Below are 109,424 nucleotides of genomic sequence, written 5' to 3' on the forward strand. Positions count from 1 at the left end.
CGGCAATAGGCATAAAACAGAATCTTAGTCATTAAAACAGGATGATACGGTGGTTGACCTTTTATCCCTTTCTCGTATACCTTGTGGATAACCGTTAGATCCAAGTGGTCAACAAGATCACTGATAAAATAAACAAGATGTTCCTTGGGTAACCAATCCTGTGGCGCGGGCGGAAATAAATATATTTGATTTGGGTTGTATGGCTTATATCCTTTGATCATAATATTGTATATTTCGACAACTTGTACCAATTGCCCTGCTAATAGTATCTAATTTTCCTTGATTATGTTAATACTCAGACAGGCTGCTAGCCCCAAGCTATTTTCAATCATAGCGTCATCCCGTTCCGGGATACTTCATGATAAAACAGGGTTTGGTGTTGCTGATTCTTGATAAACTCTGTGGTTGTCAGTACAATTGGGGAGATATTAGATGCGTATTTTAACTCTATGTCCAACAATATATCACTAATTGAGTTCATAGTTTCTTCGTTCCTTTGTTTAACGACTATAAGTACATCAATATCTGATTCGTCATGAAACTTACCGGTTGATTTGGAGCCAAAAAGTTTTATATCAAATAAATTATCTTTCAAAACGTCTTTTATTAGCGAGGAAAACTCATTTAAAGCTTTTTTTTCGGTTAAATTTAAGGAGAACATGTTATTTTCACTCCCGAAATCAAATCAATAATTTTTTATATTGTACCATATTAGGGGGTCAGGCTTAAAGTTTGTTACAGTAATTAAAGATTGCAATGATATAATTGCCTTATTAAACCAACCCACCATCTCCACCACAAAGGATACAGCGTTTTGTAACCGGCAAAGGACTACCCGTAAACCGCTGCAGACTTCATACCGGAGGGTTGGTATCAATAGTGTAAGGAGTGAAACCCTTTGTATAAAGAAATACTGCCCAATCTTTATCTGATCGAGATCCCCCTGCCCAATAACCCTCTTAAATCGCTCAATTCCTACGTTATCAAAGGACCGGAAAGAAATTTAATTATCGATACCGGTATGAACCGGAAGGAATGCTCGGAAGTAATCCATTTATCCTTGCAGGAACTGGATGTGCGGCTGGAAAACACGGACTTTTTTATTACCCACATGCACTCCGATCACTCGGGGTTGGTGGGGGCTATGGCCACGGATACCTCCAAAGTGTACTGCAGCAGGCCCGATGCCGATGTTATCCTGGGCAAAGAATCCTGGGACAAAATTTTGGCCGGAGCCCGGGCGCATGGCTTTCCCGAGGAGGAATTGAAGACCATACTGGATAAACACCCGGGTTATAAATACGCCCCCCGGGGTGATATAAAATTTGACATTGTTCAGGACGGGGATGAGATTGTTGCCGGGGATTATCGTTTTGTATGCGTGTCCACCCCCGGTCACACCAGGGGGCACATGTGCCTGTACGAACCGGACAAAAAAGTGCTGGTGTCCGGGGACCATATCCTTGCCGATATAACACCGAACATTTCCCTGTTTGTGCCCGGGGAGGAGAATCCCCTGGAGGATTACCTGGCCAACCTGGATAAGGTTTACCAGATGGATATTGAACTGGTGCTGCCGGGGCACCGGAGTCTGATTTACGACGTGCGCAAAAGAATCGACGAGCTAAAACGCCACCACCGGGAAAGGGCCGAGGAGATCCTGGCCATACTGCGTAAAGGCAGCGCCAGCGCTTACCAAATAGCTTCGCAAATGAAATGGGATATCGATTGCCGGACCTGGGAGGAGTTCCCCACAGCCCAAAAATGGTTTGCCACCGGAGAAGCCATCGCCCACCTCCGCTACCTGAGGGGTCAGGCTTAAAGTTTGTTCAGGTAACTTATAATTCCAAGCGCATTTTATTGCGTTTTTTGCAAACAGGGCGGGCGTTTTTATGGCCTGACCTGTTGTAACAAACGTGTGTTCCTGGTATAATGCAAAAAGGGAAACTATAAGGTATTTTTCGACACCAACCAATATCCGGCAGGAGAACTATTATGCGTCTATTTGATGTTATTCCGGAAAAACTGTTCAGCGTCCTGGCCAGTCCCCTGAAGGAGGACTATGCGGCCATCTTGTTTAAAATTTATGAACAATACCTGATGACCACCTTTGGTATCGAGCGGGAAGTGCTGGTGGACCTGATTGTTGATTATATAGAGGAAAAAGAGGAAAATGACACTTTCGGCCAGGCCTTGGAGGAGGAAATCTGGGAAGAGTCCATGGACAACCCCGCCGGTGCCCGGGGGCGGGCCGGGTTTGTGCTGCGCAAGTTGGAAACCACCGGCTGGCTGGCGGTGGAAACATACAGCGATTACAAGCAGTACGTTACCTTGAATGATTACGCCATCCGAATTTTGGAGACGCTGGAGAAAATACGGGAGAACCGCCAGGCCGAGTACCAGGGTTTTGTGTTTGCCACCTATACCCTGCTGCACTCCGCCGAGGCCGACCGCCAGGGGAACCTGGCTCTGGAAAAGGCTTATGAGCAAACCGAGCAATTGATTAACGGGCTGAAATCCTTAAACCACAACATCAAGCGTTATATTGAGCGGGTGCTGAGTCATAAAAGCCCGGCGGAAATACTGCGCATGCACTTTGAGGATTACAAAAGGGAAATCATCGACCGCAGCTACCACCGGCTGAAGACTTCGGATAACGTTTCCCGCTACCGGCCTCGCATAATTAAGAAGATTAACGGCTGGATGGGTGACGATGCCTGGGTGAAAAAAGCGGCGGATTTGGATGTGCGCCGGGAACGGTATCCCGACCGGGATGCGGCCCTCAGGGAGCTGTACCGGAAAATGGATTATATCAGGCAGTCATATTTGACCATGGACAACCTGCTGGAGGAAATCGACCGGCGTAACGTCCAGTACGCCAATGCCTCTTTCCTGCAGTTGAAATATATGTTGAACAGCAGTAAAAACGCCGAGGGCATGATGATGGATATCCTTGCGTATTTGGCCCGGCTGCGGGCGGAAAAGCGGGCGGGCGACCCGCTGCCCGGGCACCTGGAGCCGCTGTATAGTATTTTTACCCAGGGTTACCTGGACAACGGTTCCCTTTTTACCGCCCGGGAGAACAGCAAAAATCACCAGCCGGTGGCCATGGACGCGGTGGAAGGACCGGGGGCGGAGCAAAAGGCCCGGCGGCTTGCACATTACAAGGAAATGCTGGCCCGGCGGTTGACCCGGGAAAGGATCAATGATTATGTACTGGATAAGCTGGGCGACCGGGCGGATATTACGGCCGCAGAGCTGGGTGTCCGGGAGGCCGAAGACTTTTTAAAGCTGATTTATGTGGCTGCTTACGCCCCTTCCCGGCTGGCCAAATACAAGGTGGATTTTTCAACTCCGGAAAGGGTTACCACCGGGGATGGGTTTAACTTTAAGAATATCCGGATCAGCCGTAAATAAAAGGGGTGGTTTTATGGAGCCGGCGGAAGGGGTAAGTGTAATCAGCAGGTGGGAGCAATTATCCCCTAAAGAGCAGGAAGACTTTACCCGGATCGTGAACAAACTCCTGGCCACCACCTTTGTGACCAGGAAGAATGACGAGGACCGGCGGGATTATTATTTTATCGAGCGCAACGAGCCGCTGTTCCACAGCTATCTAAAACTGGCGGGCTGGACCCTGGCTTTGGACAAGTCCTACGGTGTGTACCAGGTGGTTAATGAGTTTGCCTTTAACCGGCTGCGCCTGAAGCTGGAGGAAAGCATCATTTTATTGATCATCCGGCTGTGTTACGAGGAAAAGCGCCGGGAGATCAGTCTGGCGGAGAATGTTATGCTGAGGGTGCGGGAGATTCAGGAGAAATATGCCGCCCTGCGGATTCGTAAAAGACCCATCGATAAGAAAAGCCTCCGGGAAACGGTGGCCCTCTTGAAAAGGTTCAATATCGTGCGGCCCCTGGATACCGATGCCACCGACCCCGATTGCCGGTTGGAGATTTTGCCCACTATACTGTTTGCCGTTCGGGTGGAGGATATCCGCCAGGTGCATGACAAGCTGGACACGTACCGGGAGGCGGGGGAGGAAAAACAGCCCGAGGAAGGTGAAGATGAATGAAACTGTTGACCCGGGTTAAGTTAATTAACTGGCACTATTTTGTGAACCAGACCATCGATATCAATGGCAGCACCCTGATCACCGGTGACAACGGCAGCGGCAAATCCACCATCCTCGATGCGCTGCAGCTGGTACTGGTTGCCGATTTGCGCAAAATTAAATTCAATGTATCCGCCTTTGATGAAACCAGGCGCAACCTTCTGGGCTACCTGCGCTGCAAAACGGGCAGCGATTCCAGCGAGGGGCGGGTTTATTTGCGTTCCGGGGATATCACTTCCCATGTGGCCCTGGAGTTTTACGATGACGTGAAAAAGAAGCACTTTATCCTGGGGGTGGCGGTGGATTCCTATGCCGATAACACAACCTGGGATAGCAAGTACTATAAAATAGAGGATTGCCGCATCGAGGACGACCTGTTTCTGGTGGGCGGTCGGCCCCGCAACATCAAGGAACTAAAGGTGGCGCTGCGGGGGAAGAAGGGGATGGTATACGGCACCGCCGAGCATTACCGCAAGGATTTGCTGGTCAAGCTGGGTTCTCTGGGGGAGCGGTTTTTTTCGCTGCTGGTGAAGGCCATCTCTTTCAAACCCATCACCGACATCAGGCAGTTTGTTTATTCCTATGTGCTGGAGGAGCGCCACATCAACATCGAGGTGATGCGGGAAAACCTGCAGCGTTACAAGGAGTACAGCGACCTGGCGGCCAGGACCCGGGAGAAGGTGGCCGAGCTGGAGAAAATCACGGCCAAGTTTGACGAGATTGCCCGGGACCAGGAAACCGTGCTGGTCCAGGAGTACCTGATCAGGCGCGGCACCATGGACCAGGCCGCCGAAAAGCTGGCCCGCAACGCCTGGCTGGTGGAGCAAAAGCGGGGTGAGCTGAAGGCTCTGGAGGATGAACTGGAGCGCAACCGCCGGCGCAAGGGTGAACTGGCGGGTGATTACGAGGCTCACCGTGATACCCTGGCTCAAAATGAAACTTTTCAGCTGGTGGAGCGGCTCAACCGGGAGATCAGGGAACTGCGGGAAAAACTGGCCGAACTGGGGAAAGTCAAAGACCGGGTTATCGATGCCGCCGGCCGGGAAGCCGGGGCTTTGAAAAAATTGTTGTCTGCCGCCGGGGCCGCAGGGGTTGCCGGGGAGGAAGAACCGGGGGCACCGGCACCAAGCGGCCTGGCCGGGCTGGCGGAATTGCTGGAGGCCATTGCCCGGGGACAGGTGCCCGGGGAGGACGCGGCGGCTGCCAGGAAAAGGCTGGACGAAGGCCGGGCCTGGCTGGATGAAATTGCCTCCCGGGTCAAGGAAACCCTTTGGGAATGCAACGCCGGGTTGAAAAAGCTGCGGGATGAGGAACAGGAGCTGCGGCGGGACTTGGAAAGCCTGCGCAATAAAAAATTTGTTTATGATCCCCGGGTTACCAAACTGCGGGATGTAATTACCGCCGGTTTTCGCCGCCGGGGGCAGGAAGTGGTACCCGCCATCCTTTGCGAGCTGCTGGAGGTGCCCGACGAAAAGTGGCAGGACGCGGTGGAGGGCTGGCTGAACACCCAGCGCTTTGATTTGATTGTGGAACCCCGGCATTTCAATTTTGCCCTGGGGTTATACGAGCGATACAAGAGGGAACACAATATTTCCGGGGTGGGCCTGGTGAACACCGGGCGGGTGCTGAAATTCCTGGACCGGCAGGAAAAGGGTTCACTGGCCGAGGAGGTGCAATCGGACAACCGCTACGCCCTGGGCTATGTGCGCCAGCTGATGGGAAATGTGATGAAGTGCGAGAACGAGCAGGAATTAAAGCAGTATCGCCGTTCCATCACCCCCACCTGCATGACTTACCAGAACAATGCGGCCCGCCAGATTAACTTCAAGGTATACGAAACCCCCTTTATCGGTCAACGGGCCTTTGCCCGGCAAATCGCCCGCAAGGAAGCCCGGCTGCAGGAGGTGCTGGCCGGGATCAAGGAATTGGCGGACCGGGTGGAGGGGTTAAATCAATTGCTGCCCCTGTGCACCGGGCGGGGGGATAATTATTTTGTGATCAGCGAGCACCTGGATGTGTTCCGGCAGAGGGCGGAGGTTCTGTCCGCCATCAAGGGCAAGCAGGATGAATTGACCGCCATTGATACCTCGGGTATCGCTGAAATTAAAAAGAAAATGGAGCAGCTTAAAGAGCAAATCAATGCCCTGGAAAAGCTGATTGGGGAACAGATGTCGGCCCGGGGCCGCCTGGAGGGCGAAATCGAATCGCTGGCCGAAACCCGTACGTCCCTGGAGGCGGCGGCGGTTGAAGCCCGGGAGGCCTTCCGTGCCCTGTGCACCGCCAATCCGGGCGTAGTGGAGAAGGGGGATAAAAGGTACGGGCGGGAACGCCGGAAAAAAGAACCGGGGGAAATCGCCGCTAATTTCCTGCACAATCGCAAGTCCATGGACAGTCTCATTTACAACAAGAAGCAGGATTTGGTGCGCATGCTCAGCGAATATGCCAACCGCCACCAGTTCGGGGGGCGGGTGGACGCCGGTGATATAAGCGAGTTTGTGGCCGAGCACCGCAAGCTGGCCCACAGTGAACTGCCCCAGTATGAAGAAAAGATTAACCAGGCCCAGCAGGAGGCCGAGGTGGAGTTTAAGGAGCATTTCATCTTCAAGCTGAGGGAGAACATTGAAAACGCCCACATAGAGTTTGGCTTTCTCAACGAGGCTTTAAAGGGGATCAACTTTGGCTCGGATCGCTACCGGTTCCTGGTCAAACCTTCGGAACAGCACCGCAAGTTCCATGATATGATCATGGACACCGACATGGTTGAGGGGGGCAGGTCGCTGTTCGATTCCATGTTCCGGGACCGGCACCGGGAGGCCATGGATGACTTGTTCGACAAAATTATCAACCTGCCGCCCAAATACCTGCCCGAGAGTATCGCCGAGTATACCGACTACCGCACTTTTCTGGATTATGACATTAAAATTTATCACGACAATGGTGAAACTTCCACCTACTCCAAGGTTTGCCGGGAAAAATCCGGCGGGGAGACCCAGACGCCCTTTTATGTGGCCATCGTCGCCGCCTTTGTGCAGTTGTACCGGGCTAAGACCAACCGCGACAGCATTCGCCTGATGATGTTCGACGAGGCCTTCAACCGCATGGATAGTGACCGGGTGGAAAACAGCCTGGTGTTTATCAGGGACCTGGGGATGCAGGCCATCATTGCCGCTCCCACCGATAAGTGCGAGTATATTGCGCCTCACCTGCCCACCACTTTGCTGGTGCTGCGGGACGGGCATTACAGTTGGATTGAGGATTATCACCAGTTGAAAGAAGCGGCCCTGGCCGGGGCCGGAGAATAATTTGGTCAAAGGGGCTGTAAAGCTATGCAAGACGCAGCAAAGCTGCTGCACCTGCTGTTGGATAAATTCGAAAACAGCGCCCTTTATAAGGGTGCACCCCGGAACAACCGGCGGGTTTGGCTGCGCTTCAACCGGCGCAATTTGCCCCGTTATTTTGACGATTCCACCGCCCGCCACAAGGAAAGCATCAATGAAGGGGCTTTGCTTTTGGAGGAGCGGGGGTTGGTGGAAATTGTCTGGGAGCGGTTCGAGGAGGGCAATTTGATCAACAAGCTGGCCTTGAATCACCACCGGTTGCAGGAAGCTTACGATTTTCTGGGCCGCCGGCCCCGGGAGGCCCGGGAGAGTGAAGTGGCCGGGCTGGCCCGTCGATACGCCCGGGGAGCCGCTCCCTGGGCGGCCGAATTTCTGGGCTGGGTGGCGGAGCGGGCGGACAGCGGGGAGAGTGTGGCCCGTTATTTGGATATTGGCGATACCCGGCGGGCCGCTATGCTGTTCAAGGCGGTCAGGGAAGCATCCTTGCTGGAGGAGGAAACTCCCCGGCGAGTGTTCAGCCAGAGGGTGCTGGGTTCCACCAAGGCCTTTGACCAGGTGAAAAGCGCGGTGGCCCGGGCGGCGGTGGATTTCAACGCCGGCCTGCGCCGGGCCGGGCTGGAAGGGCCGGATGAAATACTGGCCGAATTGGGGATTGTGGACAACCCCCAGCATATTTTTATCAGCGGCGATTTAAAGTTTACCGTGGCGGGCAAATTGATCAATGTGTCATACTTCTACCCGGACCTTGGTATCGCCACGGAAATGGTGGGCCCCATGCAAATAGTGGCGGCCCCGGTGGATTATGTAATTACCATTGAAAATTTAACTGCCTTTTACAGCTTTATCAAGGAGGGCCGGAAAAACTGCCTGGCGGTCTACCTGGGCGGCTACCACAATGCCCACCGCCGCAACTTTTTACTGAAGATCAGGGATTTCTTCGTACAGAACGGGCGGGCAGTGTCATTTTACCACTGGGGAGACATAGATTACGGCGGCTTCACCATATTCACCCACCTGCGGGACAATTGCCTGCCCGAATTGCAACCCCTGGCCATGGACATAGACACACTGGAAAAGTATAAAAAATTCTGCCTTCCCTTCAACAAGGAATACGCCAAAAAACTCCACCGCCTGCTGCAGGATGAGAAGTACCGGGTTTTCCACCCGGTGATTCAACACATGCTCAAAAACAACCTCCGCCTCGAACAGGAAGGGGTCAGGCTTAAAGTTTATTAAAGTAATCTTATAATTGGTATATATGAAAAAACGGGCAATTGCAAACGCCCGAATAAAAGCTTTTGGCGAGTATTGCTGTGAAGCTCTTTAATATAACCTGATTCCATAAAAATTTTTATGAAATTGAAGGGAAAGAGTGGTTTTTTTTGAATATACTAAAATAAGGGTTATTATAAGCAATAAGATAAAATAACAAAATGCTACAGGAGCGTAACATATATATACAATAAATAAAGCAAAAAGGAGGTAATAAAGTGGTTGCAACAACCAGTGCGGAAACAAAAACTGATATACGTCCTGATGAGCTAATAATGGCTATCTTATCTCAATTGGAAGATGATACCCTAGAAAAAAATCTGGCAAAAATACATAGGGCTCTTTATTATTTAAAACAAAATCCCAAATTTGCTGATTATTTGTGGGAATTTGATTTTGATGTTATGGGATTGTCCCCTTTTTCTGATTTACTTGACCAAGTTCTTTCTAGGTTGGAAACATCTCACTTATTAGATACTAGCAATCCATCGTATGGTACTTATACAATTAAGCAGGGTTATATGAGGGAGGAATATAATAAGCTACATGATAAAAGCAGGCAAATTGTACAAGAAATGAGTAAAGAGTTGCTTGAGTATTTTTAGCATTTGAGAGGTGAGAGAAGTGTGGGTTCTTTAAGGGATAAAGTAAATGCCTTTGTTGAAGAAAAACTGAGAAATTATAAAGTAAATGTACGAGGTAATAAGGTCATACATGATACTATTTTAGGAACAAATTTGTTTTATGCACACGAAATTGCAGTTCTTGATTCTCCTATTCTCCAGCGATTGCGGCGAATAAGCCAGGTTGACGTTGTTTCCCTTATCTGGCCGTCCGGTAACCATAACAGATTTGAGCATTCATTGGGAGTAGCAATTATAGGTGATAAATTTATCCGTTCGCTGGCTGAAAAGGGGTTAGTCAAAAATTTTTCCGAAGAACTTTATTGCATACGGATGGCAGGGATACTTCACGATTGTGGCCATGGTCCTTTTTCACATATGTCTGAAATGTTGTTTCAGCACTGTGATGATCTAAAGGAAGAAAAAAAATCTGATCCCAAGTTGGCTGCAACAAATCCAAATGCTCACGAGATATTAAGTTATCTAATTGTAACCAGCGAAGCTTTTAAAGAATTCTATAACAAAAACATAGCTACCCAAGTGTGGGGTAGAAAAATGGATTTGGATTTTATTGGAGAACTGATTATAGGTTATATTAGTGATTCCCAAAAAGGTTTTTTAGTAGATATAATTAATGGTGCATTTGATGCGGATAAACTTGATTATATTCAAAGAGATTCCCACTTTACCGGTGTGCAAATGATTCTTGATTTGGACAGGCTTTTTTATACATTGGATGTGATAACTGTATATAATGAAATCAGAAGCCGTGAAGAAAAGCGCCTTACAATTGATGTAAGTGGGGTTTCGACTTTAGAACAAATAGTTTTTGATAAAATGATGCTGCAGAGTACAGTTTATCATCATCAGAAGGTTCGTGCTGCAGAAGGTTTATTTAGCTCAATATTTGAGGAAATTTTTGAACATAAGTTGACTGTATATGGAAAACAATTTAATAGCGCTGCCGATTATCTGTACTTAACTGATGACGATATATATAACTTAGCAAAACAAAGTGATATACCGCAATCTTGTTCTATTCTAGCCCATAATTTGCTCAATAGAAATCTACCTAAAAGAGCTTTAGCAATATCAGGACGTACCGTAACAAAAGAAACGGTAAATAACTTATGGAAACTTATGAGATTATACGAAAACCCTAAAGAAATGAAGAGTATAAGGGAAAAGATTGCTGATGAAGCTAAAAAAACAGAAGCAAGAATTACATACAAGGATATTTGGTTGGATATGCCTAAAATAGCTAAATTTAAAGAAGGAGATCAATGGGCTATAAAAAGTGAAGGTCATGATAAAGGGTATTTAACTTTGCATGATTTATTTCCAGTTGACCAGTGGGTAAAGGCTTTTTCTCAAAATAAATGGATGGGGCATGTCTATACGTATCAGCAGTATAGAGAAGTAGTACATAAAGCTAGTAAAAAGGTTATTGAAGACGAATACGATATTAAATTTAATGATTTTTCATACATTTGCTGTAAAATTCAATAAATCCATATCGCATCAAATACGTCACCCAAAGCAGGTAACACCTGCTTTTTTACATTGGCAGGAAATTCCCGGTGTTTGTAGAATAGATGCTTTGTCGAATACTATACGAAAATAGCGTCAGGTAATTTTTATCCTCTGCTGGTGCCGCGTTGGCGGCATGGGTGTCTATTCTATAATGAAAACAAACAGGAGTGTAATTATGTTATATTTGCGCTTCCGGGGGGCAACATGAGGCCTGCCTGTAAACCCGGCGTCACCATGGCCAACCTGATCCGGAAAACCCGTATAAACTGCAAAAACCGGAATAGCACGGTCACAAGCCATTTGACGATACTTGCCTGCCTGGTCACAGCGGTGTTATTACTCACCCTTGCAGCCTGCACGGGACAGCCCGCTGGGGACACAAAGCCGCAGCCCGTGGCCAACCCGGCGGAGTATTATGACTTGATTGTGGCGGGCAGTGACCCCGAGGGCATAGCCGCTGCCGTATCCGGGGCCAGGAACGGTTTATCGGTGCTGCTGGTGGACACCCGGCCCGAACCGGGCGGGTTGATGACCAGGGGTTGGCTCAACAGCATCGACATGAATTATGCCCCGGACGGGGGTATATTAAATGAAGGTATTTTCGGGGAATTTTATGAGAAAATAGAAGGAGATTCATTTGACGTGACCACCGCCGCCGGGGTGTTTAACGCCATGATGAACGCCGAACCGAACCTGGACTATCTGCCGGGGGTGGAACAAATGTCACCGGTGGTGAAGGATGGCGGTGACACCGGCGAAGGCGTCAACGCCGCTACTGTCAGGGGCATAAGCGTGGTGATGGACGGCCGGGCCAGGGAAATCCGGGCCGCAAGCCTGATTGACGCCACCCAGGACGGGGACATGGCCGCCCAGGCCGGGGTGCCCTACACCGTGGGCCAGGAGGATATTGGCCGGCAATCCCGGCAAATGGCGGCGACACTGGTTTTTAAGTTGGACAACGTGAGTTTTTGGGACTGGCTGAAGATACATTACCACCTGAGGTTCAAGGACGATAGCCGTTTCACCGGGGCCACCCGGTACAGCGCCTGGGGTTTCAGTGAATTCACCGCCCAATACCAGCCTACTACAGACCGGTTGCTGCTCCGGGGGTTGAATATCGGCAGGCAAAGGGACGGCAGTTTACTGGTGAACGCGTTGCTGATTTACGGGGTGGACCCTTTGGACCCCGGTTCCCGGCGCCAGGGGCGGGAAATAGCCGTTAAAGAGCTGCCCCGGGTGGTGGAATTCTTAAACGGCCATGTTCCCGGGCTGGCCGGGGCGCAACTGGCCGGGGTGGCCCCCGAACTGTATGTGCGGGAATCCAGGCATATGCAGTGCGAATATATATTGACGGTGGATGACGTGCTGGAAAACCGGGATTTTGCCGACCGGATTGCCTTTGGCTCCTACCCGGTGGATATGCAGCCCGCGGGGCCGGACATACCCGGCGCTGTTATCGGCAGCCCCCAGAAGTATGCGGTACCTTTCCGGTGCCTGGTGCCCCTGTATGTGGACGGGCTGCTGGTGGTGGGGCGGGCGGCCGGCTTTGATTCGCTGGCCCACGGCAGCGCCAGAACCATTCCGGTGGGCATGGCGGCGGGGCAGGCGGCCGGGGCCGCGGCGGCGCTGGCCAAAGAAACGGGCCTCTCTTTCCGGTCGCTGGCCGGTAATCCTTTGTTGATGGGCCGGCTGCAAAATATATTGAACCGCCAGGGCGTAAAACTGCAACCCTTTGAGATACCCAATGCGCTGGCTGAACACTGGTGTTACCAGGGGTTGAAATTTGTGCGCGGGCTTGGCCTGGCCGCGGGCGGGTACAAAAATGATTACCGCCTGGACGAGGCTATGACCGACCAGGTGTTCATCAATGTACTGTCCCGGACCGTGCGGCAAACCGGTGCTCCGGTGCCCGGGCACCCCCGGCTGGTGCCCGAGGCCAACGTATTTAACATATATGACGCGTGTTACATGCTGGTGCGCTACCTGGGGCTGGACATGGGCAAAAAGGAAGCCTTTGCCTATCTGGCGCGGCAGGGGCTGTTTGAAAGGCACAAGGAACTCTGGGCGGCCTTTATGGACGAGCAAAAGCCCCTGACCCGGGGGGCCGGGTATATGCTGATCAGGGAATGGCGCCTGGCGCTGGATTAATTGGTGCAAACCAGGCCGGATTCCGGCCTGTGTGATATGTACGGTACCGCGGTACCGGCGGGCGATGACCCGGAGGGCCGTGCCATTGACGGCGGAAGTTTATGGCCCGGGCATATGGTACGTGCCCCGGAGGCCTTGCCGTTACCGGCGGGAGCGCGGGGTATGGGCGCTGATACGAGCGGGCGCTGCAACCGGTCTAATTAATTGTTGGAGGCATACCTGTGAACGAAAAAAGCTGGAAATTGCTATTAATCGGAGTAATTTTTGTATCCATGGTGGCCGCCGGTTACGCGGCCTGGCAAAGATTGGCCCTGGAGAGGGACCACCGCGGCGTAGAGCTGGCCGTGGTATATGATGAAGTTGCCGCCCTGGCCCGGATGAAGGGCATTGGCACCGCCGAGGCGCTGGACCAGTTCCGTGACCAGGGTGTTACCACCGTGCTGGTAAAGGAACCCACGGTGCAGGAGGCGGCGCAAAACGCTGAGTTTATCATGCGCACCGGGCAGGAACTGCTGGTGGGGGCCGGGCCCGGCCTAACGCAGTTGTGGGGCGAAAATTACCGGGAGGAAATCGACCCCGGACAGCGCTATTTTATCTTTACCAGTGAAAGGACATACCAAAGGGTCAGGGGCCAGCTGGAGGCCAAAGGGGTGCAGGTAAACGCCCCCGACCACTGGCAAAAGCCCGGGCTTTATGTTTTTGGAGCGTCATATCACTGGGGCTTCCTTGAGCAAATGGGGGTAGGTTACTCCGAGGAGGCCTGGCAACAAATACGGGAGGCCGGTTTGCAAACCATGGTGCAGCTGCGTACCTGGAACCAGGTTACCCCGGCGGGCCTGGATTATGTATTTGAGGATATAGCCCGTGCACCTAATTTGTCCGCCATTGCCTTCAACGATCCCCAACTGCCCGGGGTCGGAGATCCGGAATTGACCAGGCAAATTTCCTACCATATCAAGGATTTGGGTGTGCCTGCGGTACAGATAGAGTTTTTCAACCAGAAAGGCATGTCCAGTTTGGGGCTGCTGCTGGATAAACAAGTGATCAGGCTGCACAGCCTGAGCCTGGAGGAGTATGCCAAAAGGAATTTCAGCATTACCGAGATGGTGGATCGTTTCAGCCTGGCGGCCACCGAGCGCAATATCAGGGTTTTGCTGTTGCACAGTTATATGAAACCGGATGAACCCGATATGCTGCAGTTTAATTTGCAGCTGGTGGATGAAACCCGCGACAGACTGCTGGCTGAGGGGATGCATATCGAAGAGGCATCCACCCTGGAGCCGCTGCCCGTTTCCCGGGGGCTGTTGTTTGTTATTGGGCTGGGGGTTATTGCCGGGGGGATGCTGCTGCTGATGGTGATGGGGCTAACTGGCCTTGTGCCCTATATCGGCCTGGCGGGCCTGCTTTGCTGGGCGGGGCTTTTAGCCGTTGACTTCACCGGCCCGGCCCGTAAGTTGATGGCCTTTGGGGCGGTGGTGGTGTTCCCCACCCTGTCCCTGGCCGTCAATTTAAAACCGGGGCCTGCCGGGTTAAAGCCCGCATCCCGGCAGTGGCCCGGGCGGCAGGTGCGATGGGAATCCGGGCGGCGGCCATCCACCTGGCCCGAGCCTTCCCGGCTGGGACACAGTATTGTGCTGTTGCTGCGCACCTCTTTGTATTCGCTGGTGGGGGCACTGTTGATGGTGGGCCTGCTGGCGGATATTGGTTTTATGCTCAAGCTGGACCAGTTCACCGGGGTGAAGCTGGCCCATGTAATACCTTTGGCGCTGCTGGCCGGTATATTTTTCTTCCGCAGCCGGGAAAGGGACGCGGGCTGGCAAGAGCAGTTGAGCAGGTTTATGGATCAGCCCATACTGGTGAAATTTGCGGTGGCCGCCGGGGTGCTGCTGGTGGTGCTCTTGGTATATGTTTCCCGCACCGGCAATGAATCCGCAGCGGTATCTTCCCTGGAACTGCAGTTCCGTACCATGCTGGATAATTTGCTGGGGGTGCGCCCCCGCACCAAGGAGTTTATGTTCGGGCACCCGCTGCTGTTGTTGCTGTTTTACCTGGGCTACCGGGATAACCGCTATATGCCCCTGTTACTGGGCGGGGCCATCGGGCAAATTTCCCTGGTGAATACCTATGCCCACATCCATACCCCCCTGGTGGTGTCTCTTTTAAGAAGCTTTCACGGGCTGTGGCTGGGTATCATTGGTGGTTTGGTGCTCATCGTTATATGGCTGATAGGGGAAAGGTTATACGAAAAATACCTGCGGGCGGGCGCAAAGGCGTGATGGCGGGCGGCTATGGCGTAATTTGCCGCACCGCCGGTGGGTTAATTGAGGGCCTATTGCAAAGTTAATGGAACCACCGGACCGGCTGCCGCGTCATTATAGGTGAGGAGTTGCCTGGTAAACAATAATGCTTCGTGGTCGTCGTTTCCACATCCCCGTCATTACAGGTGAGGGGTTGCCCCAAAAACAGGGTGTGCATATGAAATTTTGGCCGCGGTTCGGGATTTTTAGCTATCTGTAAAATAATTACAAAAAGGGATGACCATTAATACTAAAGAACTATATATATCAGGTGATTTTTGTATGAGAATAAACTTGTTGGGGGCACCGGTGGACTGCCTGACCATGGAGCAGGCCGAGGAGCGGGTTGCGGAACTGGTTCGCAGCGGAGGCCCCCGCCGGATCATTACATTGAATCCCGAATTTCTTTACCGGGCTGTCCGGGAGGATCATACCCTCATGGAACTGGTGGACAGAGCGGATTTGGTAACCGCCGACGGCGAAGGTATCGTCTGGGGCGGGCGTGTGGCCGGTACGCCCTTTCCTGAAAGGGTGACGGGTATTGATTTGATGCTGCGGCTGGTGAAGCGGGCGGCAGCCGAGGGTTGGCGGGTGTTCCTTTTGGGGGCCGCCCCCGGGGTGGCTGAAGAAGCGGCGGAAAATATGGTCAAGCGCTTTCCCGGTTTGCAGGTGGTGGGGACGCAGCACGGTTATTTTAAGCCCCACGAAGAGGCCGGCATTGTGGAGACCATTAAACAAAGGGCACCCCAGCTGTTGTTTGTGGCCCTGGGGGCGCCGGCCCAGGAAAAGTGGATTGATCGCCATATTGAAAGCATCGGCGATGTGGTGGCCATTGGGGTGGGCGGCAGTTTCGACGTCATTTCCGGCCGGGTGGCCAGGGCGCCCTTGTGGATGCAGAAATTAAAGATTGAGTGGCTGGGGCGGCTGATCAGTGAACCGTCACGCTGGCGGCGCATGCTGGTGCTGCCTAAATTTGCGCTACTGGTGCTCAGGACTTACCGTTTGGGTTACAAAAACTGATTTTTTTTGCCATCGAAACCGTTATTTTTAATTGAACAAACCTTCGATAAGATATATTATGTCGTTATAGGCTGTCCGATTTGAGGTTTTTTGGTTGTGTTGATAGGGAGGTGTCCTGTGAGTATGTCCATAAAAAGAAAGCGAAGGTTAAAGAGCAAGCTGCGCTTTGTCATATTCATATTATTGATGATTGGCCTCTTTGCCGGGGGTTTTGTGGCGGCCAACACTTACCTTTGGCCGCTGCTCACCGGTACGGGTAATGTGGCTGATACCGGTGGGGCTGAAGATGACCCCATTGCCAAGCTGCCCAGCATGAATATTTTAATGATGGCTGTGGATGAGCGGGACGGTGATTCAAGTCAACTGACCGATACCATGATTCTGGCCAACATAAACAATAAAGACAACCGGATTTCGCTGCTTTCCATACCACGGGATACCAAGGTTAACTTGCCCGGACACGGGGTCAACAAAATTAACGCGGCTGCCGTGTACGGCGGCCCCGAGCTGGCTATGGAAACGGTATCGAATCTGGTGGGGATGCCGGTGGATTATTATGTACTCACCAATTTCAACGGCTTCAAGGGTATTGTTGATGCCCTGGGCGGCGTAACTCTTGATGTTGAAAAAAATATGTACCACCATGAAAACGCCTACGGCGGCGCCTATGATATCAATTTGAAAAAGGGCGTGCAGAGACTGGACGGCGAGCATGCTTTGATGTATGTGCGCTATCGCAGCGACGAGCTGGGGGATATCACCCGTACCCAGCGCCAGCAAAAACTGCTTGCCGCCATTGCCGATGAGGTGATGAAACCACAGTCCATCACCAAATTACCCAAACTGATTCCGGAAATTCAGAAAAACGTGGAAACCAATTTGGGTTTGAAGCAAATGATTGCCCTGGCCCAGGCGGGCAGCAAGCTGGATAACATCCAGCTGGTCACCCAGACCATGCCGGGCTGGTTTTTGGATGAGCATGGTGTCAGTTACTGGTACGTGGACCCGCAAAATGCCAGGGAAGTGGCCCGGTCGCTGTTCGAAGAAGGTAAAGTTATGGAAGTGGTGCGGGGAGCCATGACGGGTAACACGCCAACCCAGGTGGCCATGGAGCGGACCACACCTTCGGTACCCGAGCGGGTGAAAGATTATGAACCGGAAACCGGCACTGGCTACATTGACGATGCCGGCACTGCCGGTGACAACACCATCCCCGACTACACCGGTGACAACACCTCCGATGCCACATACCCCGGCGACGGGCAGGACGGCAACACCGGTGACGACGACGATGATTATATAGACGTTGACCAGCAAACCTGGTACGAAGCCCCGGGTGAAAGTAACCGGGAAGAACCCGGCACAAGCCACGTTGAGATCATCATCAACAATTAGGGGTCAGGCTTAAAGTTGTTTAAAGTAACTGTATTATTTGAATAACTGGATATAGTTGACGATGATATGGATTGGTAATCCAACTCGGGCCTGGCGCGCGCCAGGCCTTAACTTGTGCCTTTAACTTGAGTTTGACATTGAAATAAAAAATGTGGTGCCACCAAATTTTATATCAACATTGGGAAGAGACTGTCATGACTGTTGATGTCAATTGTAATACTCCGGTACTCGCCTTTTGGCAGGGGCTGGTGGCGTTACCGGGTTATGAACCCCTTTATCGTGCCGGGAGCCAGGCCGGGGCGCGTGCGACGGGTTCGGGAGCCCTTTCAGTTTGTATAAATGTATGTTAAAATATGGACAATGTTAGCAAAGAAGGGACTATTATGGGCGATAAAGTGGTAATATCCGGCTACTACGGTTTTGGCAACCTGGGTGACGAGGCGGTACTGTACAGCATAATAGGGGCGCTGCGGCAAAACAACCCGGAGATGGCCATTACCGTGCTGTCCAACGACCCGCCTGCCACCGCCAGGGACTACGGGGTACACGCAGTGGATCGCTGGAACATGCGGGAGGTGGCCGGGGCGCTGCGGCGGGCCGATTTACTGATCAGCGGCGGGGGGAGTTTGCTGCAGGACGTTACCGGGCTGCAAAGCCTGCTCTATTACCTGGGGGTGATCTGGCTGGCCCGGCTGCTGCGCCGTCCGGTGATGTACTACGCCCAGGGCATCGGCCCGGTGACCACCAAAGCGGGCCGGCGGCTGGTGGGCTTTACCACCGGGCGGGTGCAGGCGGTGACGGTGCGGGATGAGGAGTCGCTGCACGATCTACAGGCCATGGGAGTTAAGCGGCCTGTGCAGGTGACCGCCGACCCGGTGCTGGGCCTGCGCCGCGAGGACATAGACATGTCCGCGGGGGCGGAAATACTGCGGCAGCACGACATAACGCCGGGAACGGGCGTGGTGGGGGTTTCGGTGCGACCGCTGCCCGGTTCATCCGGCTGGGAGCTGGAACTGGCCCGGGCCTGTGACCGGCTGGCCCGGGCGGGGCGGACCATCGTCTTTGTGCCCATGCACAGCCCGGGTGATTTGGCGGTCTCCCGGGAAGTGGCGGCGGGGATGCTGGAACCGCACAAGATTATCAGCACCAAACTTACCGTACCGCAAATGATTTCCCTGGTGGGCAACCTGGACCTGCTGGTGGGTATGCGCCTGCACGCCCTGATATTTGCAGCGGTGTGCGGTGTGCCCCCGGTGGGTATCGCCTACGACCCCAAGGTGGAGCGGTTTTTAAACCGTATCGGGCTGGCCCCCGCGGGAAAACCCGCTGATATAAACGACCTGGAACTGGCCAACCTGGCCGAGACCTGTCTGGCGGAAAAAGAACAGCTGGCGGCTAATATGGCCGCGAAAATGAGCGAGCTGCAAAGGGCCGCCAGCAGCACCGCGAGTTTGGCGCTGCAAATAACCGGCCATGGCCGCTGACCCGCTATCGTTGTTTGGACGGTGGTTAACGCTTGGCAGTGGCCGCTTGGCGCTGTCTATTTGGCAGTGGCTGCTGGGCCGGTGATGGCCGCTCGGCCGGTGGTGCCGTCTAGATACACAAAAAATAAATAAAGGGGTGTTGGATATGGCTGGTGTGGCCAACGGGGCCATAAATATAAAGGATATTATGAATATACTGCCCCACCGTTACCCGTTTTTGTTGGTGGACAGGATTCAAGAACTGGTGCCCGGTGTACGGGCGGTGGGTATTAAAAACGTGAGTGTTAACGAGCAGTTTTTCCAGGGGCACTTTCCGGGCCACCCGGTGATGCCCGGGGTGCTGATCATCGAGGCCATGGCCCAGGTGGGTGCGGTGGCCGTGCTGAGCACGCCTGAATTTACCGGAAAGCTGGCTTTGTTTGCGGGTATCGATAAAGCGCGCTTCAGGCGGCAGGTGGTGCCCGGGGATGTGCTGCATCTGGATGTGGAACTGCTGCGGGTGCGCGGCAGCCTGGGTAAGGGCAAGGGTATCGCCAAGGTGGGCGATGAAGTGGTGGCTGAGGCCGAGTTGCTTTTTGCGCTGGTGGACAAAGAATAACGAAGTTTTATTTCATTCAGCATAAACCGGCGCATAGTGACTCTCCGGCGCATAAAACCGCGCGCTGCGGGGGCGGGTGGACAAACCCTGCGCATTGGCGGCTTATTTGAAGATTTCGCCGGAATATTGGCGATAACTGCGCTTTGTGCAAACCGCGCTGCCGGTGATAAAATAAAGAGACATGTCTTAAGCCGAATATTAGCCGGCTGGAGGGATTTGCGTGGAAAAATATATACTGCCCCTGGTGCTGGCCCTGGTATTGGGTTACCTGGTCACCCCCGGCGTGCGGGTGCTGGCCGTTAAGGCAGGGGCGCTGGATCATCCCGATCCTCGCAAGGTGCATAACGGTGTAATGCCCCGCATGGGTGGACTGGCTGTGTACCTGGCCTTTGTGCCCGGGGTGCTGTTGCTCCGGTATTTGTTTCCCGGGGCGGTGCTGCCAGTGTGGGGATTGATTGCCGGTGCCACGGTAATGCTGCTGGTGGGGGTGCTGGATGACATCCGGGGTATTTCCCCGCGGGTTAAACTGCTGGGGCAGGTTGTGGCCGCACTGGTGGTTATAGCCTTTGACATCCAGATACATTATATAACCAACCCGTTAACCGGGCAGATGTTGTTTTTGGGGCTGCTCAGTATTCCCATCACCGTGTTCTGGGTGGTGGCCGTAACCAACGCGGTAAACCTTATCGACGGCCTGGACGGCCTGGCCGGCGGTGTGTCGTGCATAGCGGCGTTGACCATGGCTGCGGTGGCCTGGACACAGGGGCACATATTCGGGGTTGGCGGCATGCCTGAAATGATTATGCTGGCCCTGGTGCTGGTGGCGGCGGTAACCGGTTTCCTGAAGCATAATTTTCACCCGGCCACCATATTCCTGGGTGATTCGGGGTCACTGTTTCTCGGGTTTACCCTGGCGGTAATGTCCATCATGAGCCTGACCAAAAGCGCCACGGCGGTGTCGGTGATTATTCCCCTGGTCATCCTGGGGGTACCCCTGCTGGACACCTTCTTTGCGGTGATCAGGCGTTATAACAAGCATAAGCCTATATTTCAGCCCGACCGTGAACACTTGCACCACCAGCTCATGGCCATGGGCCTGAGCCACCGGCAGACGGTGCTGGTTATATACGCCATCAGTGCTTTCCTGGGATTAACCGCTGTGGTACTGAACCTGGTGAGCGGTGACCATGCACTGGTAATGCTGGTTATACTGGCGATGGTGCTGATTTACCTGGCCGACCGCGTGGGAGTGCTGGGCTTTTCCCACCGGATGAGGCACAGAATGACCGATGAATACAACGAGCGGCGGTCCTCTAAAATGTAGGACCGCTTTTTTATTCGACCAATTGATCGCTTCGATAAAAAGTTTAAGGTAAAACTTAACGCAGGTAATCCGGAAAATATCCGGAAAACCGGTTTATTCACCACTGAGCCGCAACCGGTTTGAAAAAAGTGGGGTTCAAGAACCGGGTTTAACTTGAACCATCCTGTGCCTTGTTAACAGAAGATTAAGAGGACTGTTACAAAAAAGGATTTATGGGTTATATATGGAAGTATTTATAAACACCGAAACAGGCCGGAGGCATTGCCAAATATTTGAAGTGGTGCCACCCGGAGAATGTAGCATCCAATAAACTAATGTAAGCAAGGTCATTTGCCAAACATTTGAAGCACTGCCAGCATATATATAAATGTAATATGTCGACCGGTCTGGTAAGGGTAAATATAGTTTAAAGCTGCCGGGCGCACAATTTCTTGTTCGGGGATGGGCGCGTGCGTATGCTGTTGCCAGTGAATGTGGCGGAACGGAGGAGGGTATACCAGTGCGGATTAAAAAGGCGGTTATTCCTGCAGCCGGTTTGGGAGTGCGTTTTTTACCGGCCACCAAAGCGCTTCCCAAAGAAATGATTCCCATTGTGGATAAGCCGACCATTCAGTACATAATAGAGGAAGCGGTAAGATCAGGCATTGAGGACATATTGATTATTACCGGGCGGAATAAAAAGTCCATTGAGGATCACTTTGATAAATCCACCAGCCTGGAAAATCACCTGCGCAGCAAAGGTAAGGAGGATTTGCTTAAAATAGTGGAGGAGACCGGCAACCTGGCTGAAATTCATTATGTGCGGCAAAAGGAGCCCCGGGGGCTGGGGCATGCCGTGCACTGTGCCCGGCGATTTGTGGGTGACGAGCCCTTTGCCGTGCTGCTGGGGGACGATATTGTGCACAGCGAGGTGCCCTGCCTGAAGCAGTTGATGGACTTATATGAAGAGGTGCAGGGTTCGGTTATCGGCGTCAAGGAGGTTCCCCCGGCGGATGTCAGCAAATACGGCGTTCTGGACGCCGAACCGGTCAAAGAGAACATCTACCGGGTGCACAGCCTGGTGGAAAAACCGCCTCTGGAGGAGGCGCCGTCCCGGCTGGCTATTATGGGGCGATATATTATCGAGCCCGAGATATTTGATATTTTGGCCTGCACCAAACCCGGCGCGGGCGGAGAAATACAGCTTACCGACGCCCTGAAGGAACTGGCCCTGCAAAAGGCTATGTACGGGCTGGTGTTCGATGGCAAGCGTTACGATGTGGGTGACAAGCTGGGCTACCTCAAGGCGATGGTGGAGTTTGCCCTGAACCGGCCGGACCTGGCCGGGGAATTCCGCAATTACCTGGAAGATGTCGTGGCGGGTAGGGTAAAATAACTTACAGCCATCTTTCAACCTTATATGCATGCCCATTCCAGGGCACAAAACGTCATGAAAGAATTTCTTTCAACCTTGGGAGCACCCGGCATCAGTTTTGACGGCGCCGGTTGACTTTGATAAATTAGCGGGGTAGGTTTTTAAGCCCGTGGGAGGATTTTATGCGAGTTTTGGTTACGGGGGGAGCCGGCTTTATCGGCTCCCATATAGTGGATGCACTGATTGCCCGGGGGGCGCAAACCGCCGTGCTGGACAATTTGTCCACCGGGCGGTTTGAAAATATTGACCCCCGGGTGAATTTTTACAAGGGCGATCTGCGGGACGAAAAGTTTGTGCGGGATACATTGCGGTCCGAAAAACCCGACTATGTTATTCATCATGCCGCCCAGATCGATGTACAGACCAGCGTGGATAACCCCGCCGCTGATGCCGCCATTAACATTATGGGCACCATAAATTTGCTGGAGGCCTGCCGTGCCTGCGCTGTACGGAAAATAATCTATGCCTCCTCGGCGGCGGTATACGGCAATCCCCGCTACCTGCCCGTGGACGAGAAGCACCCGGTACACCCGCTGTCCGGATACGGTGTTTCCAAGCATACCGTGGAACATTATTTGGCGGTGTATCAGGCCTTGTACGGCCTGGATTACACTGCACTGCGTTACGCCAACGTATACGGCCCCCGGCAGGACGCCACCGGGGAAGGCGGCGTGGTGGCCATATTTACAGACCGTTTGCTGCGCGGGCAGCGGTGCCGGATATACGGCGACGGCAAGCAGACCAGGGACTTTGTCTTTGTGGGAGACGTGGCCCGGGCCAACCTGGCGGCGCTGGAGGCGGACAGTGCAGCGGGCAGCGGTGTCTACAACATCAGCACCGGCCTGCCCACATCGGTCAATGAGCTCTACAACATTTTGCGGGAAATCACCGGCAGCGGGCTAGAACCGGAATATTGCCCGCCCCGGGCCGGTGACATTGAACACAGTTACCTGGACGAAAGGGCGGCGGCCACCGGCCTTAAGTGGCGGGCAACGCGAACTTTGGTTGACGGCCTGCGGGATACGGTGGAATATTACAAACAAACGCAGGATTGAAACAGGAAGATGAAGCCCGAACTGAGATCGTAGGATTTTACGGCTGATAAATAGTTACCCGGCCACCATTAACTGCTGGTGGCCTTTATTAATCTACCGTGGGGCGTAAGGTGGTAATACATATTATCCCGTGGGCCGGGGGTGGAAAAGCCGGTTAAGCGACCGGCCCGCTCCCGGTCTTTTTTTATCCGGGCCAGGTATTGCCGGTACATACCGGTCCGGTGGGTGTCCTCCACTTTGGTTAATCTGAAACAGTGATTGTCACGCATAATAGATCATCCGCCTCTCAAATTTGTTGGGAAATATTATAAAAAAACCGGGTTTTTGCGTTTTGCCGGGTCACGTTTGCCAGGTGCCGGGTGTGAAAGGTCGATATAGCTCTCAACCTTATATCCATGCTTTTCCAGGGTACAAAGGGTCATGAAAGAATTTCTTTCAGACTTCAAATACCCGGCACCAGAGATTTATTCCGGCCTTTGGGGTGAAATTCCTGGTGAATTATGCATAAACAGGCATAACCCAGGAAAAATAATGTTTGTACATTATACGCTGCAAGTGGCAGAATATGTATGCGTGTGCTATAATTATTCATTATAGATAGTGATAAAATTAAACGTTTAATCCCCGGTGCATAAGCCCGGGGCGTATGTGCATAGTGATAATAACGGTTTTCAGCAATAATTATTTCAGACACGTCAGTGGCAAGAATAAATACGGGAGGGCTCTAATTTGAGAAAATTGAAATTCGGCACAGATGGCTGGCGGGGCATTATCGCCGACGATTTTACCTTTGAAAACCTGCGCATAGTTTCCCAGGCGGTGGCCGATTATGTAAACGGACAGGGCGCGGGGCATAAAGGGATAGTGGTGGGATACGATAACCGCTTTTTGTCGGACCGGTTTGCGGATACAGTGGCGGACGTGATGATCCAGAACGGGATTAAAGTTTACCTGGCCGACAGTCCTCTGCCTACCCCGGTGACTGCCTTTGCCGTTAAGGTGCACGAAGCTGCGGGTGCGGTGATGCTCACCGCCAGTCATAATCCGCCGGAATACAACGGGTTCAAGTTTATACCCGATTATGCCGGCCCGGCGTTGCCACATATTACCGGGGCCATTGAAGAAAATATAACCCGTCTACAGAACAAGATGCTGCCGGCGCGGTGGGCGGACCAGGAGCAGGCGATGGAACTGGCCGATGTTTTAAGGCCGGGGGATGACGCGGCCAGGGCAGCCCACCGGAAGGAACCCGCCGTGGCTGAACGGATTATCATTGATCCCCGCCCTGAATATTTCGAACACCTGGAGCAATTGGTGGACATGGAGGCCATAGGCCGGGCCAACCTGCAGGTGATGGTGGATGCCATGCACGGCAGCGGCATGGGGTATTTGAATGTGCTGCTGGAAAAGGCGGGCACCATGGTCAAGCAATGCCGCTGTTACCGGGACCCGCTGTTTGGTGGAGGTATGCCCGAGCCCACCGGCAAAACCCTGACCGGGGTTTGCGACTGGATCAAGGAAAGGGAGGGCCGCCTGGGGCTGGCGCTGGACGGTGACGCCGACCGGTTCGGTATCATCGACGACGGCGGGGTTTATGTAACCCCCAACCAGTTTCTGCCCCTGCTTTATCACCACCTGATCACGGTTAAAGGCCTGGTGGGGCCGGTCACCCGTACCGTAGCCACCACCCACATGCTGGACCGTATCGCCCGCCGGCACGGCCAGGAGGTTTACGAAACCGCCGTGGGCTTTAAATATATCGGGCAAAATTTACTGGAAAAAGGCTGTGTGCTGGGCGGCGAGGAAAGCGGCGGCCTGTCCATTAAAGGGCACATTCCCGAAAAGGACGGCATTTTGGCGGGATTGCTGGCGGTGGAGATAGTGGCGATGCACCGTAAAAACCTGCTGGCGCTGGCCCGGGATGTAGCCGAAGAATATGGCGGCCCGTTGTACAGCGAGCGCCTTGATGTGCGCACCACCCCCCTGAAGAAACAGCCTGTGCTCGATAAGCTGGGGGAATTCAATCCCGCCGTGTTGGGTGGTACCCCGGTAGCCGGGCGGGTTACCGTGGACGGTGTCAAGTTGTTGTTAGAAAGCGGTGAGTGGGTGCTGGTGCGGGCTTCGGGCACCGAGCCCGTGTTCAGAATTTACGTGGAAACCCACCGGCCCGAGCGGGTTAAAGAGTTGAGCCGGGAGGTGGCGGTGCAAATAGGGCTGGACGACTAGCCCAAAGCGGTATATTAGCGGTATATTAATTGAGCCCGGGCAAAGGAGACCGCCGGGCTTTTTTATTGGGCCGGCGATAGAAATTTATGTTGCGCTTTGGATGAAAATTGGTTACACTCGACTCCAGGGAACTGTGAGACGATGGTATATAAAATAACCTTTACGGAGAAGTGAAATAAAAGGAGAAAACTGCATGAATCCAAATCATCAAGAGGCGGGCCAAACAAAAACCTATCTTATTACCGGAGCGGCGGGTTTTATCGGTTATTTTCTGGCCAGGCGCCTGTTGGAGCAGGGTTGCCGGGTGACCGGCATTGATAATATAAATGATTACTATGATGTAAATCTCAAGTACGCCCGTCTGGAACAGCTTAAACAGTTTGACGGGTTTACCTTTATCAAGAATGATATATCGGATAAACCCGCGGTTTTTAAAATCTTTGAACGGTACAAGCCCGGTGTGGTGGTGAATTTGGCCGCCCAGGCCGGGGTGCGGTATTCGCTGGAGAACCCGGATGCCTATATGCAGAGCAATATCATCGGTTTTTATAATATCCTTGAGGCCTGCCGGTATCATCCCGTTGAACATTTAGTGTATGCCTCATCCAGCTCTGTATACGGGGCCAATAGAAAGGTGCCCTTCGCCGAAACCGATTTTGTTGATCACCCGGTATCACTTTATGCGGCCACCAAAAAATCCAATGAATTAATGGCCCACACCTACAGTCATCTTTACCGGATACCGGCCACGGGACTGCGTTTTTTCACTGTTTACGGCCCCATGGGCAGGCCGGATATGGCTTATTTCGGATTCACCGACAAGTATTTCAGGGGCGAGCCCATCAGGATATTCAACAACGGCGACTTTGTCAATGATTTGTACCGGGACTTTACATATATCGATGATATTGTGGAGGGGATGGTAAGGCTGCTGGGCCATGCCCCCGGAGGTGCCGTGCCCCATACGGTCTACAATATCGGCAACAACAAACCGGAAAAGCTGATGGTGTTTATAGCGGCACTGGAGCAGGCCCTGAGCCGGGCCACCGGCAGGGAGGTTGTATTTGACAAAATATTTGAACCCCTGAAGCCGGGCGATGTGCCCGCCACTTATGCCGACACGGGTTTATTACAGGAAGCGGTGGGATTTAAACCCGAAACTTCCATAGAAGAAGGACTGCAGAGGTTTGCGGACTGGTACGTTGAGTATTATAAGGTGGAATGAGGCAATTTACGGAACAGTAAACCCCCGCCGGATTAACCGGCAGGGGTTTATTAATCTTCCTATTCCACCTTGGGCAGCTTGTCGAAGCCCCTTTGCAAATCTTCATCGGTGGGAATATAGTCCGTCATGGTCCCGTCATTATATTGCATATAGGCGTGCATATCGAAATAGCCTGTCCCGGTGAGGCCGAACAAAATGGTTTTGGCTTCCCCGGATTCCTTGCACTTGAGCGCCTCTTCAACGGCGCTGTGGATGGCGTGGGCGGATTCGGGTGCGGGCAGGATCTGCTCCAGTTTGGAGAACAGCACTGCCGATTCGAACACCTTGGTTTGCTCCACAGAGGTGGCTTCCATGTACCCGTCGTGATAAAGCTTGGAAAGGGCGGGGGACATGCCGTGGTAGCGGAGCCCCCCGGCGTGGTTGGCCGAAGGTATAAATTCGCTCCCCAGGGTGTACATTTTGGCCAGCGGGGTTACTTTCCCGGTATCGCAAAAGTCATAGGCGTATTTGCCGCGGGTCAGTGAGGGGCACGAAGCCGGTTCCACCGCGATAATGCGGGGGTTGGCCTTGCCGGTCAGTTTATCTTGCATGAAGGGTGCCATGAGACCGCCCAGGTTGGAGCCGCCGCCGGCACAGCCGATAACGATGTCCGGGTACTCGCCCAGTTTTTCCATGGCGGCTTTGCTTTCCAGGCCGATTACCGACTGGTGCAGCAGCACCTGGTTCATCACCGAGCCAAGGGCGTAACGGCACTTGTCATCTTTCAGGGAAAGCTCAATGGCCTCTGAAATGGCGCAGCCCAGGCTGCCCCCGGTATTGGGGTCCTCTTTCAGGATGGCACGTCCCACTTCGGTGGTATCCGAAGGGCTGGGGATAATTTTCCCGCCGTAGGTCTCAATGACGGCTTTCCGGAAGGGCTTTTGCTCGTAGGATACCTTAACCATATATACCGTAAGGTCCAGGCCGAAGTAAGCGCAGGCCATGGCCAGGGCGGTACCCCATTGCCCGGCCCCGGTTTCCGTGGTCAGGGAGGTGAGGCCCTGGGCTTTGGCGTAGTACGCCATGGCCGCCGCGGCATTCAGTTTGTGGCTGCCGGATGTGTTGTTGCCTTCGAATTTAAAGTAAATCCTGGCGGGCGTGTCCAGCGCCTTTTCAAGATTGTAGGCCCTGATTAACGGCGATGGCCTGAATGTTTTATAATATTCCAGCACCTCCTCGGGTATATCGATATACCGGGTGGTGGCGTCCATTTCCTGGTTGGCCAGTTCTTCGCAGAATACCGGGTATAGATCTTCGGCGGTCAGTGGTTTGAGGGTGCCCGGGTTTAACAAAGGTGCGGGTTGTTCCGGCATGTCCGCCCGGATGTTATACCACTGCTTGGGAATTTCTTCTTCGGTCAGGTAAGTTCTGTAAGGTATTTTCACTATTGTTTTACCCCCTTCATTTGATGGATTATTGATGGTCGCAATGTAAATAGTGAGCATTCGGCTGTTATTATTATGCTTAAATATAAATAAAAACTCTTGTCCATCTATTGGGACAAGAGTTTAAACTCATGCGGTACCACCCGAATTGGCCAAAGGCCCACTTGTTCCGCACACCGTCATGTGCGCTCCCTTGGTAACGAGTGGAGTTCTCGTCGATCACTACTTTGCCCCGCGGCATTTGGCGATCGCCCTCACCAGTCCATTCAACTTGACTGCAACTGCCGCAATCCCAGCCCCTGCGGCTCTCTGGGAGTCCAGTTTCAAGTTTACTTCTCTGGTTCATCGGTTGATATATACCTGACATTTTACATATATATTTAAAATTTGTCAATATCGTTCTATTTTGAATACTGGCGCCGGCACCATCAATACTTAAGTTGCTATAAAAAGCTGTTCCAAAAAAACCGTGCGGTATTTGCTTGTAATTTCTACGAGAGCCGGCTTTTGTGGTGCTCTTGTTTGTGCTGTTGAATGCTATTCGAACAAACTAATCTGGTATTTTTATGCCAGCGTTGCGACCGAGAATACCTTTTCCGCGGCCAGGCAAATATCCCGCATATCTTCCGCGCCCAGGGTGGGGTGCACCAGAAACATCAGCGATGTTTCCCCCAGTTCTTTGGCTGTCTTTAACCGCCCGGGCGGGCCAAGCCCGGCACCGGTAAAGGCCTTTTCCAGGTATATTTCACTGCAGCTGCCGCTGAAACAGGGAATCCCCTCGGCGCACAGGGCCACCATGATGCGGTCCCGGTCCCACCCGGGCTTTAATTTTTCCGGCTTGACAAAAGTATAATACTTATAGTAAGCATGCTGGATACCCGCGGGCGGGATGGTCACCCGCAGCGCGGGAATTGCCGACAAGCCCCGGTCCAGGAGACGGGCGTTGCGGCGGCGCTTTTCCAGCCAGCCGGGTAATTTGCCCAGCATAACGCGGCCGATGGCGGCCTGCATTTCCGTCAGCCGCCAGTTGGTGCCGAAGGATTCATGCAGCCAGCGAAAACCGGGAGGGTGCCGGCGGTGGTACACTGCATGGTAGCTTTTGCCGTGGTCTTTGTAACTCCATGCTTTTTCCCAGATGTCCCTGTTGTTGGTGGTCAGCATACCGCCTTCGCCGCCGGTGGTCATAATTTTGTCCTGGCAGAAGGAAAATGCGGCCACATCACCCAGGGAGCCCACCGGGCGCCCTTTGTAGGTGGCCCCGTGGGCCTGGGCGCAGTCTTCAATAACAAACAGCCCCTTTTCTTTGGCCAGGGCCAGGATGGGGTCCATGTCACAGGGCCACCCGGCCAGGTGCACGGCAATGATCGCCCTGGTTTTGGGGGTCAGGGCTGCGGCAATGGTTTGGGCGGTGATATTCTGGCTTACCGGGTCCACGTCGGCCATTACGGGTACCGCGCCGCGCATTACCGCGCAGCTGGCCGAGGCGATGAAGGTGCGGCTGGCGACAATCACTTCATCCCCCGGTCCTATGCCCAGGGCGTGCAGGGCCAACTCCAGGGCTACGGTGCCGTTGGCCAGGGCGATGGCGTACCGACACCCGGCAAAGGAGGCAAATTCCTTTTCGAAAAGCCGTCCCTCGGAGCCTTTCCAGTAGTTGACTTGACCCGATTTTAACACGGCGGTTGCCGCCGCTGTTTCATCCGCTGAAAAATAAGGCCAGGGGGCGAAGGGGGCGGTGCGAACCGGGCGCCCACCCTTTATGGCCAACTGTTCAGGCATGATATTATTCAACTCCGTAAATTTGCAGTTTGTATTACAGATATATGCCGGGAGTATGGTGGCCGTCACCGGGGCGGGCTTCCATTTGGCTTGAATTTGAATTTGGATTTGATTTGGCGGTAATTTTGTCCCTTCGGGGGCAGTCACCAAAGGGTGACCCGGAGCATAGTATAATCAGGGAGGTGGCCCGTGGTGTTCAAAATTACCGAGCTTAACCGCAAGGATATTATAAATATAAAAACTGGTGCCAAGCTGGGTGCGGTGAAGGATGTGCAGGTTGATATGGCCGAGGGGAAAATACGGGCGCTGGTTTTGGAGGGTCCGCGTAAATTTTTCGGGCTTTTAAGCGCCGGTGGGGATATTGTGGTGCCCTGGGAAAAGATTAAGGTCATCGGTGTGGACGCGGTACTGGTGCAGGTGGATTGATGGTGCCGGGTACGGGGGCATATATTGAAATTAACTATGCCGGTCAAACGCATTTTTTGTAAATGGCGAGTTTACCGTTCTCAAGTAGTTGTATGTTGCCCTGGCATTAAAATCCCTAGTTTGCTATACATTAAAAACCCCGCAAACCCGTATAAAACAAGGGCCTGGGGGCTTTTTAACTTCGCATTACAGTTCTGGAAAATATGGTTGGTAGCATTGTCCACAGGGGTAGGAAATATTAGCTTATTATTCATAAAGGTTTTCTTATGGTTATTGGTAAGCTACACTTTTTTCATAAAGAACTTCTGGATCGATATCTGCTTGATTGCACCATTCGATGCTATCAAAACTTACTCGTACCGACCTGAATAATTTTTCATCTTTCAGTTCTTTAAAAATTCCTTTGTCCAGGTAGGGCTTCACATCGAATAGTTTTTTCTCTCCGTTTTCAAAAGTTAACAGAAGTTTATAATTCTCCAGGGATTTAACATCCACTACCGATAAATACATGATAAATCCCCCCTCTATCTTAAAGGCTCAATTTTAAACGGCAATTCTCCATTCATTGCCAGTACCCAGTACCCAGTTTGCTAATAATTCCTCCTGCCTTAATTCTGCCCAAGCTAGAACTAATTTAAGCTGTTTTCCAGGCAGATTCCCTTTAATTAATTCACAAGTGTTTATATCAATTATAGCTTTATATTTACCATAATACGCATGAAAGTGTGGTGGATTATGCTCATCAGGAGCGCAATACATTCTAATTATTATTCCATAAAACATGCTAATGGTCGGCATTAAATCACCTTTTTATTTTTCTTACAATTACCTATACTTATTGTAACACAAAATCAAACCTTGGGGGGAAGGGGTTTGCAAATTTTTTCTAGCGGATAAAGGATAAAATCTAGTATATGCTTTTAATAACAATGTCAGCTGTTTTATTGACAGTAATTTCAGCCCTTGCTAGAATAAACTTGGTTTTTTGTCGCAATGGAAATTAATTATGCCGGTCAAACGCATTTTTGTGTTAATGGCGATAATATATATTGCCGGGCTGCGTATTACCGTTGCAGTTACAAAGGAGGTTTATTTGTTGGCGAGACGTTTGTTTACTTCCGAGTCGGTTACCGAGGGTCACCCGGATAAAATAGCCGACCAGATATCCGATGCTATTTTGGACGAAATTATCGGCCAGGACCCTTACGCCCGGGTGGCCTGTGAAACCCTTGTCACCACCGGTCTGGTGCTGGTGAGCGGGGAGATAACCACCAAGTGTTACGTGGACATCCCCCGGGTAGTCCGGGAAACGGTACGGGAAGTCGGTTATACCCGGGCCAAGTACGGGTTTGACTGCGATACTTGTGCGGTGCTTACTTCCATTGATGAGCAGTCCCCTGATATTGCCATGGGTGTGGACAAGGCCCTGGAGGTCCGCTCCGGTGAAATTGTGGACGAAAAGCTGGAGTCCACCGGCGCCGGGGACCAGGGTATGATGTTTGGGTACGCCAGCAATGAAACGCCGGAATTGATGCCCATGCCCATTTCCCTGGCCCACCGTTTGGCCCGCCGCCTGGCTGTGGCCCGCAAGACCATGGAACTGCCTTACCTGCGCCCCGACGGCAAGTCGCAGGTGACGGTGGAGTATGAGGATGGCCGGCCTGTGCGGTTGGATACCATTATTATTTCCACCCAGCATGCTCCCCGGGCCAGTTTGGATATGATCCGCGAGGATGTTATTGAAAAGGTGATCAAACCCACGGTGCCCAAGGATATGATTGATGAAAACACCCGGTATCTGATCAACCCCACCGGGCGGTTTGTGGTGGGCGGTCCCCAGGGGGATACCGGGCTGACCGGGCGCAAGCTCATCGTGGATACTTACGGTGGCATGGCCCGGAACGGGGGCGGCGCCCTTTCGGGTAAGGATCCCACCAAGGTGGACCGCTCGGCCAGCTATGCCTTGCGTTATGTAGCTAAAAACATTGTGGCTGCGGGTTTGGCGGACAAGTGCGAGCTACAGGTGGCTTACGCCATCGGGGTGGCCCGTCCCGTGTCGGTGGCGGTGGAAACCTTCGGTACCGGCAAAGTTGACGAGGAGAAACTGGTGCGGGTGATTCAGGAAGTGTTTGACCTGCGTCCCGCCGCCATTATCAAGAACCTGGATCTGCGCCGGCCTATTTACAAAAACACTGCGGCCTACGGCCATTTTGGCCGCCGGGATATCGTGCTTCCCTGGGAGAGCACCGACAAAGTGGATGTACTGCGCAGCGCCTTTAATATGTAGAAACTAATATAAGGAGAGGAGCCAAAAGTCCCCCGCAGGGGGGATTTTTTTTGCGCAAGCAAGGGTGTGCCACCCCGCCGTTGGTGCTGTTCCGCCGGCTGGCGCTGCTTTGCTTATTAGTGTTGTCTCCGATTGGAGTTGCTCCTGGGATTTATGCTGCCTTTTCGATGGTGCCGTTTCTCCGGTGGTATCTCTCCGGCACCAAAGTTTATTCCCCCGCGCTGCTTTAATTAACCGCTGCTGGGCAAGTTGCATATGGTGGTGTAAGAGCTTGTGGGGGGTGTGGTGTATGGTGGCGGTATATGTAACAGCGGCGCTGTTTGCGCTCTGGCTGGCGGTGATGCTTTACCGGGTGTGGCGCATGGTCCTTGCCGACGGGGAAACCGGTGCAAAAGCCCCGGGGGGTTCAACCGGGGAGGTTGCCGTTGGAACGGTTGAGGCCGGGATAATGGATAACGCCGGTTTTAATGTCACCGGTGGTAACCGGGATGGCGGCAGCGGTGGGACTGTGCCCCGGCGACTGGCGGTGTTGGTGCAGGATCAAGCCGGTGGCGTGGAGGGATTTGTGCACCGGCTGGCGGCGTTTTTGCATGGCAACCCGGAGTTGCGGGTGGCGCTGGTGGATGGAGGTTCCACCGACGAGACGGGATTTATTTTGGAACGCCTGGCCCGGCGCTATAATATGGAGTTCCACCGGCTGGCAGGGGAAAAGTGCTGCTGTGACGGAACAACTGTCCCGGGCCGGGGCCGGGAACGGGTTCGCTGTCTGGATTTGCGCGGCCTGTCCCGGGGTGAATTGCTGCTGCTTGATTTACACCGTGCGGCCGGCATGCAGTGAACCGGGTCTTCTTCATTAATTTGTTTGCCGGGCAATGATTTACTTGCTGAAGTAAAGGTAAAGTGTTTCCTTTGTCGAATTAACTTTATAAAGTGGCGATGTTGTTGATTCCCGCCCGGTGGGCCGGGTTTCGGCAGCCGCGGTGCGGTTGGGGGACAGGTGGTTTACCGGGAATAACGAAGGAAACGGGTGAAAAGGGTTTGCGTAAAGTCAGAAGGTTACCCTTTATCATATATACCTGGCTGGTTATCGTGTTGGGCATATGGCTGCTTTATTATACCTTTCCCCAGCTAAACCTGGATTTGGGGCGGGAGCTCTTGATCATGGTGGGCTTTGGGGTGCTGGCCGAGTGGTTGGCCGTGTCGTTTCCCCAGGGGCAGTTGACCGGAGGGTTTGCCGTCATCCTGTCCACTTACCTGATTTACGGGCCTGTGCCCGCGGCCTGGGTCAACGCCCTGGCCACGGTGCTGGGGCAGGGTGTGGCCAACCGCGGCAATCCACTGCGCACCACGCTATTTAATGCAGCCCAGTATGTACCCGTGGTGCTGGGGGCTAATTTTGTCTACGTGCTGGCGGGCGGCGAGGTGGCCCGGGGATTGCACTGGGCAAACGGCTGGCCATTAACTTTGTTTATACTGGCGTACTATTTGTTTAACCAGCTTTTTGTCTACATATACACCCTGCCGGTGCGCGGCGGTTATCCCTTGCTGCAGTGGCCCGACGCATTGCGCTGGGATGGTATTACCTATTTGCTGGCTGTGCCCGTGGGCTTATTAATGGTGTTATTGTACAACCATATCGGTATTTATGGTACGCTGCTGCTGTTTATACCCATGCTGGCGGTACAGTTTGTGCTGAGATTCTACGTACACCTGGTACTGGCCAACCGGGAATTGCGGGTGCTGTACGAGGTGGCCGGTAAACTGGGGGGCAATTTAAATTTAAAGGAGATTTTTGATTTACTGCTGCGGGAGTCCAGGCGAGTAACCGGCTTCCATAACGGGATTATATACCTGTGGTCGGAGGAAAAGCAGTGTTATGTGGTGGAGGCTGCCACGGGTACCCATGCCGGGTTGTTCCGGGGCTCGGTGGTACAGCGGGGCGAGGGTTTTTTGGGCCGGGCGGCCTTAAGCGGGGAGTGCCACCTGGTGGACGATGCCCGGGAGGATGAACGTACCCTGGGGGATATAGGATTCACCCAATTGCACCGTTCCCTGGTGGTGGTGCCCCTGGTGGCCGAGACCGGGGTGCTGGGCCTTTTGGTGCTGGGGGATAAGCGGGCCGGCTTTTTTGATGATAAACATGTGCAGATACTGACCATTCTCGGCGGGCAGGCCGCGGTGGCCATTGCCAATGTGCATTTGAAGTCTCTACTGGACCGGGCGGCCATAACCGACGGCCTGACGGGGCTGTATAATTACCGGTATTTTTATCACCGCTGCCTGGGTGAGTTGGAACGGGCCCGCCGCTATGACGAAAACGTTGCGCTGGTGATGGTGGATATTAATAATTTCAAGCAGGTGAACGACCACTATGGCCACTCGGCCGGGGATGCGGTGCTGGCCGCGGTGGCCGGGGTGATTCGGGATCAATTGCGCGACGGCGACCTGGCGGCCCGCTTTGGGGGTGATGAATTTGCCGTGCTGCTGCCCCGGACAGGCCCCGCCGAGGCCAAGCACGTGGCGGACAGGCTGCGACTGGCTGTGCGGGAGTATGTCTTTGAAGCGGGCGAGCGGCGCATTCTGGTGTACGTTACCACAGCCACGGCCACTTTCCCCGGCGATGCAGCCGGCCTTGATGAGCTGTTCAAGGTTGCCCTCAAGGGGTTGGAGCAACAGTGATGTGTTACCGGCCGGGCTGCCCGTCTTTATAGGGTTTGCTTGCAAAACAGGCTTTGGTGCCGGGTGTTGAAAAGTTGAAAGTCAAAAGACCTTCAACCTTCAACACCCGGAGCCACGGGCGATGGTCAACGGTGGTGGTTTACAATGCAATCTCCCGGGGAAGGTGATACCTGGTGTGGAGGGATTTGCTGCAAGCCGTAATAGAGTTGATTTACCCCTCGCGCCTGCAATGTCCCCTGTGCGGCGCCCACAGCCCGGAGGAGGCGCTGTGCCATAACTGCCGGCAGCTGCTGGCGGGCTACGCCGTTGAGGCTATTTGTGGCTGCTGCGGTTGTTTCACGGGGGTGCGGGGTGACCCGGAAATAACAGCCCGGGGCCCGGACCGGCGGGGGTGGATGGAGGAGGATGCGCTGTCACCGGGGTTGCCGGCTGGCGAAGGGAACCTGATTTGCCCCGCCTGCCGGGCTGAGCCCCGCCCCTTTGACTTGGCCCGGGCGGTGGCGCCTTACGAGGGACCGGTACGGGAAGCGGTGCACCGGTTGAAATACCGGGGTATGCAGCAGCTGGCCCGGCCTTTGGGCGAGCTGATGGCCTCCGTGGCCCTGCGGGAGGAGGCCTTTGCCCGGACCGGTGTGATATTGCCTGTGCCGCTGCACCAGCACCGCCGGCGCCAGCGGGGTTATAACCAATCCGCGCTCCTGGCCCGGGCCGTGGGGGACTTGCTGCAGGTGCCTGTGTCGGAGCAGGTGCTGGTGAAAACAAAGGAAACACCTTCCCAAACTTCCCTGACCGGCCCCCAAAGACGGCTAAATTTGCAGGATGCCTTTGCCGTCGCAGATTCCGGTCCTGTAAAAGGTAAAATAGTTACGGTTATTGACGATGTTTTTACCACGGGCAGCACTGTTTCCATATTATCCCATCTATTGCGACAATCCGGGGCTGCCGGGGTGCTGGTGCTTACTCTGGCTGGAACGCGGCAAACCGGCAAAAAATGACATGGAAGGGCAACCTATTACTGGTAAATACGACACGCATCCACTTTTATTTTAAACTACCCACAGCTTCCACCCCTTGAAACACGGGTTATTAACAGACTTATTCACATTATCCACAGGTTTGGGGATAAAAACAGGTTTCAACAAAGCGATAATTCGACACGGGCAGGTGCGGTATTCGAAGCGCGGGACGGTAGGCCAAAGGCGGTTTTAGACCGGCATACTATTACCCGCCCGAAGCTTTGCTGCGACCGAAGGTGCCGGTGCGGGGTGTGGTGATAGGTGCCCGCCAAAAGCCCGGCGGCGCCGGGAGGCCAGGCGTGGCAAGTCTTGACAGGGGCAGGTCTATGTGATAACATTACCCTACGTGAGTTTTAACGACCACGGGATTATTTTTTAGGAGGAATGTTTTAGTGTTAGGTAAGGTCAAGTGGTTTAACAAGGACAAGGGTTATGGCTTTATTGAAAGGGAAGACGGCGGCGACGTTTTCGTACACTTCTCTGCCATTCAAGAAGAAGGTTTCAAAACCCTGTTGGAAGGGCAGGATGTGGAATTCGATATAGTTGAGGGTGCCCGTGGTCCGCAAGCTGCCAACGTTGTTAAATTATAAAAACAAGGCCCCGGCTACTGCCGGGGTTTTTATATTTTATGCGGCAATACATAGATAAATCTTTTTTTCGTCATGCTAGGAATTTTGGCAGGATTTATCATGGTTTTCGGGAATAATAATAACATTACTCGCTCGAAAGGAGTTGGGAGCATGAAAGTTTTGGTAAGAGGAAGAAATGTAGATGTAACAGACGCCTTAAAGGATTACGTTGAAAAACGGGTGGGTAAACTGGATAAGTTTTTGGACGGTGCTTACGAGGCCACAGTGATTTTGATGGTGGAAGGCGATTCGCACAAGGTCGAGGTTACGGTGCCCTTCAACGGTATGATACTGCGCGGCGAGGAAGCTACCGGTGATATGTATTCTTCCATTGATTTGATTGTGGACAAACTGGAAAAACAAATCGAAAAATACAAGGGGAAACTGAGCCGCCGCCGGGGTGCCGGTGATGCCAAAATGTATGCGGACCAACCCCGGCCGGTCAGCGATGATGATGAAGAGTTGCAGGTGGTAAAAACCAAGCGTTTTGCCATCAAGCCCATGCCCGTGGATGAAGCGGTGATGCAGATGAATCTGCTGGGCCACAGCTTTTTTGTTTTCTCCAACGCCGAAACCGAGCAGGTTAACGTAGTCTACAAGCGCAAAGACGGCAAGTATGGTCTCATCGAGCCCGAGTTTTAAGGTAGATTTGCCTTAACTGAAAGCCTGGAATCCAAAGGGGCTACAAAAGCGGATTGGCGTTTAAAGCTTAAGCCAGCTTATATGTAAGGTGGACGTTTTGATCTCCCCGGTTGCAGGGGTGGTGCCAATTTGCTAAAATAATAATGTTATGGCGTGTTTTCACGGGAACCGTAAGGTTCCCTTGCTTTTATTTTAGAAAGGTTGATAACCATGTTAAAATTTCTACGCAATTGGTTAGATGATAACTCAAGGGAAATCAAACGACTGCAAAAGACGGTACAGAGGATAAATGAACTGGAAAAGGAGACCAGCGCTTTAACCGACGAGCAACTGCAGGCCAAAACACCGCAGTTCAGGGCGCGGCTGGAGCAGGGTGATTCGCTGGACAATTTATTGCCCGAAGCCTTTGCGGTGGTGCGGGAGGCTTCCCGGCGGGTGCTGGGCATGCGCCATTTTGACGTGCAGCTGCTGGGTGGCATGGTGCTGCACAGCGGTAAAATTGCCGAGATGCGCACCGGTGAAGGTAAAACCCTGGTGGCCACACTGCCGGTGTACCTCAATGCCCTGACGGGCAAAGGGGTGCATGTGGTGACGGTGAACGATTACCTGGCCCGCCGGGACAGCGAGTGGATGGGGCGCGTCTACAAGTTCCTGGGCCTTACGGTGGGGCTGATTGTCCACGGGCTGAGCTGGGATGAGCGCAAGCACTCCTACAATTGCGACGTTGTTTACGGCACCAACAATGAGTTCGGCTTTGACTACCTGCGGGACAATATGGCACTGCGGGCCGAGCAGCTGGTACAGCGGCAGCTGTACTATGCCATTGTGGACGAGGTGGACAGTATCCTCATTGACGAGGCCCGTACCCCTCTGATTATATCGGGACAGGCCGATAAGGCCACAGATCATTATTATACCTTTGCCCGGCTGGTGCCGCGCCTGCACAGGGATACCGATTACACCGTGGATGAAAAGGCGCATACCGTGGTGCTCACCGAAGAGGGTGTGAGCAGGGTGGAGCAGATGTTGGGGATAGAGAATCTCTACGATGACGCCAATATGGAGCTTAACCACCACCTGAACCAGGCGCTGAAGGCCCATGCCTTGATGAAGCGGGACCGGGACTATGTGGTTAAAGACGGTGAAGTGATCATCGTGGATGAGTTCACCGGTCGGATGATGTTCGGGCGCCGTTACAGCGACGGGCTGCACCAGGCCATCGAGGCCAAGGAGGGTGTGCGCATCGAGCGGGAGTCCCAAACCCTGGCCACCATCACCTTCCAGAATTATTTTCGGATGTATGAAAAGCTGGCCGGTATGACAGGTACCGCCGAAACCGAGCAGGAAGAGTTTCGTAAAATTTATAACCTGGATGTGGTGGTGATACCCACCAACAAACCCATGATCCGCCGGGATTTGCCCGACGTGGTGTATAAAACCGAGCAGGCCAAGTTCAAGGCCGTGGTGGAGGAAATTGCCCAAAGGCATGCCACCGGGCAGCCCGTGCTGGTGGGTACCATTTCCATCGAAAAGTCAGAGCTGTTAAGCAGTATGCTGCGCAAGCGGGGTATACCGCACCAGGTGCTCAATGCCAAGTACCACGATAAAGAGGCCGAAATAGTGTCCCAAGCCGGCCGGTATGGGGCTGTAACCATTGCCACCAATATGGCCGGGCGGGGTACTGACATTGTGCTGGGGGGCAACCCCGAATTTTTGGCCCAGGCCGAATTGCGCAGCCATAAGGATTATGATCCCGGTGATCCCGTTGCCGCCGGGAAGATATACCAGCAGCTACTGGAGAAATATAAGCGACAGTGTGACGACGAGCGCCGCCGGGTGGTGGAAGCGGGCGGCCTGCACATTATCGGCACGGAAAGGCATGAAAGCCGCCGCATTGACAACCAGCTGCGGGGCCGTTCGGGGCGCCAGGGCGACCCGGGTTCCAGCCAGTTTTTCAGTTCCCTGGAGGACGATCTGATGCGGCTGTTCGGGTCTGATAATATTGCCGGCATAATGGATAAACTGGGTTTAGAGGAGGATGTGCCCATCGAGCACGGCCTGGTCACCCGTTCCATTGAAAGCGCCCAGAAAAGGGTGGAAAACCGCAACTTCAGCATCCGCAAGCATGTGCTGGAGTACGACGATGTAATGAACCAGCAACGGGAGGTAATTTACCGGCAGCGCATGCAGGTGCTGCTGGAGGAGAGCCTCAAGGACGCGGTGATCCAGATGATTACCGAATCGGTGGGGCGCAGTGTGGATGTGTACGCCCCGGATGGTGTTATTCCCGAGGAGTGGGATTTGGAGGGCTTGTTAACCCATGCCGAGCAGCTTTTCTTGCCCGGTCATCAATTGCAGGTGGATGATCTGGAGGACATGGGCCGGGATGCCCTGAAGGAAATCTTGCTGGAGAAATCACTGGCCGCTTACGAAGCCCGGGAAGCAGAGCTGGGCGCCGAGGTGATGCGGGAGCTGGAACGGATGGTCATGCTGCGCATGGTGGACGAAAAGTGGATGGATCACCTGGACGCCATGGACCAGTTGCGGGAAGGTATCAACCTCCGGGCTTACGGTCAAAAGAATCCCCTGGTGGAATACAAATTTGAGAGTTATCAAATGTTCCAGAATATGGTGGAAAGCATCCAGGACGACGTGGTGCGCTATGTATTCCGGGTGAACGTGGTGCAGGCTCCCCAGCAACAGCGCCGGACCGTGGAAAACAAATACCAAAACGAAACCACACCGCAGCCCGTGCGCCGGGAAGCCAAAATCGGCCGCAATGAGCCCTGTCCCTGCGGCAGCGGTAAAAAATACAAAAAATGCTGCGGCAAATAACTTATAAACGATAATCATCATATAATTTTATCAAGTCCAAAGGAGTTGAGATGTTTTTGTTCAGTGAATTGCGCCGGGAACTGGATCCCTTAAAAAAACGCGTGGAAGATTTGAGGGTTTCCCTTTGACATTGCCGATAAGGAACAAAAAATAGCCGAGCTGGAAAAGGAAATGACCCGGGAGGGGTTCTGGGATGATCAATCCCGGGCCCAGGAAGTAACCCAGGCCGTCACCAATTTAAAGGAACGTATCAGCGCCTTTGGCGAGCTGTACGGAGCCCTGGAAGATCTAGAGGTGCTCATCGACCTGGGTGAAGAGGAGGACGACGGCGATTTGGTACAGGAAGCTACGGAAGCCCTGGCCAATTTGCGCCGGCAAGTGGCCGATATGGAACTGCAGGTGCTGCTCAGCGGGCCTTATGATGCTTCCAACGCCATCGTCTCCATGCACGCCGGGGCCGGGGGCACCGAAGCCCAGGATTGGGTGTCCATGCTGCTGCGCATGTTCACCCGCTGGGCGGAAAACCGCCGTTTTAAAGTTAACATTATCGATATGCTGCCCGGCGACGAAGCGGGCATAAAAAGTGTTACCTTTTCGGTGGCCGGTAAAAATGCCTTTGGCTACCTGCGCTCCGAAAAGGGGGTGCACCGGCTGGTGCGTATTTCTCCCTTTGACGCGGCGGGCAGGCGGCACACCTCCTTTGCCTCGGTGGATGTGCTGCCCGAGGTACAGGACGATATTGACGTGCAGATTGACCCCGAAGATATCAAAATTGACACCTACCGCTCCGGGGGAGCCGGCGGGCAGCATGTAAACAAGACGGATTCGGCGGTGCGTATTACTCACCTGCCCACCGGTATTGTGGTGCAGTGTCAAAATGAACGGTCCCAGATATCCAACCGCAACACGGCCATGAAGCTACTCAAAGCCAGGTTGTTGGATTTGGAAATGCAGAAAAAGGAGGCTGAACTGGCCCAAATGCGCGGTGAGAACAAGGAAATCGCCTGGGGCAGCCAGATTCGTTCCTATGTGTTCCATCCCTATTCGCTGGTCAAGGATCACCGCACCGGGGTGGAGGTGGGCAACGTGGAAGCCGTCATGGACGGCGATATTGATGAGTTTATCAATGCTTACCTGCGGGAGCAGGCCCGCAGCGGGTAGAGTTGAAGAACAAAGGCTTACGGTTGTATGTAGCCGGGCATCGTGAATTCAAGCGGTGCCCGGTATTGTTTTAATTCGCGGATCAAGGTGGACATACCCCGCCCCCGGGACCACCGGGTAACGGTGTCCCACGGTTTTACCGGGATTAAGAAAGAGATCATGGAAATGTTATGGGAAGAAAGCGGGGCGGCCTTAATGTAATCGTAAAACTCCCGGTGCCTTCATGGGGCACCGGGAGTTTTACTTGACGAGGAGGGGATTGGGAGGTTTCATGCCTGGCAAATGATGATTTTTTAATCATTTTCCATCACCTTAAGGCTATTATTGCCCTAAATGGCCCGGGTATGCAATTATTGTTCCTTTTTTCGACAACAAGGAAGGATTTCTGTTAAAAAAACAAGAATATCTATGGATTGTCGGCTGGGCGGCAAGCAAGACCATATGTGCCAATTATTGTATCCGGTTAAACTGCCGGGGCGAGCCGGGGCATTACCGGGTAAGGCGGAATATGATAAAAAAGCCGGGAAAAGCTAACATTAATGTTGTGGCCGACTGCGGGGAGATTATCAATGTCCTGGAAGATATTCACGAAGTTTTTTTGGGTAACGGTGGGGGTGGCCATTACCGCCCTGGGGCTGGATTTGTTTTTGGTGCCCAACAAGATTGCCGCCGGCGGCACCAGTGGTATCGCCACCATATTGCATCATATGACCGGCGTCCCGGTGGGCCTGACCATGCTGGCACTGGACGTACCCCTTTACGCCCTGGGCATATACAGGCTGGGACTGGGTTTCGGCCTGCGGTCGCTGTATGGCTCGGTGAGCCTGGCGCTACTGGTGGACCTGTTCAGTTTGTATGTGCCGGTACCCACCAGGGACCCGCTTTTAGCCGGCCTTTTCGGGGGCGTGCTGGTGGGACTGGGGCTGGGCTTGGTCTTTCGCTTTCGGGGTACCACCGGGGGTACCGATTTGGCCGCGGCCATCCTGCGCACCTACACGGGCATGAATATAGGGATGCTGTTATTTGTCATAGACGGCATGGTGGTGGTGGCGGCGGGTATTGTGTTCCAATCCTGGGAACTGGCCTTATATGCTTTAATTACCATATTTGTTACCACCCGGGTGATCGATATAGTGCAGGAGGGTATCAGTTACGCCAAGGCCTTCTTCATCATTTCCGATCATACCGGAATTATTGCCGACAGGATTTTGCATGATTTGGGCCGGGGTGCCACCGCCTTTACCGGGCGGGGACTGTTCACCGGTAACCACCGGGAGGTGATATTGACCGTGGTGGGCCGCTCCGAGGTTACCCGGCTCAAAGAAATGGTTTACGAAATCGATCCCCGGGCCTTCATTATGGTGGCCGACGTCCGGGAGGTGCTCGGGGAAGGTTTTAAGGAATACGGCAGAGGAAAGGGTATGTAGACTATTATTCTTCGCATTAATGGGTGTGGGAGGTTTTGTAAATATGAGTGGACAAGCGGAAAAACTGGCGCAACTGCGGGGGCGGGCCCGGCAAATCAGGCGCCACATTATTTCCATGGTGGGGGAGGCCGGCTCCGGCCACCCGGGCGGGTCATTATCGGCGGCTGATATAGTGACGGCCCTGTATTTTGATGTTATGCGCGTAGATCCCCAAAAGCCGCAGTGGCCGGAGCGGGACCGTTTTGTGCTGTCCAAGGGACACGCCGCGCCGGTGCTGTATGCCGCCCTGGCCGAGCGGGGTTATTTCCCGGTGGAGGATTTAAAAACGCTGCGTAAGCTGGGCAGCCCGCTCCAGGGGCACCCGGATATGCGTAAAACACCCGGGGTGGAGATGTCCACCGGTTCGCTGGGGCAGGGACTGTCCGCCGCCAACGGCATGGCCCTGGCCGGCAAGCTGGATGGCCTGGATTACCGGGTGTATGTGCTGCTGGGGGACGGTGAAATTGAGGAAGGTCAAATCTGGGAAGCCGCCATGGCGGCCGCCCATTTTAAACTGGACAACGTGATTGCCTTTTTGGATTACAACGGGCTGCAAATTGACGGCCCCGTCGAGGAGGTTATGTCCGCCGAGCCCGTGGCTGATAAGTGGCGTGCCTTTGGCTGGGCGGTGCAGGAAATAGACGGGCATGATATGGAACAAATACTGGCCGCGGTTGCCCAAGCCCGGGAAACCAGGGGTAAACCCAGCTTGATTATCGCCCGGACGGTGAAGGGCAAGGGTGTGTCCTTTATGGAAAACGAGGTGGGCTGGCATGGTGCTGCGCCCAAGCCCGAACAGGTGGAACAAGCGCTGGCTGAACTGGGTGAATAGAGATCTGATAGGAGGTTTTTGCCATGACTAAAAAAATAGCCACCCGGGAGGCATACGGTGCGGCGTTGGTGGAACTGGGCCGAAAAAATCCCGGTGTGGTGGTGCTGGACGCGGACTTATCCAAGTCCACCAAAACCCATGATTTCAATAAAAATTTTCCGGAGCGGTTTTTTAACGTGGGCATTGCCGAGCAAAACATGATGGGTACTGCCGCCGGGCTTGCCGCGGCGGGTAAGATTGCCTTTGCCAGTACCTTTGCCGTGTTTGCCACCGGGCGGGTGTACGACCAGATCAGGAACAGCATTGCCTACCCCCGGCTGAATGTAAAAATCGGGGCCACCCACGCCGGGATCACCGTGGGGGAGGACGGCGCCTCCCACCAGGCGGTGGAGGACATTGCCATGATGCGCTGCCTGCCCAATATGACCGTCTTTGTGCCCGCAGATGCCGTGGAAACCAGGGCGGCGGTGCTGGCGGCGGCGGAAATTGACGGCCCGGTTTACCTGAGATTGGGCCGTTCCGGGGTGCCCGTGCTGCATGACGAGAATAATTTTACCTTTGAGCCCGGGCGGGCCATAACGATGCGCCAGGGGCAAGATGCCGCCATCATTGCCTGCGGCATTATGGTGCATGCCGCCCTGGAGGCGGCGGAGGTGCTGGCCGGCCGGGGGATTTCGGTACAGGTGCTGGATATGCATACCATCAAACCCCTGGATGTGGACGCGGTGGTGGAAGCGGCCCGGGCCACGGGCGCGGTGGTTACCGCCGAGGAGCATACCATCAATGGCGGCCTGGGCGGTGCCGTGGCCGAGGTGCTGGTCGAGAATTACCCGGTGCCCATGCGCCGGGTGGGGGTGCGGGATACCTTCGGTGAATCGGGTAAACCCCGGGAACTGCTGGAAAAATACGGCTTGACCGCGACCGATTTGGTGCGGGCGGTGCAGGAAGTGCTGCAGTGCAAAGGCAAGTAGACGGGTGGGCGGTGCCAATATTTTGTGCTTTTAGCCTGTTAAGTGTCAAACGCGGGTATCAAAAAACAGGCTTGGTGCCAAACAGGCACCCCCTTGTAACCCGGCACCTACCGGCCCGTAATGGAAGAGGCGACGGCTAAAAAGTTTATATGTCATTAACTGGCAAAATACCCTGCGGGGTATTTTGTTTTTCCTTTTTTTGAAGGATTTGCATTGTTTGCCGTCGAAATGCCCTAGGTGAAAAAGGATTTATTACTTCAACTGTCGAAGTAACTGCTGGATACGGGTGATAACTCGACAATCACTGATAAGTATCAGAATTGATCTGAGGTGCTGGTATGATTCAATTGTACAACGTTTCCAAGATATACCCCAACGAAGTTAAAGCCCTCAACGACATTACCTTACACGTAAAAAAAGGTGAATTTGTCTTTTTAGTGGGCCCCAGCGGGGCGGGCAAGTCCACCCTGACCAAATTGATCTGCCGGGAAGAACTGCCCAGCCGCGGGCAGGTTATCGTAAACGGTCGCAGTGTGGTGAGGATGAAAAACCGGGAGGTTCCCTACCTGCGGCGTAAAATTGGCATGGTGTTTCAAGATTTTCGCCTTATCCCCAATAAAACTGTTTTTGAAAACGTGGCCTTCGCCCTGGAGGTAACCGGTGCTTCCCGCAAGGAAATCAGGCGGGTGGTGCCGTCGGTGCTGCGCATGGTGGGTATGGAAAAGAAGGTCAACATGCGGCCCGCCCAGCTTTCGGGCGGCGAGCAGCAGCGTACCGCCGTGGCCCGGGCCATCGTCAACAATCCGGTGCTGATCCTGGCGGATGAGCCCACGGGTAACCTGGATCCGGATAATTCCTGGGAGTTGATGAAACTTTTTATGGATATCAACCGCCGGGGTACCACCATTTTAATGGCCACCCATGCCCGGGACATCGTGGACGACATGAAGAAACGGGTGGTGCAGCTGGAAAACGGCACGATAGTCCGGGACGAGGAAGGTGGGGTATACGGCCATGATGTTTAACACCATTATGTATTATTTCCGCGAGGCCGCCACATCCTTGATACGCAACAGTTGGCTGTCCATTGCCTCGGTAGGTACCATCATTATATCGCTGCTTATTCTGGGCAGTTCACTGCTGCTGGTGCTTAATGTGCGGCAGGTGGCCTCCGATGTGGAGTCCAGCCTGGAAATCACTGTTTTCCTGGAAGAGGGTTTGGAGCAGGATCGGCTGGATGAAATGGAGGAGGAAATTAAATTTGTGCCCGGGGTGGCCCAGGTGAAGTTTGTCACCAAGGAGCAGGCCCTGGAGGATTTAAAGGAGAGCTTCGGTGACAGGGCCGAGCTGCTCAGCGGGCTGGAGGAGGACAATCCCCTGCCCAACTCATACGTGGTGAAAACCCGGGAGGCGGCCCAGGTGCCTGCGGCGGCCCGGCAACTGGAGGAATTGGAGGGCGTTGAACAGGTGCGCTACGGGCAGGGGGTGGTGGAAAACCTGCTGGCCCTGACCCACTGGGTGCGCATTTGGGGATCCCTGGCCCTGCTGGTGCTGGGTGTGGCGGCGGTACTGCTTATCGCCACCACCATTCGCATGTCGGTTTTTGCCCGGCGGCGGGAGATCGGCATTATGAAGATGCTGGGGGCCACCAACACCTTTGTGCGCATGCCCTTTATGCTGGAGGGGATGATCATCGGGCTCACCGGCGGCCTCATAGCGGCGCTGCTGATAAATTTCGGTTACCTTTCGCTGCTGAACAAGGTAATGTTTTCACTGCCTTTTATTCAACTGGTTGACGATCCCGAAACCATTTACCGGATACTGGGCGGGTTGCTGGGGGCCGGTTTTATAATTGGCGCCCTGGGCAGCGCCATATCGTTGCGGCGTTTTTTGAAGGTTTAGTAAAAAAACCTTAAGAAGCCGGTTAACCGGCGACCCCGGCGTTAGCCGGGGGTTGGGCCGGGAGTATATTTGGAGCATATGTGTTGCTTTAAAAAATCTTTGACGAATGGAGGAACCAAGGGGTGCGTTCGGGAGGTAACAAGGGCTGGAAAAAAAGATTAACGGCTATGACCCTGGCCGCCACCATGCTGCTGGGATACGGTACGGCATACGGGGCCAGTCTGGAACAGCTGTTGCAGCAGACCAGGCAAAAGATTAATCAAACCAAGCAGCAGCAGCAGGAGAAAAAGGCGGAGATACGGGACTACTCCAGCCAGGCGGCGGCACTGGATCAGGAAATTGCCCAAAAAAACCGGGAAATAAGTAGTTTGCGGCAGCAGCTTGATGCTGCCATGGCCAGGCTGGCCCAGAATGAAAGGGAAATAGACCGGGCCGAGGAGAAGCTTGCGGAAAGCACCGAGGAACTGCACAAACGGGTTCGGGGTATGTACATGAACGGTAACGTGCAGTACGTTGAAGTGTTGCTGGCTTCCACCAGTTTCGGCGAGTTTTTGAATCGTTACGAATTGCTTAAGCGGGTGGTTGACCGGGATGTAAGCGTGATTAAAGAGGTGGAAGTGCGCAAGCAGGAACTGGAGAGCAAGCGCCAGGCACTGGCCCGGCAGAAGGAAAATATAGCCGCCCTGTTGCGGCAGCAGGAGGCGGCCCGCCAGGAACTGGCCTCCAGAAGCGCGGAAAAAAGGCAGATGCTGGCCAACGCCCAGCGGGATTTCACCAAATACCAGGCTGAAGTGGACCGGTTGGAGCGGGAAGAGGAAGAAATCATCCGGCGTATCAGCATCCAAAACGCGGGACAGCAGCCCGCAGCCACAGGGGCTTACCTCTGGCCGGTGCCCGGGTATACATCCATTTCATCTCCCTATGGTTACCGGGTGCACCCTATATTAAAGACCCGGCGGTTACATACAGGTATTGATATACCGGCTCCTTCGGGTACCACTGTGGTGGCCGCCCAGAGCGGGCGGGTGATTAATGTAAGCTTTATGAGCGGTTACGGCAATGTGGTAATGATCGACCACGGCGGTGGCATTGTTTCACTTTATGCCCACCTGTCCGCCCAGCTGGTGGGCAGCGGCGCGGTGGTGGAAAAGGGACAAGCTATCGCCAGGGTGGGCAGCACCGGTATGTCCACAGGGCCGCACCTGCATTTTGAAATCAGGGTCAACGGCTCCACAGTCAACCCGAGAAATTACGTATAACACGGTTACCGGCACTGTTTTCCAACCGTGCCACCACCGACCGTGCCGTTACCAACCTGCATAACAATAACCGGTGCCGCCTCCAAGGGGGGTTGCCACCAGCCGGTGCCGGGTGTTGAAAGGTTGAAAGATTTTATCTTTCAACCTTTCAACACCCGGCGCCTGAATTAATGCAGTAACATATGCCGGTACAATAAGGGACAGGCTGTTTCTACAAGATGATATGCTTCCCTGCATAGTTAAAAGGCTTTGATGTTGATGATAGAACCTGTCTACCCCGGGGGGCATTTCCAGAGAAGCGGGCCGTCCCTTTTTAGTTCTTGTAATGCGGCTTGCCTTCATGTAGTATAATATGGTATGTGATTTTATCCGGAAAATGGTAGGTGACCTGAAGTGAACGGATACAGGTATAAAAGCGGCGGCATTCCCCGCTGGATTACCGTGCTGGTACTGGTTTTCTTTGCTTTGTTTGTGCTGGCGGGCAGCATTATAGGCAGTAATTACAAGCAAATAGGTAATTTAATAAAAGTAATTTCCCTGGTGCGTACTCAGTACATTGAACCGGTGGAGACTACCACTTTGGTGGACGGGGCGATGCGGGGTATAGTGGATTCACTGCAGGACCCCTATTCGGTCTACCTGGATGCCCAGACTTTTAAAAGGCTGCGGGAGCAGATCAGCGGCAGCTTTGGTGGTCTGGGCATACTGGTGGGGCTCAACAAAGAGGAACTGCTTACAGTGGTGCGGGTGTATGAGGATACGCCTGCCGCCGGTGAGGGTATGCAGGCCGGTGATATCATCATAGAGATCGATGGCCGGGATGCGCAGGGGTTGGATTTGGATACCGCCATTGGTTTAATGCGCGGCCCGGTGGGAAGTGAAATCAACCTTAGCGTGATCCGGGAAGGAGAGCCCGATCCCCTTGAGTTTACCATTACCAGGCGGGAAATTAGTGTTCCCAGCGTGGAAGGCCGGATACTGCCCCATACCCACATTGGCTATGTGTCTGTAAGCCAGTTTAATGAGAAAACTCCGGATGAAATGTTGCAGGTACTGGCGGACCTGAAGGATCAAGGTATGCGGGGCATTATTTTGGATTTGCGCGACAACCCCGGCGGTGAGCTGACCGCCGCCACCCGGGTGGCGGATAACTTTGTCCCCGAGGGGCCGATAGTGTATATCGATTACCGCACGGGGGCCGAGGATGTCAGGAAAGCCGACGATAATTACCTGGGCCTGCCCCTGGCCGTGCTGGTCAACGGGGCCAGCGCCAGCGCTGCTGAAATACTGGCCGGAGCTGTCAAGGACACCGGGGTGGGGGTTCTGGTGGGTACCCGCACCTTTGGCAAGGGCATTGTACAGACGGTGTTTGCCCTGGATAATAATGCCGGATTAAAGCTAACCACCGCCCGCTACCTGACCCCCAGGAAAAACGATATCCACAAAAAGGGAGTCCAGCCCGATGTGGTGGTGGAAAACCTGCCGGACCGGCCCGGTGACGAGCAGCTGAATAAAGCCATTGAACTGGTGGAGCGGCAGCTCTAATCGCCGGCGGATAAAGGATCAGCCGAACCGGTAAACCTGTACCTCTAAGACCGGTGCTTCTACCTGCGGTGCCGGGTGTTAAAAGGTTGAGAGCCGGCGGTTTAAGGGAATGCAAGAGGCAATGGAAAGCCAGTTTAGAAGGGCCGTTTTGAGGTGAGTTAATTGTTCCCCTTTGGCGATATACTGCCCATGATCATTGTTAATACCGAGCTGATGCTGCGGGAGCCCATCTTTTGGATTGTGGTGGTGCTCATCGGGCTGCAGTACCGGCGCATGAATGACTTGCGGGAAGCCTTTTACGGCATCCCGCTCAAGTTCAACTGGAGCGAGCTGGCCACCGCCCTGGTACTGGGCATGCTGGGCGGCATAGCGGGCAGTATGCTGATGGTGCTCATAGGGGTGACTCTAACCGGCTCGGGTTTGTTCTATATTTGGCCTCTGGCCATTTTGTTGATGCTGGTTGACGCCCGGTTCATATGTTTTGCCTACGCCGGGGGAATACTGGCCCTTTCGTCGCTGCTGTTCGGTTTCCCCCGGGTTAATGTTTCCCAGGTGCTGGCCCTGGTGGCGGTATTGCACATGGTGGAAAGTTTGCTGATTTTTTTCAGCGGGCACCTGGGTGCGGTGCCGGCCTTTTTCCGGGACCGCACCGGCCGGGTGGTGGGCGGGTTTACCCTGCAAAAATTTTGGCCTATACCCATATCGGCCCTGGCATTTATGACCGGAGCCGGGGTGCCCCCGGGCAGTGTGGATATGCCCGGCTGGTGGCCGCTGATCAGTCCCGGGGTGGAGGCGGAAAATATCGTTTATATCCTGATTCCGGTGATGGCGGCGCTGGGTTACGGCGATATGGCCATTACCCGGAACCCGCGGCAAAAGGGCCGGGTATCCGCAGGCTACCTGGCGCTGTACAGCATGGTATTGTTGCTGCTGGCGGTGCTGGCCGACCGTTCTTTGCTACTGGGGATACTGGCCGCTCTGTTCTCGCCCCTGGGCCATGAACTGGTGATTTATATCGGGCGCAAGCTGGAAATGCAGGGGGTCGCCGTTTATGTGCCCCGTTCCGGAGGGCTGGCGCTGCTGGATGTGATCCCCGAGTCACCGGCCTGGCATGCCGGCATGCGTTCGGGGGATTTGCTGGTGGCTGTTAACGGGGTGCCGGTACACAGCCGGGCGGATTTGGCGGCTATGCTATATATAGTGAACCCGCCCATACAGGTGGATTATGTCGATGGCAAAGGGCGGCGCATCCGCCGGGAACTGCTGCCCTATAACAATGAACTTCATCCCCTGGGAATTTTGCCCGTACCCGAGGGTGATGAACAAGCGGCAGTGGTGGACCTGGGTACCGCCGGCCCGCTGGGTCGCTGGTTCTCGGATTTTTGGCGGCGGCTGAGCCAATAAGGATGGTGCAAATTATCCGTTGACATTATCCTTTGCAGGGGGATATAATTTTACTAAACAAGGGAGCCAGGAAGGCTTTCGAAGGGGAACAGCGTAAACAACCACGGAGGTTGACGCCATATGCGTGTAACCAAGGTGGTTTTTGTCTTTTTCAGGGAGGTGAAATAACGTGTGCGAAGCAAACGCGTACCTGCGTCAGGACGGTAAAGAGGAAATCTTCATGGAAATGGTCGACAAGGTGATTCCGGAAGCGGACGGTCTGGTATTGGAGGATATTTTCGGTCGCCGCAAGCAAATCAAAGCCAAAATCGCCGAGCTGGCCCTGGTGGACCACCGCATCATCCTGGAACGGGGTCAGGCTTAAAGTTTGTTAAACTAACTATAATATTGAAATAAAACGATAAGGGTTGATTAACCTTGTTTCCATTGCAAGCCCAAAGCCCGTTGCCAATTGTAACGGACTTTGGGCTTTGTTCTTATTCCGCTGTACTGTTGTGTCTTGTCCCGCCCGGGCGTTGGAAGGGTTTTGAGGGTATAATAAAGAAATAATCATTAAGCTGTGTTATATTACCAGGGTTGTTTACCAAGAGGAGTATCTGCGATATATGTCAAAACCGATGCGTTTTGTAACGGGCAACCGGCAGAAGATAATTGAATATGAAAAACTGCTGGATCCATTCCAGTTTATACCGGTGCGTTTAAATGTACGGGAGCCCCAGGGGGACGACCAGCGGCAGGTGGTGCGCGGCAAGGTGCTGCTGGCCTTTGGTGAGAAAAGAGCCCGGCTATTTGTGGATCATACCGGCTTAAGTATAGAATCCTGGAACGACCTGCCCGGTGGTATGACCAGGGAGATGTGGGAGCAACTGGGGATGTCCGGTTTTTTGCGGCTGATGCAGTGTGAGACCAGCCGGCGGGCTACGGTGCGCACCATTATCGGTTATTGCGACAGCCGGCGCATTCACATATTTGCGGCTGAAATTACGGGTAACATAGCCACCGAGCCCGACGGACCCAGGGACACCTGGGAATGCTTATTTATTCCCGACGGGTGCGACAGCTCCCTGGCGGCCTTGCCGCTGGAAGAGAAATTGCAAATATCTGCCCGGGGCCGGGCGGCACGCCAGTTTAAGGATTTTTTGTCCCGTCAGGCGGTGAGGAAATGGTGAGATATGATGAACTGATGGACGAGTTGGCTCATGATATCCGGGAAAAGAAAATCATTCCCTTTGTGGGGGCCGGCCTGTCCCGCAACCTGGGACTGCCCGAATGGGATGTTTTAATGGCCAGGGTGGCCGAGGATTTGGATATTGATCCCGATATACTTTTGCTGCACGGGGATTTTTTGCAGATTGCCGAATACCATATTATCTGCCATGGCGGTAGTAAAAACCGGATCAGTAAAATTATCGACCGTAACCTGCGCTCCATCGAGGTGGATATTGGCGCTTCCGAGGCCCATAAATGTCTGGTGGATATGCGCTTCCCCAAAATATATACCACCAATTTTGATGAAATGATTGAAATGGCCTTCCGGTACCACGGCGTGCCTTATTACCCCATTGCCACGCTGGACGATATCCTGGCCGCCCCGGATAACGTTACCCAGATTGTCAAGTTTCACGGCACCCTGGATCTCGACGAAACACTGGTGCTGAGCGAGACGGATTATTACAACCGGCTGGACATGGAGGGTCCCCTGGATATAAAATTGCGTGCTGATTTGCTGGGCAAAACAGTACTCTTTTTGGGATACAGCTTCCGGGATCTCAATATTCGATACATGTGGAGCAAACTGTTCAAAGTCATGAAGTCCAACTGCAAGGCTTATATGGTGACCATGAAGCCCAACTATGTATTCGAAACGATATACGGTAAAAAGGGCATGAAGATAATCTGCCTGGATTCGGATGATTTTTGCGCTGATTTCACCGCATTCATGGTGGACCTGCGCAATCGCGTAAGGGGTCGGGCTTAAAGTTTTATAAAGTAACTGTATTATGCAAATAAACAAATATAAAATTTAACTCCGCACTGTTGTTCACAAGACCCGGACCCAGTGGAAGAGTCGCTGTAAATCAACATCAACAGGATGGCAACCAGTACCCCCTGTATTGGTTTAACTGGTTATTAGCGGGTGGCCGCCCCTTAAAGTAATGCTCTCTTGGACGGGGCGGGTGGCGCCGGCGGAAAATGAGGTAAATAAAGGTGTGGCTTGCGTGAATACTAAATTGGAACGTTGGAACCGGGTAAAGGAGGTATGTTTACGCTGCAGCGCCTGCCCGCTGGCAGCCCGGCGTACCAATGTGGTTTTCGGCGAAGGCGTTTTGGAGGCCCCGGTGATGTTTGTCGGCGAGGGACCCGGTGAGCAGGAAGATATACAGGGGCGGCCCTTTGTCGGCCCGGCCGGGCAACTGCTGGACCGGATGCTGGCGGCCATTGGTTTGGACCGGAAAAAAAACGCCATCATATGCAACATCGTCAAATGCCGGCCGCCCGGTAACCGGGTGCCCACCCCGGAGGAGGGTGAAAAGTGCCTGCCTTTTCTAAGGGCGCAGGTGGATATAGTCAGGCCCCGGATCATTGTATGCCTGGGGTCAACGGCGGTGCGCCACATTATCGGCCCCGAAGCGCGTATCACCAGGGTGCGGGGGCAGTGGGAGGAGCGCAAAGGGTTTTGGATCACCGCCACCTACCACCCCGCTGCACTGCTGCGGGACACTTCCCGCAAGGCCGAGGCCTGGTCGGATATGAAATCCATTCGGGCCAAGCTGGTTGAACTGGGTCTGGTGAACCATACCCTTTAGTTGGCTTGCTCCGTTGCATGGCATGCCTCGCCGCTTGTTGCGGTGACCGGTGGTGATTCCCATTGCCAGGCGGTGATATTTTGCTGTTTGGCTGCCTTTAGCAGTGCGATGTACTGCCTTTCACTTGCTTTAATCTTGTGTACCGTACAATCAATCATGTTTTTATCACTGATAAAATTAAAATCATGTTGGGCTTGTTTCCAATCCCGCCTGGCTGAGTTTACCGCCTCCAGCAGTCCGGGCGGTTCTTTTTTTAAAGGGGTCAGCCAGGACAAAAAACGTTCCAAATAATTACTATTCACGCCGCCACCTCCCAAAAAATACCTATGACTGATAGTTATGCCTGTTTATTCATATTTAGCACCCTTTTACCTTTGTATAAAGAATTGCCTTGGGGCAAAGCATAACTAGAGCTTTGTTATACAACACCGGGCTTGGAAAGGAAAACGAAAGGGAACTGATCCGGAGGTGGGTTGATGCGTGGCTTTAGGGTTGCGGATTGTTTAAGGTTAAATTATGTAATTGCCATACTTACCGTTGCCTTTTTGGCGGTACTGGCCATTATGCCGGGCTGCGGCAACCGGGAAGCGCAGCGCAAGCCCGCCGAACAGCCGGTAAGGATAGCCTTTGCCCTGGCCGACATAAACCGGGATGGCAACAAAACCATAAAAAAAGTGGTGGACCAGCAGAAAGAGCAATTGAATGCTGAAGTAACCTGGCTGGATGCCCGAAATGACCCCGCCCGGCAGCAGAAACAACTGGATGAACTGGCTGGTAAGCAAATTAAGGCGGTGGTGCTGCAGCCGGTTGATCCGGCCACAGCTTCGGGATTGGTGGAAAAATTGGCCCGGTCCGGGATCAAGGTGGTGGCGCTGGAAAATTTACCGCTAAACACCCCCGTAGAGGGTTATATTGCTTCGGACCATGCCATGGTGGGGCGTTTGCAGGCCCGTTTTGTACAGGAGGCGCTGGCCCGGGCCGCAGAGGCCCAGAGCGGAAAGTTCACCCCGCCCCGGGCGGGTACAATTATCCGGCCGGGTGATGAGCAAAGCGGGGCGTCCCGGGATGGACAGTTGCCATCCCAGGGCGGGTCGGAACAAGCCGGCGGGCAGCAGCAAGGTGCGGGTCAGGCTGCCGGCGGTGGCCGGCAGGGCGAATCCGGCCAACAGGGAGGCACCGGTGGTAGCCAGGGGAGCGGCGGCGGTCAGGGACAGGTTACCGGGGCGGTGGATTATAGTGTGGTGGCCCAGTTACCCCGCCACCGTCCCCTGAACGTGGTGATATTACAGGGAGATCCGAAGGATCAACTGGCCCGGGATATTACCGCTGCCAACCAGGCGGCGTTGCAGGGGCAAAAGGATGTCAAGGTTGTAAAGGTTTATGAACATCCCCGCTGGGACCCGTCCACCGTTGCCGCCGGCCTGGCGGAGGTCATGGAAAAGGAAGATCGTATTGATGTAATCCTGGCTAATGATAGTACCCTGGCCATGGCTGCGGTGGAGTTTTTAAAAATGGGCGGTATGGATAAAAATGTTTTAACCGTGGGGGTCGGGGCGGATGAAATGGCCTCCCGGGGGGTGGTCAGCGGCGAGCATGACGCCGAGGTGGATTTGCAGCCCGAGATGCTGGGCCGGTTTGCCCTGGAGGCGGCGGTGGGGCTGGCCAAAAACGGTTACTGGCAATACGGAGATAAGGTTAATAACGGGGATTACAGTGTGCCCGCCCGGATTGTGCCGGTGCGCCTGGTTACCGCCAGGAACGCCTACTTGCTGGAGGAGCGCTGGGAGGAGTTAAAGAAAGCCCGGGAGCAAGGGGGCGGCGGGCAGCAGCAGTCCCAGGCCGGACGGCAGGGCGGCGGGCAGGAACAGAGCAGTGTACAAAGCCAGCCGGGTGAGCAGAGCAAGCAGGACCGGGGTGGTCAACAGGGCGGTGGTCAGGGCAAAACAACACTGCGCATCACCACCCAGGACGGTAAAACCATGGAAGTGCAAATAGACGGTGAGGTAAAGAAAATAGAATCCGTAGGCCAGCAGGGCGGCCATGGCGATGGTCAGGGTATGGGTGACGGCGACCAGGGCGGTGGCTAGTGGATCACGCAGTGCGTAAGGAGGTTTATGATGCTGAAGGGGAAAAAGTAAGCGGGTCCTCTAAAACAGGGGAACCGCTTACTTCTTACCGCGGGTTTAATCCCCTTTGTTTTGCCGGTCTCTCAAAATCCCCCCGGGTATTTTTCCGTACTTATTTGATTATAGAATCCGGGATAAATGCCGATAATACAATTAGTTAATCAAATGCGGCAGGTGATTTTGATATGAAATTCGCAAAACGCGGTATCGTGATGTTGCTTGCGACCATGGCGGTAGTCTTTTTTACCGCTTTTCTAACCGGGCAGCCGGCGCTGGCTCGAAGCCCCGAAGTGGATGATCATTACCCGGACGGAGGTGACCGGGATGTGCCCATTGGCGTAACCATTTGGGTTGAATTTGACGAGGATATGGATAAGGATACTATTATCGATGGCATGACCCTCCGGGATGAAAACGGGCGGGATGTTTCCGGCAAAGTCAGTTATAACGATAAAGAACGACGGGCTTATTTTAAGCCGGGCAAGAAGCTGGAATACGACACCCGGTACCGGGTAAGGTTATCCAGCTCTATTGAGGATGTCAATGGAGATAATATAAGAAGTTACACCTTTTACTTCACCACCATGAGGTATCCCGTGTTGGTGGTCAATGGCATGGATGTCCCGGAGCAGGGGCTGAATGTAAACACCAGTCCTGTGAATATAACGGTGGATGCTCCGGGGGCCAGGGAAGTTGTTTTTGGGGCGGAAAGTTTGGAAAGGCGTGTTCGGAGCTATTACCTTAATAATTATCATTTAAAACCGGGCAAAAATAATTTGTCTTTCAAAGTCGTTTATGAATATGAAGATGAAAAAGGGAATACCAAGCAGGAAACGTTGTCCTTAAGCAGGAGTATCAATCTGGTCAACACCCTGGATGAAGGGGCCGTCATAACCCATGATTTAAGCAAAAGCAATAAAATCAGTTATTTTGACAAGCAGTTGAATATTGTTTTACCCGGCGGTTTTTATTTACGGCAGAATGGTGTTGCCGCCGGCAGCCAGTTGCTGGCCTTCAAGGCCGAGAGGGCATATAGCGTCAACGGTAGCCCTGTGGTGAGCTACTTATTTAACGTGGCTCACCTGCCTGGTAAAGATGGTGGCTATATTGAGGACAGTTTCAGGGATAGAATAACGGGTATTGATGTGCCTCCCGGGGGGCAAATTTCCCTGCCTGTGGATGGCGATTTAACTGAAGCGGCCTACAGAACTGTAACGGTTTTTTACGATCGGTACGATGGTATACCGGGTAATTGGGTCAACCTGGGAGGACGTACCGATGCTAAAAAGAGAACCATTACGGTGCCCTTTAAGGGGTTGGGCCGGTATGTGGCGGTTAATAAAGTGATGTCCTTCGTGGATATCGGAGCGGCCGGTCCCGCCCGCCATTGTGTGGAGTACCTGTGGGCCAAGGGCATAATGCAGCCTGCCGAAAACACGCCTCCGGGATACCTGGGGCTGGTGGACCAAAACGGCCGGCAGGCCGGCATCAGCCGGGGTGAATTTGTGGTGATGTTGAGTAAAGCCCTTGGTTTGGAGTTTGCGGAACCTTACGTGGGATTGGGGATCTTCAGTGATGTGTTTTATACCGGAGGAGGTTCCTTTGCGCAAAATCTGAACGGTCATGTGGTACCCGTTCCCCGGGACAGTGTCAAATATATCGAGACGGCAGCCAAAAACGGTCTGGTGGGGGGAGTCCGGGAAAAGGACGGGCGCTTTCTTTTTAAATATTTTGCCGCGTTGACCCGGGAGCAAGCCGCCAAAATTATCACCGCTGCGGCGGGGCCGGCAATAAGTGACTTTGACCAGCGGAAAACTCAGCTGGCGCTGTCGAAAATGTTTAAAGATTACCAGTCCATAAACCCGGGCTTGCAGCCCTATGTGCTGGCAGCGTCGCAAAGGGGCTATCTACAGGGCTATGATGACTATACTTTTCGCCCCAAACAGGCGTTGACTCGCATTGAAGCTGCTGAGCTGGTATATAACCTGATGGTTAAAAATAATCTGATGTAATTAGTGCAGGTAATCTTAACTGAAGTGGTGGTAATGGCAACAATTGCGGGCGGGCTTTGGTTTGAACCCGGTGGGTTTGGGAGTTGTCCCGGCCCACCGGGAATAATGGCATTCACCCGGCTTGTTATACATAATTACGCAGGGTATTCGATATGGAATACAATGCCGTGTAACAAGGGCGATTATGTTCCAGGCCATTATTGTGTCATTAACTGGTTATTTCCAAGTTGCTGGCTAGTTATTCTTTTCCCCCATGGTTTGAGATAAGAAATTATTACTAAAAAGAACAGTATAACAATACATATGGCAATGCCAATGAAAAGCAGCTGGCGGTCGGTAAGATAAGCCGGGTTTTGCAGGGGATGCATACCACTGGTGGCAAGGGCATTGTCTATCCAAATCCGCACATAGGTGCTGCCATAAATAATGGCGGCAATATTACCGATCCACTTGGCTAAGACCCAGTAATGCTTGGTTAGCCCGCCCCAATGCGTTCGCATGGCGAGCCAGATGCCGGTAATGAAAGAACCGAAGGCACCGGGAATGACCAAGAAATGATCAAAACGTTTTATGAATATATGGGAAGCATACACCAGGTTATTATCGGTGGTGAATTTCGTCAAAAGGGCCAGCAAGAACATCCCCAGTATTCCGCTTATATATATAACGACAAAAATCATGTGAATGATGAGCCACCAGTTTTTTTGTTTGATTTTCAATCTATTTTTCCTGAATTTGGCAACAAGCAGGGTAATACCGGTTATCACTAGAAGCACAGTGAACATAATTAAACCATAAATAAAAAGATCCATTTTCTCACTCCCTATCTTTAATTAAAGCCGGGTATATTATAATCCCTGATTATTGAGGATTTCTCCGGGGTTGTAGTTTCATTCTATTTCCCGGAGCATTTTTTCAATGGATGCTACCCGGGCGCGTAAATCGGCCAGATCATCTGAAATTTTCCTTTGCACCGCCACAGCTTCCTCCGCCAGCTTGCGATACGCCTCATCCCTGGCGATTTCCGCCTTGCTGGTTATTTTTATTTGATAAGTTCTGAAACCTTGCCAGGCCAGTACCACAGCCAGTGGCACCAGCAGTACAAGTATAAAAATCATTCCACCAATTGGTAAAATAACTTCTTCATTCATCAATTATCCCCCCTTTTGTCGCCGGTAGATTTACCGGCAGTGGTGCTACCGGCTTTTTGAATGGTTAGCGTCTTTACCGCTTCTGCGATGCTCTCCGGATTTAAAAGGATGGTAAAGGGTGCCAGCTCATAATAATTCATGGCTTTCCCGTCCTCCGCCAATTCCAGTTTGCTGGTTACTAATCCGGCGGTCTCTAATTTTTTTAGATGCATGTATAACAGCGGCCGGCTGATCTTTGCCTCGCGGGCAAGCCGGCTGACATGGATACGCCTGTCTTTTAACAGGGCAATGATTCTTAACCGGTGGGGGTTCGCCAGTGCTTCCAGTATTTTAACTAAATCGTCACCATTTATTTCCCATCCCCCCCTTTTAACGCTGGCGTATTGTGCTCCCGGGAGTTTTTGAGCAAACCGGTACTCCAATGGCATTGGACTTGTATGGTGGGTATAGAAATAGTATGTTTCACCTGTAATAAATATATTACAGGTGTTAGGTTTATGTCAATGTGAAAATTAATAAAAAGTGTATCAACTCCCGGCTTTCTTATCCAACGTTGCATGGTATGATATAATGATTTAATAATCTTGGTTAACTATTTGCCTGGTTAATAAATACGCCTGTCTTACTAACATGGCAATGGAAAGGATGACTCATGTTGGTAATGGATTGTGCAAAAAATCCCGAATTTGCCCGGGCAGCGTTGGCCCAAATGAATATGTCTTATGACAGTGAAACTTTTTTGAAGTGTGTGGAAGAAGGGAATACTGCTGCTGTCAAGCTCTTTTTGGCGGCCGGTATGCCCCTTGACGCCAGAACAAAGTATGATGCCACGGCATTTATGCTGGCGGCCCATAACGGCCACAGGGAGATACTGGAGCTGCTGCTGGACGCCGGAGTTAATGTGAACGCGGCCAGTGAGGACGGTGTTACTCCGCTGATGGCGGCTGCCCATCAAGGGCACACCGCTGTGGTGAAATTGCTGCTGGCCAGGGGAGCCGGTGTGCATGCCACCAGCAACAGCGGGTTGACGGCGCTGTTACTGGCCCAGGATAATGGAAACCCGGAGGTAATCCGGCTGCTCAGAGATGCCGGGGCCGGGAAGTAAAATAGGTTACCGGAGTAAGCATTGCTTTTATGAACTGGCCCCAAAGCCTGCTATCCATTATGGGGTACCTGAAAAGCCCTGTCATTGCCGGTCCGGGCAACTGTGCCGGCCGGCCTTTGGGGTGCTTGCGCAGGTGCCCGGTGTTGAAAGGTAATGAATAGACCACAGGAACAGTGCCTGTGGTCTTTATTTTGATCAGCGAAGAATTAATGGCATGCTGGTTAAGCCCGGTTGCTCCGGGCGATGATTTCCTGCATTATTTCATTGTTGATTTGATCGAACTCTTCCCGGGTGTTGATTTTTCTTTCCCTCAGGCGCCTGTTCAGCAGGTAGTCGTAAATCGCCTGGTGCACGGCCTTGATGGCCAGCAGGGAGCAGTGTTTTTTCTTCTCGGGCAGCCCGCCCAGGTACTCCACCACATCATCATCGTTTAATTGCAGAGCATAATTGATATCCTTGCCCCGGGTCATTTCAGTGACCACGCTGGAAGTGGCTATGGCCCCGGCACAGCCGTACACCCGGAATTTTATATCCTCTATGACATCCTTTTCTATGCGCAGGGTTATTTCACAAATATCACCGCAGCCGGCTTCACCCACCTTGCCGTAGCCGTTGTTGTTTTCCACCACCCCCACATTACGGGGATTTTCAAAATGGTCCAGGGTCAATTCGTTATATTCCAGTACAGACATGATAGTTCACCTCATTTACTTAGTGTTGCCTCAATTATACAACCTTTCGACTAATTATGAAATATGTTTCATTACTTCTATACATAAGTGTGTTATCCCGGGAGGGCTTACCTTTGGCATTAGGAGATCTATGTTGCCAGTGCGGTACCACCGGAGGATAAAACCACCTGACGCTATTATCAGGATAGAAAACGCTTTCTCCAGGCCGGAAATAAATTCCGGGCTGCACACAAGGGAGAATTTTTTGCCGTTGCCTGGTGTGATATAATTTAGCGGGGTGAGATTATGCAATTTGAATTAAAATCCTCCTATGAACCCCGGGGTGACCAGCCCCGGGCCATCAATGAGCTGGTGGAGGGGCTCGGTGACGGTTTGAAACACCAGACCCTGCTGGGTGTGACCGGCAGCGGCAAGACATACACCATGGCCCAGGTGATCCAGCGGGTACAGCGGCCCGCGCTGGTGCTGGCCCATAACAAAACGCTGGCTGCCCAGCTGTGCAGCGAGTTCAAGGAATTTTTTCCCCATAACGCGGTGGAATATTTCGTGAGTTATTACGACTACTACCAGCCCGAGGCCTATATTCCCCACACCGACACGTATATTGAAAAGGATTCCTCGGTGAACGACGAGATAGACAAACTGCGCCACTCGGCCACCTGCGCCCTGTTTGAGCGCCGGGACGTGATTATTGTGGCCAGCGTGTCCTGCATCTACGGCCTGGGTGACCCCGAGCAGTACAGCACCCTGGTGCTGTCGCTGCGCCGGGGCAAGGAATACGACCGGGATGCCGTGCTGCGCCGGCTGGTGGATATCCAGTACGAGCGCAACGATGTCAACTTCACCCGGGGTACTTTCCGGGTGCGGGGCGATGTGGTGGAAATATTCCCGGCGGGCAATTCGGAGCAGGCCATCCGGGTGGACTTCTTCGGGGACGAAGTGGAGCGGTTGCTGGAATTCGATGTGCTTACCGGGGAGATCACCGGGGAGCGGCAGCACGTTTCAGTTTTCCCGGCCAGCCACTACACCGTTTCCCGGGAGCGTATGGAAATTGCCATCGCCAGTATTGAAGAAGAGCTGGAGCAGCGCCTGGCCGAGCTGCGGGGGCGGGATAAGCTGCTGGAAGCCCAGCGGCTGGAACAGCGCACCCGGTATGATATAGAAATGATGCGGGAGATGGGCTTTTGCAGCGGTATCGAGAATTATTCCCGTCACCTTACCGGGCGGCAGCCCGGGCAGCCCCCGTACACGCTGCTGGATTATTTCCCGGATGATTTTATCATGTTTATCGACGAATCCCACGTCAGCATCCCCCAGGTGCGGGCCATGTACGCCGGGGATCGCTCCCGCAAAGAGTCGCTGGTGGAGCATGGTTTCCGGCTGCCCTCGGCCTTCGACAACCGCCCCCTCACCTTCGAAGAGTTTGAGGAGCGGCTGGGCCAGGTGATTTACGTGTCCGCCACCCCCGGTCCCTATGAGCTGGAGCACAGCGGCCAGGTGGTGGAGCAAATTATCCGCCCCACCGGCCTGGTGGACCCGGAACTGTTCGTACGGCCCACCCGGGGCCAGATTGACGACCTCATCAGTGAGATCAACCGGCGGGTGACCAGGCGGGAGCGGGTGCTGGTCACCACCTTGACCAAGAAAATGGCCGAGGACCTCACCGACTACCTGCGGGAATCGGGCATAAAGGTGCGCTATATGCACTCGGAGGTGCATACCATTGAACGGATGGAGATTATCCGGGATTTACGGTTGGGTACCTTTGACGTGCTGGTGGGTATCAACCTGCTGCGGGAAGGCCTGGACCTGCCCGAGGTGAGCCTGGTGGCCATACTGGATGCCGACAAGGAGGGCTACCTGCGCTCCGAGCGCTCGCTGATCCAGACCATCGGACGGGCGGCCCGCAACGTAAACGGCCAGGTGATCATGTACGCCGACAAAATCACCGATTCCATGGACAAAGCCATCAAGGAAACCGAACGCCGCCGCAAACTGCAGACTGAGTACAACCTGGCCCACGGCATCACGCCCCAAACCGTGCGCAAAGCGGTGCATGAGGTGATCGAAGCCACCAAAGTGGCCGAGACACCGGCGGTTTACGATGCCGCCATCGAAGCCAAAAAGGGCAAGCTGAGCAAGAAGGAAATCAAAAAACTGCTGGCCCGGCTGGAAAAGGAAATGCAGGAAGCCGCCCGCCGCCTGGAATTCGAACAGGCCGCCCAGCTCCGCGACGCCATCATCGAATTAAGGGGTCAGGCTTAAAGTTTGTTAAAGTAACTGTAAAATCAATATATTGGCAGTATCCCTTGATTCCAGAAAATTCCTCTGGTATAGTAAGGAAATAAGTAAGGATATAAGCTGCGTAATTTTACTATTGTGCTCTAAACTGCTATTGTGCTCTAACCCGCAGCTTGTTACCGGTAATGCTGTAATGGATAACCAGGCTTAGAAGGGAAAACCGGAGGAAAGGGGAGTTTTACCTTGCAGGCGGAAATGGTGAAGCTTACCAGCAAAGGACAGCTTACTTTGCCCAAGGAGTACCGGGATAAATTACGTTTGGATAAGGGGTCCAACCTGGCTGTTACCATCAAGGGAGACACGCTGCTGCTTAAGAAGGTTTATGATATTGCCCCTTTGAGCGAAAACGATCCCGTCTGGGATATGGTGGGAATCTTTGAGGACTGCAGCCGGGCCGCTGCAGTTTCCGTGGAACATGACCGCTGCGTGGCGGATGGGGAGTTGGGCTGATGGAGAAGATACTGGTGGATTCGGGGGCGATATTCGCCCTGCTTTGCCGGGATGATCAAAACCACCGGGCGGCGGTGGCCGTTCTGCGGAAAATGCAAAGCCGGCGGGCATTGCCGGTGCTGACCAATTATATACTGGCGGAAACCCACGCGCTGCTGGCCGCCCGCCTGGGGGCGGACGCGGCCAGGATGTGGGTGCGCAGTAATATCTGGCCGGTGGAACAGGCCGCCCGGGCGGATGAAAAACGGGCCATGGAAATACTGCTGTCCGGCCGGGGCGGGGAATGTACCCTTACCGACGCGGTTAGCTTTGCGGTGATGGAGCGGCTGGAAATGGATACGGCCTTCACCTTTGATATGAATTTTACCAGCTACGGGTTTAAAACGGCGGTGCCGGCTTAACCGCTTTGACCCGTTCCCGCCCGGTCACAACCCGTCCCCTTCGCGATGGCACAGCACTCTAAAGGGATGATACCCTTTTTCGAATATCAAACCTTTTTAATTTCCCGTTTACAAACCATCAGGTAACTTAACAGCAGCATGCCCACCGCCGTCAAATAGGGATGAATAATGACCATTTGAGTCTGAAACAAAGTCAGCAGGGCCAGTAAAAACCCGGCCGCGGTTATGGGCATGCCGACAAACACGTCTTGATAGTTCAGGATATTAAAGCGGGCCAGCCTGTAGGCGCCGCAGGTAACAAATATTACCGTCATGAAAAAGCCCAGGACAATGGTATCGGTGAAACTGAGCAGAAAAATACTGATGGCCGGGGCCAAACCGAAGGTTATCACATCGGCCAGTGAATCCAGTTGTTTGCCCATTTCGCTGGTTACCCGGTATTTGCGGGCCACATGGCCGTCCAGGCGGTCAAAGATGGCGCCGATGATGATCAATAGCCCGGCCAGGGTAAAATTACCGAAGGAAGCGGTTATAATGGAACTTAAACCCATGGTAATGTTGCACAGGGTTAAAGCGTTAGGCAGTTGGGTTATGGGCGAATTATCGTTATCATTAATCATTTTTTAACAACTCCTATTACAGTTATCCCCGCCTGTACCTTCTGGCCGGTTTGCACCGTTATTTGGGTGCTGGCCGGTACAATTATTTCCGTGCAGGAGCCGAATTTAATCAGCCCGAAAACCTGCCCCTGCTCCAGGTAGTCACCTTTTCGATTGTAAAATACGATGCGCCTGGCCACAAAGCCGGTGATTTGGTGGACCAGCACCTTGGTGTACTCGTTTTCTATACCCAGGGTGTTTCTTTCGTTAATTTCGGATGCATGACTTTTAAAGGCGGGCAGGTATTTGCCCGGCCTGTATGAGGTGTAGGTGATTCTACCGCTCAGCGGGCTCCGGTTGATGTGTACATTGAAGAGGGATAAAAATACGCTTATTTTTATCGCCCTGCCTTTGATAAAAGTGTCCTCTTGGATTTCTTGGATGGATTGTACCGTGCCGTCGGCCGCGGATAGAATATGATTGGCATTGGGAGTAATTTGCCTGGGGGGATTGCGGAAAAAGAATATGACAAATAGTAGTACCAGCAACGGTGGAATGGCTAATAAGGGTTTAAGGATATATAGAATCAGGCTCAGTAATGCTAAAAGAGCTAAATATGGAATGCATTCCCTGGCTAACATGCCTTTTACAGTCCCTCCGCTTAATATATTATACAAATGACCGGTGGTATTTGCCCTTTTTAGCCGGCCCAGTGTTATAATCATTGATACATCAAATGTTATGTTTACTAATTGTACCATAACACTGCATAATTTGATGTAGTAAAATGTTCTAGAGATTATTTTTTTTATCGACCCATTGCGCCCGGGCAGGTTGACAAATCATTTAACCCGCCTGGCGGGCCGGGTGATTTTTATATGTACGGAGGCTTTTTATGCAGGACAAAATTGTGGTCCGGGGCGCCCGCGCCCATAACCTGAAGAATATCAACGTGGAAATACCCCGGGACAAGCTGGTGGTGATCACCGGGTTGTCGGGGTCGGGCAAGTCCTCCCTGGCCTTTGATACCATTTACGCCGAGGGCCAGCGCCGTTATGTGGAGTCGCTGTCGGCCTACGCCCGGCAGTTTTTGGGGCAGATGAGCAAGCCCGATGTGGATTATATCGAGGGGCTGTCTCCGGCCATTTCCATTGACCAGAAGACCACCAGCCATAATCCCCGCTCCACCGTGGGTACTGTCACCGAAATTTACGATTACCTGCGGCTGCTCTTCGCCCGGGCCGGTCGGCCCCACTGTCCCAAATGCGGCAAGCCCATTACCCGGCAAACGGTGCAGCAAATTGTGGATCAGCTGCTGGCCATGCCCGAGGGAACCCGGCTACAGCTTTTAGCCCCGGTGGTGCGGGGCAAAAAGGGCGAGCATGTCAAGCTGCTGGAGGGAATCCGCCGGGAGGGGTTCGTCCGGGTGCGGGTGGACGGCGCAGTGCTGGATGTTAATGAGGAAATCAAACTGGATAAAAATAAAAAGCACACTATTGAAATCGTGGTAGACCGGGTGGTGATCCGCCCGGGCTCGGCCAAGCGGCTGGCCGACTCGCTGGAGACCGCCCTCAAACACGGGGCCGGGCTGGCCGTGGCTGCCGTGGTGGACGGGGAGGAAATTGTATTCAGCGAAAACTTTGCCTGTACCGATTGCGGTATCAGTATCAGCGAAATTGCTCCGCGGCTGTTTTCCTTCAACAGCCCCTTCGGAGCCTGCCCGGAATGCACCGGGCTGGGGTTTAAAATGGAGTTGGACCCGGATTTGGTGATACCCGACAAAAGCTTGTCGGTGCACCAGGGGGCCATTGAACCCTGGATGAAAAGTTTAAACGGTATGCGTTACCTGGAGGCTGTGGCCCGGCATTACGGGTTTGACCTGGACACCCCGGTGGGGGAGATGGACCCGGCCCATTTGGACAAGCTATTGTATGGTACCGGCAAGGAGATTATCAAACTGACTTTGATCAATTCAATGGGTATGGAACACAGCTACCGGTTGCCCTTCGAGGGGGTAATGAACAACCTGAACCGCCGTTACCGGGAAACCAACTCGGATTACATGCGGGAGGAAATCGAGCAGTATATGAGCACCCGCCCCTGCCCCGTGTGCCGCGGGGCGCGGCTCAAGCCCGAGGCGCTGGCGGTGAAGGTGGGCGGGCTGTCCATCAACCAGGTGGCCGCCATGCCGGTGCTGGAGTTGCGCGGCTTTTTGCAGGAGCTGGAATTGAGCGAGCGGGAGCGGTTCATTGCCCGGCAGGTATTAAAGGAAATTGATGCCCGGCTGGGGTTTTTGATCAACGTGGGCTTGGATTACCTGACTTTGGACCGGGCTGCGGGTACGCTGTCCGGCGGGGAGGCCCAGCGTATCCGGCTGGCCACCCAGATTGGCAGCGGGCTGGTGGGGGTACTGTATATTTTGGACGAGCCCAGCATCGGGCTGCACCAGCGGGATAACCGGCGGCTGTTGGATGCTTTGGAGCGGCTGCGGGATTTGGGCAATACGCTGATTGTGGTGGAACACGACGAGGAGACCATCTATGCTGCGGATCACATTATCGACATCGGGCCCGGTGCCGGGGAGCACGGCGGCCGTTTGGTGGCCTGCGGCACGGTGCAGGATATCATGGAAGCACCCGAATCCATTACAGGCCAGTATTTGAGCGGTAAAAAGTTTATCCCGGTGCCCGCGGCGCGCCGGCAGCCCAACGGTAAATCGATTACCGTGGTGGGGGCCGTCGAGCATAACTTGAAAAATATCGACGTGACCTTTCCCCTGGGACTGTTTATCTGTGTCACCGGGGTATCGGGTTCGGGCAAAAGCACCCTGGTGAATGAGATTTTATATAAAAAGCTGGCCCAGGAGCTGCACCGGGCCAAGGCCAAGCCCGGGGCTTGCCGGGAAATCCGGGGCCTGGAGCACCTGGACAAGGTGATCGATGTGAACCAGGCGCCCATCGGGCGCACGCCCCGCTCCAACCCGGCCACATACACCGGGGTGTTTACCGATATCCGGGATCTGTACTCCCAAACCCCCGAAGCCCGGGCCCGGGGCTACAAGCCGGGGCGGTTCAGCTTCAACGTCAAGGGGGGCCGGTGCGAGGCCTGCCGGGGGGACGGGATTATTAAAATAGAAATGCACTTTTTGCCCGATGTGTACGTGCCCTGCGAGGTGTGCAAGGGCAAGCGGTATAACCGGGAGACACTGGAGGTCAGGTACAAGGGCAAAACCATTGCCGACGTGCTGAATATGACGGTGGAGCAGGCCCTGGAATTTTTCCAGCATCTGCCAAAGATCAAGCGCAAGCTGCAGACATTGTTTGATGTGGGGCTGGGGTACATCCGCCTGGGCCAGCCCGCCACGGAGCTGTCCGGCGGTGAGGCCCAGCGGGTCAAGCTGGCCACTGAGCTGTCCCGGCGCTCCAACGGCAAAACGCTGTACATCCTGGACGAGCCCACCACCGGCCTGCATATCGCCGACATCCACCGGCTGCTCAACGTACTGCACCGCCTGGTGGACGCCGGAGACACCGTGCTGGTGATTGAGCACAACCTGGACGTGATCAAAACCGCCGACTACATCATCGACCTGGGCCCCGAGGGCGGCCACCGGGGGGGCGAAGTTGTGGCCACCGGCACCCCCGAGGAGGTGGCCCAGTCCACCACCTCCCACACCGCCCGCTTTTTAAGGGGTCAGGCTTAAGGTAGGGTAAAGAGGGGGAAGAGAAGGTGCTGGAATGAAGGATAAACTGGCTCAACTGCCCGAGAGCCCGGGGGTATACCTGTTTCGGGATGGCGGGGGGCAAATTATATACGTGGGCAAGGCGGTATCGCTGAAAAACCGGGTGCGTTCTTACTTTACCACGGCAGCGCAGCGCCAGCCCAAGGTGCGGGCCATGATGGAGCGGGCCAGGGATTTCGAGTATATCACCACCGATTCCGAGGTGGAGGCCCTGATCCTGGAATCCAATTTAATCAAGGAGCACCGTCCCCGGTATAATATCTTTCTCAAGGACGATAAAAGTTACCCCTACATCAAGGTAACCACCAGCGAGCAATTCCCCAGGGTGTTTATTACCCGGCGGGTGGTCAAGGACGGAGCCCGTTATTTCGGCCCCTACACCCAGGTGGGGGCGGTGCACGAAACGTTGCGACTGTTGAAGCGGATTTTCCCGCTGCGCACCTGTAAGCAAAAGGTGCTGGCGCCCCGCAGCCGGCCCTGCCTTAACCAGCATATCAAGCGCTGCCTGGGGCCCTGCTGCAATCTGGTCACTCCCCAGGAGTATCGCCAGGTGGTGGACGGGGTGCTGCAGTTCCTGGAGGGCAAGCAGGAGGATTTGGTACACTCGCTGCGCCGGCGTATGGAAGAGGCGGCATCCGCCCTGGAGTTTGAGCGGGCTGCGGAGTTGCGGGATCAACTGCAGGCCGTGGAGAAGGTGATGGAGCGGCAGAAGATAGTGGCTGCCGACTTAAACGACCGGGATGTGCTGGCCATGGCCCGGGGCCGGGATGAAGCCTGTGTAATGGTGTTCTTCGTGCGGGGCGGCAAGCTTATCGGGCGGGAGCACTTTATGGTGGACGGCACCGGGGATATGGGCCGGGATGAGGTTATTACCGGGTTCATTAAACAATATTACCTGCAGGCCGAGTTTATCCCCCGGGAGGTGCTGGTGGAGGATATTTTGAGCGGGGAGATAGAGGTGCTGGAACACTGGCTTTCCGAGAAGCGGGGCGGGCGGGTTTATATAGCCCGGCCCCGGCGGGGGGATAAAAAGCGACTGGTGGACCTGGCGGGCCGTAATGCCCTGCTGGTGCTGCAGGAGGTGGAGTCCGGGCGGGCGGCCCGGAAGGATGAACTGCAGAAGGCTTTGGAGCAATTGGCCGCCGCCCTGGGTTTAAAGGGGCCGCCCCTGCGCATGGAGTGCTATGACATATCCAACATCCAGGGCGCCGAACCGGTGGCCTCCATGGTGGTGTTCGAGGAGGGTAAACCGGCGCCCCAACAGTACCGGCGGTTTAAAATAAAAACCGTCACCGGGCCGGATGACTTTGCTTCGATGCGGGAGGTGTTGAACCGGCGTCTGGCCCGGGGCCGGGAGGAGCGGGAACTGGTGAACACCGGGCAGATGTCGGGCCGGGACGCCAAATTCCACCGGTTTCCGGATTTGCTGGTGGTGGACGGCGGCAAGGGACAGCTTTCCTCGGCGGTGGCGGCCATGGAGGAACAGGGCTGCGGGCATATACCCGTTTGCGGGCTGGCCAAGGAGGAGGAATTGATCTTCCTGCCCGGCCGATCCGAGCCCGTGCGTTTGCCCGGAGACGCCCCGGCTTTGAAAATGTTGCAGCGGCTGCGGGACGAAGCGCACCGGTTCGCCGTCACTTATCACCGCAACCTGCGGGGCAAGCGCAATCTCAAATCCATGCTGGAGGAAATTGAGGGTATCGGTGCGGTGCGCCGCCGGGAACTGCTCAAGGCCTTCGGCTCGGTGGAAAAAATCAAAGCCGCCGCAGTGGAAGAGCTGGCCGCAATACCGGGGATGAACCACCGGGCGGCCCGGGCGGTGTACGATTTTTTCCGGGAGTGAAAACCCCTTCCGCTTACAGAAGCGGCAGTCCCCTGAATCGGGTTATGATAGAGGGGCTAAGGGATGCAAACCTTCCCGGTTGCCGTTTTAAAAACAACCAAAAAAGGGGGTGTAAAGCCTGGTTTCCCGGCAGCCTTACGGAAAACAGCCGCTGGCATGGGGTTTAGTTTAGATTTAACCCCTCGACGTAATGCCCCGCGCTAAAGCGCGGCAAGGTACACGCAGCGAATGTGCTGTTGTTTTGGAAACCAGGCTTGTAAATTGAGCAACTGCAAATACAAATTATTGGCCGTCGACCTGGACGATACCCTGCTGGATTCCCGTTTAACGGTGCCCGGAGGTTCCCGCCGGGCCGTTGAGCAAGCCCGGCGGGCCGGGGTGCGGGTGACCCTGGCCACGGGGCGGATGTTTTGCTCGGCGCTGCCCTACGCCCGGGAGTTGGGGGTTGAGGATTATTTAATGACTTACCAGGGGGCGCTGGTGAAGCATTCGGTGACCGGTGATGTTTTGTTTCACCGCCCGGTACCCCTGGATTTGGCCCGGGAAGTGATCCAGTTGGTTGAACGGTATGGTTATCATATCAATATATACCTGGATGACACGCCATACATAGCCCGGCGGACCAGGGAAAGCGACCTTTATACCGCCATTTCCCGCATTCCCATGGAAGAGGTGGGGGATCTAACAGCCTTTCTCCGGGAGCGCGGCCAGGACCCCACCAAAATAGTGGTGGTTGCCCGGGAGGAATTGATTGATAATTTGCTTGCCGAGGTGCAGCCCCTGTTCGGGGATAAACTACATATTACCAAATCCAAACCCAATTTTCTGGAGTTTTCCCACCCGCTGGGCAACAAGGGCGATGCCCTGGCAGCGGTGGCCGGGTACTATGGCGTGGCCCGGGAGGAGATTATTGCGGTGGGGGACGGTTACAATGACCTGGAAATGCTGGATTATGCCGGTTTAGGTGTGGTGGTGGGCAATGCCCGGCCGGAAATCAAGGAGCGGGCGGATTACGTCTGCCGCTCCAATGATGAATGCGGGGTGGCCGAGGTGGTGGAGAAGTTTATTTTAGCCGGGTGATTATCCGTAACAAAAGTGCCGCAATTTTTGATGCGGCACTTTTAAAGAAGCGTTGCATGTGCAAGAAACGGGCTGTACCGGGCAGCCTGTTTCCGTGGTAGATATTGTCGTCTGATGTTGCCGATTAGTATCGACTCATGTCGATAAGTTTAATAAACTTTAAGCCTGACCCCGGGCGATTGTTTTGAATAGTTGCCAGTCATCCGGGTTGACGCGGGTGCCGCGCCGGGCCACCAGTGCATTGGCGGGGTGATCCAGGACATCATACAATCTGGTAAAACAGGGGTAAAAGTTGACCTGCCGGATCAGCCTATCCATCATGCTCCGGTATTGCCACACGTTTAAACCGCTGCTTTGCAGATCCCAGTTGCGGAAACATTCCAGGCCGATGACGATAAAGTCTTCCCAGAATTCGTCGTGGAAAATGAATTGCAGAAGTGTGCTGGCCACGTGGTGGCTTCTCCATTCCCTGGCCACCTCGATGCCGCCCATCTCAATAATCCCGGGGTGACTGTGCCAGCAGGAGCAACTATCCGGCGGGTGAAAGGTGACATAACCCACAATGGTGTCATTATTATGGGCCACATATACCAGCCCGCGGGGCAGGCCGGTGATATACACCAGGGACCGCAGCTGCGCCGCCGGTGGACGAAAACTGTCCATCCGCCCGCTGAGCCGCATGCGGTTTAATATTTCTCCCGTCACCGGTCCCCGGATAACCACTTCTCCCCTGGAGGTAGCAACGGCTTGATACCGGCTACCTAAACAGTCCGCGTAATTTTCGGTGTTGGTTATGTTATCAATGGCATTTGGAATTAACATAGACCAAACCTTCTTTACTGTTTTATTAAAATATACAGGGGGCATCCGGTCTTTAGCGCCCGGGATGAAGATTTGTAATATAGTCAGTTGCCCGAAGGGGCATGGGGTGCATAAAGTCCTTCCCCCAGACAACGGTGAAAATCCACCACCATTTCAATCATTTCCGTGCTGGATATTTCCTTTAGAACCACCCACTTGTGAACTGCGTATTTGATCATGGCCAGTATGGAATGGCAGATGGGGTCAAGGGGGAGATCTTTGAAATACCCGTGCTTTATTCCGTAGGCAATGTTTTGGTGCACGAACCAGAGATACCTGTCGTCAAACTCTTTTAAAATTTTATCCACCGCTTCGCTCAGTCCCGCCACCCGGCTGTAAATTTCAGACAGCTCGGGGTTTTGGGCAAAAACCTCCATAATTACCCGCTTGCTTTCCACAAAACGCTTGTGTACATCCTGTTCCTGTTTGAAGTAACGGTTTACCTGGTCGATAATGTGATCCAGAAAATCCAACAGCAATGTATTCAGCAGGTCTTCCTTGTCTTTGAAGTAACGGTAAAAGGTACTGGTGCCATAACCCGAGGCATCGATAATATCGCGCACCGGGGTATTCATGTAACCCTTTTGGACAAATATCTTCACCGCGCAGCTCAGAATATTCTGTCTTTTTTCCTCCATTTGGCTGATAACCTTTTCCGACTTGACAGGTCCCATGATGTTGGACATCGCTCCTTGCAGGTGGGTGGTATTGGTTTAAATACAGACGGAATATTCCTTCCATTTTTATAACAATACTCTTATTTTGCCAATTTGTCAATAAAAAAAAGCCGCCCGGAGCAGCAAATTTTTTCCGGGCCGGCGGGCAGCGGCGGTGCACTGGCGAACACCGGCGAATAACGGCACCGGGTAAGCATGGTGGTGCCGTCACCGGTGCAGGCACGGGGCTGGCCGGGTGTGCCGGCGCCGGTGACCCGTGATAACTGTGTGTACTGTGTGCAGATAATGTCGATTAGTGTTGATAAGTTTATTAAACTTTAAGCCTGACCCCTTCTTTTTGGTAGCGGGACACTGCTTCTTGGTAGGCGGGGCGTTTTTGGCTGTAGTCCTGCCGGCCCATCAGGGCGTAGGTGATGTTTTTGCCCTCTTCCACGCCGGGCTGGTCGAAGGGGTTGATGTTCCACAACCGGCCTGTGTATACCACCAGTGCTTCGTAGAAATAAAACAGTGCGCCCAGTACCTCGGGGGATATTTCCCGCAGGGTGACCCGGTAGCAGGGTTTGCCCGCTCCCACCAGGGTCATTTCGGTGGCCAGCTGCTCTATGCTCAGTTGCCGGCCCATGGTGTGGCCGGTGAAGTAGGCGTATTCCTTTTCCCCGGGGAATGCTTCGGGCAGGGTGATATCCACGGGCTGGTTCTCTATGGTTACAAATCCCAGCACTTTGTCGGCGGGGCCTTCTTTAAACAACTGCAGTATGGAGTGCTGGTCCGTGGCCCCCAGGCTGGCCAGGGGGGTGGTGCCGGCGTGAATTTCTTTGCCGTCCAGGGATAATCTTTTGCCCAGGCTTTCGGCCCATAACTGCACAAACCATAAACCAAATTCATACAGCATGCTGCTGTAGTTGAACAGCACGTGGATGGATTTACCCTTTACCGCCAGTTCATAGAGGCAGGTGCCCAGGGCAAAGAGGGCGTTTTGCTGCAGCGGGGTGTCCGCGATGGATTGGTGTGCCGTGGCCGCACCGGCCAGCAGGCGGGCGCTGTCCGTGCCGGTGACTTCGGCGGGAAGAAAGCCCACCGAGGATAAAACCGAATACCGCCCGGGCAGGTCCCGGGGGATGTGCAGCAGCCGGCAGTTCAGTTGCCGGGCGATATGGTTGATGCCGTTGTCGCCGGGGTCACAGATGATCACGATATCTTCCAGGCGGCCGCCGGCTTCTTTATATCTGTTGTAAAAATAAATAAACTGGGCCGCCGTTTCGGGGGTGGAACCCGACTTGCTGGTATAGATGATGGCGGTTCTGGCCATGTCAATAACCCCCACCGCCTTGTTGACCAGTACGGGATCCAGATTATCCAAAATAAACAGCCGGGGGTGGGAATGTTGTTCCAGGTTGTAAAAGGGGCCGTGCAAAAACTGCAGCACGGCCCGGGCGCCCAGAGCCGAACCGCCGATGCCCAGCAGCAGCACGTTGTCATATTTTTCGCCCAGTTCCCGGGCCAACTCCTTTATCCGGGGGATGGCCGCCTCTTCGCCGAAGGAGAGGGTGATGGGTGATTTTTTATCCCTCAGCACAGCCTGAAATTCTTCAAATGCCTGTCCGTACCGGGGGGCGAAGTTTTCAAATTCCGCCGGCGAGATGAAATCGGCATGATCCTGCCGGCTTAGCAGGTGACCTATGTCAATATTGAGCAGTTCTTGCATTTTAATCACATCCTTTTTAAAAAGTCAGGTTTAGTATGTCCCTGGCCGGGGTAGTTAACGCCAGGTGTTGGGTGGGATATGGGATATAAATGAGAATTGATGATAGAATAATTATGATAATTACCTGAATTGGTGTTCATTGCCAAATATAGTATAACTGCTTTTCCATATTTTTTAAAGGCACACAAGCAGGAATTTGAGTTCTTTTGCATAAGATTGGTAAGAACAGTTATATTTATGATGAGGGTGTAAAAAATATTACGGCTTTAGAATGCAATGCAACAAGGGGCTGTTCGAAAGGCCCGTGCGCAAGTCACTAATAATCCCCGGGTTAGCCGGTTCTTGCGGTGCTCACCAGAGCTTGCTTTTCGAACAAGCTCTTTAGATTAAAAACGGAGTAATGATGCTATGCGGCTGTTTGCTGATTGGCATGTGCATACCCGTTACAGCGATGGGCGTGGGACGCCGGAGGAAATGGTGGCGGCGGCGGCCCGGCGCGGTCTCCGGGAGGTGGCCATCACGGACCATGGACCCCGGGGCATGTTTATCGGTGTCCGGGATGCCGGGGTATACCGGGAGTTAAAGGCGCAGGCGGCCAGGCTATCCCGGCGGTACGCTGTTCGGGTGCTGGTGGGGGCCGAAGCTAATGTGATTTCCCTGCGGGGTGAGCTGGATGTGCCCGCGGAATTGATTCCCGAGCTGGATGTACTGGCCGCCGGCCTGCACCCCCAGGTATGGTGCCGGCCATGGTGGAGAACGCTGACCTGGATACTGCCCAACCGGCTGGGCAAGACCTGGGGGTGGCTAAGGGAAAGGATGCGCCAGGTCAATACCATGGCGCTGGTGGCCGCGGTACAGAATAACCCGCTGACTTTTATCACCCATCCCGACCTGGTGATGGCGGTGGATTTGGACCGGGTGGCCCGGGCCTGTGCCGCCACGGGTTGCGCCATGGAGATCAACACCGGGCATCACTATGACCGGGATGCGGTGGTACAGGCGGCGCTGCGCCGGGGGGCGCCCCTGGTGGTGAACAGTGATGCCCATTTACCCGCCAGCGTGGGAGCACTGGATGTTGGTGCCCGGCTGCTGGACAAGTACCGGGTACCGCCGGAACAGGTGTTAAATGCTATTCGGCCGGGGTAAGGGGCAAAATCACGTAGAACTGATTTGGTGGGGCAAAAAACGTATTATAAAGTGAATAATAAGTGTATTACATGCCAGGTGCGCCGGTGTTTGGGGGGTAGACTTCTTTGTCACAGCAGCGAGTTAGCAAAAGAAAGGGCGGGAGTCCGTTGTCTGCACATATGGTTATTGTTACGGGTATATCCGGTGCCGGGAAAACCCAGGCACTGCGTTGTTTTGAGGATTTGGGCTATTTTTGCGTGGATAATCTGCCGCCCACTTTGATTCCCAAGTTTGCCGAATTGTGCGCACAAACCAACCGCAATATTAATAATATAGCATTGGTGGTGGATATACGGGGCGGGGAATTCTTCCGGGACCTGACCGAGGTGCTGGATCAACTGGAGCGGGGCGGTATTCATTACGAGGTGCTTTTCCTGGAGGCCTCGGATGAGGTGCTGGTGCGGCGTTACAAGGAGTCGCGCCGCCGCCATCCCCTGGGTACGGACGGTGAGGTGCTGCGCAATATCCGTGAAGAGCGGGTGCTGCTGGAAGAAATAAGGGGCCGGGCGCATAAAATTATAGATACCTCCAATTTCAAGCCCCAGCAGCTCAAGGAAAAGCTGGTGGACTTGTTCAGCGGCGATGCGGAAAATTCCCAGCTACTGGTTACAGTTATTTCATTTGGTTTCAAATATGGTATTCCCCTGGACAGCGATCTGGTAATTGACGTGCGTTTCCTGCCCAATCCATACTATGACCCGGTGCTGCGCTCCTTGTCCGGTAATGAACCGGTGGTGCGTGATTTTGTCTTTAACTCACCGGTTACCACAGCTTTTATGGAGAAATTTACGGATTTGGTGGAATTTTTGATCCCCTGTTACATAAAGGAAGGTAAAACCACGTTGATGATCGCCATCGGCTGTACCGGCGGCATGCACCGCTCGGTGGCACTGGCCAATCGATTGGGTGAAATACTGCGGGATAAGGAGTTTAAGGTGACGGTGAGTCACAGGGATATTGGCCGGGTTGGTTAAAATTAATGGGAAAGATACAGGGAGGCGTTTAAAGGATGACGAAGTGGTTGTATCCGGGTATGTTTGTTAAACGCTGGCTTTTCCTGGCGCTGTTGGGGGGGGTGCTGTTATCGACCGGTGTGGTGCTGGCGGTCTTCTCTTTTTTCCCGTTTTCGCTTTTGCTGTTGGGAAGGGCGTTTGAAGGCATTACCAGCCGGAGCACTTTGCTGCTGCCGGGTATTTTGCTCATATCCGGGGGAGCTGTTTTACTGGTTTACGGGCTGCGCCGGGCGCTGGATTCGGTGTTAAATGCCGTTATGCCCGGCCGGCGCAGGCTGGTGGATGTGGTTTATAAAAGACGTTGCCTGGAAAAGGGGCCGCGGGTGGCGGTTATCGGGGGCGGTACGGGAATACCGGTTTTACTCCGGGGCCTGAAACAATATACCGGCAATTTAACGGCCATTGTTACGGTGGCCGATGACGGGGGCAGCTCGGGCCGGCTGCGGGGCGATCTGGGTATACTGCCCCCAGGGGACGTGCGCAACTGCCTGGTGGCCCTGGCCGACCGGGAACCCTTGATGGAGGAACTTCTCCAATACCGTTTTCCGGCCGGTGAACTGAAAGGGCATAATATGGGCAATCTGTTGCTGGCGGCCCTGTGCGGTATCAGCGGCGGCTTTGATAAGGCGGTGCGCGGGTTCAGCCGGGTGCTGGCGGTGCGGGGGAGGGTTCTGCCCGTTACTTTGGATGATGTCCGGTTATGTGCTGAAATGGAGGACGGCTCGGTGGTGTGCGGGGAATCCAAGATACCGGAGAGCGGCAAAAAAATTAAGCGGGTGTTTTTGGAACCGGGCAACTGCCGCCCCACCGAAGAGGTGCTCCGGGCCATTGAAGAGGCCGATGCCATTATTATGGGGCCGGGCAGCCTTTATACCAGTATTTTACCCGGGCTGATGGTGCAGGGTGTTCCCGAGGCCATAGCCCGTTCCCGGGCGCCCAAGATTTACGTTTGCAATGTTATGACCCAACCCGGTGAAACCGATGGCTATACAGCTTCCCGTCATTTACAGGCCATTATTGAACACGCCGGTGATATAATTGATTATGTAATTGTCAATACGGCCGGTATCCCGGCCCGGCTGGCGGAACGCTACCGGAAGGAGGGCGCGGAACCGGTTGAAGCCGATATAAAAACCATTATGGATATGGGGGTGACACCGGTTTATGGCAGGCTGGTGCAGGAGGGTGAAGTGGTGCGCCACCATTCCGACCGGTTGGCCCATATGGTGATTAATCTGATGTACGGTGACCGCCGCCATCCCGAGCGGGTGGTTTATATGGACAATTATCTGGGGGCGGAAAAAACCGCCGGCAAGCGGGACAGCGCGGCGTCGTAAACGGGTGGACCGGCGCAACAATGATATAAAGAAAAATAATTCCACAGTCGTGTCCGGCCGGTTAATACCGGCCCCGGGGATATGTGCTGATAAACCTAAAGGCACCGGGGTGACTTTCCGGTGTCTTTTGTATTTGCCGGATCTAACGGTACTTGGCTGTTGACGCTGTTTGCTTTGCGGTATACTATGAAATAATATGAAAAGCGGTATGGTTGATCAGAACTTTTGAGGAAGTGGGCAGCATGACAAAGCAGGAAGTATACCTGGATAACAGTGCCACCACCCGTCCTTATCCCGGGGTGGTCCGGGCCGTGGTGGAGGCTATGGAAGAATATTACGGAAACCCTTCTTCGCTGCACCGTAAAGGGGTGGAGGCCGGGCGGCTGCTAAGCCGGGCCAGGGAAGCGGTGGCGGCCAGCCTGGGGGCGGATCCCGGCCAAATTGTGTTCACCGGCGGGGGCACCGAGGCAATTAATTTGGCCATCAAAGGAACCCCGCCCGGCCGGAAGGGCCGGCATGTGATAACCACGGCGGTGGAGCATCCCGCTGTTTTAAACGCCTGTGCTCAATTAAAAGAGCAGGGTATTGAGGTGACGGTGCTGCCCGTGGACGGGCAGGGGGTGGTGGATCCCCAACAGCTGCGGTCGGCGCTGCGGGATGACACTTACCTGGTATCGGTGATGTACGTGAACAATGAGGTGGGGGCGGTGCAACCACTGGATGAAATTGCTGGGGTGCTGGCTGATTTCCGCCGGGCCGGGCACAGGCCGGTGTGGCATGTGGATGCAGTGCAGGCTTACGGCAAACTGCCCACGAGGCCCGGGGAACTGGGGGTGGATTTGCTGTCGGTGAGTGCCCACAAAGCCCATGGCCCCAAGGGGGTGGGGGCTTTATACGTTGCACCCCGTACCAGGCTGCAGCCGCTGTTGGCCGGTGGCGGCCAGGAGAACGGCTGGCGCTCGGGTACTGAAAATACCCCTGGTATCACCGGCTTCGGCGCGGCTGCTGCGGAAATTACCCGCCAGGGGCCGGAGGGGGCGCAAAGATTATTTGCCCTGAAGAAAAGGCTGGTGGAGGGTATTCTGGCTGCTGTGCCCGGCGCTGTATTAAACGGCCCCCCCTGCGAGCAGGGCAACCCGCGCTGCGCCCCGCATATTGCCAACCTGTCCTTCCCGGGGCTGCGGGGGGAGATATTGCTGCACTGGCTGGAGGGACAGGGTGTTTACGTGTCCACCGGGTCGGCCTGTGCCAGCCGGAAAAACCCGGGCAGCCATGTGTTAAAGGCGATGGGGGTCAAAGGGGAGCAGTTGGAAGGGGCGATCCGGTTCAGCTTGTCGGCACTTAACACGGCGGAGGAAATTGATTACGCGGTGGAGCAAACAGTGGCGGCGGTACGGGAATTATACGCCCTGTACAAATAGAAAGGAACGATGGGCTATGTATAATACATATATGATTCGTTACGGGGAAATCGGTTTGAAGGGTAAAAACAGGCCGGCCTTTGAGCGCCGGTTGATGGGCAATATCAGCCGGGCGCTGGGTATGGGGTTTGCCCGGGTGCAGAGGGTGTATGGCCGCATATTGGTGGAAAGCGATGCCGATCCCGCCCGGATAATAGGCAAATTAAGCAAGGTATTCGGTATTGTGGGTATCAGCCCGGCGCTGCGCCTGCCCCTTACCGAGCAGGCCATTTGTGACGGGGCGCTGGCTGTTTTGAAGGATGCTGCAGCCCGGGTACAAATGGCCGTTGGGGAACCGCTGACCTTCAAAGTGGAAGCCAGGCGTTCCAACAAACAATTCCCCCGTACCTCTCCGGAGATAAACGGGCTGGTGGGCGCTTATCTACTGGATAATTTTCCGGGATTACAGGTGGACGTGCATACGCCCCGGATCAAGGTGCGGGTGGAGATTCGCGAGCAAAATGCCTTTGTTTATGCTGATGATATACCGGGGGTGGGCGGCCTGCCCGTGGGGGCCAGCGGCAAGGCGTTGCTGCTGCTTTCCGGGGGTATTGACAGTCCAGTGGCTGGCTGGATGGCCATGAAGCGGGGCATTGAAATTGAAGCGGTACATTTTCATAGCTTCCCCTTTACCGGTGAAAAATCCCTGGAAAAGGTGCGTGACCTGTGCCGCATTCTCACCGGGTACACCGCCCAGATTACGTTACACGTGGTGCACTTTACCGATATCCAAAAGGAAATTCAGAGAAGCTGTCCAGAGGAATTGCGGGTGACCATCATGCGGCGCATGATGTTTCGCCTGGCGGCGCGGATAGCGGAGGATGCGGGTGCGCTGGCGCTGGTAACCGGGGAAAGTGTGGGGCAGGTGGCCAGCCAAACGCTGGAGAGCATGCGGGTGATCAACCAGGTAATAGACATTCCAGTGCTGCGCCCGCTGGTTGGTATGGATAAACACGAGATTATCAGCCGGGCAAAGGTTATAGGCACCTATGAAACCTCGGTGCTGCCCTATGAGGACTGCTGCACTTTATTTTTGCCCAAACACCCGGCCACCAGGCCACGCCCGGACCAGGTGCTGGAGGCGGAAAAGGCGCTGGACGTAGAAGATTTACTGGCCGGTGCACTGGAGCGAACGGTGGCGGAGAATATAAAACAATAATTGCGGGCTATTGTATTATGTTTTGAAAAGTTGGGGAAGGCGGTGGCCGAGCTGAGTTTTTCCACGCTGACTAAAAATGAGCTGGCCAGGGTGATTGATACCCGGCAGTGTTGTAAAATGGCTGAACTGGGTGCCCTGATCAAAATGGATGGCTCTTTGCAGCTCAACGGGCGGCAGGTATCCCTGAATATTTTCAACCATAATGCCGCCGTGGCCCGTAAATTATTCAAACTTTTTAAAGAGCTTTTTGGTGTGCAGGCCCAGGTGCTGGTGAGAAGAAAGGTGCGCCTGCGCAAAAATAATGTCTATTGGGTGCGCATACCGCCCCGGGAGGGCCTGGCGGCCATGCTGGGGCAACTGGGGTTGGTAAATTCCGACTGGTCTTTGCAGGAAGGTATACAGCGGGAGTTGCTGCGCTGTGATTACTGCCGCCGCGCCTATTTGCGCGGCGCCTTCCTGGGTGGTGGGTCGGTCAACAGCCCGGAGGGGAATTACCATATGGAAATTATTACTAGCAAAGAAGAGCATGCCGCCAGCATCTGTCATTTGCTGCAGGAATTTAACCTGTCTGCCAAAGTCAGCCGGCGTAAGGCATGGTATGTGGTGTATTTAAAGGACAGCGATCAAATTGTGGAGTGTTTGAACATCATGGGTGCCCATTCGGCGCTGCTGGAATTTGAGAATACCAGGATATTTAAGGATATGCGAAACCAGGTGAACCGGCTGGTCAACTGTGAAACCGCCAATTTAAACAAAACAGTGGATGCTTCCCTGCGCCAAACGGAAAGTATTGCCCTGGTGGCCCGGGTCATCGGTCTGGATAAACTGCCGGGCGGGCTGCGGGAAATTGCCGAACTGCGCATGAAATTCCCCGATGCCAGTTTGAAGGAACTGGGGGAGATGGCCAACCCGCCGCTGGGCAAATCGGGAGTTAATCACCGTTTGCGCAAGCTGGACCGGATGGCGGAAAAACTGCGGGCTGGTGACCTGCCGCCGGAATTCTAGCTGCCGGGAGAGGGTGTTGTTGGTAATTCCCTGGTAATTAACTGAATATATATGGATAATAAATTTATAGGCAGGATTTTTGCTAATGAATGTAGAATAATATAGTAAAAGAATTTTAAATATTACAATTAATTGGGAGGAGTATCCGGCTATGCGCATGGGCTACGGTCTTAACATCGTGCAAACTCAAAAATTAATAATGACACCCGAATTGCGCCAGGCCATTACTGTTTTGCAACTTTCTTCCCTGGAACTGGACATGTACGTGCAGCAGCAGCTTCAGGAGAATCCCTTGCTGGAAGTCAGGGAGGAAGACTTTGAAAGAACGGAAACAGATAAACCGCCCGGTGAAACAGGCGCGGGGGAAAGGGAATATGACATTGATTGGCAGGATTATTTTCACGACAGCAGTGACCTGGGCATGCCCCGTTCCGAAGTGCAGCGGGAACAAAATGAATGCAGTTACGAGCAATTTGTCACCCGCGCGCCGAATCTGATGGAACATTTGCTTCAGCAGCTTGGTTTGGTGAAATGCAACAAACGCAAGAAGGCCATTGCCGAGTATATTATTGGTAATATTAACGATAACGGTTATCTTGGTTGTCCAATTGACGAGATAGCTAACCAGATGCAGGAGGCACCCGGTGAAGTGCTGGATGCATTGCGGGTTGTGCAATCCTTTGATCCACCCGGGGTGGGGGCCCGCTCACTGCAGGAGTGCCTGCAGCTGCAGTTGAATTACCTGGGTCTTGAGGACCCGCTGGTTAACGTAGTGGTGGAAAGACACCTGTTGGATCTGGCCGACGGTAAGTTCAGCCGTATGGCCCAACTGCTGGGTGTACCGGTGCAGGAGATTCAACGGGTGGCCGATCTGCTGAAAACCCTGGACCCCAAACCCGGGCGAAACTTCAGCAGTTCCAACGATAACCGTTATATTGTGCCCGATATTATATTAAACAAAGTGGACGGGGAATATGTAATCATTACCAATGACAATTCCCTGCCCCGTTTGACCATCAACAACACTTATCGTGCTGTGCTGGGGCAGGATAAGGGGGACAATAATACCAAAAAATTTGTGGAACACAAACTGAACGCCGCGGCTTGGTTGATTAAGAGCATTGAACAGCGCCGCCTGACCCTGTACAAGGTCACCAAGTGCCTGGTTGACTTGCAGCGGGATTTTCTGGATTACGGTGTTAAATTTTTAAAGCCGCTGAATCTTAAAACAGTGGCCGATATTGTGGGCTTGCATGAATCCACCGTATCCCGGGCCACTGCCAACAAGTATATCCAGACTCCCCAGGGCGTTTTTGAAATGAAGTACTTTTTTTCTTCCGGTTTGAGTAATCTGGGCGGTTCAGCTGTTTCCGCCGAAAGCATTAAAAAAACATTGCAGGAAATAGTCAATGGTGAAGACGCCAAAAAACCGTTAAACGACCAGCAGATCGCGGATATATTCAACCGGCGCGGGATAAAAATTTCCCGGCGCACAGTGGCTAAATACCGGGATGAACTGAATATACCGCCCATCAGAAAAAGAAAACGCTATTGATTTTATTTGGGAGAACCGCCGGGCGGTTCTCTTTTTTTTATATTCTGTATACAAAAAAGAAGGAAACAATTTATTAATTAGCGAATAGAGTATAACATATTTATTTGGATAACAGCTACTAAGGTATACTAAATAAAAGGAGTGGTGGTAATAATGACGGTGAAGTTGGGGATTAACGGCTTTGGTAGAATTGGACGTTTAGTGCTGAGAGCAGCGCTGCGCCACCCGGAAATTGAGGTGGTGGCCGTTAATCACAAATCCCGCAGGCTGCCGGTTAACGATGTTTTTGCCAGCTCCCTTGCCCACACGCTGAAATATGATTCCATACACGGCAAGCTGGATGACGATATAAAAGGTTATGACGATATTATTGATGTAAACGGCCAGCAGTTCAAGGTACTGTCCGAAGGAGATCCCGGTGCGCTGCCCTGGGGAGAACTGGGTGTGGATATTGTGGTGGAATCAACCGGCAAGTTCAACGACCCTGAGAAGGCGGCGGCTCACCTGGCGGCCGGGGCGAAAAAGGTGGTTATATCAGCGCCCGCCAAGGGGGATTGCTTGACGCTGGTGATGGGGGTTAATGAAGACAAGTATGATCCCGCCGTACATAACGTGGTGAGCAATGCCTCCTGCACCACCAACTGCCTGGCCCCTGTGGCCAAAGTGCTGCTGAACAAGTTCGGCATTGTCAAGGGGCTGATGACCACGGTGCATGCGGTGACCAACAACCAGCAGATTCTGGATATGCCCAGCAAGGATTTGCGCCGCAGCAGGGCGGCATTCAGTTCCATTATTCCCACCACCACCGGAGCGGCCCGGGCGGTGGCGGTGGTATTGCCCGAGCTGGCAGGCAGGCTGAACGGTATGGCCATGCGGGTGCCCACCCCCAATGTTTCCCTGGTGGACCTGGTGGTGCAATTGGAGAAAAAGGTAACCCGGGAAGAGGTTAACGCGGCCTTGAAGGAGGCGGCGGAAGGTGAATTAAAAGGGATACTGGGTTACAGTGAACTGCCGCTGGTTTCCATCGACTATACCGGTGATCCCCATTCTTCCGTTGTGGACGCCCTTTCCACCATGGTGATTCAGGATGATATGGTGAAGGTGCTGGCCTGGTATGACAACGAATGGGGGTACTCCAACCGGGTGGTGGATTTGGTAGAATACATTGCTAAAAAGGGATTATAATATATTCATATCTTAAGTTGTGGTTAACATTTCCGTAGGGGGGATCTTATGGCCAAAAAGACCGTCCGGGATGTGGATGTTTCCGGCAAACGGGTGCTGGTGCGGGTGGATTTCAACGTGCCTCTGGATAAGGAGGGCCATGTAACCGACGATACCCGTATCAAGGCGGCACTGCCCACCATCAAATACCTGACCGGGGAAAAGGCCAGGGTAATATTGATGTCACACCTGGGCAGGCCCAAGGGGCAGGTAAATGACAGCTACCGGTTGGACGCCGTCGCCGCTCGCCTGGAGCAGTTGCTGGGGGCCCCGGTACGTAAAGTGGATGATTGTATTGGCGAGCAGGTACAGCAGGCGGTGGATGAATTAGGGGAAGGCGATGTGCTGCTGCTGGAGAACCTGCGGTTCCATCCCGGAGAGGAAAAAAACGAGGCCGGTTTCGCTCGCCAGCTGGCAGCGCTGGGCGATTTGCTGGTCAACGATGCCTTTGGCACGGCCCACCGGGCCCACGCCTCCAACCAGGGCGTGGCACAGCTGCTCCCTGCGGTGGCCGGTTTCCTGATGGAAAAGGAAATTACCATGCTGGGCCAGGTGCTGGGCTCGCCCAGCCGTCCCTTTGTGGCTATTATGGGCGGGGCCAAGGTTTCAGATAAAATTGGTGTTATTGATAATCTTTTGACCAGGGTGGATGCGCTTTTAATCGGCGGCGGCATGGCCAACACTTTTCTCAAGGCCGCCGGTTATGAAACAGGCAAATCACTTTTGGAGCCGGATAAGGTTGAACTGGCCGGGCAGTTGCTGCAAAGGGCCCGGGAAAAGGGTGTGGAAATGTTGCTGCCCGTGGACGTGGTGGTGGCCCCGGCGGCTTCACCAGACGCGTCTTTCCGGGTGGTGCCGGTAAATGCTGTGCCCGGGGACGACATGATCTTGGATATAGGGCCGGAAACGGTGCAGCAGTTCGGTGACCGGCTAAAAGGGGCTGCCACCGTGGTATGGAACGGTCCTCTGGGTGTGTTTGAAATGGAACCCTTTGCCCGGGGCACCATAGGTATTGCCCGGGCACTGGCGGACAGCAATGCGGTCACCGTCATCGGCGGCGGTGATTCGGCAGCCGCGGTGGAAAAGGCCGGGGTGGCCGGTAGAATTACACATATATCCACCGGCGGCGGTGCATCGCTCAAGTTTTTGGAGGGCAAGGAATTGCCCGGGGTGGCGGCCCTGCTGGATAAATAAAGGTTTATTGTGTGCGTGAAAACCCCATTTCGGACCCGGTCCGGGGCGGGGTCTTTTCGCGGCATTAAGAGGAGTGTTTGCCATGCGTGTACCCATCATAGCGGGTAACTGGAAAATGCACAAGACCGCCGGCGAAGCGGTGGATCTAGTGCGGGAACTGGCCGGCCTGGTGGCCGGAATACGCGGGGTGGAAATTGCGGTGTGCCCGCCCTTTACGGTACTGGCCGCCGTGGCTGAGCAACTGCAGGCCCTGGGTGGCGGCATCGCCCTGGGGGCGCAAAATATGTACTGGGAGAACGAGGGTGCCTTCACCGGGGAAATTGCCCCGGGTATGTTAAGGGATACAGGCTGCCGCTACGTTATTCTGGGGCATTCGGAGCGCCGGCAGTATTTCGGGGAAACAGATACGCAGGTGAATAAAAAGGTACATGCCGCGCTGGCCCATGGACTTACACCCATTGTATGCGTGGGCGAGCGGCTGGAAGAAAGGGAGGCGGGCACCACCGAAGATGTGGTACGCGGGCAGGTGCAGGGCTCCCTGGCGGGATTAACGGGCCGGCAGGCCGCCGGGCTGGTGGTGGCCTACGAGCCGGTGTGGGCCATCGGCACCGGTCGCACGGCCTCGGCGTCGGACGCCCAGCAGGTGAACGGGTTCATCCGGGAGCTGCTGCGGGGTATGTTTGGTGAAGAGGCGTCCCGGGCTGTTCGTATCCAGTACGGGGGCAGTGTTAAACCGGATAACGCCGCGGAATTGATGGCCCAGCCCGATATTGACGGGGCACTGGTGGGCGGCGCCAGCCTGCAGGCCGGCAGTTTCGCCGGCATCATTAAAAATACCGTGGCTGGCGGTGCCGGCGCGTAGATTTATATTACTTGATGATGGTTGATTTAATAAAAAATCTAATGATTGAAATAAGGTCTCCGTGAAGTGTTTAAACTTAAAGCGGTTAATAGAGGAGGAAATATTTTGGCTGCCAATAAACGCCCCCTGGCGCTCTTTATATTAGACGGCTGGGGGCTCAGTGACAAGCAAGAGGGCAATGCCATCGCCCTGGCGAAAAAGCCCAACATGGACAAGCTGCTGGCTCAATACCCCCACACCGTGCTGGGCTGTTCCGGCGAGGATGTGGGGCTGCCCGGGGGGCAAATGGGCAATTCCGAGGTGGGCCATTTAAACATGGGGGCCGGGCGGGTGGTTTACCAGGAGTTGACCAGAATCAGCCGGGCTATCCGGGACCGTTCTTTTTATGATAACCCGGTGTTGCTGGAGGCAGTGGAGAAGGCCCGGGAACGTAAATCCGCCCTGCACTTGATGGGGTTGCTCTCGGACGGTGGTGTGCACAGCCATATTGAACATTTATATGCCCTTTTGGAACTGGCCCGGGACCAGGGGTTGCCCCGGGTTTATGTGCATGCCTTTCTGGACGGCCGGGATGTGCCGCCCGCCAATGCCAGGGAATATATAGAGCCCCTGGTGGAGCGCATGCGTAAGATGGAAACCGGGCAAGTGGCCACCGTCATGGGGCGCTATTATGCCATGGACCGGGATCGCCGCTGGGAACGTAACAAAGAGGCTTATGACGCCATGGTGCTGGGAGAGGGCTACCGGGCGGCGTCGGCGCTGGAAGCGCTGGAACAGGCCTACCGGCGCCGGGAAACCGATGAATTTGTCAAACCCACCGTGGTGGTGGATGAACAGGGTAACCCGGTGGGCCGGGTTGCGGGCGGCGATGTGATTATTTTTTATAACTTCCGTCCCGACCGGGCCAGGCAAATCACCCGGGCCTTTGTGGACAAAGATTTTGATGGCTTTGAACGTCCCGCCGACCGGCCGGTGGTGCATTATGTGTGTATGACCCAGTATGACAAAACCATCGAGGCGCCGGTGGCCTTTCGTCCCCAGGTGCTGGTCAACACCCTGGGTGAAGTGCTCAGTTATCGCAATTTAAAGCAGTTGCGTTTGGCTGAAACCGAAAAGTATGCCCATGTCACCTTCTTTTTCAACGGCGGTGTGGAAAAGCCCAATAAAGGCGAAGACCGGATATTAATCCCTTCGCCGAAGGTACCTACTTATGATTTGCAGCCCGAGATGAGCGCTGTCCAGGTGACGGATACCTTTATCGAAAAGGTTAAGGAACAAACCTATGATGTGATTATCGTAAATTATGCCAATCCGGATATGGTGGGCCATACCGGTGTATTGCCCGCGGCCGTCAAGGCGGTGGAAACGGTGGATATGTGCCTTGGCCGGGCGGTGCAGGCGGTGCTGCAGGCGGGCGGTGTGGCGCTAATTACCGCCGACCATGGTAATGCCGAGGAAATGGTGGGTGAGGCCGGGAAACCATTAACCGCCCACACCACGGACCCCGTGCCCTTCATACTGGTGAGCCGGGAGCACCAAAACGCCAAACTGCGTACCGGGCGCCTGGAGGACGTGGCCCCCACGGTGCTGCACTTGCTGAACATAGAAAAACCGCCGGAAATGACGGGCAGCACCCTGCTGGAGCAATAGCGCCGCTGGTTGCTTAGGTGATGGGTGTTGAAAGTCGTCAAAGAAATTCTTTCATGATGTTTTGTGCCCTGGAAAGGCATGCATATAAGGTTGAAAGGTCCTTGCGGCCTTCCTGGCGGCCTTGGTAATGTTTTGTTATACACTGGATTTTGGGAAATGCTATGATAAAGGTTTATTATGTTCCGAGGAGGTTCTTTGATGTCAACAACTATAATTGATGTGCAGGCCAGGGAAATACTGGATTCCCGGGGTAACCCCACCGTTGAGGTGGACGTACTGCTGGAAGATGGTACCACGGGGCGGGCTGCAGTGCCCTCGGGTGCTTCCACCGGTGCTTACGAGGCAGTGGAATTGCGGGACGGCGATCCCAATCGTTACAAAGGCAAGGGTGTAACCAGGGCTGTGGAAAATGTCAATGATATAATAGCATCCGAAGTAACCGGCTTTGATGCCGTGGACCAGGCGGGCATCGACCTGACCATGATTGATTTGGACGGAACGCCCAACAAGGGTAAACTGGGAGCCAACGCCATTCTGGGTGTTTCCATGGCTGTGGCCCGGGCTGCCGCCAAAGCATTGAATTTACCCCTTTACCGCTATCTGGGCGGGACGGGAGGCCGGCTGCTGCCCGTACCCATGATGAATATATTAAACGGCGGCAAACATGCTGATAATAACGTGGATATCCAGGAATTCATGGTCATGCCGGTGGGGGCCCCTAATTTCGCCGAAGCACTGCGGATGGGTACGGAAGTTTTCCACACGTTAAAGGGCGTGCTGAAGAAAAAGGGAATGAACACCGCGGTGGGTGATGAGGGTGGATTTGCCCCCAACCTGGGCTCCAACGAAGAAGCGCTGGCGGTGCTGGTGGAGGCCATTGAAGCGGCCGGGTATCGCCCCGGGGATGATGTGGCCCTGGCCATTGATGCTGCGGCCACCGAGTTTTTCAAAGACGGTAAGTATGTTTTGGCCGGTGAAGGGGTTACCTATTCAGCGGCGGAAATGATTGATTTCTACGCCCGCCTGGTTGAAAAATACCCCATTATCTCAATTGAGGATGGCCTGGCCGAGGACGATTGGGATGGCTGGAAGCAGTTAACCCGGCGCATCGGTAATAAAGTGCAAATTGTGGGGGATGACCTGTTTGTCACCAACACCGAGAGGCTGGCCAGGGGTATTGAATCCGGCACCGCCAATTCTATATTAATCAAGCTGAATCAAATCGGCACTATCACGGAAACCCTGGCGGCCATAGAAATGGCCAAACAGGCCGGCTATACCGCGGTGGTTTCGCACCGTTCGGGGGAAACGGAGGACTCCACCATTGCTGATTTGGTGGTGGGTGTTAATGCGGGTCAAATCAAAACCGGTGCCCCGTCCCGTACCGACCGGGTGGTCAAGTACAACCAGTTGTTGCGCATAGAGGAAGAATTGGCCGGCACAGCTTTGTTTAAAGGGCGCAAGGTATTTTATAATTTACGTTAACCCCCCGGGTAGCAACTATGGAGCTGATACACAATAAGTGTTGCTTTATCCACCCTGTTATATTAAAATGTTTTTAAGCTCATAAGGGGGAGTAAAATTGGCTGTCGGTGAAATAATATTAACTGTTTTACACGTGATTTTCAGCCTGGGATTAATAGCGGTAGTTTTGCTGCAATCGGGTAAAAGCGCCGGGTTGTCCGGAGCCATCGCCGGTGGAGCTGAAACATTTTTCGGCAAGAAGAAGGGTTTGGACGATTTCCTGGCTAAAATTACCGTTTTTGTGGCCATAGGATTCGCCGCTACCTCATTAATACTTGTGGTTTTAACGAGATAAGAAATCCGGGAGTTCCCCGGATTTTTTATTCGCAAAAGATAAATGCCAGCGAAATATTAGTTATGCTTAAATGCAGTATTTATTAAAACAATTGTTAAATTTTGCTCTCTATGCTATAATTTTTTGTGAGGACAGTGGATAAGCTTTGATAAAACAATGCTATGAAGGAGGTGAATTGGAGAGCCTTGTGGCGCAAGTAGGGTTGTTGCACTTTTTAAAATGCTTATTTTAGGGGAAGAGGAGGGTAATTATAAGTGGATTTTAATATGACTTTGGCGTATTACGCCGCTGGAGCAGGCGCTCTTGCGCTTTTGTTCGCCCTTTTCACAATGTCCCAGGTGCTCAAAGAGAGCATGGGCACGCCCAAAATGAAGCAGCTTTCCGAAGCTGTTCAAGAGGGCGCAATGGCGTACATGAATCGTCAGTATAAAACACTTATTCCTTTTGCAATTGTAATTTTTGTATTACTATGGGCTGCACAATATTTTGTTGAGATGGGTGAAGGATCCCACCTGCCCGTTGGTCCTGCATCCGCCATTTCATTCCTGGTCGGTGCGATTTGCTCCGCCATTGCCGGTTATCTGGGCATGAACAGTACCACCAAATCCAACGCCCGTACCGCTGAAGCCGCTCGTAGTTCCGGTTTGGGCAAGGCCCTGCAGGTTTCCTTCCGCGCCGGTGCCGTTATGGGTCTGTCTGTGGCCGGTCTGGGTCTGCTGGGTGTTTCCTTACTTTTTATTATTTTCCAAAGCCCGCTGATCATTAACAGTTTTGCTTTCGGTGCATCCGTTATTGCGTTCTTCGCCAGGGTCGGTGGTGGTATTTACACCAAGGCTGCCGACGTGGGTGCTGACCTGGTGGGTAAAGTTGAAGCCGGTATTCCGGAAGACGATCCCCGTAACCCGGCCACCATTGCAGACAACGTTGGTGACAACGTTGGTGACACCGCCGGTATGGGTGCTGACTTGTTTGAATCCTATGCCGCTACCACCATTGCCGCTATGCTGATTGGTAACACGCTGTTCGGTTTCTCCGGTGTTATCTTCCCGCTGCTGGTGGGCGCGGTTGGTATTATCGCTGCTATCCTTGGTACCTTTACCGTGCGTACCAGTGAAGACGGTAACCCGCAGGCTGCTCTTAACGTTGGTCTGTGGAGCACTAATATTATGACTCTGATTGGTACCTGGTTTGTGGCCAAGGCTGTTTTCCCGGTTGACGGTATTGCAACACCCACCGGCGTGGTCTTCGGCAATGTATCAACAGGTATTTTCATGGCCGTTGCAGCCGGTCTGATTGTTAACGTGGCTGTCGGCTATCTCACGGAATACTACACATCCAACAACAAGCCTCCGGTATTAAAAATTGCCGAAGCTTCCAAGTCCGGCCCGGCTACCAACGTAATTAACGGTCTGGCAGTGGGTATGGAATCCACATTCATCCCCATGCTGGTATTTGCCGGTGCTATTTACTTCTCCTTCTGGTCCGTGTTGACATATGCCCCGGAAGGTCAAGCTGCCCTGTGGTCCATCTATGGTATTGCCATGGCTGCCATGGGTATGCTTTCCACCGCCGGTATGGTTGTGGCGATGGACTCCTTTGGTCCGGTGGCTGACAACGCCGGTGGTATCGCCGAAATGGCCGAGCTGCCCCCCGAAGTACGTGAGAAAACTGATAAACTGGACGCCGTGGGTAACACCACTGCCGCTATTGCCAAGGGTTTTGCCATTGGGTCCGCTGCTTTGACCGCTCTGGCTCTGTTCAGTGCCTATGTTGACGGTGTTAAGCACAACCCCAACATGCATGAAGCTTTGGCGGCCACCGGCGGTAGTTTTATCGTTAACCTGACCGACCCCATGGTGCTGGTGGGCGTGTTCATCGGTGGCGCAGTACCCTTCCTGATTGGCGCCCGTACCATGCGTGCCGTGGGTGAGGCCGCCTTTGGAATGGTGGAAGAGGTTCGCCGCCAGTTCCGGGAAATCCCCGGTATTATGGAAGGTACCGGCAAGCCTGACTACGCCCGTTGCGTGGACATCGCCACTCGTTCCGCCATTGGTAAAATGATCTTCCCCGGCGTTGTAGCCGTTATCGTTCCGCCTCTCGTAGGTTTTGGCCTTGGTGCCATGGCCCTGGCCGGTTTCCTGGGCGGCCTGACCACCACCGGTGTGCTGCTGGCCCTGTTCCTGGCCAACGCCGGCGGTGCTTGGGACAATGCCAAGAAGTACATCGAGCAAGGTAACCTGGGCGGTAAGAAGAGCGACCCGCACAAGGCTGCTGTTATCGGTGATACCGTGGGTGACCCCTGTAAGGACACCTCCGGTCCTGCTATGAACCCGCTGATCAAGGTGGCAGGTACCATTTCCCTGATCCTTGGTCCCCTGCTCACCAGAATGTAATAAGCTAATAAAAAAGCCGGGCTCCGTGAGCCCGGTTTTTTTATTGCTTGGAGGCCGTTTAAAAAAGTCCGCGCGAGATCCATTTATAATCTCCAAGGTGACTGGCTTTTGCGGTGCCCGCATGGGTGCCGTTACTTAATTCCAAGCGCTGGTGCAAACATGGCTAAAAATGCGGCCACAACAAGCAGTGCCAGGGTAATTATGCGCCAGATGCGTACACCCTTGCCGCGCACCTTCATTCTGCTCATGGGTATCATGCTGGCGGCAAAGACAAAGGCAACCAAAGCCACGATTAAAGTTAATTTATTTTCCATATCCAAAACTCCCTCCGTCAACAAAGTAGGTTATGTAAAGGAAAAGCCCACAGACCCTTATTATCAATAACCAAATATTTTCTTTCCACCCAACCCTTATTATAGCACATACACCTGTTCCCGGATAGAAAACGGTATTATTATCTGGACACTACGTTGCTACCATGGAAAAAATTTCCCCAACCTAGAGATAAAAAACAGTATTATTATCCAGACATTCATGCTGCCAACGCGACACGGGCCTCACTCCCCTTCATTTTTATCCCCCTGGCGATGTTAAAGTGGACGGTATATTTGTTAAAACGCATATTTACAATAAACCGGGGCACAATATTTATAAATAAAGGATCGGAGGGATAATTTTGGACTACAGTGATCCCGGACAACGTTACCAAAAGGGCATGAACTACGGCGAGAAAATAAATTTTTCATATGAATTGGAGCAGGAGATTGTGGAAAACAAGGAGGAATTGGCCAAACTGAAAGATAGTAACGAGGACGAAGCTAGAATTGAAGAGCTTGAGGCGCGCATCAGGAAAAATGAAAAACTGCTCCAGGATGTGCAAAACGATATCCATCTGCGTTAACGAATCACATGCAAAAAACCCGGCTCTGAGCCGGGTTTTTTGCATTGCCTTAAACGGGATAAAGCTCAAAGGTGCTATTAAATGATAAATAAAACAGCATAACTGATTGCGCAAGGATTTCACCGGGTTTTTGCCTGCTTTTCATTATCAGGTAACAGTTGTCATTATGGGTTATAATATGTAATGATATTGTCCGGGGGGTGAATTACCTGCGAAGTAGAGTAAAGGGCAGTGACCACATGTGCTTTGGCTGCAGCCCGGCCAATCCCATTGGCTTGAAACTAAAATTTAAAATGGATGGTGATATTTGCCGTACCGAATTTGAGGCGGGGGAAGAGCACCAGGGCTGGAACGGTTATATGCACGGGGGCCTTATTGCCGCCTTGCTGGATGAAACAATGGCCTGGTGGCTGTGGTTGAAGGATATTTCCATTATGACGGTGGAAATGAACACCCGGTACAGTATCGGGGTGCCCATAAAAACCAGGCTTGTGGTGGAATCGTGGTGCGAAGAGGTAAAAAGGGACAGGCTTTATTTAATGGCCGGGCGGATCATACTGCCTGGCGGCAAGACCGCCGTCAAGGCTACGGCCAAGTTTATGAAGATTGACCCGGCGCAAATATAGAGATTGTTGGAGGTATTTTAGACTCATGACCAGAGAAGAGGCATATAAACTCTTAAAACAGCATTTAAAAAACAAAAATTTGATAAAACACTCCCTGGCCGTGGAGGCTGTGATGCGGCGCCTGGCTGAACATTTCAATGAGGATGTTGAGAAGTGGGGCCTGGCGGGGCTGCTGCATGATATTGATTACGATCGTACAAAGGATGACCCGCATAGACACAGCTTGGAGGGGGCCGATTTGCTGGCGGATAAGGGACTGCCCGGCGATGTGGTGTATGCTGTGCGGGTGCATAACGAGGCCCACGGCTTACCCCGTAAAACGCTTATGGACAAGGCGTTGTATTCCACCGACCCGCTGACCGGGTTAATTGTTGCCGGGGCGCTGGTAAGACCGGAAAAGAAGCTGTCCGCTGTGGATGTTACCTTCCTCAAGAAAAAATATGGAGAAAAGGCTTTCGCCCGGGGTGCCAACCGTGAAATAATTGCGGCTTGCTCTGAAATGGGACTGGAGCTTGAAGAGTTTTTGGCCCTGGGTTTGGAAGCCATGCAGGGCATTGCTGGTGAAATGGGATTGTGACGGCCGGGCGGCTGGATTTAATTGATGTGCCTTGGTGAGGTAGCCGGGAATAATAATGCCAAGCATGTTGACAGTATTATGGATTATGGTATAATTAATAATTACCTGGTGGCGTAATGCTTGTAATTTTTGTTCCATAATTTATCGACGTAGCTTAAAAGCCCTGCCGGAGAATATGGTTGGGCTTTGATTATCGAGGTGTTCTTTATGTCGGCCAAGACAATTGTAAACCGCAAGGCACGTCATGAGTATCATATTGATGAAACCTATGAAGCCGGTATCGCTTTGTCCGGCACGGAAATCAAGTCCATACGGGCCGGTAAAGCCAATCTTCAGGATAGTTACGCCCGGATTGAAAACGGCGAACTGGTGTTGTATAATATGCATATAAGCCCCTATGAACAGGGCAACCGGTTTAACCATGAACCCAAGCGCCCGCGGAAGCTGTTGATGCACAAGCGGGAAATCATGCGGCTGTTCGGGCAAACCAGGGAAAAGGGTTTATCACTTATCCCCCTTAAGGTGTACTTTAAAAATGGTAAATGGGCTAAAATTGAGCTGGCCCTGGCCCGGGGCAAAAAGAAATTCGACAAACGGGAAGATATTGCCGCCCGGGACGCCAAAAGAGAAATGGACCGGGCCATGAAAGATAGGCAAAGGTTTTAGATAGGTGAGTTTGATTGCTCAAGATTAGCTGTGTTAGTTAAGTTTCAAACAACTGTAATGTAACAAACTTTAATACTTGTTATTTAATTATGGGGGCGAAATGGTTTCGACGGGGGAAGTTGTGGCAGGATAAGCGAGCCGGGGTTCCATCAGCCCGTTAAACGGTGGAACAGTTAATATAACTGCCAACAAAGAAAATTACGCTCTAGCTGCTTAATTACAGCTAGCATCCCACCCGCACTTGCCTGTGGAGCGGGCCACGGGGTGTCATATGAGCAGGCTTACCCTTTAGCCGATTCTCGGAGGCCAAACGGGGAAATTCATCGAGATAGCTCCGGCGAAGCCTGGTTGTGGGCGCCAAAGGGGCGAATTTTAAAACACAACCTACGCTCGTAGAAGGTCTTGTGGCTCTTCTTTCGGACGGTGGGTTCAACTCCCCCCGCCTCCACCAATGGTAACCAAAACTATTTTTAAATCAACCTTAATCTCATCTTCAAAAACAGTAACTTTGGCAACAAACTGCTGGACGAGTTGCTTTAACAGCTCCTCGTTTTCTTTATCCTTAAACTGCTGATACAGGCTTTCAAAGTAAAGCTCAACATCCTTTTGAGTCAACGTGATGGCCGTCCTGGCGGATAGCCTGTCCAAGTCCTGCTGCAGCAAAGCCGCTTCCTGTTCCCGCCTGGATAACTGCTGCACCAGCGCGTCCGATGCCTGACCCTGCTCGATTAAACGCAGCAGGTTGTTTATCGCTGTTTGAACTCGCTTGAGTTCCTTTTCCAGGTACTTTTTCTCATCATAAGACTGGTTATATAACTGGTGATAAAAATCTATGGTTTTCTTAACCAGCGTCGGTCGAACATCCGGGGCAAAGATTTTATCTATTTCATCAAGAGCCATTTGCTCCAGCACGTTTTTCCTGATGCGCCGGTTGGTGCAGGTCCTGGTGCGGTCCCGGGCCCCGCATTCATAATACCCGTAGCGGGTGCCGTTGTTGGTGGCGGTATTGCCTATATAAGCGGTGCCGCACACTCCACAGAATACCAAACCTGTGAGCAGAAATATAGTTTTGGCTTTCTGCCTGGCCCGTTCGGGGTTTTGCTTGCGCTTAAGCATTCTTTCCTGCACCCGGTTGAATAAGGCCTCGTCGATAATGGCGGGAATGGCACCGGGGATGCGGATGATCTCTTCCGCCGGTTTTTGCCGGCGGTTGTTTTTGCGCCCGTAGGCTGTCCTGCCCTGGCGTTTGTTGAACGTGTAGACGCCGATATATTTTTCGTTCTTTAAAATTTCGTGCAAAGAGTTTTTGCCGAACGGACCGCCCCGTTTTGTGCGGTAACCAAAAGAGTTCAATTCGTCGATAATCCTGTCGTAACCAAAACCTTGATCATACATATCAAAAATCAGGCGCACGGCCTTTGCTTCATGTTCGTTAATCATGTAGCTGCGGTCCGGCCCCACGTCCAGTCCCAGGGGCGGGATGCCGCCGCAGTGTTTGGCCTGCAGGGCGGTTTCTTTCATCCCTTTCATGGCTTCCCGACCCAGGTTTTTACTGTAATACTCGGCCAGGCCTTCCAGCAAGCTTTCCAGCAGGATGCTTTCTGGCGAATCGTCCAGGTGTTCCAGAACGGATTCCATTTTTACCCCGGCGCGGCGCAGTTCCCGCTTATAAAAGGCGCTGTCGTAGCGGTTGCGGGCAAAACGGTCCAGTTTGTGAATAATTAGAGCATCGAACAAGCCGTCCCGGGCGTCCTGGATCATCTGCTGGAACTGGGGGCGGTCGTCGGTCAGGGCGGAGCGGGCTTCGTCGGTGTAAGTTTTTACGATGGTGTAACCCTTGCGTTTGCAGTATTCCGTACAGGCCCGCACCTGGGCGGTAATGCTTTCTTCCCGCTGGTTGTCGCTGGAAAATCGGGCGTAGATAACTGCTTTCAATTTAGGCTGACCCCTTTCATGGTATTTCTTCATTCATACTGGATATTTCGCTGACGAACCGGCTCAACTGGTCGAGTTTTCCGGAGGCGGCCATTTCAGTGATCATGCATTTATAGTCTTCCGCCTTCTCACCGAGTATCAGCTCGCAAGAAAAACGATTGGCCTGGTATTCCTGCTTGGAATACGAAAACGTGTTGTGTAAAACAAATACGAAGTTTGTCGATGGATGCAATAAAAAATGGCCCAGTTCGTGTCCGCAGACAAATTGCTGTTCTGCTTCCGACAGGCCGTTGTTAATGGCAATTATTCTTTTGTTGCCCAGCGACATGGCCAGGCCTTTTATTTTTCGAAACGGGGCGAATAAAACTTTAATCCCCAGACTGCGGGCAATATCCAGCGGTTTCTCCCCGCTCTTGGCAAGCTTCCTGGCTTCTTTATACAAAAACATAAGCTAAATATCACTTTCCTTTGGGCTGCTTGGAAGCGGCTCTTTCTTTTTTTAATGCCTCCCAGGCGGCGCGCAGCGCCAGCATGATATCATCTTTCACTTCTTCATCAAGGGGATCGCCGAAGATGCGCAGGTTGGGTTGCTCTCGAATAAATTTATCCAACTCGATGTCGGTGGGCGGGGTGTCTTTTTCCCACCAGGGGGCCGCTTCATTATCGTTCAACCCCAGCAGGTAGTCCACAGAGACTCCCAGTAGATTTGCGATTTTGCTAGTCATTTCCAGGTCCGGAGTCCGGTAGTTGCGCTCGTATCCAGACAAAGTGCCGATTTTAATGTTCAGCAATTTGGCCATATGCTCCTGGGTCCAGCCTTTTTTTTCCCTTTCCTCTTTGAGCCGTTTGGCAAACTTTTCATTACGCACCTCGCTTATCACCCCTTGGCGTTAGTATAGCACGACGCTTACTTTGATAATATATTTTTAAGCGAAATGCTAAAAATTTTCTTGACATAAGCATAACGCTTATTATAAAATGGGTTAACAGGTAAGCATATCGCTTAGAAAGGAGTGTCGTTATGCATGTTGGTAAGCGGATTAAGGAGATACGCCAGGAATCGGGCGTGATGGCCAAGCATGTGGCCCGCAAAGCGGGTATCTCGCTGTGGTATCTGTCCATGATTGAAAACGGCAAAAGGGTCCCGTCCCTGGAAAAACTGGAGGCCATAGCCGATGTGTTGGGTGTGGATGTAGCCCGGTTTTTTTTAGCCCACGAAGTAAGCGAAACGCTTAATAAGGAACAGGCGAGGTAACCCATATGCAGGTAGCACTATGCAGAGTTACCGCCAGGCGATACAAAACCAGGTTGGTGACCACCGGGCGGCAGATTATCGGCTTCACTGCGGATGATCCCGATGCATATCTGGATCAAATGGCCAGGATACTGGCGCATGGTTTATATATGCAATTAAACAAAAAAGAGCAAAAATTAGTTGTTCAGAAAAGATGTGGAAAATAAACTGCGCTAAGTTTATCACTAGTCAATTAGTCAACAATACTCAGCTTTATGACAAACAGCGGCACAAAGGGGGTGAAAACAGGTGGAATTACCGTTTAAGAAAAGCCGCAAGCAGGCCGGTTTTACCGCCCAGGCGGCAGCGGAGCAGCTGCACATCGACAAGCGTAGCCTTTACCGCATCGAGGCGGGGCAGCAGCCGGCGCCGCCGGAACTGGTCTGGCACATGGCCGAGCTGTACGGCGACCCGGGCCTGGTCAGGTGGCAGCAGAGCGAGGCCGACCCCATCGGCAGGCGCGTCAACCCGCCGGTGCTGAACGCCATCGTCAACAGCCCCCAGGCGGTACATTACTGCCTGGTACGGGAACTGGACGAGGCGGTGCCGGCGGCTGACATGCTCTGTCGCCTGGTGACCAACAAGATGACCCAATATGACTTTAACGAGCATGAAAAGAGCCAGTATTTTGCACTGTATGGGAAGTGTGTGTCCAACATCAAGCAGGCCGTGGCCGAAGTGGAGGGGGTGATGATGAGGATCTTCGGGGTCCGGGCCGCCGAAGCGGCCGGCAAAGCGCACAGGGACAAGATGCTGCAGAAAGGCTACTTACAGACAAAAGAAAAAGCCCTCCCAAAGGAAGGGGCACAAGAAAAAACCTCTTACCAAAGTTTAACACCATCAAGTTGGCAAGTCAAGGAAACCCGCAGCGAATACATGGCTGCCATCTGAAAAGGAGGAATATCCAATGGCGTTACAATTTCACCGCGCACAGCGCAAAAAAGTCAAGCTGCGCCTGGCCTTCGCCGGCCCGGCCGGCAGTGGAAAAACATATAGCGCATTGCAGGTGTCCTTCGGCCTGGGCGGCCGGGTGGCGCTGATTGATACCGAACGCGGCTCGGGCGAACTATACGCCCACCTGGGGGAGTACGATGTTTGCACCCTGGAGGTACCCTTTGTGCCGGAAAAGTACGTGGAGGCCATCCGGGCGGCGGAAAGCGCGGGCTACAACGTAATCATCATCGACAGCCTTTCTCACGCCTGGGCCGGGCCCGGCGGCGTGCTGGACATCCACGGGTACGCCGCGGACAAGGGCGGCAACTCCTGGACCGCCTGGCGGCAGGTAACCCCCAGGCACAACGAACTGGTGGACGCCATGCTGCAGTCCAGGTGCCATATCATCGCCACCCTGCGCTCCAAGATGGAGCACGTCCAGGTGGTGGAAAACGGCAAGACGGTGGTCAAGAAGGTGGGCATGAACCCCATCCAGCGGGACGGGCTGGAGTACGAGTTCACGGTATTCCTGGACCTGGATTACAACCACACCGCCAGCGCCACCAAGGACCGCACCGGGTTGTTTGACGGGCTGGTGTTCAAACCGAGTGCGGAAACCGGCGCCAGGTTGCTGGAGTGGCTGGAAACCGGTGTGGAAGTGCTGCCCCGGGCCGGCCGGCAGCCCAGCCTGACGGTGGTGGGCGGCGGGCAGGCAGAAGCTGGCGGTGCAGCAGGCGGCAACGCGGGCGGTGCCGGGGAAAACTGCACCTGGCCCGCACCTGAGGCGGATACCGGCACCGGCAATTCGATGGGGCACGGGCCGGGGGAAGCGGTAAACCCGCCGGCTCTGGAGCGGGACACCTTTGACCGCCAGCAACAGGCCGCGGGGCATGCCGGGCGGCTGCAAAACACCGGGGGAAATCACACACGCAGCACCGCTCCCTCCGGGCCGGACCAGCCCGCCCGGCAGCCCCGGGCAGCCGCCCAGGCTCCGGCCACCCAGGCCCAGCTGAAGAAGATATTCGCCACGGCCGGTGAAGCCGGATTGGACGAAACGGCACTGCACCAGCTTATCGAACAGAAAACCGGCAAGCAATCGGCCAGGGAGCTGACCAAACCCGAGGCCAGCCGGGTGATTGAACTACTCCTGAGCATGGCCGGCGGCAGGCCAAACCCCAAACCCGAATCGGCACCGCTCCCGCCCCGGGCGGCAAACGGCGGCAGAATGCGGCTGTTTTAGCGTATTCCTATAAAAATGCTGGCCCGCCCGCGACGGGAGAGCCAATACCTTCGGGTGGCCGGGACCGGTGACGACCGACACCGGCTTGGCGGCGGGCCGGCTTATACAGCGGACACAACCCCTGCCCCTAATAGGGGCGGCGGAAGCCGCCCCATGCGCTAACGCGCAATACGTTGGGGACATTCCTCGACCCCAAAACCCTGACCCCAAAGCTGAGGTGTGTCCCCTGACCGCTATACTGGTGGCAAAAGCTAATTGAACATAACCACATTACCCCCAAAGGAGGATCACATAAAATGCACATTACCAAACTGGCCCTGCACAATTTCCGCAACCACAGAAACACCGCCGTCGAGCTGGACCGGCTAAACATATTTGTCGGGCGCAACAACAGCGGCAAATCCAGCATCCTGGCCGCCATCGAGTGGGCCCTGACCGGGCGCAATCTGTGGACCGACCGGGCTGGCCGGGGAGCGGGCGACCTGGTCACCCGCAAAGAGAAAAACTGCCAGGTGGGGCTGGAACTGGCCGGCCTGGGCGGTGTGGTCCGGGCCATGCCACCCCACACCCTCACCGTGGGCAAAAGCCGGAACATCCAGGAAGGACAGGCCGCCATCCACCACCACCTGGAGGCAGACGAACAATTGATTCAGCTGGTCCTAAACGCCGGCTCCTTTATTAACCTGCCCCCCGCGGAACAAAAAGCGTTCCTGTTCGCGTTGTGCGGCATCTCCTGCACCGCGGAAGAAATAGCCGGCGCCACCGTGCAGTACCTGCGCGGCACCGGGGTGGCAGACGAGCAGGCCAGGGAAGCGGCCTCCAGGGTAAAGGCCCTGCTGCCCCCGGGATTCGGCGGAGACCCCGCCATCCTGGAAGGCATGGAAAAGCGGGCCCGGGAACAGCGCCGGGAGGCCAAAAAAGACCTGGAGCGCACCCGGGCGGCGCTGGCCGAAATGGAACTGCCCAACCTGCCGGACGGCCTGGACCTGGAAGACAAAGAAGCCGTGGAAAGACAGCTGGCCGAGCTGGAACGGGAGAAAAACGAACTGCTCAAAGCCCACGGCGCGCGCCGGGCCGCACAGGAGAACCTGGCCCGGTGCCGGGAGCGGGTCAATAAGCTGGCTGCTGAACTGGAACGGTTAAACGAGGAAAAAAGCAGGCTGGAGCGGGAAACGGCGGGCCGGGACCGGGAAGAACTAGCTCAGAAGTTGGGCCAGGTGAAAGCGCAAGCAGAACAGGCCGCGAACACGGCGGCCGAATACGACCGGGAACTGGCCGCGCTGCAGGCCGCGGACCGGGCCAGGCGGGCGGTGGTGGAAAAACTGCAGGCCTTCGACGGCCGGTGCCCCCTGGCCCCGGAACTGATTGCCTGCCGCATGAGCGGGGGCGAAGTACAGGAACTAATCAACCAGTTGGAACTGGAAAACGCTGCTGCCGACGAGAAAGTTGACCACCTCCGGGCCGGCATCCGCAAAACGCAGGAGCAAAAACAGGCCCTGCAGCACCGGGCCGGCGCAATAGAGAAAACCCTGACCGAACTGGACGCCGACCGAACCGCACTGCACGGCCTGGACGAAGCCATCGCCCGCACACAGAGGGAACTGGACAACACCTGGCAGGAGGCGGCCGCCTGGGAAGAAACCCTGCACAAAAGCGGGGCCGACCCCGAAGAAATCGACCGCCTGCAGGGGCGCATCGACCAGGGGCGGGGTATTTTGAGCCAGCTGGAAGTGGCTGCCCACGGTCGCCAACAGGCCCGCCAGCTGCAGCAGGACCTGGAAGTTTTGGAAAAGGAACTGGCCGTCACCGAGCGCATGGTCAAGGCCCTGGGGCCGGACGGCATCCGCAAAACCCTGCTGGGCGACCGGATAGCCGGGCTGACGGAAGAGATCAACACCCTGCTGGCCGCCTTCACCGACGAACGCTACCAGATCACCTGGAAGGAAGACTATACACCCCTGGTACACCGGGACGGCTCGGTGCTGCCCGTCAAGCTGCTCTCCAAAAGCGAGCAGCTCCGGGTGGGTATCGCGCTGCAGGCCGCCATCGCCAGAATGACCGGGCTGAACTTCATAGCTGTTGACGAAGTGGACATGCTGGACCAGGACAACCGGGATTTGCTCACGGGTACCCTGCTGGGCATGCTGGACCAGTTCGACCAAATCATGCTCTTTTGCACTGTGGGCGACGTAATCCCTCAAAACCCCGGGCTGCCGGGTGTGAAAATGTTCTGGGTGGAGGACGGCGCGGTCAGCGAACTGGGCGGCGGGCGCGGCAAGTCCGCCGTGGAAAGGGGTGCCGCCCATGCTGCAGGATAAGAAAATGGGACACACCTCAGCTTTATATGAACGGGGACACACCTCTGTTACGGGGTCGGGTCTATTCGGTCGAGGAATGTCCCCGATTAAACGGGGGCGCGGAATTTCCGCAAATAGAGAAGTAACGAAACTGGGCGAACTGCTGGCCGCCACCCTGGACCAAATGGACCGGGTGGCCAGCCTCTACCCCTACCTGGACCGGCTGGAGGGCATCGAGCGGGTGGAACTGCAAAAGCTGGTCAATCTTTGCGAAAACGGCGCGGAAATCGCAGACCTGGCCCGGTGGGTGGAGTACCTGCAAAAACCCCGCACCGAGGGACGGATATTTATACAGCCCAACGGGCGGTACGTCATGGACACCACCGGCATCGAATTCACCAGCGGCCGGCCCATCGAGGTATACAACCCTGGTGGCCCGGACCGCGGCTGGCACCTGGGCCGGGTGGAACACGCCCACCGGTACGGCGGCTACTACTTTTATAGCGACACCGGGGACCACTGCCCCCTGCAGGACGGCATGCTGGTGGCGGTGCGGCGATAAACGTAGCACATGCTGAACCGGTCCCGCTTGCCGGCAGGCGAGGACCGGACCCCGGCAAAAATGCGGCCTTGCCGTGCAACGATTAAGGCTGCGTAAAAAATGCGTGACTTTAATTAGGGACATGCCTAGAACCCCAAACTTTATTGGGGCATACCTTGACACGGGAGCATTGATCATAAAGCTAAAAGGGTACCACTTGACCCGGGAGCATTAATCATAAAGCTAAAAGGGTATCACTTGACCCGGGAGCATTGATCATAAAGCTAAAAGGGTATCACTTGACCCGGGGAGCATTGACCTCAAAGCTAAAAGGTATCTCCTAACCGGTGACCCGAAAGCTAAAGGTGTGTCCCCTTTCATCTTAAAAACTGGTGATTAAAGGGGGCATCCGCAATGGCGGAACACACCTACCGCACCTGCGACCGCTGCGGGGAAAAGCTGCCGGGCGGCTGCCGCCCGCTGCACATCCCCTTCGACACTTACAGGGATACCGCCAGCGGGCGCACGGAAGAAGAATACCGGGAAATCGACCTGTGCCATAACTGCCTGCGGGCGGAGCTGCTATTTGTCATCAAGGATTGGCCTTTAGAGCAAAAAGTCCAACTCTGCGAGCGTATGTGCAAAACGGTGCGGTAATGGCTAAAACGCCGGTTAATCATAAACAAACGGGCCGAGCGCGTCCTGCAGTGCAAAGAACGCCTGGTGAATAACGCTGCAACCAGGTACAGGGGCACATCGCTGCAGGGGATGTGCGCAGGACGTACCCGGCGGAATTTGTAACGGAAGACTTGCGGGGGCAACCCCCGGGGAAGGAGTGAAACAGCAGTGGAACAGCTGACCCGCAAAGAACGCCTGGTGCTGGGACTGATCCCCGCCGGCTGCAAACAAGCCGTGCATAAACGCCGGCTAGCCGAACTGACCGGCTTAAGCGAGCGGGAGGCCCGGGAAATCATCTACCACCTGGTGGTGGAACACGGCCTGCCCATCGGCAGCAGCACCGAGCCCGGCACCGGCGGTTATTTCATCATCACAAGCGCCGAAGACATGGAAATAGCCACCCGGCACTTAAGGCCCCGGGCGGTGAAAATATTCAAACGCGCCCGGGCGCTGGAGAGGATAGCCCAGACCATGTTCGACAAGCACTTTAAGCTGGTGCTGGACAAATGAAGGATATCAAAGCACAGGTCTTCAAGCCGGGAGTATCCGCCAGGCCGGGGCCGGCCCGCCGCCTGGTCCGGATGCTGGACGGGCTGGTCACCCGGGTCCAGGAATGGCTGGAAGCGCCGCATACGCGCCGGGGGGAAAAATTCGCCTATACCGTGCTGGCCCTGGTGGCGGGGTACTTTTTGGTGCGGCTGTGTGCATTTTTAATCAAATAGTATCAGGGGGACGTCATGGCCAACCCGCAACCCGACGAGTTCACCAGAATATCCAACGAGTTATTCGAGGCCATCATCCTGGCCGGTTTTAAAAAGCGGCAGCTGAACATCATCCTGCTGGTTATCCGCTTGAGCTACGGGTGCGGCCGCAAATACGCCGTACTGCGGCAGGCCGACTTCCAGGTCATCGGCATCGATAAAAGCGACATCAAAAAAGAACTGCTCCTGTTGGTGGAATGCGGAGTGTTGACCGTAAACGGCGAGCGGGTCGCTTTGAACAAAGACTACGACCGCTGGCGCATTCCCCGGGCCCGGCCCGGCGGGCCGGAGCGATTCAAACAAATCCTCAAGCGGAACCTGGCGGAAAAAGCGGCCGGTGCAGCGCCAACCGGCGCCGGAACAGGGACCGGCACGCCGCCGGCCGGCGCGGGCGCGGCAGCTGGCGTTTCGCCAACCACCCCCGCCGGGCCGGACGGCAAAACACCACCCGGCCCGGGCGGAAAGGTCGGTAATTCACCGACAACTACCGCAAATTGGGTTGGTAAATTGCCAGCCGGCGCGGAAACAGCAGTTGGTAATTCACCAACTATTCCCGCCGGCCCGGTTGGTAAAACACCAACCATTCCCGCCGGCTTGGTTGGTAAATCACCAACTACCGAGTTGGTAAATCACCAACCCGAGGGTTGGCAAAATACCAACCCCGGAGTTGGTAAATCACCAACCTTGCAAACCCCGCAAGCCAACAGCGGCAAGGGCCAGAGCGGTGCCGAAAGAAATATTAAAGAAACAGTAAAGAAAAGTAAAGAAAAAGAAACATGTGTGTACGACCCGCACTTTGAAAAATTCTGGGCCGTCTATCCCCGGAAGGTGGAAAAACAGCGTGCCTACAGATGCTGGAAAATTCGCATCAGGGAAGGTCTATCTGAAGGCCTGACTACGGAAGGCCTGGTTGGGGACCTGGTCAACGCCGCAGCAAACTACGCCGCCGAGTGCCGCAGGCAGGGCACGCAGCAGCGCTACATCAAACACGCCGCCACTTTCCTGGGGCCGGACAAACCGTACTTAGACTGGATTAATGCGCCGCGAGACGGGCAAGAAAACCGGCCGGTCAACCGGCAGGACGAGAAAAAAGCATTAATCCGGTCACTGTACATGAGCTGAAGAGAAAGGAGTGGACCCCATGTCCAGCAAAGAATGCATCATCAGGGTGGACATCCCCACCGGCCGGGTGCTGGAAGACAACCTGCACGCCTTCTGGGAGACCCAGGCCCGGCGCAGCGATTTGCCCGATCCCGTTTGGCACAGCAACCCGGCCATGCATGGTTATGCCGGCCCGCAGCCCCGCGGGGCGCAAACCGGAACAGTTCAACCGCCTTACGAGCTGCTGGAGCGGGTGCAAAGATTCAACGCCGCCCGCCGGCGCCGGACCAAAAACGCCTGGACCGACACCGAAATGTACCGGCTGGCGGTACTTGTCGCCGTCCAAAACCAAAAGCCCCACCAGGCCGCGGCCCGGCTGGCCCGGACCCCCAGAGCGTGCCGGGACATGTTCCGCACACTCAAAAATGCGGGGGTGATTTAATTGGTGACGTTCACCATCCCGGGCCGCCCGGTGCCCAAACAGCGGCCCCGGACAGGCAGAAACGGCAGAATCTACACCCCGAAAAAAAGCCGCAGCTACGAAGAAACCGTGGGCTGGGCGGGCAAACAGGTGTTTAAAAACCCCTATGACGGTCCGGTCAAGCTGCAGGTAAACGTATATTTGTCCGCGCCCGGGGGCGACCTGGACAACTACGTCAAAAGCATCCAGGACGGCTTAAACGGCATTGCCTGGCGTGACGACCGGCAGGTCACCAGGCTGAAAGCCGGCCTGTTCGTCCGGCCCGGGGTAAAGGAGCGGGCGGAAGTGGTGGTCCAGGAGCTGAGAAATGAACCCCCTCGATGAATGCCTTTATTATCTGGTTCGTGAAATGGACGGCCTTGGCGTGCGGGCGAAAGACGTTTATTTTGATGACGCGCTGGCCGGCCTGAAAGAACCCGGTCGCCCGAATCTGCGCCGGATAGAAATTCGTGCGCTGGTCTACGCGGCCCGGGAACGAAACCGGTTGAGCGAATTGGATGAGTTAATGGGATATGAGCCGGGTAAAGCAAGATAGAAGGAAAATACTACAAGGAGTGAGAATTAATGCGTAAAGCGGATTTCCAGGCGCGGATTAAAAAAATCGAGATCGTCAACAAAGTGCTGGCCGACGGCTGGGCCCAGGCCATCCGGGTGCAGCTGGACGACATCGAACTGACCAACGAAAACCTGCTGGAGTTGCGCCAATTCCGGCCCAACGAGCAGGTCAACGTGAACATCGAACCGGTACAGCTGAACCTGTTCGACATGCAGGCACACCGCAGCGGCGAAGGGGACAAGCCTTTTAAAAAACGGGAACAGGCCCTGGACGGTGCGGAAGACGATGAGGAATTTCTTTCTTTTGTAGAAGATGACCAGACCCCGGCCGGGAAAGTGGTGCGGGAATTCAAGGTATAGGGGGTACGAATGAAATGAAAATCGAACTGGAACCGGAGGAAATCAACTGCCTGATGAACGCCTTAAACATGGCCCGGTACTGTTACGAAAAACTCAACCAAATCGACCGGGCCGCCGAAGCGCAGCAGGTGCACGACTTGCTGAACAGCGCCCGGGAAATCCATGCCCACGTACACATGGAACACATGACCGAGTTTGGCAGACAAGAATACCGGGAAATACTGCGCAAGCGGGAAGCCAGATTGAAAGGCGATGGAAAGGTGGTTGAGCTGTACCAGTTTGCGCCCGTTGACGAAGACGACCCCAACGAAGTCAGCGCGGACCGGGAGATCGGCAGAATTGCTCGGGAATGGGCCAGGGAAATGAAAGATAATGACAAATAACCCCCTTTGTGGGGTACTTTTTTGTCCCGCTCCCGATACCCGGCGTAGCCGGGCCGGTGGTGCCGACACCACCGCCGGGGGACCTGGGGGCAGTGGCCAGCTTTGATTCTGGCGGCATACCCGGCTCGGAGTGCCACCGCGGGTGACGATTATGGGCGGGGCTGTGGCCATCTATACTATATTATGACCGAACCGTAGCCTGGCACTTCGGCACGCCTGGTTTTTGCCGTGCCGGTGCCCGGGTTTTCCTTTGCCTGCATTGTTTCTTTTTGTTGTGGGGGTCGTTATGTTCAATAAGCTTCCGCAACCCGGCGGAAGGGCGCGCGCGAAGCGCGCGTGGGGCCGCAGCCGCGGCCCTTTTCTTACGCATGTTATTTTTACTCACCACTATCACCGTCAGGTTGATAACTTAAAATGAAATTTTTATAATGTTTTGACAAATGATAATAAATATTCTTAGGAAATATGTTAAAATCGAAATAAATATAAGGGGTGTTCATATTGCTAGAATATCATGGTTTTACACAATAAGGGTGGTGTATATATGACTACGAATAAACTAATGACTATTATCCGATTGCCTCATTCACCTGAAAGTTATTTAATGTCATTAAACAAAATTTTCTCCTGGATTGATTCTGAATGTCAGGTAGGGAATACCATAACAAGTGAATTATTATCTGAATGGATTCGTAAAAATATTGGTTGGGAAAAAAGCAGCGATCAAGCTGCAAGATTTGTTGTATCAACTTTTCTTAAAAAGGATGATAAAGATAGTTTAGTACTTACTGAATGGTCCAAACAATGGTTAAGTATTGATGACTTTACCATAAAATCAGAATTACTATTTGATTATTTAGACGATCGTATTATTTTTTTTGGAGAGATTCTTCAGCTTCTTGAGAATGAACCTAAAAGCGCAAAGGACATACTGGATTATATATCGGTTTAACCCCCTATTATTAGAGTCTATATCCCAAAATCGACTTATATCATAGACTTGCGTGTTATAAAGGGAGTTTAAACCTAATGACGCTAGACCGGCGGCCTTGACAGCACTAAGGGCTGTAATACTGGATTGATTACCGACGGGCGGCTCCGAAAACATGCAGGGTTATCCCTCCCGTCGGTAGAATATTTTATCACAGCCCTTTTAACGTGCTGTCAAGGCTACCCTTCGGCGCCTAGTGCCAATCCAGGAGTTCCCCTCCGGGACTCACCAAAAACATGCTTTTTTAAACCTTTACAATAAATGGTTTCACTCTGCCTGCTGCTAGTTCGTTGATAAATTCCAGTGGCGACAAGTCATATAAACTACCATGCATGCGGCGCTGGTTATAAAACTGAATATACTCGCTAACAATCCG

At 53.9% G+C, this 109,424-nt stretch carries 108 protein-coding genes, 1 other RNA gene and 1 other annotated feature; of the genes, 87 read left to right on the top strand and 22 right to left on the bottom strand.

Annotation, left to right across the window (positions count from 1 at the left end; translation table 11 throughout):
- Positions 1-221, bottom strand: a 221-nt coding sequence (locus LX24_RS15370; protein ID WP_479723365.1) for a transposase, incomplete at its 3' end; no start/stop codon positions are given.
- Positions 222-328: 107 nt separating this feature from the next.
- A complete protein-coding gene (locus LX24_RS10070; protein WP_166512032.1) occupies positions 329-661 on the bottom strand; it encodes a nucleotidyltransferase domain-containing protein in 333 nt (110 codons plus the stop codon).
- 237 nt (positions 662-898) lie between these two features.
- On the opposite strand from LX24_RS10070, the gene LX24_RS10075 reads away from it, so the two are divergent.
- From LX24_RS10075 to LX24_RS10155, 17 genes are all read left to right on the top strand, one after another.
- Complete coding sequence (locus tag LX24_RS10075; protein WP_166512033.1) at positions 899-1,822, top strand: MBL fold metallo-hydrolase; 924 nt, start codon at positions 899-901, stop codon at positions 1,820-1,822.
- A 173-nt stretch (positions 1,823-1,995) separates the two neighbouring features.
- Positions 1,996-3,417: a Wadjet anti-phage system protein JetA family protein gene (locus tag LX24_RS10080; RefSeq protein ID WP_166512034.1), complete on the top strand. Its 1,422-nt coding sequence runs from the start codon at positions 1,996-1,998 to the stop codon at positions 3,415-3,417.
- Positions 3,418-3,430: 13 nt separating this feature from the next.
- Positions 3,431-4,069: a DUF4194 domain-containing protein gene (locus tag LX24_RS10085; RefSeq protein WP_166512035.1), complete on the top strand. Its 639-nt coding sequence runs from the start codon at positions 3,431-3,433 to the stop codon at positions 4,067-4,069.
- Positions 4,066-7,410, top strand: a complete 3,345-nt coding sequence (locus tag LX24_RS10090; RefSeq protein ID WP_166512036.1) for an ATP-binding protein — start codon at positions 4,066-4,068, stop codon at positions 7,408-7,410. Before LX24_RS10085 ends, LX24_RS10090 begins: the two co-directional genes overlap by 4 nt.
- A 24-nt stretch (positions 7,411-7,434) precedes the next feature.
- Positions 7,435-8,682 (top strand): Wadjet anti-phage system protein JetD domain-containing protein, encoded by a 1,248-nt coding sequence (locus LX24_RS10095; RefSeq protein ID WP_166512037.1) that lies wholly within the window; start codon positions 7,435-7,437, stop codon positions 8,680-8,682.
- 254 nt (positions 8,683-8,936) lie between these two features.
- Positions 8,937-9,323 carry a hypothetical protein gene (locus LX24_RS10100; protein WP_166512038.1) on the top strand — a complete coding sequence of 129 codons (387 nt, stop codon included), beginning with the start codon at positions 8,937-8,939 and terminating at the stop codon, positions 9,321-9,323.
- A 21-nt stretch (positions 9,324-9,344) separates the two neighbouring features.
- Positions 9,345-10,850 carry an HD domain-containing protein gene (locus LX24_RS10105; RefSeq protein WP_166512039.1) on the top strand — a complete coding sequence of 502 codons (1,506 nt, stop codon included), beginning with the start codon at positions 9,345-9,347 and terminating at the stop codon, positions 10,848-10,850.
- Between the two features lie 228 nt (positions 10,851-11,078).
- Positions 11,079-13,022 (top strand): FAD-dependent oxidoreductase, encoded by a 1,944-nt coding sequence (locus tag LX24_RS10110; RefSeq protein ID WP_166512040.1) that lies wholly within the window; start codon positions 11,079-11,081, stop codon positions 13,020-13,022.
- A gap of 3 nt (positions 13,023-13,025) precedes the next feature.
- A complete protein-coding gene (locus LX24_RS10115) occupies positions 13,026-13,226 on the top strand; it encodes a hypothetical protein (RefSeq protein WP_166512041.1) in 201 nt (66 codons plus the stop codon).
- Between the two features lie 17 nt (positions 13,227-13,243).
- Complete coding sequence (locus tag LX24_RS10120; RefSeq protein ID WP_166512042.1) at positions 13,244-15,298, top strand: DUF5693 family protein; 2,055 nt, start codon at positions 13,244-13,246, stop codon at positions 15,296-15,298.
- Positions 15,299-15,601: 303 nt separating this feature from the next.
- On the top strand, positions 15,602-16,339 hold the full coding sequence (locus tag LX24_RS10125; RefSeq protein WP_166512043.1) for a WecB/TagA/CpsF family glycosyltransferase: 738 nt from the start codon (positions 15,602-15,604) through the stop codon (positions 16,337-16,339).
- A 123-nt stretch (positions 16,340-16,462) separates the two neighbouring features.
- A complete protein-coding gene (locus LX24_RS10130; protein ID WP_166512044.1) occupies positions 16,463-17,734 on the top strand; it encodes an LCP family protein in 1,272 nt (423 codons plus the stop codon).
- Between the two features lie 383 nt (positions 17,735-18,117).
- On the top strand, positions 18,118-19,218 hold the full coding sequence (gene csaB / locus LX24_RS10135) for a polysaccharide pyruvyl transferase CsaB (RefSeq protein ID WP_166512045.1): 1,101 nt from the start codon (positions 18,118-18,120) through the stop codon (positions 19,216-19,218).
- Positions 19,219-19,363: 145 nt separating this feature from the next.
- A complete protein-coding gene (gene fabZ / locus LX24_RS10140; RefSeq protein ID WP_166512046.1) occupies positions 19,364-19,816 on the top strand; it encodes a 3-hydroxyacyl-ACP dehydratase FabZ in 453 nt (150 codons plus the stop codon).
- A 220-nt stretch (positions 19,817-20,036) separates the two neighbouring features.
- The gene (locus LX24_RS10145) at positions 20,037-21,140 is read left to right on the top strand and encodes an MraY family glycosyltransferase (RefSeq protein WP_166512047.1); all 1,104 of its coding nucleotides are present in this window, start codon (positions 20,037-20,039) and stop codon (positions 21,138-21,140) included.
- 499 nt (positions 21,141-21,639) lie between these two features.
- On the top strand, positions 21,640-22,515 hold the full coding sequence (gene galU, locus LX24_RS10150) for a UTP--glucose-1-phosphate uridylyltransferase GalU (RefSeq protein WP_166512048.1): 876 nt from the start codon (positions 21,640-21,642) through the stop codon (positions 22,513-22,515).
- 161 nt (positions 22,516-22,676) lie between these two features.
- A complete protein-coding gene (locus LX24_RS10155) occupies positions 22,677-23,609 on the top strand; it encodes an SDR family oxidoreductase (RefSeq protein WP_166512049.1) in 933 nt (310 codons plus the stop codon).
- Between the two features lie 68 nt (positions 23,610-23,677).
- Here LX24_RS10155 and LX24_RS10160 read toward each other — a convergent pair whose 3' ends face one another.
- Positions 23,678-23,878 (bottom strand): hypothetical protein, encoded by a 201-nt coding sequence (locus tag LX24_RS10160; RefSeq protein WP_166512050.1) that lies wholly within the window; start codon positions 23,876-23,878, stop codon positions 23,678-23,680.
- Positions 23,879-24,338: 460 nt separating this feature from the next.
- On the opposite strand from LX24_RS10160, the gene LX24_RS10165 reads away from it, so the two are divergent.
- Both LX24_RS10165 and LX24_RS10170 read left to right on the top strand, forming a co-directional pair.
- Positions 24,339-25,835 carry a phosphoglucomutase/phosphomannomutase family protein gene (locus LX24_RS10165; protein WP_166512051.1) on the top strand — a complete coding sequence of 499 codons (1,497 nt, stop codon included), beginning with the start codon at positions 24,339-24,341 and terminating at the stop codon, positions 25,833-25,835.
- Positions 25,836-26,028: 193 nt separating this feature from the next.
- On the top strand, positions 26,029-27,060 hold the full coding sequence (locus LX24_RS10170) for an NAD-dependent epimerase/dehydratase family protein (protein WP_166512052.1): 1,032 nt from the start codon (positions 26,029-26,031) through the stop codon (positions 27,058-27,060).
- A 59-nt stretch (positions 27,061-27,119) separates the two neighbouring features.
- On the opposite strand, the gene LX24_RS10175 is transcribed toward LX24_RS10170, so the two are convergent.
- Positions 27,120-28,487 (bottom strand): TrpB-like pyridoxal phosphate-dependent enzyme, encoded by a 1,368-nt coding sequence (locus tag LX24_RS10175; RefSeq protein WP_166512125.1) that lies wholly within the window; start codon positions 28,485-28,487, stop codon positions 27,120-27,122.
- 105 nt (positions 28,488-28,592) lie between these two features.
- Positions 28,593-28,839: a binding site (T-box leader), on the bottom strand.
- A 209-nt stretch (positions 28,840-29,048) separates the two neighbouring features.
- The gene (locus tag LX24_RS10180; protein ID WP_166512053.1) at positions 29,049-30,263 is read right to left on the bottom strand and encodes a DegT/DnrJ/EryC1/StrS family aminotransferase; all 1,215 of its coding nucleotides are present in this window, start codon (positions 30,261-30,263) and stop codon (positions 29,049-29,051) included.
- A gap of 192 nt (positions 30,264-30,455) precedes the next feature.
- Here LX24_RS10180 and LX24_RS10185 point away from each other — a divergent pair, with 192 nt between their 5' ends.
- Positions 30,456-30,689 carry a YlmC/YmxH family sporulation protein gene (locus tag LX24_RS10185; protein WP_166512054.1) on the top strand — a complete coding sequence of 78 codons (234 nt, stop codon included), beginning with the start codon at positions 30,456-30,458 and terminating at the stop codon, positions 30,687-30,689.
- A 270-nt stretch (positions 30,690-30,959) separates the two neighbouring features.
- Here the strand turns inward: LX24_RS10185 and LX24_RS10190 are convergent, their stop codons facing one another.
- On the bottom strand, positions 30,960-31,199 hold the full coding sequence (locus LX24_RS10190) for a DUF2442 domain-containing protein (protein ID WP_166512055.1): 240 nt from the start codon (positions 31,197-31,199) through the stop codon (positions 30,960-30,962).
- A gap of 33 nt (positions 31,200-31,232) precedes the next feature.
- Positions 31,233-31,487, bottom strand: a complete 255-nt coding sequence (locus LX24_RS10195) for a DUF4160 domain-containing protein (protein WP_243131699.1) — start codon at positions 31,485-31,487, stop codon at positions 31,233-31,235.
- Positions 31,488-31,785: 298 nt separating this feature from the next.
- Here LX24_RS10195 and metK point away from each other — a divergent pair, with 298 nt between their 5' ends.
- The 22 genes from metK to LX24_RS10305 all read left to right on the top strand — a co-directional run bounded on the left by metK (position 31,786) and on the right by LX24_RS10305 (position 54,124).
- Positions 31,786-32,976: a methionine adenosyltransferase gene (gene metK / locus LX24_RS10200; protein WP_243131700.1), complete on the top strand. Its 1,191-nt coding sequence runs from the start codon at positions 31,786-31,788 to the stop codon at positions 32,974-32,976.
- A 50-nt stretch (positions 32,977-33,026) separates the two neighbouring features.
- Positions 33,027-33,206: a hypothetical protein gene (locus LX24_RS10205; protein ID WP_166512056.1), complete on the top strand. Its 180-nt coding sequence runs from the start codon at positions 33,027-33,029 to the stop codon at positions 33,204-33,206.
- Positions 33,207-33,265: 59 nt separating this feature from the next.
- Entirely contained in the window at positions 33,266-33,814 is a 549-nt protein-coding gene (locus LX24_RS10210; protein WP_166512057.1) for a glycosyltransferase family protein, read from the top strand.
- A gap of 200 nt (positions 33,815-34,014) precedes the next feature.
- Entirely contained in the window at positions 34,015-35,655 is a 1,641-nt protein-coding gene (locus LX24_RS10215; RefSeq protein WP_166512058.1) for a sensor domain-containing diguanylate cyclase, read from the top strand.
- Between the two features lie 185 nt (positions 35,656-35,840).
- Complete coding sequence (locus tag LX24_RS15165) at positions 35,841-36,650, top strand: ComF family protein (protein ID WP_166512059.1); 810 nt, start codon at positions 35,841-35,843, stop codon at positions 36,648-36,650.
- A gap of 413 nt (positions 36,651-37,063) precedes the next feature.
- A complete protein-coding gene (locus LX24_RS10225) occupies positions 37,064-37,261 on the top strand; it encodes a cold shock domain-containing protein (protein ID WP_166512060.1) in 198 nt (65 codons plus the stop codon).
- A 150-nt stretch (positions 37,262-37,411) separates the two neighbouring features.
- Complete coding sequence (gene hpf, locus LX24_RS10230) at positions 37,412-37,942, top strand: ribosome hibernation-promoting factor, HPF/YfiA family (protein WP_166512061.1); 531 nt, start codon at positions 37,412-37,414, stop codon at positions 37,940-37,942.
- 210 nt (positions 37,943-38,152) lie between these two features.
- Complete coding sequence (secA, locus tag LX24_RS10235) at positions 38,153-40,777, top strand: preprotein translocase subunit SecA (RefSeq protein ID WP_166512062.1); 2,625 nt, start codon at positions 38,153-38,155, stop codon at positions 40,775-40,777.
- Positions 40,778-40,833: 56 nt separating this feature from the next.
- Positions 40,834-41,938 (top strand): peptide chain release factor 2 gene (gene prfB, locus LX24_RS10240; protein ID WP_166512063.1). Its coding sequence is split into 2 segments (ribosomal slippage): positions 40,834-40,890 and positions 40,892-41,938, totalling 1,104 coding nucleotides; the frame shifts between segments, so codons are not numbered across the junction.
- A gap of 42 nt (positions 41,939-41,980) precedes the next feature.
- Positions 41,981-42,139, top strand: a complete 159-nt coding sequence (locus tag LX24_RS10245) for a hypothetical protein (RefSeq protein WP_166512064.1) — start codon at positions 41,981-41,983, stop codon at positions 42,137-42,139.
- A gap of 368 nt (positions 42,140-42,507) precedes the next feature.
- Positions 42,508-43,365 (top strand): YitT family protein, encoded by an 858-nt coding sequence (locus LX24_RS10250; protein ID WP_166512065.1) that lies wholly within the window; start codon positions 42,508-42,510, stop codon positions 43,363-43,365.
- A 43-nt stretch (positions 43,366-43,408) separates the two neighbouring features.
- Positions 43,409-44,236, top strand: a complete 828-nt coding sequence (locus tag LX24_RS10255) for a transketolase (RefSeq protein ID WP_166512066.1) — start codon at positions 43,409-43,411, stop codon at positions 44,234-44,236.
- A gap of 23 nt (positions 44,237-44,259) precedes the next feature.
- Positions 44,260-45,207 (top strand): transketolase family protein, encoded by a 948-nt coding sequence (locus LX24_RS10260; protein ID WP_166512067.1) that lies wholly within the window; start codon positions 44,260-44,262, stop codon positions 45,205-45,207.
- 338 nt (positions 45,208-45,545) lie between these two features.
- Positions 45,546-46,232, top strand: coding sequence for a cell division ATP-binding protein FtsE (gene ftsE / locus LX24_RS10265; protein ID WP_166512068.1), 687 nt, complete (start codon positions 45,546-45,548; stop codon positions 46,230-46,232).
- The gene (gene ftsX / locus LX24_RS10270) at positions 46,222-47,109 is read left to right on the top strand and encodes a permease-like cell division protein FtsX (protein ID WP_166512069.1); all 888 of its coding nucleotides are present in this window, start codon (positions 46,222-46,224) and stop codon (positions 47,107-47,109) included. The genes ftsE and ftsX overlap by 11 nt, the downstream gene beginning before the upstream one ends.
- A 122-nt stretch (positions 47,110-47,231) precedes the next feature.
- The gene (locus tag LX24_RS10275) at positions 47,232-48,368 is read left to right on the top strand and encodes a murein hydrolase activator EnvC family protein (RefSeq protein ID WP_166512070.1); all 1,137 of its coding nucleotides are present in this window, start codon (positions 47,232-47,234) and stop codon (positions 48,366-48,368) included.
- A gap of 393 nt (positions 48,369-48,761) precedes the next feature.
- Positions 48,762-49,913 (top strand): S41 family peptidase, encoded by a 1,152-nt coding sequence (locus tag LX24_RS10280; protein WP_166512071.1) that lies wholly within the window; start codon positions 48,762-48,764, stop codon positions 49,911-49,913.
- A gap of 162 nt (positions 49,914-50,075) precedes the next feature.
- The gene (locus tag LX24_RS10285; protein WP_166512072.1) at positions 50,076-51,317 is read left to right on the top strand and encodes a PDZ domain-containing protein; all 1,242 of its coding nucleotides are present in this window, start codon (positions 50,076-50,078) and stop codon (positions 51,315-51,317) included.
- 169 nt (positions 51,318-51,486) lie between these two features.
- A complete protein-coding gene (locus tag LX24_RS10290; protein ID WP_166512073.1) occupies positions 51,487-51,681 on the top strand; it encodes a CooT family nickel-binding protein in 195 nt (64 codons plus the stop codon).
- A 241-nt stretch (positions 51,682-51,922) separates the two neighbouring features.
- Positions 51,923-52,486, top strand: coding sequence for a non-canonical purine NTP pyrophosphatase (locus tag LX24_RS10295; RefSeq protein WP_166512074.1), 564 nt, complete (start codon positions 51,923-51,925; stop codon positions 52,484-52,486).
- Entirely contained in the window at positions 52,480-53,295 is an 816-nt protein-coding gene (locus tag LX24_RS10300) for an SIR2 family protein (RefSeq protein WP_166512075.1), read from the top strand. Before LX24_RS10295 ends, LX24_RS10300 begins: the two co-directional genes overlap by 7 nt.
- 253 nt (positions 53,296-53,548) lie before the next feature.
- Positions 53,549-54,124: a uracil-DNA glycosylase gene (locus LX24_RS10305; RefSeq protein ID WP_166512127.1), complete on the top strand. Its 576-nt coding sequence runs from the start codon at positions 53,549-53,551 to the stop codon at positions 54,122-54,124.
- Here the strand turns inward: LX24_RS10305 and LX24_RS10310 are convergent.
- On the bottom strand, positions 54,121-54,426 hold the full coding sequence (locus LX24_RS10310) for a DUF2508 family protein (RefSeq protein WP_166512076.1): 306 nt from the start codon (positions 54,424-54,426) through the stop codon (positions 54,121-54,123). The genes LX24_RS10305 and LX24_RS10310 overlap by 4 nt on opposite strands.
- A 174-nt stretch (positions 54,427-54,600) precedes the next feature.
- On the opposite strand from LX24_RS10310, the gene LX24_RS10315 reads away from it, so the two are divergent.
- Together LX24_RS10315 and LX24_RS10320 are read left to right on the top strand one after the other, a co-directional pair.
- The gene (locus LX24_RS10315) at positions 54,601-56,211 is read left to right on the top strand and encodes a substrate-binding domain-containing protein (protein ID WP_166512077.1); all 1,611 of its coding nucleotides are present in this window, start codon (positions 54,601-54,603) and stop codon (positions 56,209-56,211) included.
- A gap of 224 nt (positions 56,212-56,435) precedes the next feature.
- Positions 56,436-58,262, top strand: coding sequence for an Ig-like domain-containing protein (locus tag LX24_RS10320; RefSeq protein ID WP_166512078.1), 1,827 nt, complete (start codon positions 56,436-56,438; stop codon positions 58,260-58,262).
- Positions 58,263-58,459: 197 nt separating this feature from the next.
- On the opposite strand, the gene LX24_RS10325 is transcribed toward LX24_RS10320, so the two are convergent.
- The 3 genes from LX24_RS10325 to LX24_RS10335 form a co-directional block, all read right to left on the bottom strand.
- Positions 58,460-59,074, bottom strand: coding sequence for a DUF2269 domain-containing protein (locus LX24_RS10325; RefSeq protein WP_166512079.1), 615 nt, complete (start codon positions 59,072-59,074; stop codon positions 58,460-58,462).
- Positions 59,075-59,152: 78 nt separating this feature from the next.
- Positions 59,153-59,413, bottom strand: a complete 261-nt coding sequence (locus LX24_RS10330; protein ID WP_166512080.1) for a hypothetical protein — start codon at positions 59,411-59,413, stop codon at positions 59,153-59,155.
- The gene (locus LX24_RS10335) at positions 59,413-59,835 is read right to left on the bottom strand and encodes an ArsR/SmtB family transcription factor (protein WP_243131701.1); all 423 of its coding nucleotides are present in this window, start codon (positions 59,833-59,835) and stop codon (positions 59,413-59,415) included. Before LX24_RS10335 ends, LX24_RS10330 begins: the two co-directional genes overlap by 1 nt.
- Positions 59,836-60,074: 239 nt before the next feature.
- On the opposite strand from LX24_RS10335, the gene LX24_RS10340 reads away from it, so the two are divergent.
- Both LX24_RS10340 and LX24_RS15170 read left to right on the top strand, forming a co-directional pair.
- The gene (locus LX24_RS10340) at positions 60,075-60,518 is read left to right on the top strand and encodes an ankyrin repeat domain-containing protein (protein ID WP_166512082.1); all 444 of its coding nucleotides are present in this window, start codon (positions 60,075-60,077) and stop codon (positions 60,516-60,518) included.
- 29 nt (positions 60,519-60,547) lie between these two features.
- The gene (locus tag LX24_RS15170) at positions 60,548-60,679 is read left to right on the top strand and encodes a hypothetical protein (protein ID WP_279233207.1); all 132 of its coding nucleotides are present in this window, start codon (positions 60,548-60,550) and stop codon (positions 60,677-60,679) included.
- A gap of 60 nt (positions 60,680-60,739) precedes the next feature.
- On the opposite strand, the gene LX24_RS10345 is transcribed toward LX24_RS15170, so the two are convergent.
- Positions 60,740-61,210, bottom strand: a complete 471-nt coding sequence (locus tag LX24_RS10345) for an iron-sulfur cluster assembly scaffold protein (protein WP_166512083.1) — start codon at positions 61,208-61,210, stop codon at positions 60,740-60,742.
- A 285-nt stretch (positions 61,211-61,495) separates the two neighbouring features.
- On the opposite strand from LX24_RS10345, the gene uvrB reads away from it, so the two are divergent.
- The 3 genes from uvrB (at position 61,496) to LX24_RS10360 (ending at position 64,362) form a co-directional block, all read left to right on the top strand.
- A complete protein-coding gene (gene uvrB / locus LX24_RS10350) occupies positions 61,496-63,475 on the top strand; it encodes an excinuclease ABC subunit UvrB (RefSeq protein WP_166512084.1) in 1,980 nt (659 codons plus the stop codon).
- 219 nt (positions 63,476-63,694) lie between these two features.
- Entirely contained in the window at positions 63,695-63,961 is a 267-nt protein-coding gene (locus LX24_RS10355; RefSeq protein ID WP_166512085.1) for an AbrB/MazE/SpoVT family DNA-binding domain-containing protein, read from the top strand.
- A complete protein-coding gene (locus tag LX24_RS10360; RefSeq protein ID WP_166512086.1) occupies positions 63,961-64,362 on the top strand; it encodes a type II toxin-antitoxin system VapC family toxin in 402 nt (133 codons plus the stop codon). The genes LX24_RS10355 and LX24_RS10360 overlap by 1 nt, the downstream gene beginning before the upstream one ends.
- Before the next feature lie 86 nt (positions 64,363-64,448).
- Here LX24_RS10360 and pssA read toward each other — a convergent pair whose 3' ends face one another.
- Both pssA and LX24_RS10370 read right to left on the bottom strand, forming a co-directional pair.
- The gene (gene pssA, locus LX24_RS10365; RefSeq protein ID WP_166512087.1) at positions 64,449-64,982 is read right to left on the bottom strand and encodes a CDP-diacylglycerol--serine O-phosphatidyltransferase; all 534 of its coding nucleotides are present in this window, start codon (positions 64,980-64,982) and stop codon (positions 64,449-64,451) included.
- A complete protein-coding gene (locus LX24_RS10370; RefSeq protein WP_166512088.1) occupies positions 64,979-65,602 on the bottom strand; it encodes a phosphatidylserine decarboxylase family protein in 624 nt (207 codons plus the stop codon). The genes pssA and LX24_RS10370 overlap by 4 nt, the downstream gene beginning before the upstream one ends.
- Positions 65,603-65,856: 254 nt before the next feature.
- Between LX24_RS10370 and uvrA the strand changes: the two genes are divergently transcribed.
- The 3 genes from uvrA to LX24_RS10385 all read left to right on the top strand — a co-directional run bounded on the left by uvrA (position 65,857) and on the right by LX24_RS10385 (position 71,626).
- Positions 65,857-68,664, top strand: a complete 2,808-nt coding sequence (uvrA, locus tag LX24_RS10375) for an excinuclease ABC subunit UvrA (RefSeq protein WP_166512089.1) — start codon at positions 65,857-65,859, stop codon at positions 68,662-68,664.
- Between the two features lie 34 nt (positions 68,665-68,698).
- A complete protein-coding gene (gene uvrC, locus LX24_RS10380; RefSeq protein WP_166512090.1) occupies positions 68,699-70,546 on the top strand; it encodes an excinuclease ABC subunit UvrC in 1,848 nt (615 codons plus the stop codon).
- 261 nt (positions 70,547-70,807) lie between these two features.
- Entirely contained in the window at positions 70,808-71,626 is an 819-nt protein-coding gene (locus LX24_RS10385) for a Cof-type HAD-IIB family hydrolase (RefSeq protein ID WP_243131702.1), read from the top strand.
- Between the two features lie 159 nt (positions 71,627-71,785).
- Here LX24_RS10385 and LX24_RS10390 read toward each other — a convergent pair whose 3' ends face one another.
- The 3 genes from LX24_RS10390 to LX24_RS10400 form a co-directional block, all read right to left on the bottom strand.
- A complete protein-coding gene (locus tag LX24_RS10390) occupies positions 71,786-72,448 on the bottom strand; it encodes a GNAT family N-acetyltransferase (protein ID WP_166512092.1) in 663 nt (220 codons plus the stop codon).
- Positions 72,449-72,531: 83 nt separating this feature from the next.
- Positions 72,532-73,173, bottom strand: coding sequence for a TetR/AcrR family transcriptional regulator (locus tag LX24_RS10395; protein WP_243131703.1), 642 nt, complete (start codon positions 73,171-73,173; stop codon positions 72,532-72,534).
- A 301-nt stretch (positions 73,174-73,474) separates the two neighbouring features.
- A complete protein-coding gene (locus LX24_RS10400) occupies positions 73,475-74,869 on the bottom strand; it encodes a glucose-6-phosphate isomerase (protein WP_166512093.1) in 1,395 nt (464 codons plus the stop codon).
- A gap of 408 nt (positions 74,870-75,277) precedes the next feature.
- Between LX24_RS10400 and LX24_RS10405 the strand changes: the two genes are divergently transcribed.
- The 14 genes from LX24_RS10405 to LX24_RS10470 all read left to right on the top strand — a co-directional run bounded on the left by LX24_RS10405 (position 75,278) and on the right by LX24_RS10470 (position 92,728).
- Positions 75,278-76,015: a PHP domain-containing protein gene (locus LX24_RS10405; RefSeq protein ID WP_166512094.1), complete on the top strand. Its 738-nt coding sequence runs from the start codon at positions 75,278-75,280 to the stop codon at positions 76,013-76,015.
- Between the two features lie 161 nt (positions 76,016-76,176).
- Entirely contained in the window at positions 76,177-77,031 is an 855-nt protein-coding gene (gene rapZ / locus LX24_RS10410) for an RNase adapter RapZ (protein WP_166512129.1), read from the top strand.
- 35 nt (positions 77,032-77,066) lie between these two features.
- On the top strand, positions 77,067-78,407 hold the full coding sequence (locus LX24_RS10415; RefSeq protein ID WP_243131704.1) for a gluconeogenesis factor YvcK family protein: 1,341 nt from the start codon (positions 77,067-77,069) through the stop codon (positions 78,405-78,407).
- A gap of 242 nt (positions 78,408-78,649) precedes the next feature.
- Entirely contained in the window at positions 78,650-79,828 is a 1,179-nt protein-coding gene (locus LX24_RS10420) for a cysteine desulfurase family protein (protein ID WP_166512095.1), read from the top strand.
- A gap of 16 nt (positions 79,829-79,844) precedes the next feature.
- A complete protein-coding gene (gene thiI, locus LX24_RS10425) occupies positions 79,845-81,026 on the top strand; it encodes a tRNA uracil 4-sulfurtransferase ThiI (RefSeq protein WP_166512096.1) in 1,182 nt (393 codons plus the stop codon).
- Positions 81,027-81,077: 51 nt separating this feature from the next.
- Positions 81,078-82,031: a DNA-binding protein WhiA gene (gene whiA / locus LX24_RS10430; protein ID WP_166512131.1), complete on the top strand. Its 954-nt coding sequence runs from the start codon at positions 81,078-81,080 to the stop codon at positions 82,029-82,031.
- 151 nt (positions 82,032-82,182) lie between these two features.
- On the top strand, positions 82,183-83,586 hold the full coding sequence (gene rpoN, locus LX24_RS10435; protein WP_166512097.1) for an RNA polymerase factor sigma-54: 1,404 nt from the start codon (positions 82,183-82,185) through the stop codon (positions 83,584-83,586).
- 153 nt (positions 83,587-83,739) lie between these two features.
- The gene (gene gap, locus LX24_RS10440) at positions 83,740-84,771 is read left to right on the top strand and encodes a type I glyceraldehyde-3-phosphate dehydrogenase (protein ID WP_166512098.1); all 1,032 of its coding nucleotides are present in this window, start codon (positions 83,740-83,742) and stop codon (positions 84,769-84,771) included.
- 48 nt (positions 84,772-84,819) lie between these two features.
- Positions 84,820-86,004 (top strand): phosphoglycerate kinase, encoded by a 1,185-nt coding sequence (locus LX24_RS10445; protein WP_166512099.1) that lies wholly within the window; start codon positions 84,820-84,822, stop codon positions 86,002-86,004.
- An 82-nt stretch (positions 86,005-86,086) separates the two neighbouring features.
- The gene (gene tpiA / locus LX24_RS10450; RefSeq protein ID WP_166512100.1) at positions 86,087-86,866 is read left to right on the top strand and encodes a triose-phosphate isomerase; all 780 of its coding nucleotides are present in this window, start codon (positions 86,087-86,089) and stop codon (positions 86,864-86,866) included.
- 105 nt (positions 86,867-86,971) lie between these two features.
- Positions 86,972-88,516 (top strand): 2,3-bisphosphoglycerate-independent phosphoglycerate mutase, encoded by a 1,545-nt coding sequence (gene gpmI / locus LX24_RS10455; protein WP_166512101.1) that lies wholly within the window; start codon positions 86,972-86,974, stop codon positions 88,514-88,516.
- A 198-nt stretch (positions 88,517-88,714) separates the two neighbouring features.
- Positions 88,715-90,001, top strand: a complete 1,287-nt coding sequence (gene eno, locus LX24_RS10460) for a phosphopyruvate hydratase (RefSeq protein ID WP_166512102.1) — start codon at positions 88,715-88,717, stop codon at positions 89,999-90,001.
- 97 nt (positions 90,002-90,098) lie between these two features.
- Positions 90,099-90,335 (top strand): preprotein translocase subunit SecG, encoded by a 237-nt coding sequence (gene secG, locus LX24_RS10465; protein ID WP_166512103.1) that lies wholly within the window; start codon positions 90,099-90,101, stop codon positions 90,333-90,335.
- 266 nt (positions 90,336-90,601) lie between these two features.
- Entirely contained in the window at positions 90,602-92,728 is a 2,127-nt protein-coding gene (locus LX24_RS10470; protein ID WP_166512132.1) for a sodium-translocating pyrophosphatase, read from the top strand.
- Between the two features lie 131 nt (positions 92,729-92,859).
- Here the strand turns inward: LX24_RS10470 and LX24_RS10475 are convergent, their stop codons facing one another.
- Positions 92,860-93,042 (bottom strand): hypothetical protein, encoded by a 183-nt coding sequence (locus LX24_RS10475; RefSeq protein WP_166512104.1) that lies wholly within the window; start codon positions 93,040-93,042, stop codon positions 92,860-92,862.
- A 362-nt stretch (positions 93,043-93,404) separates the two neighbouring features.
- Between LX24_RS10475 and LX24_RS10480 the strand changes: the two genes are divergently transcribed.
- The 5 genes from LX24_RS10480 (at position 93,405) to ssrA (ending at position 95,949) form a co-directional block, all read left to right on the top strand.
- On the top strand, positions 93,405-93,629 hold the full coding sequence (locus LX24_RS10480; protein ID WP_166512105.1) for a hypothetical protein: 225 nt from the start codon (positions 93,405-93,407) through the stop codon (positions 93,627-93,629).
- A gap of 200 nt (positions 93,630-93,829) precedes the next feature.
- Positions 93,830-94,255: a PaaI family thioesterase gene (locus tag LX24_RS10485; protein WP_243131705.1), complete on the top strand. Its 426-nt coding sequence runs from the start codon at positions 93,830-93,832 to the stop codon at positions 94,253-94,255.
- A gap of 25 nt (positions 94,256-94,280) precedes the next feature.
- Positions 94,281-94,832 (top strand): HD domain-containing protein, encoded by a 552-nt coding sequence (locus LX24_RS10490; protein ID WP_166512106.1) that lies wholly within the window; start codon positions 94,281-94,283, stop codon positions 94,830-94,832.
- Between the two features lie 207 nt (positions 94,833-95,039).
- Positions 95,040-95,498, top strand: a complete 459-nt coding sequence (smpB, locus tag LX24_RS10495) for an SsrA-binding protein SmpB (protein WP_166512107.1) — start codon at positions 95,040-95,042, stop codon at positions 95,496-95,498.
- 91 nt (positions 95,499-95,589) lie between these two features.
- Positions 95,590-95,949: a transfer-messenger RNA gene (ssrA, locus tag LX24_RS10500) on the top strand.
- Here ssrA and LX24_RS10505 read toward each other — a convergent pair.
- From LX24_RS10505 to LX24_RS10515, 3 genes are read right to left on the bottom strand one after another with little or no spacing between them, the layout of a single operon-like run.
- Positions 95,928-97,433, bottom strand: coding sequence for a recombinase family protein (locus tag LX24_RS10505; RefSeq protein WP_166512108.1), 1,506 nt, complete (start codon positions 97,431-97,433; stop codon positions 95,928-95,930). The two genes, ssrA and LX24_RS10505, sit on opposite strands and share 22 nt — an antisense overlap.
- Before the next feature lie 16 nt (positions 97,434-97,449).
- Positions 97,450-97,881, bottom strand: coding sequence for an ImmA/IrrE family metallo-endopeptidase (locus LX24_RS10510; protein ID WP_166512109.1), 432 nt, complete (start codon positions 97,879-97,881; stop codon positions 97,450-97,452).
- 10 nt (positions 97,882-97,891) lie between these two features.
- Positions 97,892-98,302 carry a helix-turn-helix domain-containing protein gene (locus LX24_RS10515; RefSeq protein WP_166512110.1) on the bottom strand — a complete coding sequence of 137 codons (411 nt, stop codon included), beginning with the start codon at positions 98,300-98,302 and terminating at the stop codon, positions 97,892-97,894.
- Between the two features lie 152 nt (positions 98,303-98,454).
- On the opposite strand from LX24_RS10515, the gene LX24_RS10520 reads away from it, so the two are divergent.
- The 16 genes from LX24_RS10520 to LX24_RS10595 all read left to right on the top strand — a co-directional run bounded on the left by LX24_RS10520 (position 98,455) and on the right by LX24_RS10595 (position 109,009).
- On the top strand, positions 98,455-98,688 hold the full coding sequence (locus LX24_RS10520; protein WP_166512111.1) for a helix-turn-helix domain-containing protein: 234 nt from the start codon (positions 98,455-98,457) through the stop codon (positions 98,686-98,688).
- A 5-nt stretch (positions 98,689-98,693) separates the two neighbouring features.
- The gene (locus LX24_RS10525; protein WP_166512112.1) at positions 98,694-98,894 is read left to right on the top strand and encodes a hypothetical protein; all 201 of its coding nucleotides are present in this window, start codon (positions 98,694-98,696) and stop codon (positions 98,892-98,894) included.
- Between the two features lie 82 nt (positions 98,895-98,976).
- Positions 98,977-99,618, top strand: a complete 642-nt coding sequence (locus LX24_RS10530) for a helix-turn-helix domain-containing protein (RefSeq protein WP_166512113.1) — start codon at positions 98,977-98,979, stop codon at positions 99,616-99,618.
- A gap of 16 nt (positions 99,619-99,634) precedes the next feature.
- On the top strand, positions 99,635-100,900 hold the full coding sequence (locus LX24_RS15000; protein ID WP_243131706.1) for an AAA family ATPase: 1,266 nt from the start codon (positions 99,635-99,637) through the stop codon (positions 100,898-100,900).
- A 296-nt stretch (positions 100,901-101,196) separates the two neighbouring features.
- Positions 101,197-103,218 carry an AAA family ATPase gene (locus tag LX24_RS10540; RefSeq protein WP_166512114.1) on the top strand — a complete coding sequence of 674 codons (2,022 nt, stop codon included), beginning with the start codon at positions 101,197-101,199 and terminating at the stop codon, positions 103,216-103,218.
- On the top strand, positions 103,205-103,759 hold the full coding sequence (locus tag LX24_RS10545) for a DUF5348 domain-containing protein (RefSeq protein ID WP_166512115.1): 555 nt from the start codon (positions 103,205-103,207) through the stop codon (positions 103,757-103,759). Before LX24_RS10540 ends, LX24_RS10545 begins: the two co-directional genes overlap by 14 nt.
- A gap of 393 nt (positions 103,760-104,152) precedes the next feature.
- Positions 104,153-104,395: a hypothetical protein gene (locus LX24_RS10550; protein WP_166512116.1), complete on the top strand. Its 243-nt coding sequence runs from the start codon at positions 104,153-104,155 to the stop codon at positions 104,393-104,395.
- A gap of 189 nt (positions 104,396-104,584) precedes the next feature.
- Positions 104,585-104,926 (top strand): DNA replication protein, encoded by a 342-nt coding sequence (locus LX24_RS10555; RefSeq protein WP_166512117.1) that lies wholly within the window; start codon positions 104,585-104,587, stop codon positions 104,924-104,926.
- Positions 104,923-105,138 (top strand): hypothetical protein, encoded by a 216-nt coding sequence (locus LX24_RS10560; protein ID WP_166512118.1) that lies wholly within the window; start codon positions 104,923-104,925, stop codon positions 105,136-105,138. The genes LX24_RS10555 and LX24_RS10560 overlap by 4 nt, the downstream gene beginning before the upstream one ends.
- Positions 105,139-105,153: 15 nt before the next feature.
- The gene (locus LX24_RS10565) at positions 105,154-106,299 is read left to right on the top strand and encodes a replication protein (RefSeq protein WP_166512119.1); all 1,146 of its coding nucleotides are present in this window, start codon (positions 105,154-105,156) and stop codon (positions 106,297-106,299) included.
- Between the two features lie 19 nt (positions 106,300-106,318).
- Complete coding sequence (locus LX24_RS10570; RefSeq protein WP_166512120.1) at positions 106,319-106,720, top strand: hypothetical protein; 402 nt, start codon at positions 106,319-106,321, stop codon at positions 106,718-106,720.
- Between the two features lie 3 nt (positions 106,721-106,723).
- Positions 106,724-107,083 (top strand): RusA family crossover junction endodeoxyribonuclease, encoded by a 360-nt coding sequence (locus LX24_RS10575; RefSeq protein WP_243131707.1) that lies wholly within the window; start codon positions 106,724-106,726, stop codon positions 107,081-107,083.
- Positions 107,067-107,294 (top strand): hypothetical protein, encoded by a 228-nt coding sequence (locus LX24_RS10580; RefSeq protein WP_166512122.1) that lies wholly within the window; start codon positions 107,067-107,069, stop codon positions 107,292-107,294. The genes LX24_RS10575 and LX24_RS10580 overlap by 17 nt, the downstream gene beginning before the upstream one ends.
- Positions 107,295-107,323: 29 nt before the next feature.
- Positions 107,324-107,674 (top strand): hypothetical protein, encoded by a 351-nt coding sequence (locus tag LX24_RS15005; protein ID WP_243131708.1) that lies wholly within the window; start codon positions 107,324-107,326, stop codon positions 107,672-107,674.
- Positions 107,675-107,688: 14 nt separating this feature from the next.
- Positions 107,689-108,057 (top strand): hypothetical protein, encoded by a 369-nt coding sequence (locus LX24_RS10590; protein WP_166512123.1) that lies wholly within the window; start codon positions 107,689-107,691, stop codon positions 108,055-108,057.
- Between the two features lie 544 nt (positions 108,058-108,601).
- Positions 108,602-109,009 (top strand): hypothetical protein, encoded by a 408-nt coding sequence (locus LX24_RS10595; protein ID WP_166512124.1) that lies wholly within the window; start codon positions 108,602-108,604, stop codon positions 109,007-109,009.
- 283 nt (positions 109,010-109,292) lie between these two features.
- Here the strand turns inward: LX24_RS10595 and LX24_RS10600 are convergent, their stop codons facing one another.
- Positions 109,293-109,421 carry an IS3 family transposase gene (locus LX24_RS10600; RefSeq protein WP_166512134.1) on the bottom strand — a complete coding sequence of 43 codons (129 nt, stop codon included), beginning with the start codon at positions 109,419-109,421 and terminating at the stop codon, positions 109,293-109,295.
- Positions 109,422-109,424: the final 3 nt, after the last annotated feature.

Origin of the sequence: Desulfallas thermosapovorans DSM 6562 (assembly GCF_008124625.1) — a bacterium.
GTDB classification, from domain to species: Bacteria; Bacillota; Desulfotomaculia; order Desulfotomaculales; family Desulfallaceae; genus Sporotomaculum; species Sporotomaculum thermosapovorans.

What these genes read in the sequence shown, in the direction of transcription:
- LX24_RS10070 (WP_166512032.1), bottom strand. Translation starts at nt 661, where the DNA reads ATGTTCTCCTTAAATTTAACCGAAAAAAAAGCTTTAAATGAGTTTTCC.
- LX24_RS10080 (WP_166512034.1), top strand. Translation starts at nt 1,996, where the DNA reads ATGCGTCTATTTGATGTTATTCCGGAAAAACTGTTCAGCGTCCTGGCC.
- LX24_RS10085 (WP_166512035.1), top strand. Translation starts at nt 3,431, where the DNA reads ATGGAGCCGGCGGAAGGGGTAAGTGTAATCAGCAGGTGGGAGCAATTA.
- LX24_RS10090 (WP_166512036.1), top strand. Translation starts at nt 4,066, where the DNA reads ATGAAACTGTTGACCCGGGTTAAGTTAATTAACTGGCACTATTTTGTG.
- LX24_RS10095 (WP_166512037.1), top strand. Translation starts at nt 7,435, where the DNA reads ATGCAAGACGCAGCAAAGCTGCTGCACCTGCTGTTGGATAAATTCGAA.
- LX24_RS10110 (WP_166512040.1), top strand. Translation starts at nt 11,079, where the DNA reads ATGAGGCCTGCCTGTAAACCCGGCGTCACCATGGCCAACCTGATCCGG.
- LX24_RS10125 (WP_166512043.1), top strand. Translation starts at nt 15,602, where the DNA reads ATGAGAATAAACTTGTTGGGGGCACCGGTGGACTGCCTGACCATGGAG.
- LX24_RS10130 (WP_166512044.1), top strand. Translation starts at nt 16,463, where the DNA reads ATGTCCATAAAAAGAAAGCGAAGGTTAAAGAGCAAGCTGCGCTTTGTC.
- csaB (WP_166512045.1), top strand. Translation starts at nt 18,118, where the DNA reads ATGGGCGATAAAGTGGTAATATCCGGCTACTACGGTTTTGGCAACCTG.
- fabZ (WP_166512046.1), top strand. Translation starts at nt 19,364, where the DNA reads ATGGCTGGTGTGGCCAACGGGGCCATAAATATAAAGGATATTATGAAT.
- LX24_RS10155 (WP_166512049.1), top strand. Translation starts at nt 22,677, where the DNA reads ATGCGAGTTTTGGTTACGGGGGGAGCCGGCTTTATCGGCTCCCATATA.
- LX24_RS10160 (WP_166512050.1), bottom strand. Translation starts at nt 23,878, where the DNA reads ATGCGTGACAATCACTGTTTCAGATTAACCAAAGTGGAGGACACCCAC.
- LX24_RS10170 (WP_166512052.1), top strand. Translation starts at nt 26,029, where the DNA reads ATGAATCCAAATCATCAAGAGGCGGGCCAAACAAAAACCTATCTTATT.
- LX24_RS10180 (WP_166512053.1), bottom strand. Translation starts at nt 30,263, where the DNA reads ATGCCTGAACAGTTGGCCATAAAGGGTGGGCGCCCGGTTCGCACCGCC.
- LX24_RS10190 (WP_166512055.1), bottom strand. Translation starts at nt 31,199, where the DNA reads ATGTATTTATCGGTAGTGGATGTTAAATCCCTGGAGAATTATAAACTT.
- LX24_RS10195 (WP_243131699.1), bottom strand. Translation starts at nt 31,487, where the DNA reads ATGCCGACCATTAGCATGTTTTATGGAATAATAATTAGAATGTATTGC.
- LX24_RS10210 (WP_166512057.1), top strand. Translation starts at nt 33,266, where the DNA reads ATGGTGGCGGTATATGTAACAGCGGCGCTGTTTGCGCTCTGGCTGGCG.
- hpf (WP_166512061.1), top strand. Translation starts at nt 37,412, where the DNA reads ATGAAAGTTTTGGTAAGAGGAAGAAATGTAGATGTAACAGACGCCTTA.
- secA (WP_166512062.1), top strand. Translation starts at nt 38,153, where the DNA reads ATGTTAAAATTTCTACGCAATTGGTTAGATGATAACTCAAGGGAAATC.
- LX24_RS10250 (WP_166512065.1), top strand. Translation starts at nt 42,508, where the DNA reads ATGTCCTGGAAGATATTCACGAAGTTTTTTTGGGTAACGGTGGGGGTG.
- LX24_RS10255 (WP_166512066.1), top strand. Translation starts at nt 43,409, where the DNA reads ATGAGTGGACAAGCGGAAAAACTGGCGCAACTGCGGGGGCGGGCCCGG.
- LX24_RS10260 (WP_166512067.1), top strand. Translation starts at nt 44,260, where the DNA reads ATGACTAAAAAAATAGCCACCCGGGAGGCATACGGTGCGGCGTTGGTG.
- ftsE (WP_166512068.1), top strand. Translation starts at nt 45,546, where the DNA reads ATGATTCAATTGTACAACGTTTCCAAGATATACCCCAACGAAGTTAAA.
- ftsX (WP_166512069.1), top strand. Translation starts at nt 46,222, where the DNA reads ATGATGTTTAACACCATTATGTATTATTTCCGCGAGGCCGCCACATCC.
- LX24_RS10295 (WP_166512074.1), top strand. Translation starts at nt 51,923, where the DNA reads ATGTCAAAACCGATGCGTTTTGTAACGGGCAACCGGCAGAAGATAATT.
- LX24_RS10300 (WP_166512075.1), top strand. Translation starts at nt 52,480, where the DNA reads ATGGTGAGATATGATGAACTGATGGACGAGTTGGCTCATGATATCCGG.
- LX24_RS10315 (WP_166512077.1), top strand. Translation starts at nt 54,601, where the DNA reads ATGCGTGGCTTTAGGGTTGCGGATTGTTTAAGGTTAAATTATGTAATT.
- LX24_RS10320 (WP_166512078.1), top strand. Translation starts at nt 56,436, where the DNA reads ATGAAATTCGCAAAACGCGGTATCGTGATGTTGCTTGCGACCATGGCG.
- LX24_RS10325 (WP_166512079.1), bottom strand. Translation starts at nt 59,074, where the DNA reads ATGGATCTTTTTATTTATGGTTTAATTATGTTCACTGTGCTTCTAGTG.
- LX24_RS10330 (WP_166512080.1), bottom strand. Translation starts at nt 59,413, where the DNA reads ATGAATGAAGAAGTTATTTTACCAATTGGTGGAATGATTTTTATACTT.
- LX24_RS10340 (WP_166512082.1), top strand. Translation starts at nt 60,075, where the DNA reads ATGGATTGTGCAAAAAATCCCGAATTTGCCCGGGCAGCGTTGGCCCAA.
- LX24_RS15170 (WP_279233207.1), top strand. Translation starts at nt 60,548, where the DNA reads ATGAACTGGCCCCAAAGCCTGCTATCCATTATGGGGTACCTGAAAAGC.
- LX24_RS10345 (WP_166512083.1), bottom strand. Translation starts at nt 61,210, where the DNA reads ATGTCTGTACTGGAATATAACGAATTGACCCTGGACCATTTTGAAAAT.
- uvrB (WP_166512084.1), top strand. Translation starts at nt 61,496, where the DNA reads ATGCAATTTGAATTAAAATCCTCCTATGAACCCCGGGGTGACCAGCCC.
- LX24_RS10360 (WP_166512086.1), top strand. Translation starts at nt 63,961, where the DNA reads ATGGAGAAGATACTGGTGGATTCGGGGGCGATATTCGCCCTGCTTTGC.
- pssA (WP_166512087.1), bottom strand. Translation starts at nt 64,982, where the DNA reads ATGATTAATGATAACGATAATTCGCCCATAACCCAACTGCCTAACGCT.
- LX24_RS10370 (WP_166512088.1), bottom strand. Translation starts at nt 65,602, where the DNA reads ATGTTAGCCAGGGAATGCATTCCATATTTAGCTCTTTTAGCATTACTG.
- uvrA (WP_166512089.1), top strand. Translation starts at nt 65,857, where the DNA reads ATGCAGGACAAAATTGTGGTCCGGGGCGCCCGCGCCCATAACCTGAAG.
- uvrC (WP_166512090.1), top strand. Translation starts at nt 68,699, where the DNA reads ATGAAGGATAAACTGGCTCAACTGCCCGAGAGCCCGGGGGTATACCTG.
- LX24_RS10390 (WP_166512092.1), bottom strand. Translation starts at nt 72,448, where the DNA reads ATGTTAATTCCAAATGCCATTGATAACATAACCAACACCGAAAATTAC.
- LX24_RS10395 (WP_243131703.1), bottom strand. Translation starts at nt 73,173, where the DNA reads ATGTCCAACATCATGGGACCTGTCAAGTCGGAAAAGGTTATCAGCCAA.
- LX24_RS10400 (WP_166512093.1), bottom strand. Translation starts at nt 74,869, where the DNA reads ATGCAAGAACTGCTCAATATTGACATAGGTCACCTGCTAAGCCGGCAG.
- LX24_RS10405 (WP_166512094.1), top strand. Translation starts at nt 75,278, where the DNA reads ATGCGGCTGTTTGCTGATTGGCATGTGCATACCCGTTACAGCGATGGG.
- rapZ (WP_166512129.1), top strand. Translation starts at nt 76,177, where the DNA reads ATGGTTATTGTTACGGGTATATCCGGTGCCGGGAAAACCCAGGCACTG.
- LX24_RS10415 (WP_243131704.1), top strand. Translation starts at nt 77,067, where the DNA reads ATGACGAAGTGGTTGTATCCGGGTATGTTTGTTAAACGCTGGCTTTTC.
- LX24_RS10420 (WP_166512095.1), top strand. Translation starts at nt 78,650, where the DNA reads ATGACAAAGCAGGAAGTATACCTGGATAACAGTGCCACCACCCGTCCT.
- thiI (WP_166512096.1), top strand. Translation starts at nt 79,845, where the DNA reads ATGTATAATACATATATGATTCGTTACGGGGAAATCGGTTTGAAGGGT.
- rpoN (WP_166512097.1), top strand. Translation starts at nt 82,183, where the DNA reads ATGCGCATGGGCTACGGTCTTAACATCGTGCAAACTCAAAAATTAATA.
- gap (WP_166512098.1), top strand. Translation starts at nt 83,740, where the DNA reads ATGACGGTGAAGTTGGGGATTAACGGCTTTGGTAGAATTGGACGTTTA.
- LX24_RS10445 (WP_166512099.1), top strand. Translation starts at nt 84,820, where the DNA reads ATGGCCAAAAAGACCGTCCGGGATGTGGATGTTTCCGGCAAACGGGTG.
- tpiA (WP_166512100.1), top strand. Translation starts at nt 86,087, where the DNA reads ATGCGTGTACCCATCATAGCGGGTAACTGGAAAATGCACAAGACCGCC.
- eno (WP_166512102.1), top strand. Translation starts at nt 88,715, where the DNA reads ATGTCAACAACTATAATTGATGTGCAGGCCAGGGAAATACTGGATTCC.
- LX24_RS10470 (WP_166512132.1), top strand. Translation starts at nt 90,602, where the DNA reads ATGACTTTGGCGTATTACGCCGCTGGAGCAGGCGCTCTTGCGCTTTTG.
- LX24_RS10475 (WP_166512104.1), bottom strand. Translation starts at nt 93,042, where the DNA reads ATGGAAAATAAATTAACTTTAATCGTGGCTTTGGTTGCCTTTGTCTTT.
- LX24_RS10490 (WP_166512106.1), top strand. Translation starts at nt 94,281, where the DNA reads ATGACCAGAGAAGAGGCATATAAACTCTTAAAACAGCATTTAAAAAAC.
- smpB (WP_166512107.1), top strand. Translation starts at nt 95,040, where the DNA reads ATGTCGGCCAAGACAATTGTAAACCGCAAGGCACGTCATGAGTATCAT.
- LX24_RS10510 (WP_166512109.1), bottom strand. Translation starts at nt 97,881, where the DNA reads ATGTTTTTGTATAAAGAAGCCAGGAAGCTTGCCAAGAGCGGGGAGAAA.
- LX24_RS10520 (WP_166512111.1), top strand. Translation starts at nt 98,455, where the DNA reads ATGCATGTTGGTAAGCGGATTAAGGAGATACGCCAGGAATCGGGCGTG.
- LX24_RS10525 (WP_166512112.1), top strand. Translation starts at nt 98,694, where the DNA reads ATGCAGGTAGCACTATGCAGAGTTACCGCCAGGCGATACAAAACCAGG.
- LX24_RS15000 (WP_243131706.1), top strand. Translation starts at nt 99,635, where the DNA reads ATGGCGTTACAATTTCACCGCGCACAGCGCAAAAAAGTCAAGCTGCGC.
- LX24_RS10540 (WP_166512114.1), top strand. Translation starts at nt 101,197, where the DNA reads ATGCACATTACCAAACTGGCCCTGCACAATTTCCGCAACCACAGAAAC.
- LX24_RS10545 (WP_166512115.1), top strand. Translation starts at nt 103,205, where the DNA reads ATGCTGCAGGATAAGAAAATGGGACACACCTCAGCTTTATATGAACGG.
- LX24_RS10550 (WP_166512116.1), top strand. Translation starts at nt 104,153, where the DNA reads ATGGCGGAACACACCTACCGCACCTGCGACCGCTGCGGGGAAAAGCTG.
- LX24_RS10560 (WP_166512118.1), top strand. Translation starts at nt 104,923, where the DNA reads ATGAAGGATATCAAAGCACAGGTCTTCAAGCCGGGAGTATCCGCCAGG.
- LX24_RS10565 (WP_166512119.1), top strand. Translation starts at nt 105,154, where the DNA reads ATGGCCAACCCGCAACCCGACGAGTTCACCAGAATATCCAACGAGTTA.
- LX24_RS10570 (WP_166512120.1), top strand. Translation starts at nt 106,319, where the DNA reads ATGTCCAGCAAAGAATGCATCATCAGGGTGGACATCCCCACCGGCCGG.
- LX24_RS10580 (WP_166512122.1), top strand. Translation starts at nt 107,067, where the DNA reads ATGAACCCCCTCGATGAATGCCTTTATTATCTGGTTCGTGAAATGGAC.
- LX24_RS15005 (WP_243131708.1), top strand. Translation starts at nt 107,324, where the DNA reads ATGCGTAAAGCGGATTTCCAGGCGCGGATTAAAAAAATCGAGATCGTC.
- LX24_RS10590 (WP_166512123.1), top strand. Translation starts at nt 107,689, where the DNA reads ATGAAAATCGAACTGGAACCGGAGGAAATCAACTGCCTGATGAACGCC.
- LX24_RS10595 (WP_166512124.1), top strand. Translation starts at nt 108,602, where the DNA reads ATGACTACGAATAAACTAATGACTATTATCCGATTGCCTCATTCACCT.